Here is a 112,192-nt window from a genome sequence, read left to right as displayed (position 1 = left end):
GGCCAGGTGGAGGTGGAGGAGATTGTCTCGCAGCTTGCGGTCTCGCCGGCCACGGCGCGGCGGGACCTGGACAGTCTGGCCAAGCGGCGGCTGCTGACCCGGACCCGGGGCGGGGCCACCACCGGCGCCCTGGCCTACGACCTCCCCGGGCGGTACAACCGCGACGACCACGCCGAAGCCAAGGAACAGATCGCTCAGGCCGCCTCGGCGCTGATTTCACCCGGCGCGGTGATCGGTCTCTGCGGCGGCACCACCAGCACGGCCTTGGCGCAGATTCTGGCCACGCGCGAGGACCTCAACGCTCCCGCCAACCAGTCCACACTGACGGTGGTCACCAACGCCATCAACATCGCTGCACAGTTGGCTGTCCGCCCCAACATCAAAGTTATGGTGACCGGCGGCATCCTGAACCCCCGCTCGTACGAACTGGTGGGCCCATACACCGACATCATCATGCAGAAGGTGGTCATGGACATCGCCTTCATCGGCGTGAACGGCATCGACCCCGAGGTAGGTCCCACCAACACGGGGGAGGGCGAAGCGTCAGTGAATGCCCTGCTGGCCAGCCGGGCCCGGATCTCCTATGTGCTGGCCGATTCCTCCAAGGTCGGCGTCAGAGCCTTCGCCACCATGGACGGCTACGCATTCAACCGCCTGATCACCGACTCCGGTATCTCCGCCGAGGACAAGGCAGCGTTCGAAGCCAATGGCACCGAAGTGATCGTGGCCCCGCACTAAGCGACCAGCAACAACCCCTAAAAGATCACCGGCGGCGCGTCCAGGACGGTCTCGTCCACGCGGCGGTCCACCCATTGGCTGAACGGAACATCGAGTTCGTACTTGCCCAGGTCGGTGCGCAGAAGGGTCCGCACGGCGGCATTGTCCGGGTTGTTGAGGGATTCGAAATACTCCACCGACCAGTGGAACCAGCGCATGCAGAACAGACGCATGGTCAGCCCGTGCGTTACCAGCAAGGTGTTGGGGGCGTAGCCAGGTTTCGACCAGTGGCGGTACAGCGTCTCCATAAAGGATGAGATCCGGTCGTAGACGTCGGAGCCGGATTCGCCCTCCCGGAACCGGTAGAAGAAATGGCCGTAGGCGTTACGGAGTTCCTTCTGGTCCTCGATGTCGCCGGTGATCTGAAAATTGGCCCAGTCCTGCTCGCGGAGGCGTGGCTCTTCGATCACCCGTTCCGTGAGATTGCCAAGGTTGAGCGCCTCCAGCGTCTGGTGCGCCCGAAGGTACGGCGATACATAAACGCAGACTTGGCGACCGTCCAACTCGCGGCGGATCCGTTCCCCGGCCGCCGTGGCCTGCGCCAGGCCCTGGGGAGTCAGTGGAATCCGGTAGTCCGGGACCCTGTTGTAGATGGACGTATCGACATTGGCCGCGGATTGGCCGTGCCGGATCATGAAGATTTTCCCTGGCGCGCTCATAAGCCCCAAGCATAGGTGCCGCCGCCGGCACAGGGCCCCTCAAAGTGCCGGGCCGTCAGGAATCAGCGAAGAACCAGAAACTACAGGCAAGATGGAACCATGTTGGTTCCCTCCCGCCGTCGGCTGCGGATTGAAGTCTGGATTGTGCTGGGTCTTTCCCTGGGGCAGTCCGCCGTCTACTCGGTGGTGCAGCTGCTGGAGAAGATGACCCGGGCCCCGCTGGCCGAAGGCACATCCACGCTGAACCGGTCGCAGAGCCCGCGCGAATACTTCGACCTCACCTATCAGCTGCTGGACATCATTTTCGCCCTGGTGCCAGTGCTGCTGGTCATCTACTTCCTCACTGACCAGCGGCAATCCGGTGCCGGCGTGAGCGCCCACGGCGGGTCCGCCTTCCGGAAGCTGGGGTTCAACTTCGCAAGGCCGGGCCGCGACCTGCTGCAGGGACTCGGCCTCGCGGCGTTGATCGGGGTCCCTTCGTTGGGCCTTTACGCCGCGGGACGTGCCCTGGGGATCACCACCGCCATCATCCCCAGTGCACTCGATTCCTACTGGTGGACCGTTCCGGTCCTGATCCTGTCCGCGCTGCGGCACGCCGTGGTGGAGGAGGTCATCGTGGTGGGCTATCTCCTGGACCGCTTCGGCAAGTTCGGCTGGAGCATGCCCCTGGCCATCTTCACCAGCTCGATGCTCCGCGGCAGCTACCACCTGTACCAGGGGTTCGGGCCGTTCATCGGCAACGCAGTGATGGGTGTGGTGTTCGCCTGGCTCTACACGAAGACCAAGCGGGTTATGCCGCTGGTCATCGCGCATGCGCTGCTGGACATCGTCGCCTTCGTCGGCTTCAGCCTCTTCGGCCGGGCTGTGGGCCTGGGGTAGGACAGTCGTGGTTCCCGTGCGGCACAGGTGTACTTACTCAGGTCCGGTTAAAAGGATTCGGCCGCCATCGGTGGGTGGCATCATTGGCACCCGCTGATGGCGGCCGAAGCTATTGAACGTGCAATCAGATGGTGACTGCTCCGGTAGCGGTTTCGAAGGTCACGGACAGGATGCCCGGGGTTCCATGCGGAGCCACCCAGTCAACGGCCACATCCTCCAGGGGCTTCTCGACGGGTTCGCCCAGCCATTCCGTCACGCGTTCGGCGGAACCGGCTATGGTCAGGCAGCTCATCTTGACGTTGCTCTCATAGGCGTTGGACGGGTGCAGGGCGGGGTCGCCCTCCCACTTGAGCATGTACGGGACCTGCGGGTCCGCGATCAGGCCCAGGATGCCGATCTGCTTCCAGACCAGCTCGCGGCCATCCGGGAACTTGCGGTTGCCGTTGACGGCAGCACGGCCCAGGCGGTCTTCAAACGGAGCGAGGTCGTCCACTTCGACGCACCAGCCCATCCAGCCGCCGCCGGCTTCGGACCGCGCCCGGACAGCCTGCCCGAAGGGAGCCTTGTCCGAGGCTGGGTGGTTCAGGACCTCCACGACTTCCAGGTATTTGTGGCCGGCGAGGGGAATGATCATGTTCCGGGTTCCAAACCGGGGGTGCACTCCACCCTTCACGGCTTCAACGCCGAGGGCGGACGAAATACGTTCGGTGGTGGCAACGAGGCCATCTTGTTCACAGGCGTAAGAGACGTGATCCATGCGCATGCCATCATCTTGGCACTTTGTGATCCGGCTCTCAGCTAAGGGTAGCCTTACCGGATTCCTGTTGCGTCACGAGTGGACATTCCGCCGGGAACGGGACTCAAAGCGGCCGGCTGACCACGTTCGTCACAATTCTGTTCCCGTCAGGGAAGGCTTCTTACACTGAACGCAACCGAGCAGCGCCGCCAACCGGTTTGCCCTCGCGGAGCTCGCCCCGACCTACACCCGCATCGGCAACCCAACGCAGGATGCCGTGGAACAGAGGATTGCCAGTCTGGAGGGCGGACTCACGGCACTGCTGCCGAGCTCGGGACAGGCCGCTGAAATGTTTGCCATCCTGAACATTGCCGAGGCCGGTGACCACGTCGTGGCCAGCCCCAGCCTGTACGGCGGGACGTATAACCTCCTGGCGCACACCCTCAAGAAGTTCGGCATCTCCGTCACGTTTGTGGCAGACCCGGACAACCTGGACCATTGGCGCGATGCCGTCCAGCCCAATACCAAGCTCTTCTTCGCCGAAGTGGTCTCCAGCTCCCGCGAGGACGTGCTGGACATCGAGGGTGTGTCCCGAGGCACGTGGCCAACGCCGTCGACGTCGCAGAGTGGCTTGAGGCAAGGGACGACGTCGAATCCGTCGCCTACGCGGCCTCCAGCCCTTGGTACGAGCGCGGCCGCAAATACGGCCCCAAGGGCACGGGTGCGGCGGTCGGTTTCAACCTGGCCGGTGGCGCAGAGGCCGGGAAGCGCTTCGTGGATGCCCTGGAGCTGCACTCCCATGTGGCCAACATCGGGGACGTCCGTTCACTGGTGATCCACCCGGCATCAACTACGCACAGCCAGCTTTCGCCGGAGCAGCAGGCCATCACCGGGGTCCCGGGACTCGTCCGCCTGTCCGTGGGCATCGAACACATCGATGACATCCTCGCCGACCTTGAGGCCGGCTTCCGGGCGGCCAAGGGAGCGGCAGGCCAGCAGCAGTAGGGCTCCCGCAAAGTCACAACCAGTCACATGCTTAGTAATAGACCGGGGCTGTTCGTACACTCGAAGCAGGTCATGAGTGCCAGTGACAGCCCCGGCTTGCTGGCCGGCAACCCTCTTTCGCGGCGGGGTGCCCCGGGTGAGGACCTGGCCTGCCGGTCAATTGACGGTGGGCAAGCGCGTAGAAAAGGTCCTTCCATGACGATTACGATTTCCCGAACTGCGGCCCCCGGGAACGGTGTGGTCCGTTACGCCAGCATTGGTGGACTCCAGCTCGAAGCCGGCGGGTACCTCCCGGATATCACCCTCGGCTATGAAACGTGGGGAACCCTCAACGCGGACGGCTCCAACGCCGTCCTGATTGAGCACGCCCTGACCGGCAGCACGCACGTGACGCGGGGCGACAGTGACGAGCCCGGGTGGTGGGAACAACTGGCCGGACCCGGTGCGCCGGTGGACACTGACCGGTTCTTTGTGGTTTCCATCAACATTGTCGGCGGCTGCTATGGCTCCACCGGGCCGTCCTCGGTTGCCCCGGACGGCAAGCCATGGGGGTCACGTTTCCCTTTGGTAACGCTGCGGGACACAACGGCGGCCGAGGCCAGGCTGGCTGACCAGCTGGGTATCCCGAGCTGGTACGCCGTGTTGGGCGGCTCCATGGGCGGCGCGCGGGCCCTGGAGTGGGCGGTCACCTACCCGGAACGGGTCCAGCGGTGCGCCGTCATCTCGATCGGTGCCGCCAGCACGGCCGAACAGATTGCGTTCGCCCAGGCGCAGACGCTCGCCATCCGCCAGGACACCAATTTCAACGAAGGCGACTACTACGGCGGTCCGCTGCCGGAGGACGGCCTGGCCCTGGCACGGCGCATTGCGCACATCACCTACCGCTCCGCCGAGGAATTCGATGGGCGCTTCGGACGGTCGGCCCAGCACCCGGAATCGCCGTTTCAGGCGGCAGCGCTGGGGGAGCGGGGCCGCTACCAGGTGGAAAGCTACCTGGACCACCAGGGCAAAAAGCTGGTGCGGCGCTTTGATGCCAACAGCTACATCGCCATCACCGACGCCCTGATGAGCCACGACGTCTGCCGCGGTCGAGGTTCGCTGAACGAGGCCTTGGGCCGTGCCACTGCCAGGTTCTTCGTGGCCGCCGTGGACAGTGACCGGCTGTACTTCCCGTCGCAGTCCCGTGAGCTGGCTGACGCGCTCCCGGGTGACGTGGACGTGCACGTTATTGAGGCTCCGATCGGCCACGACGGCTTCCTGACCGAGATCGGCCAGCTCGGCGTCCAGCTTCGGAACACGTTCCTGGACTAGGCCCAATGCCCTTTACTTTGTGGTTTTGTGACTTTTCTTGAGTGGCCAGTTGGACATTTTGCGTTTGACGGCGCGGGGGACGGCGCGTTGTCGGCGTTGGGGCAGGAGCTCGTGCAGGAGCTCGTGGAGGATTTCCTGGCAGAAAATGGTGAAGGCTTCAGCCAGTTTGTGAGGGGGCAAAAGCCGGGCGCGCGGCGAGGGATCGCCGTGGTGCCCGGAGGGTCCGTGTGAAGGAGAAATGGAGGGGGTCTTCGTCGAATTCTGCGGGATCTGGCCGCAGCGACGGGGCTTTCGGTCGGCATGCTAAGCCAGATCGAACGCGGGAGTACGGATCCCAGCCTCGCCACCATCCGCAAGTTGGCTGCGGTCTTTGGAGCGGATCTGGCTACGCTTTTTGCCGAGTCGACGCCTCAGGCGGTTCATCACTCCAAGCCGGAAATGCGTCCTGGCCTGGCAGCCGTCGGCGGGTACATCGCCCTATGAGCCGCTGACACCCGGCCCGACCGACCTCGAGGTACTCAAGGGCAGCCTTCTCCCGGGCGAGTCTACGTCCGACGACGCCTGGTCCCACCCCTCGACCGAGTGCACAGTCGTCCTCGCAGGTTCAATCACCGCGGAAATCGGCGGAGCGATATACGTTCTGTTAACAGGGGAAAGCGTGACTTTTGATTCACGCAGGCCTCACCGCTACTTCAACCATGCCGACGTTGCGGCGGAATTTTTGGTGTCAGTTACGCCTCCAAACCCCTCGAGACTGCGTCACATCCTGGTGCCCTCGGTTGTATCGGAGACGCCGTCCTTGTCCAGGCTTGACGGGCAGAGATTCTCCAGCCATTTCACAACTGCAGGCCAATGCGCTGCAGTCGGATCGATGACGTCAAAGTGTCCCAGACCGGCCGGCGTGTCAAGGCTGATTTCATCCCCCACAGCCTGAGCCGCCGCTGTGAAGTCCTGAGAGTGGGCCAGGGGAACACGCTCGTCATCCTGCCCGTGCACAACCAGGACGGGGCACCCAGAGGGCAGAACGCTGATCGGAGATGCGCGTTGGTATTCTGTTGGGCAATCAGCCGCGGTCGCACCCATGAATTCAAGGGCGGCGTCTTCTCCCAGGCCTTCGCGTTCGATGCGTACCAGGTCTGTCACCGGCGCCAGGGCGACAACTGCATCGAGTTGGTCGACAGAGAGCAGGGCGAGGTGCCCGCCAGCGGAGTGCCCGATGGCGATGACCGGCCCGTCCCAGCCCTTTTCAGCCTTATCTGCCAACAGGCAACCCAGGGCGGCCCGTACATCGTTCAGGGTCGTCGGCCAGCCGCCGCCGTTGCCGACCCTGCGGTATTCCACATTCGCCACAGCCCATCCCCTCGCGACCAGGTCCACCGCCAGCGGCTGCATCGAAGACCGATCAAACTTGGAGCGCCAGTACCCGCCGTGAATCAGGACGATGAGGCCGCGCCGACGAAGGGAATGACTTGGCGAAATCAGCTCCACCATCTGGGGGTCTTCCGGTCCATACTTCAGGGCGAGTCGGGCAGGACGGGGCAGGGCTTGCGTCATATGTGCTCCTTGGTGTCTCGTGATGTGTCGGGGGCGTTGGGCGTTGGAGGGTGTTTGAGTCCGCCACCACCCAACTGCATGCGGGCTAGGCTCCCGGAACCGATCCCGGCGGCAGGAAGTCCACGGTCCGGGTCTTTCAGCGCTTCCGGTTCAACAGCTCGATCTGCTTGCTGGACCAGAAGCACTCCATCATCGCGCTATCGTAGCCGTAGCCGTAGCCGATCGTTCCGAACGAGGGCATTAGACCGGCCGAGCGGATCTTGTTGGTGAAGGCCCATGAGGTGAACTGGACGCCGTGGTCCGTCGTCAAATCGGGATTATGCGGCTGCCAAAGAATTTCACGGGCGATCTCGTTGAACACCGTGAGCAGTCGGTCGAGGTAGATGGGCGGAATGTTCAGTGTGGTGCGAGGACTCCTCGACGGTGGGCTGCCAGAACGGCTTGTGGGAGAACACGAGAGTGGGCGGCCGCTGATCTGCTCGGGGACTATGAGAGGTTTGGATGGCCCCGGTAGGGCGATGGGGTCACCCGACACTGCGGTTCTAGGGAGCCGCGTCGACTTTCGTGCGGGCGGAAACATCGGTGCGTGGGATGGCCAGTAGGGCTATCACGGCGAGAGCGCCGGCTGCTGCGAATACGTAGAACGCCCACGGGTGGGCGATACCGGCTACGACCAGCCCTCCTATCACGGCAGGTCCTACGATAGCGCCGATGCGGCCGACACCGGCAGCGAATCCGAGCGCTGTTGCGCGTAGGTGGACCGGGAAAAGCTGGGTCACCCAGGCGTAAATGAGTACTTGGGAACTAAAGACAAATACTCCGGTGACGAAGACAAGGCCGTTGAGCAGGACTGCGTTTTCAAACTTGATGCTTAAGACGCCGAGGCACACCGCCGCAATACCGAAACACGGCAACACGATGCGTCTGATTCCGTGCCTGTCTGCCAGGACGCCAGAGATCATGAGGCCGGCGACGGCGCCAAGATTCAAGACCAGGAGCAGGGTAATCCCTGTGGTGATCGGATAACCAGAGGAAGACATGAGCAGCGGAAGCCCGGTATTCAAGCCAAATACCAGCAGCAGCCCCATGAATGACGCGGCAGCGATCGCCATGGCGATCCGAGGGTAGGGCTTCTTCGCCAGATCCCGGAACCCGGTTCGCTCCTTTGCCCCGGCAGTGCGCACTGTCGGCAACATTTCCGGCAGTTTGAACCACAGGAACGGCACGAGGGCCAAGCCCGAAATGCCTCCCACCACGAACATGATGCGCCAATCGGGAACGACCATCAAAGCAAGGAAGGCGGTCGCCACCGCCCCGGTGTGGTACCCGGTCATCGTGCGGGTGGTTGACTTACCGGCAGACCCTGGAGGCGCATAGTCGTTCATGTAGGCAAGGGCCGATGGCAAGCACGCCCCGAGCCCGATCCCGCCTAGAAACCGCAATACACCGAACACTTCCACGTTCGGAGCCCACACGACCACGAGGGTGAAAATCGAGAACCAGAGCACACAGGCAACCAGCAGTTTTCGGCGCCCGAAGCGGTCCGATAGGGGCGAGATGAAGAGCGCTCCCACACCCACGCCCACGATGGTAATCGTGACGACGAGAGTAGCGCTTACCGCGTCAAAGCCGAGCTCGCCAGTCTTGATCAGAGTGGGGACGACGGTGCCAAGCACCACCAGGTCAAAGCCATCGAGCACCATGGCCAGCCAGCAAAGCCACACCGGCCATCGTGATGGCAGGGTCGAGGGAGAAGTTGTCATTGGAATCCTCATTGATTTTGGAAAAGAACATTGATTTTGGAAAAGAAAATAGAAACACAACGGAAGGGGAGCTCTACGGTATTTTTGCCGCTTTCTAAAACGCCCCCATCTTGCCGTGCGCCGGGGCGGTGGGCCGCTCAAAAGGTATTCGTTCGATAGACCGAACGGAGGTGGTTTCACCCCATTCGTTTCTCCCTAGCCGAGCCAACGGCGCCAGCCTCTCAATCAGTGGGTGTACTCGTTCGCCCTTGATTTCGAGCACATCTTCTCGGACCGAGATATGAAGCACATCGCCCATGACGACCCATGAGTCGCCGAGTTTCACAATCCGGTTCAATCGGCATTCGATCGCGCTTGGAGATTCGGCAACTCGCGGCACGCGGACCGTCTTGGATGCTTCGCGGCCTAAGCCGACTTCGTCGAACTCGCTCATGAACCGTGGATAGTCGGTGCCTGTCGAGTTGATCTTCTCAAACAGGCTTGCTGGCGACGAATTGATCACGAACTCGTTGGTGTCGACGATGTTCTTGATCGTGTCGTTATATCCGACGGACGTGAACTGAACGATCGGCGGGTTTCGGCATGCGACGGTGAAGAAGGAGTGCGGAGCCAAGTTGTCCACTCCTTGGGATGAAGTAGTGGATATCCAAGCTATCGGCCGAGGCACGACCAGGCTCGTCAGCATATGGTAGGTCGCAAGGTTCGATATCGCGTGTTCACCTTCGATCGGGAGCTCCCGTCGAGAGCCTTCAGCTGGTCGTTCGTTGTCTTCGTTCATGAAAAGACCTCTCCTAGATCGGCCAGCGATAGGCCCGCCGATAACGCGCACATGAGTTCTATGCGGGCATGTAGCGGGCGGCGGTCGCCTGCCCAGAGCACGCCAGCTTCCTGCAGATCGAGGTCACCACCAGCTCCCGCATAGCCCCCACCACCAGCTCCCGCATTGCCCAGACCGGTCGATCCGCTGCCGCATCGCGAAGCAATGAGTACCGGCTTTCCGCCCGCCACCATGTCACGGATCGCCGGCATCCACGCGGAAGGCACATGGCCCAGACCTGTGCCGGCGATCACGACGGCGTCAGAATCGACCGACACCTCGCGGATTGCGGAGTGGGGGGCCGCAACGTAGCTCCAGAGCAAGGGCACCGCCGGAGAGTTGGTCGAGGCGACACGGTAGTGGCGACCTTCCTTCGCCGACACAGGAATCGCGATGCGATCCTGGTCAACCCGTCCCAATACACGCCTGTTGGGCGATGTGAAAGCGTCCAGTGCTCGCGTGTGTGCTTTCGTCGCATCCGCGGCATCGAGAACAACCCCGTTGAGAGCGACACAGACGCCGATTCGGGTGTCACTGGTGGCCGCAAGCCTGACCGCGTTCCACAGATTGCTTGCCCCATCGAAACCGACTCGTGATTGATTCACCATGGATCCGGTGACGACGACCGGCTTGGGTGATTCGAGAGTCAGGGAGAGGAACTGCGCCACTTCTTCCAGAGCATCGGTCCCGTGCGTGATCACCACTCCCACAACATCGGTTCGAGCGAGATGTTGCTGAACGGACAGCGAGAGTTCACAGAGCAAGGACCAGTCGATGTCCCACCCCAGGGGGTAGCTCGTGCTGAAGTCGTGTGCCTCCACCGTCACGTCCGGCACGGTCGGGATCAGCGTGAGGAGGTGGGCAGCTCCGTGCTTCTTGACAACGACTCCTTCCGTTGGCTCCGCTGAAGCGATGGTTCCGCCGGTGCCGATCACGATGACAGTTGCCACGACTAGATATCGATCGTCTCGAGCTGGCTCAAGATTTCGGCGCGATTTCCCTCGAACTGGGGAGGAAGTTGGAATCGAGCGCCGAGCTCGTCAGGCAGCTCGTCGCACGCCCAGCCACCCTCCGGATGGGTCACTGCCAGCTCGAAGAGAGCGCCGCTTGGTGTGCGCACGTAGAAGGACTTGAAGTACTTCCGGTCCTTGAGCTCCGAGATATCTGTGTAACCGCGCGCCTCGATGTCGAACTTGACGTGTGCCTGGTTGACCAGGTCGCCCATGTTCCATGCGAAGTGGTGGATCGTCCCTGCCGCGTATGTCCAGGTGCCTTGATCCTCGGACCGGTTGCCAACGATTTCCACGTTGTTCCCGAAGGCATTCTCGTCCCCAACCTGGAATGCGCATCGGTCGCCGTCTTCCCGCAGGTTCGCTTGCATCAAGAACGAGTCGGTGGAGAACTCGACCATCGCCTCAGGTGAATAGGCGACGATTCCAACTCCGTGGATGCCGTGGATGGCGTACTCTGCCGACACGCCGCCGCCGGTATACCCGATCCGGGGGTCATTCGGTGACTCGAGCATGGCGTAGTCGATCCCGCTCGGATGCCGGAAGATCACTCGTCGCGCGCCGAAGATTTCGATGTTGGCGGACTCGATCTCATGCGCCCTCAGGCGCTTCTCCCAGTAGTCCAGCGACCCCACGGGAACCGAAAGCTGCACTTCCCTGGCCTGATTCGTGCCACGCCTGCCGGTCACTCCCGTCTGCGCGAACGGAAAAGTGGTCAGCACGGAACTGGGGTCACCGTTCGCATTGGAGTAGTAGAGATGGTAGACGGGGATGGCGCCGTCGAACAGAACCGTTCGTTTGATGAACCGCAGGCCCAGGACTCCGACGTGGAAGTCCACGTCCTCTTGCGCCCCGCCCACACACATAGTGATGTGATGGCCGCCGTGGATGAAATTGCTCATGGTGTTCCTTTGCTAACGAATTGAGATGAGTGGGGCACAGCGACAGGCTGAGCGCTGTTAGAGGGTTGGCTGGAGGCCTTGGGGCGTCACTAGGTCAGTCCCCAACTGTTCGGGGGTTGCCTCAGCGTCAGGGTCATAGCCGTAGATCCATTCCGAGCGCATCAACGCATCAACGCTTCCTAGTTCCGTGTCCCGAGTGCGCTGTTCGGGACCATCAGGTCGATGATTGACCTCCTTGCGGTCGTGGCTGACAACCTGCAGCTTGCGAGCACGCGGGATGCGGATCCGCTGGTACTTCTGCAGCGCATCCTCGAGATCGGCGTCTTCCGAAAGACAATTCGCGAGCACCGCGCCGTCCTCAATTGCTTGGGCGGCACCTTGACCGAAGAAGGGGAACATTGGGTGGGCGGCATCACCGAGCAGCGCGATCCGGCCGTCAGCCCATCTGTCGAGCGGTTGTCGATCGAGCAGCGCCCATCGACCAGGACGACTCGCAGCCGCTATCAGCTCCTGCAGACGGGGATCCCACCCAGCGAACTCCGCTTGCAGTTCCGAAAGCTCCGCAGTCGTTGACCACGACTCGAGGGTGAAGTCGCCGGCCGGGGCGAACGCGACCACGTTGATCCATCGACCGTTTGAGATCGGGTAGTGAACGAGGTGGCGATCTGGCCCAAGCCACAGAGTGTGCACTGGACGTCGGGTGAACTCGGGTGCCGCTTCAGCCGGGACGAGAGCGCGGAACGCACTTATTCCGGAGAAGTCGGCCGCGGATGGTTCGGTAACTGCGTTGCGCACCACCGAGTTAACTCCGTCGGCACCGATCACCAGGTCGGCACGGTGAATGTCCCCGTTCCCAAGGTGCAGGTATGCCCCGTCAGAGTCCTGTTCGGCGCGGACCACCACACTGCCCGTGCGAATCGACCCCTCCGGCACCGATGCCGCCACAGCCGCGAGGAGGTCCGCCCGGTGAAGTGTGTAGGTGTGCTCACCGTAGTGGTCCATGCAACGCGTGTCCATGTCCTCAACCGAGAGGACCGTGCCGTCCTGCCAACGTCGGAACTCCCAGCCGGCCTCCAATCGAACACCGCGCTCCTCGACGATCCGGGCTACGCCAAGGCGACGCAACAAGCGCATGGCGTTGGGGGCAACCACCAACCCCGCACCCACCTCACCGAGGGAAGAAGCCTGCTCGTAGACAGTGACTCGATGGCCTTTGCGAGCGAGGAACCCGGCCGCAGCCAGGCCGCCGATGCCGCCGCCGGCGATCGCGATGTCCAGTGACCGACTTGCCATGATCTGATTCCTTCCGCTTCCTGCGAGCACTCCAGCCGTCGGCTGAAACTCGCTAAGAAGTGACCTATATCTCGTTTGTGGATGATCTGCTCCTACGGTAGCTTTTCGATCCACGCCCGATGTAGTGTATGTTCACTGATCGAACATCGACGTGCGACTGGGGAGGGTTGTGATGCGTAAGGACACATCAGATGAACGTTCAGGTATCGCTCGGATAGCCGACGTGCTCGCCGCGTTTGATACCAAACATCCCGAATTGACGCTCGCCGAAATCACTCGACGCGCCCGATTGGCGCACGCCACCGCGCGTCGCACGGTCAAGGAGCTCTGCGCGGCCGCACTCCTGACGCAGACTTCGAACGAGACTTATGTAGTGGGCATCCGGCTGTGGGAGATCGGGTCGTTGGCTCCGTCATCCCTACCGCTGCGCCAGGTAGCTATGCCGTACATGCAGGTACTGCATGATTCCTTGGGGGAACACGTCCAACTCGTTGTCCGCGACGGCAAGGAGGGTTTGATTGTGGAACGTCTATCCGGGGTGCGAAGCCTCAAGCTGGTTTCACAACCTGGAGGCCGCCTTCCGCTTCACACCTCCGCAGCAGGAAAAGTACTGCTCGCACACGCTCCCACAGGGGTTATCGATGAGGTATTGAGTGAGCCGCTTTTGGGGCTCACGCCCAAGAGCATCACTGACCCGAAGGCGCTCATGGCCGAACTTGGCTCGGTGCGGTCCCACGGGTATGCCACCGTCCATGGTGAGATGCCACCTGCCGAGGCCAACTCGGTGGCTGCAGGGATCTTCGGCCGCGAAGGAGACCTGCTTGCAGCGATTTCCGTAGTCGTTTCCGCTTCACGCGGGTCTCTGCAGTCGTTAGTACCGCCCGTGATGTCGGCTGCGCGCGCGATCACCACGACTCTGCGCTCTGGCCCGTAATCGACCTTTCGCCGCAACACGATGCAGTTAGCTCCTCGTCCACGCGGAGACTGGCGGGTCTCATGGTGGACCCGAAGGCTACTGCAACTATCGCAGCCCTACCCACCCTGGACCGGGTCTAAGCGCCAGAGGGCACCTGAGGCCCTGTCCTTAAACGCGAGAGGACACTTGAGGCCCCTAAAATCGGGGCCACCAGTGTCCGTTCGCGCTGTTAGGCGATCAGCCGTTCATGATGTCGGAGCGGCGCTTCATGTAGTCCTCCATGGCCAGCTCACCGTTGCTGTACTGCTGGTCGAGTTCGGCCAGTTTCCGGGCACGGTATCCCTGGGGGCCCGACGGCGGCAGGGGAATGGCGGGGGCTGCAGGCTGCTGCGGTGCTTCCGCTCGCTGATCCGGCGCCGGCTGACCGTTGGGTTGCGGCTGACCGTACGGCGGAAACTGCTGATCTGCAGAAGGAATCGGCTGCATGGGCGGCAGCGGGTGGCTCGGCGGCAGGGGCCGCGGGCTCATGATCTGGCGGAAGCCGCCACTCATGTAATCCTGCTGCGTGTAGCCGTCACGGGGCTGTTTGTTCTGCGGTCCAGGATGCTGCCCGCCGCCTGGAAACTGCTCGGGGTAGCGTCCGGAAAAGCTCTGGTCCTGGTTCCGCTTGTTGACGGATTTCCGGTACATCCGCATCGCCATCGGTACCACGAACGACAGAATGATGATCCAGAAAAACAAGCTGTTCACGGTGTAGCGCCTCTCATATGTGTCCTTCCAGCTTAACCCCGGAGCGCACACGCGCGGCCGGGATCCCCAGGAAGACCCCATACCGGTCCACGGCGTCCTGCACGGCGTCGTCCGGAGCCGGGTCCGCGGCAGCGAACAAGCGGATATCCAGCTCACAGCGGCCGGCGAACATGGTGTGCCGCCAGGAGCCGGCCATCCTCCCGTCCAGCAGCACCACATGCATCGGATCCCTGGCAACCGGGAACGCCGGAGCGCTGCCACCCAGATAGTGCCGTGTTGCTGAATAGCCCATCACGTATTCGTCGTAGCACTGGATCAGGTCGATCCGCGGTCCGGCCGCCGACGGGGCATTGCTGCCGTCCGTGCCGGCGTCGAAATAGTGCACGACGCCGTCAATCACCGACGTTGCCAGCGTCTCGGGAGCAGCCGCCAGGGACTGTTGAAGGCCGAGCCGCACGTCGGCCATGGTGAGCCCGGACCAATCGGCACAGTCCTTGACCGTGGCCGGGCCGCGGCTCGTGAAGTAGCGCCGGACGAGTTCGCCGAGGGCTTCGGCCCGGGTCCGCGGCACGGCCGGGCCGGGAGGTACGCGCTCGTCAAACAGGGCGTAGGTCTGCTTCAGGGCGCCGCCCGGACTGCGCGCCGACGACCCGCTGGCCAGAATCCCGCTGATCTCGGCGTGCATGATCAGGTAGGCCAGCCGGAAGCCGGTGGCCGCGAACCCTTCGTCCTGAAGCCGCGCGGCCAGCTGTTCCCGGGTCAGATGCCGCCCGCCCCTCACGGCTTCGGCCAGGACCTGCCCGCTCCGGTCAGCGGCGGCGGCATCGATCCCGGTCCGCCGGTACATGCCCGCGTTGCCCTGGTGAAGCCGCGGCGCGGACAATGCCGTCAGCCAGCGAAGATCCTCCCGGTGCACAAAATGCCAGGTGGGCCGCAGGATATGGGTGCGCAGGATGACCCCATCTGACACCGCCTGCTCCACGCCCATGGCAGTGGACACCTGAGCAGCGGCAGGTACACGATGAGACAGGGCCTCGGAGGCAGCTCCAGGACCGCCGGTCCGTTGCGCCAGGCTCCAGCGGGCGTAGGGGAATTCCTGCGCCTGGACAGCCAACAGGTGCCGGACGGCATCCTCCGGCGAGCCCAGGCCGGGCCCGCGCAGCCGTTGGGCGTGAAGCCGCCGCCGCACCACCTCATCCGGATCCATGCCTGTCCGGGTCCGCTGTCCTTGGGTCACGCAGTGCCGCCGCTAGCGCCGGGCGTCGGTGGTCCCCAGCGGACCCTCGCCGGAACCCAACGGAACGCCCGGCCCGAACACAGGGCCCGGCGTCGGACGTTTTGCGGTGATTCCGTCGCCGGAAGAGCGGTGGCGCAGCCGCCGCACCACCCAGGGGACAAAGTACTCGCGCGCCCACACCAGGTCTTCGGAGCGGGCTGCCCGCCACGTGCGCGTCGGCAAGGGCTTGGGCCGGAGCGGCTCGAGCGTGTGGTTCACGTTAAGCGATTCCAGTACCATGGCGGCGATGGTGTGGTGTCCCAACGGCGAAAAATGCAGGCGGTCCTCGTCCCACATCTGCGGATCATTCAGCTGCTTGAGTGACCACATGTCGGCGATGATGGCATCATGGCGGGCGGCCACGGTGCGGAGGTTTTCGTTGTAGATCGCCACCTTGCTGCGGATCCGTCCCAGGACCGAGGAACCGGTATCCGGACCGTTGAACAGCACCACCGTGGCGCCGCCCATGGCCAGGATCTGGACCACCGAATCAAGTTTTTCGGCGAGGGCGTCGGGGTCGCCGCCGGGCCTGATGAGATCGTTGCCACCGGCGGAAAGGGTTATGAGGTCCGGCTTCAGCGCCAGGCACGGGGCGAGTTGCTGGTCCACGATCTGCTGCAGGAGCCGGCCGCGGACGGCCAGGTTGGCATAGGCGAAGTCCGCCTGGCCCCGACCCAGTTCCTCGGCCACACGGTCCGCCCAGCCGCGGAAGCCGCCGGGGCTTGTTGGTTCCGGGTCGCCGATGCCCTCGGTGAACGAATCTCCCATCGCTACATAGCGGCTCCAGGGGTGGGTTTGCGTGGCTGTGGGCGGGCTCTGCATGGCTCTTGCGTCATTCACGGTCCTATCCTGCCTCCTCCCTCACAAGCTACGCCACCGTAGGTAGTTACCGCCGGGTAACTGTAAGAATGGAAACCATGACTGACGCCCAAGTATTTCCCGCCCCTGTTGTTATGTGGTCCCGGCCGGAGGACCAGCGAACCGGGAAGCCGCTGCTGGTGCTGCTGCACGGCTACGGCGCCAACGAACAGGATCTCCTGAGCCTGGCGGATATGATTCCCGATGACTTTGTTGTTGCCTCACTCCGGGCGCCCCTGGCCACGGGCCCCGGGTTTATGTGGTTCCCCCTGACGGCCTCCATCGAATACACGCTCGACGCCGTCAAGGCTGCAGCCGGCTATGTGCAGGACTGGATCGACACCGTCAAAGCCGACCACCCGACGGTGACGCTGCTCGGCTTTTCCATGGGAATGGCCATGGCCACCACGCTGCTCCGGCAGCGCCCCGCGGACTTTGCCGCCGTCGTCGGGCTTTCCGGTTTTGTGGTCAACGCGGACGGGGACCCCACCTTCAAGGATGCCGAACTGGACGGCACAGTGCCGCTCTTCTGGGGCCGGGACCAGCAGGACCCCGTGATCACCCCCGACAAGATCGACTACACCATGGGCTGGGTGCGCGGGCACGTCAAGCTCACCAAGGTCCTCTACACGGGCATGTGGCACGGCATCAACCAGCAGGAAATCGGGCACGTCTCCGAGTTCCTGACGCACGAGGTGCTGAACAAATAAACGTACGACGGCGGCCGGCGGCACAGTGACCCCGCGTTGCCTTTAGGAGGGGGCCACGACCTTCACGGTCTGCCCGTTGACGGTGACGGTGTCGCCGTTGTGCAGCTGGCGTCCGCGGCGGTCGTCGATCGCCCCGTTGACCTTGACGAGTCCGTTCTTGATCAGCTCAGCGGCTTCCACGCCGTCCTCCACCAGGCTGGCGAGCTTCAGGAGCTGGCCAAGGCGGATCATGCTGTCGCGGATGGGGATCTCTTGAATGTCCTGGTTGCTCATACAAGTAATAATGCCTGACGTAAGGTGAATCCAATGACCCACACCCCACGGCTGCCGCGGTTCGCGGGGCTCCCGCTGGCCGTCGGCGCGGGACTGGCCATTCCCGTCCAGGGCCGGATCAACGGCGCCCTCGGCGTCCGGCTCAACGACGGCATCGCCGCGGCCGTGGTGGGTTTCAGCGCCGGTCTGGTGGTGATGATCCTGATCTCCCTGATCCTGCCCAGCGGCCGCGCCGGTCTCGCCAGGATCCTGCCTGCGGTCCGTACCCGGGCTTTTCCGCCCGCGTACGTGCTTGCCGGCGGAATCGGTGCCCTTTTTGTCTTCGCCCAGTCCTTCACCGTGGGGATCCTGGGCGTGGCACTGTTTACCGTCGCCGCCGTGACCGGGCAGACGCTGAGCGGCCTGCTCGTGGACCGGCTGGGCATCGGCCCTGCCGGCAAGAGGGCCGTGACTCCCATGAGGGTCATCGGGTGCGTGTTCACGGTCGCCGCTGTTGCGTGGGCGGTTTCGCCGCGGCTGGCCGGTTCGCCCGGCTCCCCGGGCTCCCCTGCGGACGGCGCCGGAGGCCTGGAGACCTTGGTCATCCCGTTGATCCTCCCCGTCCTGGCCGGGTTCCTGATGAGTTTCCAACAGGCCATGAACGGGACGGCAACGGTCCACTACCGTTCGCCGATCGCCGCCACGCTGGTGAACTTCGTTGCCGGCACGGTGTTCCTTTGGATTGCGTTGGCCATCAAGGTGGCTGTCTTTGGGCCGGGCAATCCGTTGCCGGCCGAGTGGTGGTACTACCTGGGCGGACCCATGGGCTGCGTCTTCATCGGCTTGGGTGCGCTGCTGGTCCGCAGCCTGGGAGTGCTGGTGACAGGGCTCGGCATGATCGCCGGGCAGCTCCTTGGCTCCCTTGGGCTGGACCTCCTGGTGCCGGCCCCGGGAAGTATCGTGGCGCCGGCCACCGTGCTGGGCACACTGCTCACCCTGGCTGCCATCATCCTGGCCACACTGCCGTGGCCGCGGGGCGCCTTCCGGAGGCAGGCAGCTTCCGGAGGCAGCGGCCGGTAGGCTAGGACACGCAGTTCTCTGCATCTCGTTCCTTCGCCCGCCCCGCCCGCACCCAGCGGTGATGCACCTACGTGCAGCGGGGCCAGATACCCGCGGACCGCACCCAGCGGCCCTGTAGAAATTGGAGTCCACCATGGCAGCAAAATCCGTACTCGACCAGGTCATTTCCCTTTCCAAGCGAAGGGGTTTTGTGTTCCAGGCCGGTGAAATCTACGGAGGCTCCCGCTCTGCCTGGGACTACGGACCCCTCGGCGCCGAGCTGAAGGAAAACATCAAGCGCCAGTGGTGGCAGTCCATGGTCCGCGGCCGCGAGGACGTGGTGGGCCTGGATTCCTCCGTCATCCTGCCCCGCCAGGTATGGGAAGCCTCCGGCCACGTTGACGTCTTCTCCGACCCGCTCGTTGAGTGCCTTTCCTGCCACAAGCGCTACCGTGCAGACCACCTCGAGGAAGAGTACGAGGAAAAGAAAGGCCGCCCCGCCGAGAACGGCCTGAAGGACATTGCCTGCGTCAACTGCGGCACCCGCGGCGAATGGACCGAACCCCAGGAATTCTCCGGCCTGCTCAAGACCTTCCTCGGCCCGGTGGCCAACGAGGAAGGCATGCACTACCTGCGCCCGGAAACGGCCCAAGGCATTTTTGTGAACTTCAGCAACGTGCTCACCACGTCCCGCAAGAAGCCGCCGTTCGGCATCGGCCAGATCGGCAAGTCCTTCCGGAACGAGATCACGCCCGGCAACTTCATCTTCCGCACCCGTGAGTTCGAGCAGATGGAAATGGAGTTCTTCGTCGAGCCCGGCACGGACGAAGTGTGGCACCAGTACTGGATGAAGGAGCGCATGTCCTGGTACACCAGCCTGGGCATCCGGGAGGAGAACCTGCGCTTCTTCGAGCACCCGCTGGAAAAGCTGAGCCACTACTCCAAGGGCACCACGGACATCGAATACCGCTTCGGCTTCCAGGGTTCGGAATGGGGCGAGCTCGAAGGCATCGCCAACCGCACCGACTTCGACCTCTCCACGCACTCCAAGGCTTCCGGCCAGGACCTGAGCTACTTCAACCAGGCCACCAACGAGCGCTACACCCCGTACGTGATCGAGCCGGCCGCGGGCCTGACCCGTTCCTTCATGGCGTTCCTTGTGGACGCGTACACCGAAGACGAGGCACCCAACGCCAAGGGCGGCGTCGACGTCCGCACCGTCCTGCGCCTTGACCCGCGCCTGGCTCCCGTCAAGGCTGCGGTGCTGCCGCTGAGCCGCAACGAAGACCTGTCACCCAAGGCCAAGGACCTGGGCGCGCAGCTGCGCAAGAACTGGAACATCGACTTCGACGACGCCGGCGCGATCGGCCGCCGCTACCGCCGCCAGGATGAGATCGGCACCCCGTTCTGCATCACCGTGGACTTCGATACCCTCGATGACCAGGCCGTGACCATCCGTGAACGCGACACCATGAGCCAGGAACGCGTCTCGCTGGACAAGGTGGAAGGCTACCTGGCCGCCCGCCTGATCGGCGCCTGAAAATGGGCATCGAATACCGCGAATGGCTTGAGGGCGATGACCTGACGCTGCTGGAAATCTGGGGCGGTCCGGAGACCGGGCAGGCCCGGCAGTTCCGGGGCGCCCTGGCGGTCTCTTCTGCCGGCACGGACAGTACTCCGTGGCGCCGCTGCATCGTGGCCGAGGACGTCATTGACGGAGTCGGCATTCCGGTGGCGGCGGGCGTGGTCTACGAAGCCTCGCTGCACCCCGAGCGGCTGTGGACCTACATCGAAGTGGCGCGCGATCACCGCCGCGCCGGCATTGGTGCCACGCTCCTGACCATGCTGCGCCGCGAAGCCGAGCAGGCGCCGTCGGGCGTTGCCAGGCTGCGCGCGAAGGTGCAGCCGGGCAGCACGGGCGCCGCGTTTGCCGAGGCGTTCGGGCTTTCGCCCATCCAGCGCTCCCGGCTGGTGGTGGTGGAGCCCGGCGCCCTGAAGCTGCCGGTGTTCCCCGCCAAGGACGACGGCGGCCGGCCGGCGAACGATGAAAACGCCGGTTCCGATGTGGTCATGGACCTCGCCACCGGCTCGGTTGAGCTGACCGACGTGGTGGGGCGGTACTACACGTCCATCCATGACTGGGATTCGCCTGGTGTGCTGTCGGCGGGGCAGGTGCAGAAGCTGTTCCTGGATGACCTCACCGGCGCTCACGGTGCGCTTGTGCTGCGTGCCGAGCCGGGATCAGCATTTGGCGCCGGGGTTTCCCCCAGCAAGAAGGGCCGGATCCGCGCCTTTGCGGTGAGCTATGCGGAGGCAGCCCAGGACCCGACCGCCGACGCGTCGGCCCAGGGCGGGAAGGCCACGGATGTGTTTGTGGGCCACGAACCAGCTCTGGAGACCGGCGACGCCGCTGCCGCAGTCCGTGACCTGCTCTCGCTCCTCGCGTACCAGCACCCGGTCATGCTCGAACTGGACGATTCGATGACTGCGCTGCGCGCCGCCGTCGAGCCTCTGCTGGAATCCGGCAAGGCACGCCAGGCCGGTGCCGACACGCTGATCGTCTCGGACTGACCCCCGTACCCCCAACTGGGTCACAGTCGTTTTGAGCGCTCATAACGACATCTACTGCGACCCAGTTGGGGGACGTCACCGGCGTTTGGGCGGCCACGGAATGAAGCCGCTGGTCGCCTCAACATATTCCCGGTAGCCGGGCCGCCCGGACATCGCCTTTTCCGTCAGGGGCTTCCCGGTTTTTCCGGCGAGCGTCCACACCATCAGTGCCGCTGACAGGATGGTCAGGATGCCGGGCCAGGAGTCTGCGGCAATGAGGAATAGCCCGGTCCAGATAGCCGCGTCGCCGAAATAGTTGGGATGCCGGGTGTACCGCCACAAACCGGTATCCAGCACCGTGCCGCGGCGGGACGGATCCTTCTTGAAGCGGGCCAGCTGCCAGTCGCCCACGGTCTCGAATGCAAACCCCGTCACCCACAGCAGGATCCCGAGCACGGCCACCCACCCCACAGCGCCGGTGGCGAACATCCCTACTTGCAGCGTCAGGGACACAAAGAACATGACCACGCCCTGCGGCAGGTAGACACGGCGGAGCGCATAGGCGTTCCTGGATCCGGGCGCAGGGTCCAGCAGGGCCTTGTAGCGTGGGTCTTCATGTCCGTCGCGCGCCCGCCAGCCAATATGGATTCCGAGCCGCAACCCCCAAACGGCCGTCAGGAGAAGCAACAGGACCCGGCGGGTGTCATCGCCCGATCCGGCTGACAGGAACCAGGACACCACGGCTACCGCGACGAAGCCGGGGCCCCACGCGACGTCCATCACCGAATGCCGGCCCTGCCGGACGGCCACACCCAACGTCAGCGCCAGGACCGCCAGCACTGCCAGTGCTGTCAAGGGCAGCGACGCGGCGAACTCCGGCCAGGGAAAAGGGCTCACAGGGCCACCTCAGCGGAGGACCCGGGCACCAGCTCAGCCAGCGTGCGCGCGGCCGGGTGCGTGACGCCGGTGCGCTCGGCGAAGGCCTTCATGACGAAACCGGTCGCCAACGCGTGCCACAGCCGGCCGCGGCGGAACATAAAATGCCCGGCGCCGCGCAGCGAAACATACTGCATGGACGCTGCTGCACCAGTGGCACGGCGCGCGAACGTCAAGGACTGGGACGGGCTGGTCATCCGGTCCACGGTGCCGTGGATAATCAGGACCTTGCGTCCGATGAGCGAGGTGGCGGGCGTTTCCGGGCTGAGCCATGGGGCGAGGGCCACGACGGCGTCCACCTGCGGATCGTCCGCGGCACTCACAGCGGTGAGGCCGCCCATGGAGTGCCCCACCAGATATACGGGAACTCCAGGGTGCTGCGCACTGATTTGCTGGAGGGCCCAGCGGGCATCCCGCAGCGCGGACCTGTCCGGCCCGTTCCAGCCTCGCACGCCGTTCCGCAGCGACCACACCGCCAGTCCGTGGTCCTTCCCGGCACGGTGCAGGTGGCGGGCGAACGTGACCATGCGCAGCGGGCTCAGATGGCGGGCCTCCACGGGCTCATAGCTGTGTGCCTTGCCCCCGTGCAGGACCAGTGCCACGCCTCGCGTTGTCCCGGAGGCAGCCAGCACAGTGAGCGCCGCCTGCCGCCTCGCTGCAGGTTCGTTGGTGTGGAATTCAGTCCTGCGGTCCGTCACGCGTGGTTCCTCCCTGTTCCTTCCATTTACCAACCCTAAGGCGCCGGACGTAGAGTTCAAGGTATGAGGTTCAACTGCTGATGGGCTCCGGTCACACCCACGTTTCAACAGATCATTCGGAGCCGACGGCCCAGGCGATTGCTTCCCGTCGGAAGGCAAACCGCATCCTGGCCGCCGTGCTGGTGCCGCTGACGCTTCTGACCCTCGCGGGCATGGCCATGCTGTGGCCGTCCGGGTCCCAGGACGGCATCTCCCTCGCCAGCCCCTATTCGGCGGCGCCCGGCGTCACGTTTGATACCGGCAAGATCCAGAGCGTCGTCGAAGAAAGCTGCACGCAGGGCTCCACGGCCGCAGGCCCGTTGTCAGGCGGCACCGGCCAACCCGCCCCCGCCGGCTCCGAGTGCATGTTCGCCTTCACGGAACCCGACCAGGGCGGCAGCCCCGTCAAAGTGGTGATAAATCCGGATGTGGCACAATCCCACGGCGTGAAGCCGGGTGACCAGATCAGGTACCTGAACCTTTCCAACGCCCAGGGCGCCGCGGCGTCGCAGGGGTCCCCAGGCTACATCTTCGTTGACTTCGTCCGGACCCTGCCCATCGTGATCCTGGCTCTCCTCTATGCTCTGGTGGTCATCGCTGTGGCGCGCTGGCGGGGACTCCGGGCACTGCTGGGGCTGGTGGGCGCGTACTTCGTCCTTGCCGGCTTTATGCTGCCCGGGCTGGTGGAGGGAAAACCTCCCCTGCTGCTGGCGCTGGTGGGATCAACGGTGATCATGATCGGGGTCCTGTATTTCGCCCACGGCTTCTCCGCGCGGACGTCCACGGCGCTGCTTGGCACCATGTTCGGGCTGGCCATCACGGCGCTGCTCGCTGCCTGGGCCACCGACGCCGCCAACCTGGCCGGAGTGGGCAGCCATGACGCCACCACCCTGATCAACACCTCGGCCAACATCTCCATTTCCGGGGTGATCCTGTGCGGCCTCATCATTTCCGGCCTGGGTGTCCTCAACGACGTCACCATCACGCAATCGTCCGCCGTTTGGGAACTCTACGAGCTGGCTCCCGGCACCAGCGCCCGCAAGCTCTTCACCTCCGCCATGCGGATCGGCCGGGACCACATCGCCTCCACGGTCTACACCATCGCGTTCGCCTACGCCGGCGCAGCCCTGCCCATCCTGATCATAGTGATGCTGTACAACCGGCCGCTGGGGGACACCCTGACCAGCGCCGAGCTTTCCGAAGAAGTCATCCGGACACTCGTCGGCTCCATTGGCCTGGTCCTTGCCATCCCGGTGACCACCCTGATCGCCGTGCTGGTGGTCAAGGCCACGGGCGTCCGGACGGCGGGTCAGCCCGCCATCGGCGTCCCGGACGAAAACCGCCGCCCCGACGGTACCTCGGGCGGCGCCGCCATCAACGCGGACGACGTCGGCGATACCGGTGCGCTCGCAGCGGCCGCCTTCGAGAGGCGGTCGCGGCAGTCCACGGAAGATTCCGCCGATCCCGCCACCACCCGGAGGGGGCGACGGGCAGAACTCGGCTGAACGGCAGCGGGCCGCCCGGCGCTTCCAAACAGTTCCAAAGGGCATTGGACCGCCGATTTGCCCGTCTTTGCGACAATGGACAAGTGACTGTTACCGCAACGCCTCCCGCCCCCAAGCTGGAACTCCCGCCCCTGAAGCTGGGCCCTATCACGGTGGACACCCCCGTGATCCTGGCTCCGATGGCAGGCATCACCAACTCCGCCTTTCGTCGTTTGTGCCGTGAATACGGCGGCGGCCTGTACGTGGCGGAGATGGTCACCTCGCGCGCCCTCGTTGAACGCACACCCGAATCGCTGCGCATCATCTCACACGACGACGACGAAAAAGTCCGCTCCGTCCAGCTGTACGGCGTTGACCCCGTTACGGTGGGCCAGGCAGTGCGCATGCTGGTCGAAGAGGACCGCGCGGACCACATCGACCTGAACTTCGGCTGCCCCGTTCCCAAGGTGACCCGGCGCGGCGGCGGCTCCGCCCTGCCCTGGAAGACAGACCTCTTCACTTCGATCGTCCGGACCGCCGTCAAGGAAGCATCCAAGGGCAATGTCCCGCTCACCATCAAGATGCGCAAGGGCATCGACGATGACCACCTGACGTACCTCGACGCCGGCCGGATCGCCCGCGATGCCGGGGTCGCCGCCGTCGCGCTTCACGGCCGCACCGCGGCGCAGTTCTACTCCGGCCAGGCCGACTGGACCGCGATCGCCCGCCTGCGCGAAACCCTGCCGGACATCCCCGTCCTGGGCAACGGCGATATCTGGTCCGCGGAGGACGCCGTCCGCATGGTCCGGGAAACCGGCGTGGACGGCGTGGTGGTGGGCCGCGGCTGCCAGGGACGCCCGTGGCTGTTCGGTGACCTCATGGCGGCCTTCGAAGGAAGCGACAAACGCTATACGCCGGACGTGCGCAAAGTGGCCGACAGCGTCTACCGGCACGCCGAACTGATGGTCGAGACCTTCGGCGATGAAGGCAAAGCGCTCCGCGAGATCCGCAAGCACATGGCGTGGTATTTCAAGGGCTACGTGGTCGGCAGTGAACTGCGGACCAAACTGGCCATGGTGACCAGCCTGGAGGTGCTGCGCGACACGCTGGACCAGCTGGACCTCGACTCGCCGTACCCCGGCGTTGACGCCGAGGGCCCGCGCGGCCGCGCAGGCTCGCCCAAGAAGCCGGCGCTGCCCAAGGACTGGCTGGAATCCCGCGCCCTGAACGCTGCACAGTCCCAGGACATCTCCGCCGCGGAACTGGATGTTTCCGGTGGCTGAGACGCGCACCACGGCACAGGCCCTGCCCGGCTACGAGGCCCACGATTCCGCCCGCTGGGTGGAGGAACCGCCAAAAAACAACTACCGCTCCGATTTTGAGCGGGACCGCGCCCGGGTGCTGCACTCCTCGGCCCTGCGCCGCCTCGGCGCGAAAACGCAGGTGGTGGCACCGGATACGGACGACTTCGTCCGCACCCGCCTGACCCACAGCCTCGAAGTTGCCCAGGTGGGCCGGGAATTGGGCCGCGCCCTGGGCTGTGACCCGGATGTGGTGGACACCGCCTGCCTGAGCCATGACCTGGGGCACCCGCCGTTCGGCCACAACGGCGAGTCCGCCCTGAACGAGGTGGCACATGCCATCGGCGGCTTCGAAGGCAACGCCCAGACCCTCCGGCTCCTCACCCGGCTGGAGCCCAAGGTCCTGGCCACGGACGGGCGCCCGGCCGGCCTGAACCTCACAAGGGCCAGCCTGGACGCGGCGGCGAAATACCCCTGGTCCGCGTTGAACGCGCCCGTGATCCACGGCCAGCGCACCAGCAAGTTCGGCGCCTACGAGGACGATCTGCCCATCTTCAACTGGATCAGGGAGGGTGCGCCGGAACACCGCTCGTGCCTGGAGGCACAGGTCATGGACCTGGCCGACGACATTTCGTATTCCGTGCACGATGTCGAGGACGCGATCGTGGCCGGGCACTTCCAGCTGCGCTGGATGGACAACCCGGACCACCGGGCCCGTGTGGTGGGCTACGCCAAGCAGTGGTACCTCCCGCACAACGACCCCGCCGCGATTGACGCTGCCCTGGCCCGGCTGGAAGCCACCGACGTCTGGGTCCGCGAGGCCGACGGCAGTCGAAAGTCCATGGCCGCCCTGAAGAACATGACCAGCCAGCTGATCGGCCGGTTCTGCCAGAGTGCCCTGGAGACCACCCGCGCCGTTTACGGCCCGGAAAACCTCACCCGGTACAGCGCCGAGCTGATGGTCCCGGACGAGACGGTTATGGAGATCGCGGTCATGAAGGGCCTGGCCACCACGTTCGTGATGACCACCGAACACCGCCAGCCCATATACGAGCGCCAGCGCGAGGTGCTGCACGCCCTGGTCACCGCCGTGAACGCCACGGGGGACCGCCACCTGGAGCCGATGTTCGCGGCCGACTGGCGGGACGCGCCCGACGACGGCGCACGGCTCAGGGTGGTCATCGACCAGGTGGCATCGCTGACAGACGGTTCGGCGCTGGCAATGTACGAGCGGCTCGTGGGGAGCCTGCCCTCGCTGTGGTGACAGACGCCAAAGGCCGGCTTTCACCGTCGTGCCTCAGGACTAGGATGGCACTGTGGCTGGGCTGATCAAACGTGAAGACATAGACGAAGTACGCCAGCGCACGGACATCAAGGAAGTGGTTGACGGCTACGTCACGCTCAAGGGCGCCGGGCTGGGAACCTACAAGGGCCTCTGCCCCTTCCACGACGAGCGGTCGCCGTCGTTCACCGTGCGCCCCCAGGTGGGCAGGTACCACTGCTTCGGGTGCGGCGAAGACGGGGACGTTATCGCCTTTGTGCAGAAACAGGACCACACCTCATTCCATGAGGCCGTGGAAAAGCTGGCTGCCCGCATCGGGTACGAACTGCGCTACGAAGACGGCGGCACCGGCCCCAACCGTGAGGAAGTGGGCAAGCGCCAGCGCCTCCTGGATGCCCACAAAATCGCCGATGAGTTCTTCCGCGCCCAGTTGCTGACCTCCGGGGCCGCCGAAGGCCGGAACTTCCTGTTCGGCCGTGGCTTTGACCGCGCCGCCTCGGAGCAGTTCGGCGTGGGCTACGCGCCGCAAGGCTGGGACGCGCTGCTGAAGCACCTGCGCGGCCGTGGCTTCACGGACCAGGAGCTTAAGCTGACGGGAATGTTTTCCGAAGGCAACCGGGGTATTTATGACCGGTTCCGCGGCAGGCTCATCTGGCCCATCCGCGACATCGCCGGCGACACCATCGGTTTCGGCGCCCGCAAGCTGTATGAGGACGACCAGGGTCCCAAGTACCTCAACACCCCCGAAACCACGCTCTACAAGAAGTCCCAGGTGCTCTACGGGATTGACCTCGCCAAGCGCAGTATCGCCAAAGACCGCCAGCTCGTGGTGGTGGAGGGATACACGGACGTGATGGCCTGCCACCTGGCAGGAATCCCGACGGCGGTGGCCACCTGCGGCACAGCGTTCGGCACCGAGCACATCAAGATCGCCCGCCGCTTGCTATCCGACGACGGCACCGGGGGAGAGGTCATCTTCACCTTTGACGGTGACGCCGCCGGGCAGAAGGCGGCGCTGCGTGCCTTCGAGGAAGACCAGCGCTTTACCGCCCAGACCTATGTAGCCGTGGAGCCCACCGGCGCCGACCCCTGCGACCTCCGCCAAAGCAGGGGCGACGCCGCCGTGCGGGATCTGATCGCCACGCGCCGGCCGCTGTTCGAGTTTGCCATCAAGGCCACGCTCAGGCGCCACAATCTGGACACCGTGGAGGGCAGGGTGGCCGCGCTGCGGGAATCGGCTCCGGTGGTGGCCCAGATCCGTGATGCAGGCATCAGGCCCGCCTACGCCCGGGAACTGGCCGGCTGGCTCGGCATGTCGGTTGAGGACGTCAGCCGGGCTGTTGGTGTCGCCATGAAGCGTGCCGCCGCGGGCGGGCCGGCTGCCCCGGGGACGCCCGCCGGTGCCCCGGGTCAGATGGCGTCCCCCCCGGCGGGGTCCGCCCAGGCGGGCGGACCCGGCGTGGCTGCCGGACCGACGTCGGGCGCTGTCCCTTCCTACCAGCGGCCCGACCCCAGGGACCCCGTGGCCTCCATGGAGCGGCAGGCGCTGGAGGTGGCGCTGCAGGAGTCCGCCCTCCTGGGCGGCGGCATCTGGGAGCGCTTCGCGGCCGCACGCTTCGTGACCCCGGCGTTCCAGGCCGTCCACGACGCCATGCGCGCCTCGGGTCCCGGACTGATCGGCGAGCCCCTGCGCTGGGTGGAGCAGGTGATGCACGAAGTCCCGGAACCCCTGCGACCACTGGTGTCCGAACTTGCTGTGGTGCCGCTGCCCGCGAGCACCGCTGAAGCCGTCCAGAAGTACTGCAAGGACATTCTGTCGAGGCTGTTCGAACTCCAGATCACGCGGGTGAAGGCGGACAAGATGGGCCAACTGCAGCGGCTGGATCCGGCAGCGAATCCGGAGGATTTCCAGCGGCTCAACAGGGAACTGATGATGCTCGAAATGGAGCGCCGGGCACTGCGCTCGGACGCCTGAAACGCGCCGATTTCACTCCCTGCGGGGACTTTGCTAGGCTGGTACCCGCTTCATTCCTCCTTAGCTCAATTGGCAGAGCATTCGACTGTTAATCGAAGGGTTGCTGGTTCAAGTCCAGCAGGAGGAGCGCACAATCCCCGTTCCGGGTCTCCGGAGCGGGGATTTTTTAATACCCGGGGAGGGTATTTGGGGCTGCGCCGCCGCCGATTTCCCATTCCCGGGAAACCTTTGCTAATGTCATACCTGCTTCATTCCTCCTTAGCTCAATTGGCAGAGCATTCGACTGTTAATCGAAGGGTTGCTGGTTCAAGTCCAGCAGGAGGAGCAAACAACAAAAGATCCCCGTCCTCTCTGTGAGGACGGGGATCTTTTGCATTCACACAAAGTCCATTTCCACCTGCAGGAAGCACTCAGCTTCGGCAATGGCCGCGCGGAAGGCGTCCTGCTCGGTGGGGTACTTGCGGGGCTCCCGCGGATGCCACTCATGGGGCGCTGAGTGCACCCGGACGAAGCCGGAGGCCGGCGGTGCGTAGAAGATGCCGAAGCGCTGCACGGGCCACTCAGGCGAGGTCTCCGGGGCCACCAGGAGGGCGGCGTTGAAGGCGGCGTTGAACCACTGCGCGATGGGCCGCCGCCTGTCGTCCGTGAAGAGTCCGGCAGCATAGAGGGCTGCGGACTGCTGGCCGGTTTGGGCGCACAGCCGGTCCCACCACATGGGCAAAATGCCTGAGTCGCAACGTTGCCATGTGGCCGGGGGCGGCGAGGAGAATTGCCAGCTGGGCACGGATCTATTTTATCGCGGGAAAGCTCCCTGGCGGCAGGGACGTGCCCTCTCCGCAGGTGGCCCGTAATTTTTCCGCTAGGGGCGGTTCCAGGGACCCGGGTTGACCCGGTACAGCAGGGCAGCGCCTGCCAGCGCGCCGAGGATGATGCCGACGGCACCACTGCCGAACACGCGCCCAAGGAAGTAACCGGCGACGGCGCCGAGCACCGCCCCGAGGAACAGTCCCCGGGGGTTGCGGTGCGGCTTGCGTTTCATGCGTTTTATCAATGGATCGACGGGGTTCAGTGGATCGACGGCACGGTGCGTGGCCTGACGACCAGCCAGAGGCCCGCTATCGCCAGCAGTATGCATGCGGCCTGCACGGCGCCCATGGGGGTGGAGCTGGTGATGCCCAACCAGCCCGCCACCGGCGAAACCAAGCCGGCCATCAGGAAGGTCGCGGCACCCAGGAGGGACGCTGCCGTCCCGGCCTGTGCGCCGTGGCTGCTCAAAGCCAGCACCTGCACGCAGGGGAATGTGAAGCCTGTGCCCATGATGTAGAACCAGAGCGGAACCATGACGCCCCAGAGCCCCAGGCCGGCCTGGTCAAAGACCACGATCAGCAGGGCCATGAGGAACATCCAGGCTGTGGAACAGGCAAGGATCCACTGCGGTGGGACAGTACGGATGAGCCTGGAGCTGATCTGGACGCCGGCTACAATGCCGAGGGAATTGATGCCGAACAGCAGGCCGTATTCCTGCGGCGAGAACCCGAAAATGTCCTGGAACAGGAACGGCGACGCGGACAGATACGTGAAGAGGCCGGCAAAGTTCATGCCGCCCACAATCAGCAGGCCCACGAAGATCCGGTCCGTGAAAAGAACCTTGTAGCGCTGGCCGGCAGTCATGCCGGTCAGGCCGCGCTTCTCCGGTGGCAATGTTTCGCGGACCAGGACGAGCGCGGCGATGATGACCAGCGTGCCGTAGCCGGCCAGGAACACGAAGATTCCCGGCCAGGGCATGACCAGGAGCAGCTGTGATCCGATGACCGGGGCCAGGATCGGCGCCAGTCCGTTCACCAGGGCCATGCGCGAGAACATCCGGACCATGGCATAGCCGGAGAACAGGTCCCGCACCATTGCCATGGCCACCACGCCGCCGCCGGCAGCACCCACGCCCATGAGGACGCGGAAGAGGCCCAGCGTGGAGATGTCGGTGGACAGGGCTGCTCCCACAGAGGAGGCGATGTGCAGGGCCGTTGCCAGGATCAGCGGGAGCCGCCGGCCGAACTTGTCGCTGAACGGGCCCACCACCAGCTGGCCGAGGGCAAAGCCCACGGTGGTGCCGGCCAGGGTCAGCTGGACCTGGGCCTCGGTGACCCCCAGGCTCGCTTCCAGTGCCGGGAACGCCGGCAGGTACAGGTCGATCGTGAAGGGGCCCAACGCGGTGAGGGCACCGAGGAGGAGGATGTACAACAGTTTCCGGCGGCGGGTCAGCGAATCGCCCGGATTCGAGTGAATGGTCACGGAGACCAATCCTAGGCCCGGACTTTCCAACTTTCCGGGGTTGCAGGCGCGCCGTACGGCCAACCCGGAAGTTTGCCCTGAACCTGAATGATAGTTTTGGGAGGGCGGGACCGTGCTGCCGCGGGCTCCCACAGCACACGGAAGCCGAATCGACCAGGCAGCAGACTATGCAACAAGTTAGGCGGGAACCGATGAGCGGACGTCACACCGGGCGCACCAGCCAGGGATTGCGGATCACCGCGCTGCCCAGGACGCTGAAGCTACTCTTTCGCCTGGCCCCCCGCCAGCTCAACGACGAAATCGCCTTCGCTAAGGTCGAGCTCAAGCGCAAGGGCATCCAGGTGGGCGTCGCCGCCGCCTTCTTCGCCGTCGCGCTTATCTTTGTGGCGTTCCTTGTGGTTGGCCTGATCGTGGCCGGCATCATGGGCCTGGCCACCATCATGCCGGCGTGGCTGGCCGCGCTGCTCGTCTGCGCGCTGTTCCTGATCATCGCCCTCATTGGTGCCCTGATCGGCCTCCGCAAATTCAAGCAGGCCATGCCCCTGGTCCCGGCCGAGACCATCCGCGGGATCAAACACGATCTTGGCATTGCCAAGGAAGGCTCGGGCTTCAACGCCGCGCTGCTAGATCCGGCGAGCCCGGAGGCCAAGGCCGCCAAGGCTGCCAAGGACGAAGCTGCCGCGAAGGCCAAGGCCGAGAAGGAAGCCAAGGCCGAGGCGCATAAACAGGAGTTCCCGCACGCGTCCGAGCCCGAGCTTCACCGCCGCCTGGAACAGCGCCGGCGGCACCTGGCCCAGGTCCGCGACGAACTGGATACCGAGCTCAACATCAAGCCGCAGGCCATGTTCCTGCTGGGCGCTGCCAAGGAAAAACTGTGGGAGGGCAAGGCCGCCGTTGAACACGGCGCGGCCGCGGCCAGCCAAAAGATCGCTGCCTTGTCGGGATCCCCGGACGGTGCCGGCCTCCGCTGGAAGCCGCTTGCCGCCCTTGCCGCCTCAGCAACGATCTTCGTGGTGCTCCTGCGCAGGCTGCTGCGGAACCCATAGCAACACAACACGTCACACTGGGCTCTAAGGAAGGGGGACGGATTGAGGTTCATCGGCGCTGGCGCGCGGCCCGGCCGCCCCCAGATTAACCACGACCGCGTCTTCACCATCCCCAACGCCCTGACGGTGCTGCGTTTTATGGGGGTGCCGCTTTTTGTCTGGCTGGTCCTGGCCCGGAAGGAGTACGGGATCGCCGTTGTGGTCCTGGTGGTCATGGCGGGAACCGACTGGATTGATGGCTACGTGGCCCGCCGCTTCGACCAGGCGTCCAAGCTGGGCCGGGTCATGGACCCGCTGGCTGACCGGCTTGCGCTGATCACGGTGGCGGTCACCCTGGTGATTGCCGGCGTCGTCCATTGGCTGTACCTGGCGGCACTCCTGGTGCCTGACGCCGTACTCCTGGTGCTGACCCTCTCCTACTTCGGGGGCCATCCTGACCTGCCGGTGAGCCGGGTAGGCAAAGTCCGCACCGGACTCCTGCTTCTGGGCACGCCCCTGCTGGTCCTGTCGCGATTGGACACCCCGTTTGCCGGGCCCCTGTACATTGCAGCCTGGATCGTGCTGGGACTTGGGCTCGCCGGTCATTGGATTGCCGCGTACAACTATTTCTGGGCCATTCTGCGGAAGGGCCGTCAGCAGTCCCATCACGACGGCGGCACCGCCTGATGGTGTGGGTGGCGGTTCTGCTGGCGGTGCTGGGGGCTTTCTGCCTCGCCTTTGGTGCGCAGAAGCAGGGGAGTGCCGTCAAAGCCGACACGGGCGGGCTGGCGCTGAGTTCAAACGGCTTCCTCCGCCTGCTCCGTAATCCGCGGTGGGTGCTGGGACTTCTCCTGCTGTGCGTCGGGATGGGAATGAACGCGGTGGCCCTGGTCTCCGCGCCGCTGACGGTGGTGCAGCCGATCGGCGCCATTGCGCTGGTCATTACCACCGTGGTGAACGCCCGCGACCAGGACATCACCATCAACCGGGCCACCATGGTGTCCATCGCAGCCTGCGTGACCGGCTCCGCACTCTTTGTCCTCCTCGCCGTCAACGTGACGCAGGAGAACCACCACGTGAGCCAGGAGGACGAACTCACCATTGTGCTGCTGCTGGCACTGGCCGTCGGCGTGTTCGGCACCCTGACGCTCTTGTTCCGGCACCGGATGAGCGCATTTGTCTACATCCTCGGCGCCGGCGTTCTGTTCGGCTTCGTCGCGGTACTGACACGCATCATCGGCAAACACCTGCTGGATCCGAACGGGCTGGCACTGCTCAATGTCCAGTGGTATTCGGTGGTGGCCATCGCGGCGGCCGGCGGCCTGGGGTCCTGGTTTGTGCAGAGCGCCTACTCGGGCGGCCCGCCGGACCTGGTCATCGCCGGGCTGACGGTCATCGACCCGATCGTGGGCATCGGCATCGGCATAGTGATCCTGGGCGAGCTGCGCCCGGACGTCCACGCCGTGATGGCGATTGCCATGGCCGCGGCTGCTTCGCTTGCTATCGTGGGGGTGATCGCCCTTTCCAGGCACCATCCCGAGGTCACCAAGCGCAGGAAAGATGCGCGGAAGGCGGCGGGCAGGGCGTCCCACTAGCTTGTTTACCCAACTAGCGCACTTTTAGTACCAGCCGATTCTAAGAGGCCCCGCGCTACCGTGCCGGCGGCCAACCGGCGCGGCCAGCGACAGCTGCCCGCGCCGTGACCTTCAGGAGCTCTCCACGTGACAACGCCCCCCGACCAGCCTCCCCTGACCATCCTGGTTGCCGCGGATACGTATCCGCCCCACATCAACGGGGCCGCCCAGTTCAGCTACCGTCTAGCCAAGGGTATGACCGGACGCGGCCACAACGTGCATGTGCTGGCCTGCCGTGCGGACAACGGCGCGAGCTTCACGGAGTTCCGCTCCGAGGCCACCGTGCACCGGCTCCGATCCCACGGGGTCTTCACCCACGAATACTTCCGCATCTGCTTCCCCTGGGAAATCAAGAAGGAGATCAGCCTCCTTTTCGATCGGGTCAAGCCCGATGTGGTGCACATCCAGAGCCACTACATGATCGGCGAGCACGTGCTCTACGAAGCGGCAAAGCGGGGCATCAGGATCGTGGCCACGAACCACTTCATGCCCGAGAACCTGAACCCGTTCCTGCCGTTCCCGCAGTGGTTCAAGGACATCATCGGCAAGATCTCCTGGAAGGACATGGGCAAGGTTATGGGCCAGGCGGACGTCGTCACCACGCCCACACCCCTGGCTGCGAAGGCCATGCACCAGCACGCTTTCCTGCACAAGGTACTGCCACTCTCCAACGGCATTGACTCCGCGGCCTATGAGCTGCAGCCAGGCGAAGTGATCGAACGGCACGCCCATCCAACAGTAGTCTTTGTGGGGCGCCTGGCCGAGGAAAAGCACGTGGATGTGCTGATCAATGCTGTGTCCAAGACGCCCGCGGAGCTCAACGTCCACCTGGAGATTGTGGGCGGCGGCGAAGTCCACTCGGCTCTTGAAGCGCAGGCGGAACGGCTCGGACTGGGGGAGCGGGTGAAATTCCTGGGACTGGCCAGCGATGAAGACCTCCGGGAGGCCTACATCAAGGCGGATCTGTTCTGCATGCCGGGGACCGCCGAGCTTCAGTCCCTGGTGACCCTTGAGGCCATGTCTGCCTCCACGCCCGTCCTGTTGGCGGATGCCATGGCCCTGCCGCACCTGGTGCGCGACGGCGAGAACGGCTATCTGTTCACTCCTAACGACAGCGACGACCTCGCAGCCAAGATCACCCGGATCCTGCAGCTGCCGGCCGACGAACGGGCTGCAATGGGCCAGGCCAGTCGACGGATGGTGGAGCCGCATAGCATCGAGGGCACGTTGCAGACCTTCGAGGACCTCTACAAGGGGGCAAGCTACGACGACAAAGCGGTCTGACAGCCGCCCGCTCCAGCCTGGCCGGGCGCGGCGTTTTGACTGCGTGGTCATGATGCCCGCCACTGTTTGCTAGAGTGTTTTTGCCCTGCTGAAGCCGAAGTCCTCCGCGGACCACGCCAGCAGGGGCAGGGGGCTATAGCTCAGCTGGTTAGAGCGCGGGACTCATAATCCTAAGGTCCTCGGTTCAAGTCCGAGTAGCCCTACCCAAGCACCAGACCACCGTGGAACCGCGGCTGACGAAAGATCGTCGGCCGCGGTTTCTTTCGTTTTCCCGCAATTTACGGTAAGTTACTGACCAGTAACTTACCGCTGCCGCTGAGTCCCGGCCTGTCCTGCCACGGCTGGCCCGTCCGCGCTGCTGATCTTTGCGAGGGAACCAATGTCCAAAGCCTCTGTTGACATCAACAACCTTCCGTACGCCGACGGCGACTTCTTCGCCTTCGAGCAGCTTCTCACTGGCAAGGAGCAGGACCGGCTGGCCGAGATCCGGGGTTTCCTTGCCCGCGAAGTCCGGCCGATTGCCGTGGACTGCTGGAACCGCGGCGAGTTCCCTATGGAGCTCATTCCCAAGCTGGCCGAAATCGACCTGGTGAGCCCCGTGCGGCGCCAGGGCTACTCGAACCTCTTTGCCGGCCTGGTCCATGCCGAGGCCACACGCGCCGATACCTCCATCGCCACCTTCCTGGGGGTCCACGACGGACTGTTTACCGGTTCCATCGAAGCCCTCGCCTCCCAGGAACAGCAGGAGGCGTGGCTCCCGGATATCTATTCGCTGAAGAAGATTGGTGCTTTCGGGCTTACCGAACCCCTGGGCGGTTCCGACGTAGCCGGCGGCACGCGCACCACGGCACAGCGCGACGGTGACACCTGGATCCTCAACGGAGCCAAGCGCTGGATCGGCAACGCTACGTTCTCCGACTGGGTGGTCATTTACGCCAGGGACCTCGCCGACAACCAGGTCAAGGGTTTCCTTGTGGATACAGCACTGCCCGGCTTCAGCGCCACCAAGATTGAAAACAAGATCTCTCTCCGGACCGTCCAGAACGCAGACATCGTCCTGGAGAACGTGGTGGTTCCGGACTTCTTCAAGCTGGCAGGCGCCAACAGTTTCCGCGACACCAACAAGGTGCTGAAAGTCACGCGGCTGTCCGTCGGCTGGCAGGCAGTCGGCCAGCAGTTGGCAGCCTTTGACGTGGCCCGCCGCTATGCCGTAGAACGCCACCAGTTCGGCCGTCCGCTGGCGTCGTTCCAGCTGGTCCAAAGCCAGCTGGTGCAGATCCTGGGGAATGCCGTCAGCTCGATGGGCATGATGGTCCGGCTTTCCCAGCTCGAGGACGCGGGCCAGGCCAAGGACGAACAGTCCGCCCTGGCCAAGGCATTCACCACCGCCCGGATGCGCGAGAGCGTGGCGATCGGCCGCAGCCTCCTGGGCGGCAACGGCATCGTGACGGACTTCGAGATGGCCAAGATCTTTGCAGATGCTGAAGCAATCTACTCGTATGAGGGAACCCACGAGATCAACACCCTCGTGACCGGCCGCGCCATCACCGGGATCTCTGCCATCGTCTAGTGGCGTCGGCCTTAGGCGTCACGCGTCAGCCGTCAGCCAGTGTCCAGCCTCAGGGGCAGGAGGATGGATGGGCGGAGGTCAGTGACGAATTCCAGCGGATTGACGTAGGCGTCCCCCCGCCTGACGCCCCAATGGACGCAGGCAACAGCGTCGCAGTGTCCGGGTTGCAGCGTTCCTAAGGTTTCGCCCTTTGCCACCACGGTTCCGGCTGTGAGTGTGCTTTCGACTGGCTCAAAGCTGCTGCGGAGACCGCCCCCGTGATCGATGGTGATCACAGGGCGGTCCACCACTACTCCCACAAAACTGACGGTGCCGGACTCCGGCGAGGTGACCGGGACGCCGTCGTGCGTTGCCTCAAGGTCCACGCCCCGGTGCCCGCTCATCCACGGCTTGTCCGGTGGGTCGAAGGCGCGCAGCACCGTTGGCCTGGGGGAGAGTGGCCACTCCCAGGAGGCGCGCGGCGCTGTGTCCGCTGGAGCCGCCGCGGCCGGGAGCAGAAGTACAGCGGCGAGGACAAGTATTGCTTTCATGAACCCAGTTTTCCGTGCCGGATCACTCAGGGGGAGTGTCCACTTTGGCCATGTGGAAAACGCCCGCCAAAGGCCTTGGGGTTGTCCTGCGGATATTGGCTCCTGTTGTACACTTGATGGAGCAGTTTGCTGTGCCCTCAACGCTTGCGTCAGCACGCCTCATTCAGGAATGCGGGGGAGCAGCAGCTGACTACGCGTATCCAGCCCTCCAAATCTGAAGCCCCGGCTTTGTAAGAAGAGGATTGTGTCTCTTGCGGTCAGGGCCTCGCGGTCCTGATGAGAGTCGCAATGGATGCCAGGAGCGCGGCCCGCCTTGGGCCACGCTAAATAACCGTCAACTATTGGCAGGGTAAGAGAGCCTGAAAGGCTCTCTCATGAATGACCTGCCGGAAGGAGCGCCGGCATGCCCGTCGTAACTATGCGCCAGCTGCTTGACAGCGGCGTCCACTTTGGACACCAGACCCGCCGTTGGAACCCGAAGATGAAGCGATTCATCTTCACGGAGCGCAACGGCATCTACATCATTGACCTTCAGCAGTCGCTGTCCTACATCGACCGCGCCTACGAGTTCGTAAAGGCCACCGTTGCACACGGCGGCACCGTACTCTTCGTCGGCACCAAGAAGCAGGCCCAGGAATCCATTGCTGAGCAGGCTACCCGCGTTGGACAGCCTTACGTGAACCAGCGCTGGCTCGGCGGTATGCTGACCAACTTCCAGACCGTTTCCAAGCGCATCCAGCGCATGAAGGAACTGGAAGAGATCGACTTCGACGACGTCGCCGGTTCCGCGTACACCAAGAAGGAACTGCTGCTCCTTCGCCGTGAACTCACCAAGCTGGAAACCAACCTCGGCGGTATCCGCAACCTGACCAAGGCACCGTCCGTGCTCTGGATCGTGGACACCAAGAAGGAACACCTGGCCGTTGACGAAGCCAAGAAGCTGAACATCCCGGTTGTGGCCATCCTGGACACCAACTGCGATCCTGACGAAGTCGACTTCCCGATCCCGGGCAACGACGACGCCATCCGCTCCGTAAACCTGCTGACCCGCGTTGTCGCCGACGCCGTTGCTGAGGGCCTCATCGCCCGCCACAACCGCGCCACGGGCACCACGGAAGCTCCGGAAGAGCCGCTGGCTGAGTGGGAGCGCGAACTCCTCGAAGGCAGCAAGACTGAAGAAGCTCCCGCCGCTGAGGCTGCTCCGGCTGCTGAAGAAGCTGCCGCTCCCGCAGCCGAAGAAGCAGCCCCGGTTGCCGAGGAAGCTCCGGCAGCCGCCGAGGCTCCCGCCGCCGACGCTGACAAGTAAATCCGGATTCTCCGGCGCTGCCCGCAGCGCCGGAGCACCTGACAGGATGGCGGCTCACCCGGTGAGCCGCTGTCCTGTCGGTCCGTACACCACATACATTTTCTAGACAGAGGGGTTCCCATGGCGAACTACACTGCCGCCGATATCAAGGCTCTGCGCGAGCGCACCGGCGCCGGCATGATGGATGTCAAGAAGGCTCTTGACGAAGCCAACGGTGACGCCGAAAAGGCCATCGAGATCATCCGCATCAAGGGGCTCAAGGGCGCTACCAAGCGCGAAGGCCGCTCCACCGCTGAAGGCCTGGTGGCCGCCAAGGTCAGCAACGGCGTCGGCGTCATGATCGAGGTCAACTGCGAGACCGACTTCGTCGCCAAGGCTGACAAGTTCATCCAGCTGGCTGACAAGGTCCTGGCCGTGGCTGTGGAGTCCGGCGCTGCCGATCTCGACACCCTCCTGGCCATCGAGGTTGACGGCAAGCCGCTGTCCGAGATTGTCGTCGAAGAAGGCGCAATCCTCGGCGAAAAGGTTGTTGTCCGCAAGCTGTCCCGCATTGAGGGCGGCACTGTTGACGCGTACCTGCACAAGACGTCCAAGGACCTCCCGGCCCAGGTCGGCGTCCTGTTTGCTGTTGACGGTGAAGGCGAAGCCGCTGCCACCGCTGCACACGACATTGCAGTGCACATCGCAGCGATGTCCCCGAACTACCTGACCCGCGAAGACGTTCCGTCCGACCTGGTCGAGTCCGAGCGTCGCATCGCTGGAGAGACCGCCAAGGCTGAAGGCAAGCCCGAGGCTGCAATGACCAAGATTGTGGAAGGCCGCGTAACGGGCTTCTACAAGGGTGAGGTCCTGGTTGACCAGGCTTTCGCCAAGGACGCCAAGAAGTCTGTGGCGCAGGTCCTCGAAGAGGCCGGCGTCAAGGGCACGTCCTTCGCTCGTTTCCGCGTCGGCTCCTAGTCGAATCCGCAAAGGGGTGGCCACTTCGGTGGCCGCCCCTTTTGCATGCACGGGCTAAATGTCCGATGAGACCTTTGGCCACCCGGCACGATAACCTTTTTCAGAGTTCACCAACGGGAAGGCACCCATGGAAGCCGTCAATTCTTCAAGCCAGCCAGAGAAAAGCAGGCGCCGCGTCCTCCTGAAGTTGTCCGGCGAGGTCTTCGGCGGCGGCAAGCTGGGCGTTGATCCCGACACCGTCCGCGACGTCGCCAAGCAGATCGCCGCGGCGGTCACCGAAGTGGAAGTTGCCATCGTCGTCGGCGGCGGTAACTTCTTCCGCGGCGCGGAACTGTCCCAGAGCGGCATGGACCGCTCGCGCGCCGACTACATGGGCATGCTCGGCACCGTCATGAACTGCCTGGCGCTGCAGGACTTCCTGGAGCAGGCCGGCGTTGAGACCCGCGTCCAGAGCGCCATCACCATGGGACAGGTCGCCGAGGCTTACATTCCCCGGCGGGCCATCCGCCACATGGAAAAGGGCCGCGTGGTCATCTTCGGCGCCGGTGCCGGCCTGCCGTACTTCTCCACGGACACAGTGGCCGCCCAGCGCGCCCTTGAGGTCCACGCGGACGTCGTCCTGATGGCCAAGAGCGGCGTGGACGCCGTCTACACCGCAGATCCGAAGAAGGACCCCACTGCCGAGAAGCTAGACACCCTGAGCTACGACGACGCCCTGCGCCGCGACATCAGGGTCATGGACCAGACCGCAATGACCATGTGCAAGGACAACAACCTGTCCATGGTGGTTTTCGGGATGGAAGGCGAAGGGAACGTCACCCGCGCCATCCTGGGCGAAAAGCTCGGTACCCTGGTGACCCCGTAGCTCCAGCTAGGATGATCTGAGCACGGTTCCATGCCCGCGGCCGGGCAACAATGGAACCAGGAACACTGAACCAAGATTGTGCAGGGAACCGGTATCCGGACTGCACTGATTTCTGAGGAGAGACCGTGATCGAAGAAACCTTGCTCGAAGCCGAAGAGAAGATGGACAAGGCAGTAGAGGTAGCCAAGGAAGACTTCGCCTCGATCCGCACCGGACGGGCAAACCCGGGCCTTTACAACAAGGTCCTGGTGGACTATTACGGTTCGCCCACGCCGCTGCAGCAGCTCGCTTCCTTCGCCATTCCGGACGCGCGTACCATCCTCATCACGCCGTTCGACAAAACCGCACTGCGGGACATCGAGCGGGCCCTGAGCGACTCCGAGGTGGGCGCCAACCCCTCCAATGACGGCAACGTCATCAGGATCACCATCCCGGACCTGACCCAGGAGCGCCGCAAGGAATACGTCAAGATCGTCAAGACCAAGGGCGAGGACGCGAAGATCTCCATCCGCAACATCCGGCGGAAGGCCAAGGAAACGCTGGACAAGCTCGTCAAGGACGGCGAAGCCGGCGAGGACGAAGGCAGCCGCGCCGAAAAGGAACTGGATGCCCTGACCAAATCGCATGTTGACGGCATCGACGAGCTGCTCAAGCGCAAGGAAGCAGAGCTGCTCGAAGTCTGATGAGCCAGGCAGAGCAGGCCCCGGCACAAAGGGCGCGCACTAAGGGGAAACAGGCGCGGAGCAATCCGACGCCCAAGGCTGGCCGGAATCTTCCGGCAGCCATTGTGGTGGGCCTCGCCATGCTGATCGGCGTCCTTGGCGGGCTGGTCTTCCTCCCGCTCGGATTCGTCGCCGTCACCACCGGGTTCGCGGTCTTCGGGGTCTGGGAAATCTTCCGCGCCCTGGAGGCGAACGGGACCAGGATGCCTATTGTCCCGGTCATGGTGGGCACGGTTGCCATGCCGTTCGCCGCCTATTTCGGCGGTCCGGAGAGCCTGCTTTTCGCCATGCTCCTGAGCTGCGTTGCAGTTCTCCTCTGGCGTTCAGTGGAGAGCCCTGCCGGATCAGCGAACAGCATCTTTGCCGGCGTGTTCACCCTGGGTTGGGTGCCGTTCTTCATTAGTTTCGCAGCCTTGCCGCTGCACGCCGTCGGAGTGGCCACCCCGGTGGGTCTCTGGCCTGGCGGGACCGTGCCGCCCGGGGCCTGGCAGGTGGCCGTAATGCTCCTGCTGGTGGTATCAAACGACACGTTCGGCTATCTCGTCGGCGCGTCCCTGGGCAAACATCCCATGGCCCCGAAGATCAGCCCCAAGAAATCATGGGAAGGCTTCGCCGGCTCCATTGCAGGGGCCATGCTGATCGGAATCCTTGCCAGTATTTTCCTGCTGGACAAACCCTGGTGGGTGGGTGTGATCCTCGCCGTGGGCGTCGTCGCAGCGTCCACCGCAGGAGACCTGGCCGAGTCGATGGTCAAACGTGAACTCGGGATCAAGGACATGAGCAGCATCCTGCCCGGACATGGGGGCGTCATGGACCGGCTGGACTCCATTGTTTTCGCCTGTCCCGTGGCATTTGTGCTGTTCGCACTGGTTGCGGTCGTCTGACACGACCTTACGGCCCACCTCCGCCGGAGCACCGGCAGCGCCAATAGACTGGTGCGTAACCTGACCCAGCTGAAGAGCAACAAAGGAACAACAGTGGCATTGGACTTTCAACGGAAAATTCCCGCGTCGTTTGAACGCGTGCGGGGCAACGAATTCGGGTACAACGCCAAACAGGTGGACCAGTTCCTCCAGCGGGCCAGGGTGGCGCTCGAGACGCCGAAGGCCGCCATCCGTGCCGTCACCAGCGCCGATGTCCGGGGCGTCTCCTTTGACCCGGTCAAGGGCGGCTACGCTGCCGCCGTCGTCGACGCAGCGCTGGACCGGCTCGAAGACGCCTTCGCCCGCCGCGAACGGGACGAACTGATTGCCGCCAAGGGCGAGGATGCCTGGCTGCGGGAGATCGGCAGCCTCTCCGGTATCCTCAGGGGCCGCCTGCACCGGCCTGACGGTGAGCGCTTCCGCCGCCCGTCAAAAAAGAAGGCCCGCAGTTACAACATCCTGGACGTGGACAATCTTTGCTACGACCTGATCGGCTACCTCGAAGAGGACAAGCCGCTCAGCGTGGACAACGTCCGCCGCGTGGTCTTCCGTCCCGCCGTGGGGAAGGACGGCTACGAGGAGACCCAGGTTGATGCCTTCCTGGACCGCGTGGTTGAACTCATGGCGGCCATCGACTGACGCCATTGACTGACTGAATTAGTCCCCGCCCGGTGGTGTGGGGGAGAGCGGATCGAAGCGCTGCCACACGTCGCGGTACTGCCGGTAGCCGTGGAACGATGAGGCAGCTCCCTTCGGCGGCCCCGCGCGAGAGCCCCGACCGCTGGTGCGGCATGGAACTCAGCGTTCGGTCACCAATGGCCGTTCGGGAGTGTGCAGCCGGGTCATGACCCGTGCCATCGTCCGCGGAATCCGATTTTTTGTCCCCCATGAGACAAGCACTGTCACGGCGAAGGCGGCTGGAACCGTCCACGCCGCCGGCTGGGCCAGCCAGAACGGCGTGCCGGCTGCGCCCAGGACGGTTCCCCACACCATGGCGCCACCGCAGAGGACAGCGCCGGTCACCATTCCGGCGATGGCGCCGGCGTCGGTGAGCCCGCGCCACCAGATGCCCAGCAGGAGCACCGGGCACACGGTGGAGGCGGTAAACGCGAACACCAGGCCCACACTGCCGGCCAGCGCCATCGAATCAGTCATCACGGCAAATCCCAGCGGGACCAGAGCGGAGACGACGGCGGCGAGCCGGAATCCCCGCACACCGCCGCCCAGCACGTCCTGGCTGATCACGCCCGCCAGGGAGACCACCAGGCCGGAGGTGGTGGACAGGAACGCGGCAAACGCTCCGGCCACCACCAACGCTGAGAGTAGGTCGCCGGCAGTTCCACCGATCAGCTGCCCCGGCAGCAGGAGAACCACCGCGTCCGCCTGCCCTGACCGGGCGAGTTCGGGCGCGAACATCCGCCCCACCAGCCCGTAGGCGGTGGGAAACAGGTAAAACACCGAGAGCAACCCGAGCACGATCAGGGTGGTCCGCCGTGCCGAATGTCCGTCCGGATTCGTGTAGAACCGGACCAGGACGTGGGGGAGTCCCAGCGTGCCGAACAGCAGCGCCACGAGCAGCGAGATGTTCTGATACGGCCCCGCCGGGGCCAGTCCAGTGGGATTCACGACGGCGGGGGCTACGGCGGGACTCCCATCACCGGCGAGCGTGAACACGATGAACAGGACGGGCACGGCAATGGCGGTGAGCTTCAGCCAGAACTGGAAGGCCTGCACAAAGGTAATGGAGCGCATGCCACCGGCCACAACGGTCAGGCACACCACAACAACCACGGCCGCGGAGCCCACCCAGGACGGCAGCCCGGTGGTGATCCGGATGGTCAGGGCCGCACCGTGGAGTTGCGGCACAATGTACAGCCAGCCCAACACAACCACCATCACGCTGGTCACACGGCGGACTGCCCGCGAATCCAGCCGGGCCTCGGTAAAGTCCGGGATCGTGTAGGCACCGGACCGGCGCAGCGGTGCGGCCACAAACAGCAGCAGCATCAGGTGGCCGGCGGTGTAGCCCACGGGAAACCACAGCGCGTCGGTACCGGACAGCAGGATCAGCCCGGCTACGCCCAGGAAACTCGCCGCCGAGAGGTACTCCCCGCCGATGGCCGAGGCGTTCCACCACGGCCTGACGGTCCGGGAAGCCACATAGAAATCGCCGGTGGTCCGGGAAATCCGCAGGCCGTAGAAACCGATGCCGGCTGTTGCCAGCGAAACAACTACCAGAGCCATCACACCAACGGCGGGATTCAAAAGGTCATCACTTGTCCCCGGCCAGGTCGCGGTAGCGGGCCTCATTCCGCGCGGCGGTCCGGTAAAAAAGCCAGGCACTGAGGCCGATGACGGGATAGATGCCGGCACCGAGCAGGATCCAGTCAAAGGGGATACCCGCGATCCGGGTCTCGGCAAGGCCCGGTATGGCTGCCAGCAGCAACGGGAATGCAGACAGGATCATCATGAAGCCGATGGCCACCACCAGAGCCAGCCGCAGCTGGGAACGGATCAGAGAGCGGACGAAGACCTGCCCCACTTCTGATTCCTCCGCCGCCTCGCGCGACTCGCCGGCGGGCCGGGGTGCCGAGCGCGGAGCGGTGACGCGGACCCGGGTCATGCCTGCGGCCGGATGCGGGTGGCTTCCAGCTTTTCCCTGACCATGGGAAGGTGGCGGCGGCTGATGGGAAGGCCGGCGCCGGCCACCGAAACGCTGGGCTTGTCCGCCGCCAGCTTCATGGACTGCACATGCTTCAGCGCCACCAGGTAGGACCGGTGCGTCCGGATGAACCCGGCCTCCGCCCACTGTTGCTCAAGGTCTGCCAGCGGAACCCGGATGAGGTAGCTGGCATCGGCGGTGTGCAGCCGGGCGTAGTCGCCCTGCGCCTGGACATACGTGACGTCGTCGCGCCTGATCATCCTGGTGGTGCCGCCCTGGTCAACGGTGATCATCTCAGGCGCGGCCCCGCCGCCGTCATGAAGCAGCTCGCTGATCCGGCCCACCGACTTGGCCAGCCGGTCGGCCCGGACAGGTTTGAGCAGGTAGTCCACGGCGGCAAGCTCGAACGCTTCCAGCGCGCAGTCCTCGTCCGCGGTGACAAACACCACCGCCGGAGGTTTGCTGCTGCGCGTGATAGCGCGTGCAACATCAAGGCCGGACACGGCGGGCATGTGTATATCCAGGAAGACGGCGTCAATCGTTTCGGTGTTCAGAGCCCGCAATGCCTCGGCACCGGAACTCGCCCGGTGGATGACCCCGATCCGGTCATCCTTGCCCAGCAGATAGGCCAGTTCCTCCACGGCGGGTAGCTCGTCGTCGGCGACGAGGACATTAATCATGGTCCTACATTAGCCCGCCGGGGACGGCCGGGTTCAGGCGTCGTGGCCGGGCTGGGACTTGGGCACGCGCATGGTGATCAGCGTTCCTTCGCCCGGGGCCGTCTCGATCACCAGGCCGTGCTGGTCCCCGTAGACCTGCCGGAGCCGGGCGTCCACGTTGCGCAGCCCCACGTGGTCGCCGTCGTGGTGCCCGGCCAGCATCGACTGAAGCTCGGCAGGGTCCATCCCCACGCCGTCGTCCTCTATGGTCACTTCCGCATAGGCACCCGAATCATTGGCCGTAATGGTGATGTGGCCCGCGCCTTCCTTGGCCTCCAGGCCGTGCCTGACGGCGTTCTCCACCAGCGGCTGGAGGCTCAGGAACGGGATGACGGTGCTCAGGACCTCCGGCGCGATCCGCAGGCTGACCTGGACGCGCTCACCGAAACGGGCACGCTCCAGCAGCAGGTACCGGTCAATGCAGCGCAACTCCTCGGCCAGCGTGGTGAAGTCACCGTGGCGCCGGAAGGAGTACCTCGTGAAATCGGCGAACTCCACCACGAGTTCGCGCGCCCGCTCCGGATCGGTGTTGATGAACGACGCGATGGCGTTCAGCGAGTTGTAGATGAAATGCGGGCTGATCTGGGCACGCAACGCCCGCACTTCAGCTTCCATCAGCAGGGTCCGGGATGCGTCCAGCTCGGCCAGTTCCACCTGGACGGCCACCCAGTCAGCCACTTCGCTGGTGGCCCGGATCAGGCCGGCGCCTGCAGAAGGGGCAAACGCCGCCACCACGCCCACGACGCTGGACCCGGCACGGACCGGTGCGATGACGGCCGCGAGGCTGCCGGAGACAAGGCCCGCACCCAGGTCCCGCGCCTGTAATACCGCCGTCCGGCCACCGGTCAGGACGTCGGCAGCCAGGTCCATCAGCAGGGGTTTCAGTTCCTCGGCGGCACCATCCCAGGCGAGCACTCCCGCCGTGTCGGTAATCGCCAGCGCATCACAGCCCAGCAAGGTCCTCAGCTGCCGGCTCGCTTTCGCGGCGCCCACCGGATTGAGCCCGGTGCGAAGGTGCTGGCCGGCGCGGGAGGCCGCGTGGAGAGTGTTGTAGGTTGCGCGCTCGGCGTCAGTGCCCAGCTCACGGAAGGACCTGAGCAGCTTGATGCCAACGCCGACGACGACGGCGATCGCCAGCACAATCACCGCAACGGCGGCGGCACTCAGGAGAGGGGAGTCCAGCATGGTGCCCAGCGTAGCGGCGGGCGCCGTTAGGCGCAGCATCGTGACCGTTGAGCGACCGTTCGGGCCGGTACTCTGCAATGGAGGCCTGCCGCACCGCAGAGTGATTGTAGTCACATTGATCGCATCCTGCACGCAGGCCGGGCCGGTGTGAACCAGGCAAGTCTCAATGAGGAGGAACGATGGGTAACGATGCCCACACTCCGGACGCAGCGGCGTCCGTGGACTTTGAACAGGTCCAGTCGACCGAGCGGTTCCAGGAACTGCGCAAACGTCACCGCAGCTTTGTGTTCCCCATGGCAGTCGCTTTCCTGCTGTGGTACTTCGCGTACGTCCTGCTGGCTGACTACGCCGTAGGGTTTATGTCCACCAAAGTGTGGGGCAACATCAACGTCGGCCTGATCCTGGGCCTGTTGCAGTTCGTTTCCACGTTCGCCATCACCGGCTGGTACGTCAGCTACTCCAACCGGAAGCTGGACCCCATCGCTGCGGAGATCCGCAACGAAATCGAAGGCCATGAGTTCGACAAAGACGGCAACCGAGTGAGTGGAGCTAACTAATGATCGGAATTGCCACCGCGGTGGATGTGGCCGCGCTCAAGGACACTACCTTGCTGAACATGGGCATCTTCGGACTTTTCGTTGCCGTGACCATGGTGATCGTGCTGCGGGCCAGCCGGAACAACAAAACCGCTGCGGACTACTACGCTGCCGGCCGCTCCTTCACCGGCCCGCAGAACGGCACCGCGATCGCCGGAGACTACCTCTCCGCAGCTTCCTTCCTGGGGATCACCGGAGCCATTGCCGTCAACGGCTACGACGGATTTATGTACTCCATCGGCTTCCTGGTTGCCTGGCTCGTGGCCCTCCTGCTCGTCGCTGAGCTGCTCCGCAACACCGGCAAGTTCACCATGGCCGATGTGCTCTCCTTCCGGCTCAAGCAGCGCCCGGTCCGGATCGCTGCAGCCATTTCCACCCTGGCCGTCTGTTTCTTCTATTTGCTGGCGCAGATGGCTGGCGCCGGCAGCCTCATTTCGCTGCTGCTGGGCATCAGTGACTGGGGTGGACAAGCGCTGGTGATCATCGTCGTCGGCGCCCTGATGATCATGTACGTACTGATCGGCGGCATGAAGGGCACCACCTGGGTCCAGATCATCAAGGCCATGCTGCTGATTGCCGGTGCTGCGGTGATGACCTTCTGGGTCCTTGCCATCTACGGCTTCAACCTCTCCGACCTGCTGGGCGGCGCCGTGGAAACCTCGGGCAACCCGAACATGCTCAACCCCGGCCTGCAGTACGGCAAAACCGAAACGTCCAAGCTCGACTTCATGTCCCTGGGCCTCGCCCTGGTCCTGGGTACTGCCGCGCTGCCCCACGTGCTGATGCGCTTCTACACGGTTCCGACCGCCAAGGAAGCCCGCAAATCCGTGGTCTGGTCCATCGGCCTGATCGGACTTTTCTACCTGTTCACCCTGGTCCTGGGTTACGGCGCTGCAGCACTGGTGGGCGCCGAAACGATCAAGGCTGCCCCGGGCGGCGTCAATTCGGCGGCCCCGTTGCTGGCCTTCTATCTCGGCGGACCTCTGCTCCTGGGCTTTATTTCCGCGGTCGCCTTCGCCACCATCCTCGCGGTGGTTGCCGGGCTGACCATTACGGCCGCTGCCTCCTTTGCCCACGATATCTATGCCAGCGTCATCTCCAAGGGCAAGGCCGACGCCGAAACTGAGGTGAAGGTGGCGCGGCGCACCGTGGTGGTCATCGGTGTGATGGCCATTCTGGGCGGCATCTTCGCCAACGGCCAGAACGTTGCCTTCCTGGTGGCGCTCGCCTTCGCCGTCGCTGCATCGGCCAACCTCCCGACCATCGTCTACTCGCTGTTCTGGCGCCGGTTCACCACCCAGGGCGCCGTCTGGAGCATGTACGGTGGACTGGGCTCGGCCATCATCCTGATCATCTTCTCGCCGGTGGTTTCCGGCCTGAAGACCTCCATGATCCCGGGCGCCAACTTCGCCATCTTCCCCTTGAGTAACCCTGGCATTGTGTCCATCCCGCTGGCATTCCTGCTCGGCTGGCTGGGCACGGTGCTGGACAAGAAGCGCGAGGACACCGCTAAACAGGCCGAAATGGAAGTACGCTCCCTGACCGGTGTGGGCGCGGAGAAAGCCGTGGACCACTGACACGCTGAAAGCCGATCCTGCTGCTGATCGACGCAGCTGATCGTGATGCAAGAGAAGAGTCCCCGTGCCGTACGGCACTGGGACTCTTCTGGTCTGGTTGCCCGGTGCTACGCCTGGGGCTTGAGCTTGATGTTGATCATTTTCAGCTCGTCGGTTCCTTCGAAGCGGTAGACGAGATCGATCTTCTTGTCGCCGTCGCAGGTGATGAGGCCGGCCACGTCGGCCGACTTGGTGCCGTTCTCCGTGCTGGCCTTCACCTCGTTGTAGGCAGTCTTGCAGGTGCTATCCATCTCCAGCGTCTTGATGCCGGCGATGAAGTCCTCCTTGGTCAGCTGTTCATGGAGGGCGGGGTCAAGATAGTCGTCGTAGGCTTTGGAACTGTCGCCGGCAATCACCAGCTTCGTGAAGCCGTCGGCCAGGCCCCGGGCATGGTTGGTGGCTCCGTTGACAATATTGACCAGGATGAGGACGCCGACGACCGCCAGCAGCAGGACACCGCCCACAACGCCGAGGATGGTCCACAGCTTCCGGCGGTTTCGCGCCGGGGGTTCTTGTCCGGGCAGCCCGAACGGCCCGTCTGACGAGTATTGACCGGGTGCACCGTACTGTGCGGGTGGGCCGAACTGAGACGGCGCACCGTACTGCGGCGGGTTGCCGGGCAGTGGTGGCGCGGCATGCTCCCCGGGGTTGCCGGGCTGCCCCGTTGGTTGCGCGGGCCAGGCCGCCGGCTGGACCGGCTGGTACGGTCCCTGAGGATTGCTCACGATGGAGCCTTTCCGGCAACGCACTGGCACTGCCTTATTGTTGGGAACCGCTGAACGGCACCCATGGATTCACCTTGGAACAGCCTATAACCCAGCCCGCCGGGGCTGGGTATCGGGGCGGTAATAAGGGCTGCTGGCCCTAAGCGTCTCCGGATCCCCGCTCGAGCAGCGGCTGGATGCGGAACGGGATGAGTTCGCCCATGGCCAGTGCGGTGTCCGTCCTGTCCACTCCATCGCACGCCAGGATTTTCCCGTTGATCCGAAACAGGTCCTCGGCGTCCAGGGCCACTACCCGAAGCAGGAGGTCAGCAGAGCCGGTGAGGCCGTAGCCTTCCAGGATTTCCGGAATGCCGGCGAGGTCATGGGCCAGCTGTCCCAGTTTCTGCTGCTGGACATGGACGGAAATGAACGCCATGAGCGGATAGCCCAGGGACGCCGGGTTGATCCGCCGTTCAAAGGACAGGAAGACGTGCTTCTTCTCCAGCTGAGCCATGCGCGCCTGCACGGTGTTCCGGGACAGCCCCAGCTTCTGGGCCAACGCCACCACCGTCCGCCGGGGGTCGCGGGCCAGGGCCGAGAGCAGCCGCGTGTCTGTGCCATCCAAAGCTTGCATAATGCGCAACGTTAGCACGGCGAGGGCGGTGTAAACAGGGCATTATGCGCAGTATTCGCCGCGGTGGTTGTACCCATTGAGCATTGTGAGTAGGGTCACAAATATCCGGAGCAACGGCGCCCGGACGGCCGGCAGCGGGAGGGACCACAAGTCCCCAGGCTCCGGTCAAACGACGTGAGAAGGTTGCGTGCCATCGTGTCTACAGACAGGAACCTGATCCAGCTGATTACCCCGGCAGGGGAGCGGATCAGCCACCCGGAGTTCGATCCCTGGGTGAAGGACATCGGGGATGAGCAGTTGTGTTCCCTCTACGAGGACCTGACGGTCATCCGGCGGATCGATGTCGAGGCCACCGCCCTCCAGCGTCAGGGCGAGCTCGGCCTCTGGCCCCCGTTGCTGGGGCAGGAGGCAGCGCAAGTCGGTTCCGGCAGGGCCCTGCGCGAGGACGACTTCGTCTTCGCCAGCTACCGGGAAAACGGTGTGGCGTACTGCCGCGGCGTGGACCTGACGGACATCACTCGGGTGTGGCGTGGCACTGCCTCCTCCGGATGGGATCCGTACACCGTGAACATGGCCACCCCCCAGATCATCATCGGCGCGCAGACGCTGCATGCCACCGGTTACGCCATGGGCATCCAGAACGACGGCGCGGACTCAGTGGCGGTGACGTACTTCGGCGACGGCGCCACCAGCGAAGGCGACGTCAACGAGGCCATGGTCTTTGCCGCCAGCTTCCAGGCGCCCGTGGTCTTCTTCTGCTCGAACAACCACTGGGCAATTTCGGAGCCCGTGCGGTTGCAGTCCCACATCCAGATCGCAGACCGGGCCACTGGATTCGGTATTCCGAGCCTCAGGGTGGACGGCAATGATGTGCTGGCCGTTATGGCAGCGACGCGCGTGGCATTGGACCGTGCCCGGCATGGCGGTGGACCCACGTTCATCGAAGCCGTCACGTACCGCATGGGACCGCACACCACCGCTGACGATCCCACCCGCTACCGTGACGCCAACGAACTGGAGGACTGGGCTGCGAAGGACCCCATCCAGCGGGTCAAGGCCCTGCTGGAACGCAAAGGCCTCCTCACGGGTCAGGTCCAGCAGCACGTTCACGACAAGGCAGAGGCTGTCGCCCGAGAAATCCGTTCGGGCTGCATCGGCATGCCGGATCCGGAGCCGATGGACATCTTCAAGCATGTGTACAGCGCGCCCAACTCGTGGCTGGACCGGCAGCAGGACCACTACGCCCGTTACCTGGCTTCCTTCGGCGATCCCGCGGGAGCCACCTCAGAAGAAGGTGCACGCTGATGACCCAGTTGACCTTTGCCCGCGCCATCAATTCCGGCCTGCGCAAATCCCTCGAAAACGATCCAAAAGTCATCCTCATGGGCGAGGATATCGGCGCCCTCGGGGGTGTTTTCCGGGTGACCGACGGCCTCCAGAAAGATTTCGGCACCCACCGTGTGGTGGACACCCCGCTGGCCGAGTCGGCCATCATGGGCACCGCCGTCGGCCTCGCGTACCGCGGTTACCGCCCGGTGGTGGAGATCCAATTCGACGGCTTCATCTATCCTGCTTTCGACCAGATCGTGAGCCAGGTGGCGAAGCTGCATTACCGCACGCAGGGGGCCGTGAAGATGCCCATCACCATCCGCGTCCCGTTCGGGGGCGGCATCGGCTCGCCCGAGCACCACTCCGAGTCGCCCGAGGCGTACTTCACGCATACCTCGGGTCTTCGCGTGGTCAGCGTCTCCAACCCGCAGGACGCCCACACCGTGATCCAGCAGGCCATCCTGTCTGATGACCCGGTACTGTACTTCGAACCCAAGCGCCGCTACCACGACAAGGGTGAAGTGGATGAGGGCATCGATCCGCGCACCGCGCTGCCGATGGACACCGCCCGCGTTGTCGCTGAGGGCACTGACGTGACGCTGGTGGCCTACGGGCCGTTGGTGAAGACGGCCAGGGACGCAGCAACCGCCGCCGCCGACGAAGGCATCTCCATCGAGGTCATCGACCTGCGCTCGCTGGCACCCGTGGACTACGCCACTGTGGAAGCCTCCGTCCGGAAAACGGGCAGGCTCGTGGTTACCCATGAAGCCGGCCAGTCCGGTGGCCTGGGCGCCGAAGTTGCAGCCAGCATCACGGAGCGGTGCTTCTACCACCTCGAAGCCGCCCCCGTCCGTATCACCGGGTTCGATATTCCCTACCCGTACTCCAAGCTCGAAATGCACCATCTGCCCGGCCTGGACCGGATCCTCGACGGCGTGGACCGCGCCCTCGGACGCCCGAACTCCCTCAGCGGGCTGGAAGGATGAGCGCCACCATGATCAAGGAATTCAGGCTCCCGGACCTCGGCGAAGGCCTCACGGAATCCGAAATCCTCAGCTGGAAGGTGGCAGTGGGGGACACCGTGACGCTGAACCAGGTCATCGCCGAAGTGGAAACCGCAAAGGCCGTAGTTGAGCTGCCGTCACCTTTCGCGGGCGTGATCACTGCCCTCCATGAAGAGCCGGGATCCATCGTGGAGGTCGGCAAGCCCATCGTCTCCTTCGAAGTAGCGGACGACGGCGGGGCCTCACCTTCAGGGGCTGCGCCCGCCGGGGCGGCCACTGCTGCGGCGGGGACCGCTAAACGCGAGCCGAACCTGGTTGGGTACGGCGCCGTCGTCGAAAGTTCGGGGCGCCCTGCCCGCCGGGCCCGCAACTTCATAACCCCGGTGGTTGAGCCTGTTCGTGGCTCGGTGGTCGAGCCGGTCAAGACAGAAACCGCGGTGGTCGAGCCGGTCGAAACCCTGCCAGTCGGAACCGGGCCCGCCGACACCGTGGAGCGTCCACGCTCCACACCGCCGGTCCGGAAACTGGCCAAAGACCTCGGCGTCGAGCTGGCCGCGGTCGCGGGCACCGGAGCCGGCGGACTGATCACGCGGGAAGATGTCCAGAATTTTGTTGGCGGCGGGGAATTGTCGGCGCCGGTGCGCCACCTTTCCGCCGTATCGGATTCGGTTTCCGCCGCGGGGCTGGGAGCACAGGGCGGTCGGGAAGTCCGCACTCCGATCAAGGGCGTCCGCAAGTTCACGGCGGCCGCGATGGTGGCTAGTGCGTTCACGGCACCCCATGCCACGGAATTCCTCACTGTGGATGTCACGCCCACCATGGACCTGCTTGCCAGGCTGAAGGCGAGCCGCGCCTTTTCCGGCTACAAGCTCACGCCGCTGACGCTGGTGGCCAAGGCTGTGCTGATCGCGCTGCGGCGGAACCCGTCGCTGAACTCGCGGTGGGAGGAGCCAAGCCAGGAGATCGTGCAGTTCAACTACGTGAACCTGGGCATCGCCGCCGCGACTCCCCGCGGGCTCACCGTACCGAACATCAAGGACGCGGACACCCTGTCACTGCTGGAACTCTCCGAAGCCCTGACCGGGCTGACCGAGACGGCACGGGCCGGAAAAACCGCCCCGGCAGACCTGTCCGGTGGCACCATCTCCATCACGAACATCGGGGTCTTCGGCATCGACGCGGGTACGCCCATCTTGAACCCCGGCGAGGCAGGCATCCTGGCCATGGGGGCTGTGCGTAAGATGCCCTGGGAATTCCAGGATGAGGTGGCCCTGCGACAGGTCATGACGCTGAGCCTGTCCTTTGATCATCGACTCGTGGACGGGGAGCAGGGCTCGCGGTTCCTTGCCGATGTTGGCGCCATCTTGGCTGAACCCGGCATGGTGCTCACGATGGTCTAGGCCGGGCGGCAACGGCCCCGGCCTAATCCAGGAGAGCGGGCCGTTCTTGTGGCCAGGAACACGGGAGGGCCCGCTCTTGTGGTCATGAGGCCTGGGGCACGTCCACCGTGAGTGCCGCCAGCGCCATGCTCTCGAGAAGTGGCCGGGCCGTTTTGGGCGCGATCTTGCGTCTGTGGTTTCGCACCGAGTGCGGCGTGGAGTTGATCAGGCCGAACGTAGCGTGGGCCCGCATCCGCAGTTCGACGGCGTCGGTGGCCGGATGCAGCAGCGCCAGGACCTCCACCCAAATCTCCACGTAGTTCCGCTGCAGCGCTCGTACCTCGGACTGGTCCTTCTGGCTGAGGTTGCTGAAATCCCGGTCCTGCACCCGGATCACGTCGGGCTTGCCCAGCGCGAACTCCACCTGGAACCCCACCAGCCTGCGAAGCGCTGCGAGGGGGTCGGTGGTCTCGGCGATGACGCGGCGGCCGCCGTCGAGCAGCTCCCGGCTGACGGTGAGCAGCAGATCTCCCAACACCGCCTGCTTGCCCTGGAAGTGGCGATAGACGGCCGGGCCGCTGACCCCGGCTGCGGCGCCCAGGTCTTCCAGCGACACCCGGTTGAACCCGTGCAGGGCGAAGAGTGCCGCGGCGGCGGCAAGCAGCGCCTGGCGGCGGTTCTCCTTCGCCTGGCTTCGGGGCGTTCCGGGAGCTGTTTGCGCTGCCGGGGCCGCGGGTGTTCCGGGAACGGACTGCGTTGCCGAAGCAGCCCGCGTTGCTGAACCGGGCTGTGTTGCTGAACCAGGTTGGGCTGGCGGGGCCGGTGTGGACGGCTTGACAGGTCGGGTGGTGGGCACGCTTTTCCTCCTTGGACCAGCAAATTCTAGCAACGCCTCGTTATGTTGGACATCACAGTTAATAGAGACTAACCTGAATTCCAGTTATAAAGCATTAACCGAGCTGGCCTTTGTGGCTCTCGCCGGAGCCTTGGTGGCTTTCAAAAGATGAGGAACGGACGCAGTCGATGGAGACCCTCGCCAGCCGGCTTGATGCCGCAAGTGAAGTGTTTGCTGCAAACAACGCTGCGCAGCTCGCGCTAGCCGCCGAGCTCCGGACCAGGCTGGCTGACGCCGCGTTGGGCGGGCCGGAGAAGTCGCGGGAGCGCCATGTGGGCCGCGGGAAGCTGCTGCCCCGCGAACGCATTGACCGGCTGCTGGATGATGGCAGCCCGTTCCTGGAAATCGCGCCGCTGGCAGCCAATGGCATGTACAACAACGAGTCACCCGGCGCGGGGGTCATTGCCGGCATTGGCCTGGTCCACGGCCGCCAGGTGCTGGTGATTTCCAACGATGCCACCGTCAAGGGCGGTACGTATTATCCGTTGACTGTGAAGAAGCACCTCCGTGCCCAGGAGATCGCGCTGGAGAACCGGCTGCCGTGCATCTACCTGGTGGACTCCGGGGGAGCGTTCCTTCCGAAGCAGGACGAGGTGTTCCCGGACAAGGAACACTTCGGCCGGATCTTCTTCAACCAGGCGAAAATGTCCGCTGCCAAGATCCCGCAGATCGCTTCCGTGATGGGTTCCTGTACGGCCGGCGGCGCCTACGTTCCGGCGATGAGCGATGAGACGGTGATCGTCCGGAACCAGGGCACCATCTTCCTGGGCGGTCCGCCGCTGGTGAAAGCAGCCATCGGCGAAATCGTGACCGCGGAGGAACTGGGCGGCGGTGACGTGCACTCGAGGATTTCCGGGGTCACGGACCATCTCGCCGAGAACGACGAACACGCCCTGCAGATCATCCGCGACATCGTGGCCACCCTGCCGAAGCCGGCCGCCCCCGCGTGGGATGTGGACACCGCCGTCGAACCTCTTGCGGACCCCGCCGAGCTCTATGGGGCCGTGCCTACGGACGTCAATGCGCAGTACGACGTGCACGAGGTCATAGCCCGGTTAGTGGACGGCAGCAAGTTCCACGAGTTCAAGAAGGAGTACGGCACCACCCTGGTAACGGGCTTCGCCAAGCTTCACGGCCACCCGGTGGGCATCGTGGCCAACAACGGCGTGCTCTTCAGCGAGTCCTCACTCAAAGGCGCGCACTTCATCGAACTGTGCGACCAGCGGGGAATTCCCTTGATCTTCCTGCAGAACATTTCCGGGTTCATGGTGGGCAGGGATTCCGAGCAGGGCGGCATTGCCAAGAACGGCGCCAAGATGGTCACCGCCGTCGCCACGGCCCGTGTTCCCAAGCTGACCGTCGTCATCGGCGGATCCTTCGGTGCGGGCAACTACTCCATGTGCGGCCGGGCGTACTCACCGCGCTTCCTCTGGATGTGGCCGGCCAGCCGCATCTCCGTCATGGGCGGCAACCAGGCCTCCAGCGTCCTCGCCACGGTCAAGCGTGACCAGTACGAGGCCCGTGGCGAGGAATGGTCCGCCGAAGGCGAGGAAGCCTTCAAGGCCCCGATCAAACAGCAATACGAGGATCAGGGCAGCCCGTACTACTCCACCGCCCGGCTCTGGGACGACGGCATCATCGACCCCGCGGATACCCGCACCGTCCTGGGACTGGCGCTCGACGTCGTCTCCCGCACCCCGCTGCCGGAGACCTCCTTCGGCCTTTTCCGGATGTGAGCCAGCCATGACCGTTTCCTTGCCCGCCGTTCCTTCCGCAACCCGGCAGCAGCCCCTGTTCAACACCGTGCTGGTCGCCAACCGGGGGGAGATCGCCTGCCGCGTCATCCGCACCCTGCGTGCCTTGGGCATCCGTTCCGTAGCCGTCTACAGCGACGCCGACGCCGGGGCCCGGCACGTGCGCGAGGCTGACACTGCCGTGCGGATCGGCCCTGCCGCTGCTGCAGAGAGCTACCTGAAGGTCGAGGCCATCATCCAGGCGTGCCGCGACACCGGCGCCGAGGCCGTGCACCCCGGCTACGGCTTCCTCAGCGAGAACGTCGATTTTGCCCGGGCCCTCGAAGCTGCCGGCATCACCTTCATCGGCCCCGGAGTTGAGTCCCTGAACGTCATGGGAGACAAGATCCGCTCCAAGAACCACGTGGCCGGCTACGGAGTCCCGGTGGTGCCGGGCATTGCTGAGCCGGGCCTGACGGACACGCAGCTGATCGGGGCCGCGCCCGCCGTCGGATTCCCACTGCTCATCAAACCGTCAGCGGGCGGCGGCGGCAAGGGTATGCACATCGTGGAACGGGCCGCGGACCTGCCCGCCACCTTGGAAACCGCCCGCCGCGTTGCCGCCAGTGCATTCGGCGACGACACGCTGTTCCTCGAGCGGCTGGTCCGCATGCCCCGACACATCGAAGTCCAGATCCTGGCCGACAACCACGGCAACGTCATCCATCTGGGGGAGCGGGAGTGCTCGCTGCAGCGCCGCCACCAGAAAGTCATTGAGGAAGCGCCGTCGCCGCTGCTTGAGTCATTGCACGACGGCGGCGCCACCCGGGCGCGGATCGGCGAGGCCGCCTGCCAGGCGGCCCGGAGCGTCCACTACAGCGGCGCCGGAACTGTGGAGTTCCTGGTCTCGGACGAGGCCCCGGACGAGTTCTTCTTTATGGAGATGAACACGCGCCTCCAGGTGGAGCACCCGGTCACCGAAATGGTCACCGGCGTCGACCTGGTCGAATGGCAGGTCCGCATCGCCGCCGGTGAGGAACTGACCGTCCGCCAGGCCGACGTCGAACTTAGCGGGCACGCCGTCGAAGCCCGCGTCTACGCGGAAATCCCGGAGCGGAATTTCATGCCGTCCACCGGGACCGTGCTCCTGCTGGACGAAATGCCCGATCAGGCAGCCGGCACGATCCGTGTGGACTCGGCACTGCTGGAGGGCCTGGAGATCTCGTCCAGCTACGATCCCATGATTTCCAAGGTCATCGCGTGGGGCCCGGACCGCACCGTTGCCCTGGACACCCTGGACGCTGCCCTCGCCGGATATACCGCGCTTGGCATTGACACGAATGTTGAGTACCTGCGGCTGCTGATCAACGACGACGACGTCCGCGCAGGGCATCTCGACACCGGCCTGATCGAGCGCAAGATGCCGGACTTCGCGTTCCGGCGGATCGACGACGCCGAACTGGTCGCCGCCGCCCTGTGCGCCGTCGTGAGCGGGGAACAGGACAGCACGGTGACGCCCTCCGGTCCGTGGCAGGCCAGCAACGGCTGGCGGATCGGAGAGCCGGCGCCCCGGCGGATCAGCCTGGGAACGCCCGACGGCGGCATCGCAACAGTGAGCGTCACGGGCCAAGTGGCCGCCGGCCCGGTCCAAGTCCGCGTCGGCGAGGGGCCGTGGCGTAGGGCCTCCCTGCGCTTTTTCCGGCGCGACCGTGCTGAGGTGACCCTCGACGGCGAAGCCACGGAGTATTCGCTGGCCCCGGTGTCGGGGGGTCCCGGCGGCCCGGGCCCGGGCAACCCGGCCTCCGGCGGTCCCGCGGAACTGTTCCTCGGCAACGGCGGCTGGTCCTGCCGGCTGGAGGTGCTGACACGGGAGTCACGGCTCGTCCGGGTGCTCGCCTCGATCCATCTTGAGGAAGGCACAGCGGACCCCGAGGTCCGATCGCCCATGCCCGGCACGGTAGTGTCCGTGGCCGTCAGCAACGGCGACACCGTGGAAGCGGGCCAGGTCCTGCTCTCCGTGGAAGCCATGAAGATGGAACACCAGCTCGTGGCAGAGGTCGCCGGCACGGTCCACATCAGCGTCAGGGCGGGCCAGCCGGTCAAAGCGGCCCAGGTGCTGGCCACCATCCACCCTTCACTCACGGATTCAGACGCGGATTCACTGCAGGATTCCAACAACACAGGCAAGGGAGCCTAGCCATGACAGATTTTGAACTCAGCGAGGAATACCAGGACCTCAGCGACACCGTCCGGGATTTCGCGGACAACGTGGTGGCGCCGGTCTCTGCGAAGCACGACGAGGAGCACAGCTTCCCGTACGAAGTTGTGTCCCAGATGGCCGACATGGGCCTGTTCGGACTGCCCTTCCCGGAGGAGCACGGCGGGATGGGCGGGGACTACTTCGCCCTGGCACTCGCCCTCGAGCAGCTTGGCCGGGTGGACCAGTCCGTGGCCATCACGCTGGAGGCAGGGGTTTCCCTCGGCGCGATGCCGGTGTACCGTTTCGGCACCGAGGCCCAGAAGGAGGAGTGGCTCCCGCTGCTGGCCTCGGGCAAGGCGCTCGCCGGCTTTGGACTGACGGAGCCGGAAGCCGGCTCGGACGCCGGCGGCACCAAGACCCACGCCCACCGCGAGAATGGCGACTGGGTGATTAACGGCAACAAGGAATTCATCACGAACTCCGGCACCGACATCACGCGTCTGGTCACGGTCACCGCGGTGACGGGCCAGAAGGAACGCAAGGACGGCAGCCTGAAGAAAGAGATTTCCACCATCCTGGTGCCCACCGGCACGCCAGGATTCAAGGCGGAGAAGGCCTACAACAAGGTGGGCTGGAACGCCTCGGACACGCATCCGCTGACCCTGAAGGACGTCCGGGTCCCGGAGGCGAACCTGCTCGGTGCGGAGGGCCGCGGCTACGCGAATTTCCTCTCCATCCTGGACGAGGGCCGGATCGCCATCGCCGCACTGGCCACGGGGGCGGCGCAGGGCTGTGTTGACCTGTCGGTGAAATATGCCAAGGAACGTAGCGCGTTCGGCCACCACATCGGCAAGTACCAGGCCATCTCGTTCAAGATCGCACGCATGCAGGCCCGGGCGCACACGGCCCGCCTGGCCTACTACGACGCCGCATCCAGGATGCTGGCCGGGAAGCCGTTCAAGACGCAGGCCGCCATCGCTAAGATGGTCGCAGGCGAGGCGGCCATGGACAACGCGCGGGATGCCACCCAGGTATTCGGCGGCTATGGCTTCATCAACGAATTCACCGTGGCACGCCACTACCGCGACTCCAAGATCCTTGAAGTCGGAGAAGGCACCACGGAAGTCCAGCTGATGCTGATCGCCCGCGAACTCGGACTGTAACAAGCCCGCTGGTCGGGATTGCCACCCGGTGCTCGAGCCTGCTACCCGGTGGTCGAGCCTGTCGAGACCCTTGAAAGGACCAACGATGATCAACAAGGTTGTTGCCAGCGCGGAGGAAGCCATCGCGGACATTCCCGACGGCGCGTCCCTCGCGGTGGGAGGGTTCGGCCTCTGTGGAATCCCCGTTGCCCTGATCGATGCCCTGCACCGGCACGGCACCAAGGACCTCGAAACGGTAAGCAACAACTGCGGTGTGGACGACTGGGGGCTGGGCGTCCTGCTCCGTGACGGCAGGATCCGGCGGACCGTTAGCTCCTACGTCGGTGAGAACAAGGAGTTCGCGCGCCAGTACCTCTCCGGTGAACTTGAGGTGGTGCTGACCCCGCAGGGAACGCTTGCGGAGAAGCTCCGTGCCGGCGGCGCCGGGATCCCCGCGTTCTACACCAAGGCGGGAGTCGGCACGCAGGTGTCCGACGGCGGCCTGCCGCAAAAGTACGACGCCGACGGCGGCATCGCCATCGCCTCTTCCCCCAAGGAAGTGCGGACTTTCAATGACGTGGATTATGTCCTGGAGGAATCTCTGACACCCGATTTCGGACTGGTCCACGCCTGGAAAGGCGACCGTCACGGCAACCTGGTCTTCCATGCCACGGCCATGAACTTCAACCCGCTCTGCGCCATGGCGGGAAAAATCACCATCGCCGAAGTGGAGGAGCTGGTGGAACCGGGGGAACTCGACCCGGAACACGTCCACACGCCCGGCATTTTCGTCCAGCGGGTGGTGGTTGTACCGGCCGGTGAGAAACGGATCGAAAAGCGGACCGTCGCCCTCGCCCAGGCTGCCGGAACCGAGAGCGCAACCGAACAGGCAGGAGCCTAGTCATGGAGTCCAACAGCACACAGGGCGCGCCTCCCCGCCCCGAAGCCGTCCGGCCGGAATACCGTCGCGCCGCCGTCGGCCATCCGGAAGGCACCAATCCGGAGGCCAAGGGGTGGACCCGCAACGAACTGGCCGCCCGGGTGGCCCAGGAGCTCAGCAACGGGCAGTACGTCAACCTGGGCATCGGCATGCCCACGCTCATTCCCAACTACATCCCGGCAGGCGTCGAGGTGGTGCTCCACTCGGAGAACGGGATCCTGGGCGTGGGACCGTACCCCGCGGAGGACGCAGTCGATCCTGACCTCATCAACGCCGGCAAGGAAACCGTCACGGTCAACAAGGGTGCCGCGTTCTTTGACTCCGCCTCATCGTTCGGCATGATCCGCGGCGGGCATGTGGATGTGGCCGTGCTCGGCGCCATGGAAGTGGCGCAGAACGGGGACCTGGCCAACTGGATGATCCCGGGCAAGATGGTCAAAGGCATGGGCGGGGCCATGGACCTGGTCTTCGGCGCCAAGAAGGTGATCGTGATGATGGACCACGTAGACCGCAACGGCAACCCCAAAATCGTGGAGAACTGCTCGCTGCCACTGACCGGCATGGCCTGCGTGGACAGGATCATCACCGACCTCGCCGTGATCGACGTCGTCACCGAAGGCGGGCGGTCCCGGCTGGTGCTCCGCGAACTGGCCCCCAACGTGTCCGTGGAGGACGTGGCGGCGGCCACCGGCGCCGAACTGTTCGAAGAGGACCAGGAGCTCACTGTATGAGCGGGGTTTCGGCGGGCTCAACCGCCAACGGCCCACGGGTCATCGAACAGCGCGGCCTGTACTTTGACGAGCTCGAACAAGGCGTTGTCTACGCGCACCGGCCCGGCCGCACCGTGACCGAGGCGGACAACGTCCTGTTCACCACGCTCACCATGAACACCCAGGCCCTGCACCTGGACGCCGCCTGGAGCGCCGGGCAGCCGTTCGGCCAGCGGCTGGTCAACTCCATGTTCACGCTGTCCACCCTGGTGGGACAGTCCGTATCGCAGCTCACCCAGGGCACCATCATCGCCCAGCTGGGCCTGACGGACGTCTCCTTCCCGCACCCGCTGTATCACGGCGACACGCTCTACACCGAGACGGTGATCACCGGGAAACGGCTCTCGGGATCGCGTCCCGGCCAGGGGATCGTGACCATGCAACACACGGGCAGGAACCAGGACGGCACCGTGGTGGCGCTGGCCACGCGGAGCTGCCTTATGTGGACCCGGCACGCCCACCTGGGGCAGTCCTCCGGACAACAGGTGCAGCCTGCAGGAGCTGAAAAGGGGAGCGTGCAGGGCCCCGAAAAGGGGACAATGTCCGTATGACATTTGTGATGGGTCCTGCCCTGCTCTTCTGCCCTGCCGACCGTCCCGAGCGTTTCCCCAAGGCTGCCCAACGCGCGGATGCTGTCATCGTGGACCTCGAGGACGCCGTGGCACCTGCGGACAAGCAGCGGGCGCGCGGCGCGATCCTGGCCCAGTTGGGCGCTGGCGGGGAGGGGCCTGAGCTCGATCCCAGCCGCACCATCGTCAGGATCAACCCGGCCGGCACCGAAGAGTTCGAGAAGGACCTGCACTGCCTGGCCCACACGCCGTACCGGACGGTGATGCTGGCCAAGGCAGAGAGCGCGGCACAGCTCGAAGCCCTGGCGGACTACCACGTCATCGCCCTGTGCGAAACCGCCGCCGGGATACTCAACGCACCCGCCATCGCGGCAGCCCCCAACGTGGTGGCACTGATGTGGGGCGCCGAGGACCTCCTGGTATCCCTCAGCGGCACGTCCAGCAGAACGGACGACGGCGGCTACCGTGCCGTGGCGCTGCACGCCCGGTCCTCGGTGCTGCTCGCCGCACGGGCTTTTGGAAAAGAAGCCGTGGACGCCGTGTACGTCAACATCCCGGACCTTGAAGGGCTGGCGCTGGAGGCTGCCGATGCCGCAGCGTCAGGATTCGGCTCCAAAGCCTGTATCCACCCCACGCAGGCGGCCGTTGTCAGGGGCGCCTACGCCCCTTCCGAGGCCGACGTCGCCGCCGCCACGGAACTGCTGCGAGCCGCCGCTGCCGCTGGATCCGGTGTGTTCCAGCACGGGGGCAAAATGATCGACGGCCCCATCCTCAAGCACGCGGAATCCACCATCCGCCGGGCCGGCATCCGCTCCTAGGGCCACCGGGCCCTGAATCACCAGGGCCGGACTCACCGCCGCCGCCCGCCGGAACCGCGGAGGGACAGCGGCGGGATGGCCTCGTAGAGCGGCGTCCGGACCCAGCGCTCGCCCGTCTCCCGGAACTCGGCCCTGGTGGCGAAACGGTAGAGGTAGCTGTTGACGCGCACCCAACGCGGCGGATCGCCGTCGAACGGGTCCGCACGGAGAAGGCGCAGCGTCTGCTGGTCCGCCTCCAGCAGCTTCGTGAGGAACGCGTAAAACCACTCCTCGTGGACCGTGCGCAACGGCAGGAACCACATCAGCCAGTCCAGCCGCAGGTGGTACGGCGCCCACTGGCGTGGCAGCCGGCGCACGTCTCCGGGTTTGCCCTTAAACGCATATTCGCGCCACTCGGTCGAGTCCTCAGGTTCCTCGTCCAGGGTGCCCTCCACCACGATCTCGACGCGGTGCTTGGTCACGGTGCCAAACGCGCCGTACGTGTTGACCAGCTGCCAGCGGTTGAAGCTGGCATTCATCAGCTGCCCTTTGGAGAGTAGGTTGCGTAGCGGCCAGTAGCTGAGCGCCACCAGCAGGAAGGTGGCCACCACGGTGATGGCAAGCCAGTACTGGGGATTGCCGCGGCTGTCTTCCGGGGAATTCCAATCCAGCGGCAGGAATGGCAATACGGCGTTGGCCACGGGGTCGCTGACCGCGGCGAAGGCCAGCACAATGGCCATCCAGTTAAGCCACGCAAAATTGCCGCTGGCCACCAGCCACAGCTGGGTGAAGATGATGATGCCGGCGGCGGCGCTTGCCAGGGGCTGGGGTGCGAAGAGGAAGAGCGGCACCACCAGCTGGGCGAAATGGTTCCCCAGGACCTCCAGCCGGTGGAATGGTTTGGGCAGGAGATGCGCCTGGCGGCTCAAAGGCCCCGGCATGGGCTGGGTTTCGTGGTGGTAATAGAGGGCCGTCAGGTCACGCCACTCCGGGCCGCCGCGGATCTTGATCATCCCGGCGCCGAACTCCAGCCGGAACACGAGCCAGGCCAGCAGGATCAGGATGGTGCGCGGCGGCTCCGTTTGGTCCGAGCCAAGGAACGCCACCGTGAACCCGGCCTCCAGCAGCAGCATCTCCCAGCCGAAGCCATAAAACGTCTGCCCCACGTTGACGATCGACATGTAAAGCAGCCACAGGCCCAGAAACGCGATCAGCGGAACCCACGGCGGCCCGAGCTGGGGGATGCCGGCCACCAGGAGGGCGGAAATCGCCAGTCCGGTGGCGCAGACACCACGCAGCAGCCGGTCCGAATAGCGCCAACGGAACAGCGTGGGCCGCCGGCGCGCGCTGAACCCTTCCAGATACTCCGGAACCGGTAACAGGCCGCGTTCGCCCAGCAGCGCAGGGAACTGGTTCAGGGAGGACAGGAACGCAACAAAGAACAGTGCCGCCACACCTCGCTGCAGCACCTGCCGGGCGAACCCGTACTCCGGAGCATCGAACCAGGAAACCCAGTCCACGCAATCCACGTTACGCCCGGCGCCGCAGTCCGCCCACTAGGATCGGATGGTGTTTGCATTGGTGCTCATTGCCGTAGTTGCAGGGGCACTGGCCCAGCGGCTGGCCGGCCTCGGATTCGGCCTCCTCGTCTCTCCTGTCCTGGTGGTGCTGCTCGGTCCCTTCGACGGCGTGATGATCATCAACCTGTGCGGCGCAGCCTCATCCCTCCTGATCCTTTCCAGGGTCTGGCGGCATGTGGAGTGGAAGCGCTACTTCGGACTGGCGCTCGCCGCCCTGGCGGGGGTTTTGCCGGGCGCCTGGCTGGCCAGCAACGTGCCCGAAGCGACGCTGGAGATCTGCATCGGAGTTCTCCTCATCATTGCCCTGCTGGCTTCGCAGCGGCTGACCCGCAGCTCATGGCGCGCCAGCGGTCCTTTCCCCATGGTGTCCCTCGGCTTCACGAGCGGACTGATGAACGCGGCAGCCGGGGTCGGTGGACCGGCCATCACCGCCTACGCCATTGCCACCCGCTGGGAGCAGAAAAGTTTCAGCGCCACCCTCCAGCCCTATTTTGTGACCACCGGACTGTCGTCGCTGGTGAGCAAGTACGTATTATCCGGAGGACATGTTCCCGGCCTGGATGGCTGGCAATGGCTCAGCATCCTGGCCGCCATGGTGGCGGGAATCATCGCGGGCGATCTGCTGTCCAGCAAGGTCAAACCGGCCTCTGTCCGCCGGATCGTTGTGGCCATCGCCTACATTGGCGCCGTGTCCACGCTGGCCAAGGGTTTCATCGAGCTGGCGGGGGGCTGACCCGACCGCGGGCCGGGTGCGGGATACTTAACCAATGCAGCCTCGCAGAATCGTCCTCCTCGGATCCACCGGTTCCATCGGCACCCAGGCGATTGACGTCGTCGACGGCGCACCCCACCTTTTTGAGGTGGTGGCGCTCAGCGCCGGCGGAGGAAACCTGGAGCTCCTGGCCCGCCAGGCCGTCCACGCCGGTGCCGCCGCTGTGGGCATCGCCGCGGGGGATCCGCGGCAGCTGCGGGACCTGATCTCCGAGGCCGCCCGCCTCTCCGGACGGCAGGACTATCGCCCCGAAATCATCGCTGGCCCGGACGCCTCTGCCCGTATTGCCGCAGTAGAAGCGGACGTGGTACTCAACGGCATTACCGGGTCCATCGGGCTCGCCCCAACCCTCGCCGCCCTGAAGTCAGGTGCAACGCTGGCGCTGGCCAACAAGGAATCGCTGATCGTGGGCGGAGCGCTCGTCAAGGCTGCCGCCCGTGAGGGGCAGATCGTACCGGTGGACTCCGAGCACTCAGCCATAGCGCAGTGCCTGCGCTCCGGCGCCGCGGCCGAAGTTGAGAAGCTCATCCTGACGGCGTCCGGAGGACCGTTCCGCGGCCGGACGCGGGAGCAGCTCCACGACGTAACACCGAAAGAGGCCCTGGACCACCCCACCTGGGACATGGGTCTGATGGTCACCACCAACTCGGCCACGCTGGTCAACAAGGGCCTGGAGCTCATCGAAGCCCATTTGCTTTTCGACGTGCCGCTGGACCGGATCGACGTGGTGGTCCACCCGCAGTCTGTGGTCCATTCCATGGTCCAGTTCATTGACGGCTCCGTCATCGCCCAGGCCTCCCCGCCGGACATGCGCCTGCCTATTGCCTTGGGGCTGGGCTGGCCTGACAGAGTCCCCAAAGCGGCCTCCCCGTGCGACTGGACCAAGGCCACCAGCTGGACGTTCGAACCGCTGGACACGGCCGCCTTCCCGGCCGTGGACCTGGCTAAGGACGCCGCCAAGCAGGGGAGCACGTTTCCCGCCGTCTTTAATGCGGCGAACGAGGAAGCGGTCATGGCGTTCCACGCGGGGCGCATCCGCTTCACCGAAATCGTGGACACCATTGATGCTGTCCTCAGCGAACATTCAGGATCCTCCGGGCTGACGCTGGAGTCGGTACTGGATGCTGAAAACTGGGCACGTACGCGCGCCCACGAACGTTTAGCAGTCAGCAGTCTCTAGGAAGCAGCAGATCCACGTATGAGCCCCGTCCTCCTTTTTATCCTCGGCGTCGTCTTTGTGGCGATCGGCATTGCCGTGTCCATTGCGCTGCACGAAGTGGGTCACCTGGTGCCCGCCAAGCTGTTCAAGGTCCGCGTCACCAAGTACATGATCGGATTCGGCCCCACCCTGTGGTCCAAGCGGAAGGGCGAAACTGAATACGGAGTGAAGGCCATTCCGCTGGGTGGCTACGTGTCCATGATCGGCATGTATCCACCCAACAAGGACGACGGAACCGTCCGCCCTTCCAGCACCGGCATGTTCCAGACCTTGGCCACGGAAGCCCGGTCCATGGCACACGAGGACGTGGGCCCGGAGGACGCAAACCGCGTTTTCTACCGGCTGCCGGTGTGGAAGAAAATCATCGTGATGCTGGGCGGTCCGGCCATGAACCTGCTGATCGGCGTGGTCCTGACCGCCGTCCTGCTGATGGGCTTCGGCATGGCCACGGCCACCACCACCATCGCCGACGTCTCCAAATGCCAGGTGGCTGCCGGCCAAACGGTTGATCCCGATTCACCGGACTGCCAGCTGACCCCCGCGGCCGCTGCCGGTCTCCTGCCCAACGACGTGGTCACCTCCTTTGACGGGAAAGCTGTCACTGGCTGGGACCAGATGACCGAATGGATCCGTGCCTCCGCCGGCCGGGAAGTCAGCATTACCGTGGAGCGCGACGGCGCGCCCGTCACCACCACGGTGGCACCGGTGCTCTCTGCCCGCCCCGTCGTCGGCGTGGACGGACGCCAAGCCAAGGACGACGCCGGCAATCTCCTCTACCAGGACGTCGGCTTCCTGGGCATCGGCGCGCAGACCGAACTGGTTCCCCAGCCGGCGTCGTCCGTCCTGCCCATGGCGGGAGAAAACATCAAACAAGTGGCCGGCGTCGTCTTCAACCTGCCCGCGAGGGTGGTGGGCGTGGCCAAGGCGGCCTTCAGCGAGGAAGAGCGCGACCCCAACGGCCCCATCAGCGTGGTGGGCGTCGGGCGCGTGGCCGGTGAAGTGGCGGCCATGGAGGAAGTGCCGCTCCAGTCCAGGATTGGCGCCTTGGTAGGGCTTCTCGCCGGCCTGAACTTTGCGCTCGCGGTCTTCAACCTGATCCCACTGCTTCCGCTCGACGGCGGCCATGTGGCCGGAGCGCTGTATGAGGGGGCGCGGCGACGGGTGGCCAAGCTGTTCGGCAAGCCGGATCCCGGCGCTTTCGACATCGCCAAACTGCTCCCCGTGACCTACGTGGTGGCCGCGTTGCTGATGGGTATGAGCGCGCTGCTGATCTACGCCGACATCGTGAAACCGGTGAACCTGTTCGGCTGACCCGCACGAGGAGTCAGCCGTGCCAGGTTAGTGCGCCGAGTCTCGAGTTTTTGTCCAGATAATGGGCGGAAATGCCGCCCGACATGGGTTTATCTGGACAAAAACTCAGGCAGGAAGCGTGCCGGATTTACCATGAAGCATGGGCACGTTCGCCGTCCAATCGGAGAGCTTCAGCCGCTGGATCCGGGCAGGGTTGTGGCCGCTGCCTGTCTCGTGGCTCGTCACCGCCTGGTCCACGCTCGAGCCGCAGCTCCGACTCGTACCAGTTCGGCCATGTTTTCGGCAGCACCGCGGGCACCATCCTGGCCCTGTTTGGTCTCTTCGCCCGGGGCCGTTCCATGGCCTGCAGCCGGACGGGACGCCTGGCACTCTGGGGATCGTGGTAGGGCGTTCCACCTGCTGCCGCGCTGGGCCGGTCCACTCTGGGCGGCCGGCGCCGTCAGCACCTGACCGGACCGGGTGATTCTCACCAATCAGCCCTCATCGGCTGATATGTAATAATCAGCTATTTTTGATTGATTATGCGTGATCATCTGTGTACGGTTAAGGCATGTACGTACTGACCATCGACCAGCGCGGCAGCACTGCCGACGTCGACCGCGTTCCTGATCTGATCGCCGCGCTGCGCAGTCTCACGCCAGCGCCCTTTGAGCGCTCGGTGGGTGATGAACTCCAGGGCGTCGTGGAACAAGCCGAAGACGTGGTGGAGATCGCCTTGTACGCACTCCGGAGCGGGCGCTGGTACGTCGGGATCGGGATCGGTGCCGTGCAGCTCACCCCGGGCGGAAGCCCTCGGGAAGGTTCCGGGAGCGGCTTTGTGGCAGCGCGAAAGGCCGTGGAACTCGCCAAGGGCTCGGCTGGTCAGGTGCCATTGTCGGTGGTGTCCGGCAGTATTGGCCGTGGACGGGAGATGCCTCCCCACGCCAAGGAGGGAGCCATGACCAGTGCAAATGCCCAGGCGGTGCTTCGCCTGATCGGACGGGTGGTGCAGCAACGCACACCAGCCCAGTGGCGGGTGGTGGACCGGTTGCGCGTGCTCCAGGGCGGCGATGGAAAGCACGGCAGCCAGAAACACGTGGCCCAGGAATTGGGAATCACTGAGCAGTCGGTGAGCCGTGCTGTGCTCAGGTCCGGCTGGCAGGAGGAATGGGCCGCCAGACCTGCCGCGGCCATGCTCCTCGACTACGCCCATTCCCAGATTGAAGGAGGCCGGTGAACGCACTCTGGATCACAGTTGCCCTGCTCGTGGCCGGATTCGCAGGGTGGCCTGTGACCGCACTGGTGTTCCGGCTCGCCAGGACCATAGACGACAAAGCGGACGCGGCCAGGAGGTCGGGCCAGGACGCATCAGCCCAGGACCCTTCAGCCGATGTCATTGTAGACACCGTTTCGGAAGCCCCGCGGGCCGGTACGGGGCAAACCGTCGACGGCGAGCTGACGGCGGGTGGCGGCCAGCCGCCGTCGGACTTTCCCCAAGCTGCGCCCACGCTGCCGGCCCAGCGGATCCTGCGCGGCGGGGCAATCATCGGAGTCCTGGAACGCCTGGGCGTCTGCGGGGCCATCCTGACCGGACAGCCGGTGGCTATTGCCTACATTGTGGCCATCAAAGGCCTGGGCAGGTTCGCCGAATTGAAGGAGACCCCCGTGGCTGCGGAGCGGTTCATCATCGGAACGCTCACGTCCATGCTGTGGGCCGCGGGAACGGCGGCAATGATCAAGGTGGTGTTCCTGAAGTGAGTGTTGCTGACTGCCCGGATCGGCGCCAGCCCACCCCTGGGGATAGGGTGTCCTTATGACTGTTTTTGCCGTTGAGTATGTGTACTCCGCCGATTCCGCCGCCGTCCGTGATGATCACCGCCCCGCGCACCGCGCCTGGCTGGCGGGTCGGGCGGACGAGGGACAACTGCTGACCAGCGGACCCTACGGTGACGGGGCAGGCGCCCTGCTGATCTTCAAGGTCCAGGACGAAACCCAGCTGAACGAACTCCTCAAGCAGGACCCGTTCGCCGTCGCTGGCACCATTGCCGGGATCCGGACTACCGAGTGGACTCCCGTAATCGGCCTCCTGGCCGCGCACGCATCCTGATTCCCGGACCTTTTTTCACCACCGAAACACCTACCCAAGGAGTCCACGTGACCTCGGTCAGCCTGGGAATGCCGTCAGCACCGCCGCCCGTCCTCGCCCCCCGCCGCAAGACGCGGCAGATCAAAGTGGGTTCCGTCGGGGTCGGCTCGGACTCGCCCATCAGCGTGCAGTCCATGACCACCACGCCCACCACGGACATCAACGCCACCCTGCAGCAGATCGCGGAACTCACCGCCTCCGGTTGCGACATCGTGCGCGTCGCCTGCCCGTCGGCGGATGATGCAGAGGCCCTGCCCATCATCGCGCGCAAGTCCCAGATCCCCGTCATTGCGGACATCCACTTCCAGCCGAAGTACGTCTTCGCGGCGATTGAGGCCGGCTGCGCGGCAGTGCGCGTGAACCCGGGAAATATCCGCAAGTTCGATGACCAGGTCAAGGAAATCGCCCGCGCGGCAAAGGATCACGGGACCTCCATCCGGATCGGCATCAACGCCGGATCGCTGGAGCCCGGAATCCTGAAGAAGTATGGCAAAGCCACCCCCGAGGCCCTCGTGGAATCCGCCGTCTGGGAAGCCTCGCTGTTCGAAGAGCACGGTTTCAACGACTTCAAGATCTCGGTCAAGCACAACGACCCCGTCATCATGGTTGCTGCCTACGAGATGCTGGCCGAGCAGGGCGACTGGCCCCTGCACTTGGGCGTGACCGAAGCCGGGCCGGCCTTCCAGGGAACCATCAAGTCCGCCACGGCCTTCGGGGCGCTCCTGGCCAAGGGCATCGGCGACACCATCCGGGTTTCCCTCTCGGCGCCTCCCGTCGAGGAAATCAAGGTGGGCAACCAGATCCTCCAGTCCCTGAACCTGCGCCCGCGCAAACTGGAGATCGTCTCCTGCCCGTCATGCGGCCGCGCCCAGGTGGACGTGTACACCCTTGCCGAGCAGGTCACCGCAGGGCTGGAAGGCATGGAAATTCCGCTCCGCGTGGCAGTGATGGGCTGTGTTGTCAACGGACCCGGCGAAGCCCGCGAAGCCGATCTTGGTGTGGCGTCCGGCAATGGCAAGGGCCAGATCTTTGTGAAGGGCCAAGTCATTAAGACTGTGCCTGAGAGTGAGATTGTTGAGACACTGATCGAAGAGGCCATGCGCATAGCTGAAGAGATGGGGGAGGCCGATGGCGAAGATGCTGTCAAGGGTAGCCCCGTGGTTAGCGTCTCATAAAGAGGACGCTGCGCCGGCGGGAATATCCGTCCGGACCCTCGCCCGCGCGGACACCGCTGCCCTGCGGCGCCTTGCGTCGCAGGACCCGGTGGCCAATGTCTTTATCCTGGCGCACCTCCGGGCGGCGGGCTCTGCCGCGCCAACCGCTGGTGGCGCCAGCATCTTGGGAGTTTTCGACGACGGCATCCTGGCGGGCGCGTGCTGGGCAGGGGCCAACCTGGTCCCGGTCCAGCTTGACCCCGAATTTGCCGGGCTTGTCGCTGCCGAAGCAAGCACCTCCGGCCGCCGCTTCGCCTCCGCGTTTGGCCCCGCAGATGCCGTCCTTGCCCTCCATGCTGAGCTTGCCGAACTGGGGCATGCGGCCCACGAGGTGCGGGATGAACAGCCACTGATGACAGTCTGCGGGCCGCCGTCGGTGGAGCCGAACGCGGATCTGGGTCTTGGCCGGCTGGCCGATTTTGACCGGATCCTTCCCGCCTGCGCCGCCATGTTCGAAGAGGAAGTGGGCTACTCGCCGTTCCTCGGGGGCAAGGAGTTCTACAGCCGCCGAGTGGAAGGCCTCATCCGGCAAGGACATTCCTTGGCGCACGTCAACGAATCCGGCGACGTTGTGTTCAAGGCCGAGCTGGGAGCTGTGACAGCCGACGTCACGCAGATCCAGGGCGTATGGATGAACCCCGGTTACCGCGGGCAGGGTCTGAGCGCCGGCTACATGGCTGCCGTAGTGGAGAAGGCGCGCACGCTTGCCCCCGTCACCAGCCTCTACGTCAACGGCTTCAACCTGCGGGCACGGTCCACGTACGAGCGCGTGGGCTTCCGTCAGGTGGGCACCTTCGCCACGGTTCTGTTCTAGCCTCCAGGACATCGCCACTCTTCAGATCACCCACCGGCTCGCACATCACCGGTCAGATTTCAGGTCACCCGTCAGGTAGTGCTGGACGTTCGGCGCCACGAGCCGGACAACGTCGTCGGGGGAGGCAGACGCGAGCGGTTCCAGCCGCACCACATACCGGACCAGCATCACGCCCACCATCTGCGTGGCCACGAGATTTCCGCGCATGGCCACTTCTGCGGGCGGTCCGGGGACTCCTGCCATGATCCGGCTGAGGATGGTGCGCTGTACCAGTTCCCGCAGCAGCATCGTCTTGGCCCTGGAGCCGATGGTTCCCCTGAGGAAGGCCACCAGACTGTGCTGGGCCGGGCTCTCCCACAAGCGCAGCACGGCCCGCACGATCGCCTCGGCCCGTTCCTCCGGCGAGTAGCCGTCGACGCCCGCCAGGACCTTCTCCGGGTCGGCCGGCAGACCCACGCTCAGCGCAAAAAGCTCGTCCTTGCCCTTGAAGAAGTGGTGAACCATGGCCGGGTCCACTCCGGTTTCCCGCGCGATCTGACGCAGGCTGGTTCCGTCGAAACCGTGTTCGGAGAAAAGCCTCCGGGCTGTGTCCAGGATCTGGTCCCTCGACTCGGTTGCCCCGCCCCGCCGACCCCGCCGGCCCGGACCAGCCGCGCTGCCTCCGGGGCCCGAGAGGCCCGTGGGATCATGCTGTCCGTTCACGCGGTCCGCCGCCGCAGGGTCAACGATGCGAGCACCAGGACGGCCACGACAATGGCCACGATGACTCCGGCGTCCATCCACAGCTGGTCTGTGGGCTCGGTGTTGGTGGCGATCTCCTGCAGCGCATCCACCGAAAAAGTCAAGGGAAGAATATTCGACACAGCCTCCAGGGCCTCGTTCATCCTGTCGCGGGCCACAAAGAGGCCACAGAGCAGGATCTGCGGGACCACCACCACCGGCATGAACTGCACGGCCTGGAATTCCGTCCGGGCGAAGGCCGAACAGAGCAGCCCCAGCGCGACGCCAAGAACCGCATTGATCACGGCAATCATGACCACCAGTCCCGGGCTGCCTTGGATGTCGAGCCCGAAAATCCAATAGGCAACCGCGGTAGCCACCAGCGACTGCAGGGCGGCCATGATGGAAAATGCCAGTCCGTAGCCGAACAGCAGGTCCGCCTTGTGGATGGGAGTGGTCAGCAGCCGTTCCAGGGTCCCCGAGGTGCGTTCGCGCAGCATCGTGATGGACGTAACCAGGAACATAACCACAAACGGGAAGATCGCCAGCATCATCAGGCCAACGCGGTCAAAAGTCCTGGGCACGCCTGGCGGCAGCGTTTCATTCTCATAAAGAAAGTACACGGCGGTGAGCAGCAGAGCAGGGACCACCAGGATCAGCGCGATGCTTCGGTGGTCGTGCCGGAGCTGGTCCAGGACGCGCCGGGTGGTGGCCAGCATCATCATCGGGTTCATGACCGTACCGTCTTTTCACTGGACTGCGTTTCGGCGGTGTCCTGGATGATGTGGAGGAAGGCCTTCTCCAGATCGGCACTGTGCCCGCGTTGGCTCAGTTCCGCCGGTGTCAGCTGCGCCAGGAGCGTCCCTTCCCGCAGCAGCAGGAGCGATGCGCAATGGCTGGCCTCCTCCATTACATGGCTGGAAACCAGCAGGGTTGTCCCGGATTCGGCCATGGACCGGAACCGGTCCCACAGGTCAGCCCGGAGCACCGGATCAAGGCCCACGGTCGGCTCATCCAGGACCAGCAGACTGGGACGCGCCACCAGGGCACAGGCCAACGACACCCGGCTCAGCTGTCCGCCGGAGAGGTCGCCGGTTTTCTGCCTGGCCTGCGGATCAAGCCCGACGGCGGCGATCGCCTCTGCAGCTTCGGCGCGGCCCTTGCGGTGCATGGCGCCGAAGTAGCGGACGTTGGCTTCGACGGTGAGGTCCGGATACACGCTGGGGGACTGCGTCACGTAGCCCACTCGGCGCCGCAGGTCAGGGTGCCCGGCGGGTTGGCCCAGCACTTGAATGGAGCCGGACGTGAGCACCTGAACGCCCATGATGGCCCGCATCAGGGTGGTCTTGCCGCTGCCGGATGGACCCAGCAGCCCGGTGATCTGGCCCGCGTGGATGGAAAAGTCCAGGCCGCGCAGGACGGGGACCTTTCCCCTGGTGACGTGCAGGGAGCTGGCGGCGACTGCCACCTCAGCGCCGGGGCTGGCCGGGGCCGGTGCTGCTGAATGGGACATGAATGCCCTCCGAATGCCGGGAGTCCTCGCTGAATTCACCAGATGATGAATTAAAGCTAGACCTGTCAGGTGGGGCCGTCAACAACTTCGAATGGAAAAAACCCTTGTCAACGTGTCGGCTATCACATAGGTTCGATCTAGCTGCGCTGGAGTGGGTGGGCGGTCTCACCAGTCCTCACCAGTACCTAGGCGTCAACGGCCATGGAGCCACGTCCGCATGTAATGACCAACCGTTTACGGCCAGGGGCTTTGCACTGACGGGCGTGGCTCTGTTGCGTCCGGCCCAGCTTGCGGCCCTGCATCCGGCTCGGCGTCTGTGGCTGGCCCGGCTGCGGCTCCGCCGCCGGGCGGGGCGTGGATTGCCGGTAGATTAGTACCCAGAAGAATTGCCCGGCCCTGCTTTTCCAGCAGCTATTCCCCAGAAACGGATACCCACCCGTGGTCACAAGAATGTCCCAGCTTTTCCTGCGCACCTTGCGTGAAGATCCCGCCGATGCCGAGGTGGCCAGCCACCGGCTCCTGATCCGGGCGGGCTACATCCGCCGGGCCGCGCCGGGTATCTACACCTGGCTGCCACTGGGGCTCAGTGTGCTGCGCAAAGTGGAGCAGGTCATCCGCGAGGAAATGGCAGCCATCGGCGCCCAGGAAGTCCACTTCCCGGCGCTGCTGCCCAAGGAACCCTACGAGGCCACCAACCGCTGGACGGAATACGGCGAGGGCATCTTCAGACTCAAGGACCGTAAGGGCAACGACTACCTGCTGGCACCTACGCATGAGGAAATGTTCGCCCTGTTGGTCAAGGACCTGTACTCGTCCTACAAGGACCTGCCGCTGAGCATTTACCAGATCCAGAACAAATACCGCGACGAAGCACGCCCCCGGGCAGGCTTGATCCGCGGCCGCGAATTCATCATGAAGGACTCCTACTCCTTCGACGTGGACGACGCCGGCCTGGACGCCAGTTACGCTGCCCACCGGGGCGCCTACCTCAAGATTTTCGAGCGCCTGGGCCTGGAAGTTGTTCCCGTTGCGGCCACCGCCGGTGCGATGGGCGGGTCCAAGAGCGAGGAATTCCTGCACCCCACCGAGATCGGTGAGGACACGTTTGTGCGCTCCGCCGGAGGCTACGCGGCCAACGTTGAAGCCGTCACCACGGTGGTTCCCGCGGACATCGACTTCACCGGCGCCCCCGCCGCGGAGGTCCGCGACACCCCGGACACCCCCACCATCGATACGCTCGTGGAGGCTGCCAACCAGCTCGCTCCGCGGACAGAGGCCGACGGCGGCGTCTGGACTGCGGCCGACACCCTCAAGAATGTAGTACTCGCCGTGACCCTGCCCACCGGGGAGCGCCAGATCGTGGTCGTCGGTGTGCCCGGAGACCGCGGCGTGGACCTCAAGCGCGTCGAAGCCAACATCGGATCGTTCCTGCCGATCGGCGGCGAGATCACGCTCGAGGCAGCCAACGACGACGACCTCAAGAAGCAGCCCCTCATCGTCAAGGGCTACCTGGGCCCTGGCCTGACCGTGGACGCGCCGCTGCTGGGCACCGAGGGCTCGTCCAAGCTCCTCTACCTGGTGGATCCCCGCGTTGTCAGCGGCTCGGCCTGGGTTACCGGCGCCAACGAAGCCGGCAAGCATGTCTTTGGCCTGGTCGCCGGCCGCGACTTCGGCTGGGACGGCGTCATCGAGGCCACCGAAGTGCGCGCAGGCGACGAGGCCCCGGACGGCTCCGGCCCGCTGGAGACCGCCCGCGGCATCGAAATGGGCCACATCTTCCAGCTGGGCCGCAAGTACGCCGAGGCCCTCGAGCTGAAGGTCCTGGACCAGAACGGCAAGCAGGTGGTGGTCACCATGGGTTCCTACGGTGTCGGTGTCACGCGCGCTGTCGCAGCGTTGGCCGAATCCAACCACGATGACAAAGGCCTGATCTGGCCCCGCGCCGTCGCCCCGGCAGATGTCCACGTGGTGGCTGTCGGCCGCGGCGAGGAAATCTTTGCCGCCGCCGAGCAGCTGGCCCTGGAACTCGAGGCCGCCGGCCTCGATGTCATCTACGACGACCGGCCCAAGGTCTCCCCGGGCGTAAAGTTCGGCGACGCGGAGCTCGTCGGCGTCCCCACCATCCTGGCCGTCGGCCGCGGCCTGGTTGACGGCGTTGTGGAAATCAAGGACCGCCGCAGCGGCGAAGCGGAGAACGTGGCCGTGGACAAGGCCGTTCACTATGTGGTCACCGCCGTCCGCAGCTGACCTGCGACGGTGATTTCCGGGTTCGAGTCGATCCAGCTCACCACAATCCTCCTGATTGTGGTGGCTGGATTTGCTGCCGGCTGGGTGGACGCCGTGGTGGGCGGCGGAGGTCTGCTCCAGCTGCCGGCCATGCTGCTGGTACCCGGGATCACGCCGGTCCAGGCCTTGGCCACCAACAAGATGGGGTCTATTTTCGGCACCACCACGAGTGCGGTGACGTACTACGGGCGGGTGAAACCGGACCTTCGGACAGCCGTGCCCATGGCCGTGATCGCCCTTGCCGGCAGCTTCGCCGGGGCGGTGCTGGCCGCCACCCTGCCGGCGAGTGTCTTTAAGCCGATCATCGTCGTGGCACTGGTCGTCGTCGCGCTTTTTACGGCATTGAAGCCCAACGTCGGTGACATCACCGTGCTGCGGCACGACGGACGCACGCACTACGTGGTGGCGTGCCTGATCGGGGCCGTGATCGGCTTCTATGACGGCCTGATCGGTCCGGGCACCGGTTCCTTCCTCATCATCGCGCTCGTTTCGGCGATGGGCTATGCTTTCCTGGAGGCAAGCGCCAAAGCCAAGATCGTGAACATGGCCACCAACGCAGGCGCCCTGCTGTTCTTCCTGCCCCATGGGTCAATCCTGTGGGGTGTTGGCCTGCTGCTGGGCCTGGCCAACATGGCCGGCGGCTACCTGGGCGCGCGGACCGCGGTGAAGCAGGGCAGCCGCTTCATCCGTGTTGTTTTCCTGCTGGTGGTGGGCGCCCTGATCATCAAACTCGGCGTCGACGTCTGGCAGGAAAACTTCGCCTGATAGGGTATCGGAATCCCTCGCAGCTCCTGGCCGGCCGGGCGTACCATGCAGGTATGTCCGCAGGCGGGGAACCCTATTCGGAAGCATTGTCAGCCGCGGCCCGTCGTGCCGCCCAATGGCTGGCGAGCTTGCCGGACAGGCACGTCGGGCCCGCCCAAAGCGCCCACGATCTCGCGGCTGACTTCGCTGGACCATTTCCCTCGCAGGGCATGTCCGCGGCAGCTGTGGTTGAGTACCTGGCGGACAAGGCCGAACCGGGGCTGATGGCGATGCCGTCCGGGCGCTTTTTTGGCTGGGTGATCGGCGGGACGTTGCCTGCCGCCCTGGCCGCAGACTGGCTGGTCAGCGCGTGGGACCAGAACTCCGGCCTGCGCTATGCCACCCCCGCCATAGCCGCGATCGAAGAGGGGGCCGGCCACTGGCTGCTGGACCTTCTCGGCCTTCCGGCGGAATCGGACGTCGGCTTCACCACGGGTGCCACCATGGCCAACTTCACCGGGCTGGCTGCTGCCCGGTGGCGGTTGCTGGCAGATGCCGGCTGGGACCTTGACGGCGATGGCCTGGCGGGCGCCCCGCGGATCAGGTGCTTTGTGGGCCAGGAGCGCCACGAGACCATTGACCTGGGCCTGCGGTACCTCGGTCTCGGCCGGCCCACCGCGGTCCCAGCAGACGCTCAAGGCAGGCTGGTCGCCGCAGAGCTGGACCGGCTGCTGTCGGAAGGGTCCGGGCCCGCGCTGGTTTGCCTCCAGGCCGGCAACCTCCACTCCGGAGCCTTCGACCCCTTCGACGCCGCAATCGAGGTTGCCCGGCGGCATGGTGCCTGGGTCCACGTGGACGGCGCGTTCGGGCTGTGGGCTGCGGCAGTGCCCGAGTTCGCGGACCTCACCCGCGGCATGGCCCTGGCCGATTCGTGGGGGACCGACGCCCACAAGACCCTCAACGTCCCTTACGACTGCGGTATCGCAGTGGTCAAGGAAAGCACCGCGCTGCGCAACGCCATGGGCCTGCACACCAGCTACCTGGTCCACGATGCCGAAGGTCCAGGCGACCCCTTCCAGAAGGTGCCGGAGCTGTCCCGGCGCGGCCGCGGCGTTCCGGTGTGGGCCGCCCTCCGTTCCCTGGGCAGGGACGGCGTGGCAGCCCAGGTCCGCGGGCTCGCCGACGCCGCTTCGAAGATCGGCAGCCGCCTGGCTGAGGTGGACGGCGTCGAGGTGCTTAACGCGGTGGACTACACGCAGGTTTCGCTCGCCTTCAGGGACGACGCCACCACACGCGCCGTGACAGCCAGGGTGATCGAGGACGGCAAGGTCTGGATGTCCGGTTCACACTGGCAGGGCAGGGATGTCCTGCGCGTCTCGGTCAGCAACTGGAGCACTGACGCGGACGACGTCGGCACTGCCGTCGAGGCCGTCAGCTCCGCCTTGGCAGCGGTGCTGGCTGCGGACTGACCGCCTGGGAGGCAGCCGTCCCGCCCGGGAGGCACCCGTCGCTCAGCCGTCGCCCTGGCCCGGCTCAGGCAGGGCATGCGCCGAGGGGAGACCGTCAAGGGTCCGTCCGGCAAGTGTGCTTGCGACCCAGAGGGACCGGGCCAGATCGCCTTGGTGGCGTGGCATGGACGCGTAGCAGAGGGCGTTCTCCACTTCGCGTGCCACGGCCCACTGGCGCGCAGCTTCGGCATCGAGGCCGGCCGCGGCGCTGAAGTCCTGGCAGCGCCGCCTCAACCCTCCGGCCGGATCGCTCCGGGGCAGGTCGCCGAGACGGTTCCACAGCAGCGGTGCCACCGCGAATTCCGGTTCGCCGATCATGGGCTGCGGGTCGATGGCGACGAAGCCCTGCCCGGTCTGCGCTCCGCTGTTGGTCTGCGGCCGGGCCAGGATGTTCAGGAAATGCAGGTCCGTGTGGACCAGGACATCGCGGCCCGAACGGCGGCCAACGGCGCCGCGGGTCTGGCAGACTTCCAGGGCCGCCTCCAGGAGCCAGCGCGGGAACGGGCGGCCCTGCTGTTCCCAGTCGGCGGGCAGGTCATCGCTCCATTGTTCGGCCCGCCCGGCGATGTGGTCGAATTCCTGCCACTGCGGCCGTCCGTCCGGGGCCAGGCCCAACTGCCGCATGGTGCTGCCCCAGGCGACCGCCGCGTCATCCAGCGGAAGGGTCTGGAGCGAGCAGCCCGCATTCAGCCGCTCAAGCAGCATGGCGCACGTTCCGGCGTCGGATTCCAACAACCGAACGGCGCCGGATCCGGCCCACAGTGCCAGCGCATGGCGTTCCATCCGCGCCTCATCGTGGGGAAATGCGATCTTGAGCGCCGCCGGAGTCCCGTCCGTCCGGCGGACAGGGACCACTACGCCGCCGTGGCCATGCCACGGGAGGGCGCCGGCTGACAGGTCAACAGCCAGTTCCCAATGTTCCAGCCGCCCCTGGACCAGCCCCGGGAGTGAAGCGAGCCAGGCCCGTCCTGCGCTGCTGTGGCTGTAGCGCAGGCTGAGGGCGGGAGGGATCGGCACGCCAATCTGGACGTTCACAGGACGCCGCTTGCGCCGAGCAGGTTGCCGATGGAGTACGTGGCAGCCAAGGCGAAAGCGCCGCCCACCACCACCCTGACGGCGGCCCGCACCTTCGAACCCCCGCCGATCCAGGCGCCCAAGGCCCCAGTGGCAGCCAGGGCCACCAGCACGGCAGCGAACGTCAAGGGGACACGGATGTCCTCCGGTGGCAGCAGGATGGCGGCCATCGGCAGGATGGCGCCGGCGACGAACGCAACAGCGGAAGCCAAGGCTGCATTCCAGGGGCTCACGATGTCTGTTTCATCGATGTTCAGTTCGGCGGAGAGGTGTGCGCCCAGGGCGTCGTGGGCTGTCAGCTCCCTGGCTACTTTCCTTGCTGTGTCCGGGCTCAGGCCCTTGCCCTGGTAGATGGCCGCGAGTTCCTCCAGCTCTTCCTCCGGTTCTTCCTGCAGTTCCAGGCGTTCCTTTTCGATCAAGGCCTCCTGGCTGTCCTTCTGGCTGCTGACGGAGACATATTCGCCCAAGGCCATGGAGACTGCTCCGCCCACCAAGCCTGCCGTGCCGGCGACGAGGATCGGGCCGGATTGTGTGGTGACACCGGCGACGCCCACCACGATTGCGGCGACCGAGACGATGCCGTCATTTGCGCCCAGCACACCGGCGCGCAGCCAGTTCAGGCGCTGCGCGCTGTCGTTTTGGTGTGGCTCATTCTCATGAAGGGCGGGGGCGCCGGCACTGTCCATGCCTCCAGCAAAGCATTAGTGCCCGCGGCTGGCCAGTGTGCCGGGCCTTGGCTACGAATTGCCGGGAGGACTGGCACTGGTTGTGGAAGGTCCCGGGGTTGATACAGGCTCCGGCAGTGGCGGCAGGAGTGCCTCGTCCAGGACCATGCCGGGAACCGGGCCCGGCGAGGCACCCCAATAGACGCTCCGCCGGGCCGCCGACTGAAGTGCCACGAGTGCCCATTCGCGTTCGCGTCCCTCGCTGAGGGCCACCACATCGCCGAGCACCGGAAGTGTCCCTGCCTCCAGTGTTCCCAGCCCCGCTGCAGGGTTTGCCAGGAACGCCTGGCTCAGGGCATAGCCGGGTTGCCTCAGGGGTACCGCGGCGCAGAGGGACCTGCCCATGGCCTCCGCCTCGCCCCGGAGGACGCGGTGCCGGGCCAGGAAATCCGACGCCGGGGCAGCGGACCCGGAGTCAATCCTGGTCAGTGCGGCCTGGTACGCGTAGACCAGTTCCAGCTCGCCCGCCACGGCTGAGGCAAAGGCTGAGCCGAGGTCCGCGCCAGTGCTGGCGTCGGCGACGGCCGCTTCGCTTGCACAACTGGTGGCAGCCGAAGCCGTAAAAGGCGTGGTGGGCCCCGGCGATGCGGGGGAGGAGGAGCCAGCGCCTCGAAGCGGTGCCAACGCCAGCCCGGTCGCCGAGGCCAGGTCCTCTGCAGCCAGAAGCTGGGCAGTACCTGCGCCGGCGAGAAGGCGGGCCATGCCGCCGTCGGCCGTTACAGCGTCCTGGAGCCGCTGTGCCCCGCTTGCCTGGAGGGCAGCGGCGAAGTCCGCGGTGGTCGACGGCGACGGGACGGTGGCCAGTGCGGTGGCCGCGTCAGTAGCCGCGCCGTCCAGTGCAGGATCGCCGGCCGCATCAGCCGGCAGCATCAGCGCCTGGGCCTGGACAGTCAGCAAAGTCACAACCCGGGCCAGGGCTGCGGCTTGTGGGGCCGGCGCAGTGGCGCGGGCAGCGCCTTCCAAGTCCAGGCCCGCGGCCCTAAGGGTCAGGGAATCCGCGAACGCGGATGCCCTTGCCTGCTCGGAAAACGGCGGCACCGCAGGCGGGGACGGTTCGCGGGGGATCAGCACCAATCCCAGGCTCAACACCAAAAGGGCGGCCAGCGCAAAAACGGCGTACTGGAAATAGGGCCTACGGCGGCCGGTCTCCTGCGTGTCGTCTTTCACAACAGACCATGTTGTCACGCCTGATGCGAATCTTCGTGCACCACTGCGGCCGGAAAATCGTTACGCTAGTAGTCACAACATCATCTATTGGAAGGCGGCCGGCATCGTGAGTAATGCAGAAGCCACGACTTCATCAGACGCTACCGGAACGGGTACCGCTGTTGCTGCGCCCGCCAACAATCCAGAAGCCGTCAGGCTCCGGGCGCTGCTGGAACCGGCGGTGCAGGCCAACCGCCTGTACCTCGAGGACGTATCCATCATGGCCGGTTCACACCGCGTGGTCCACGTGGTTGTTGACCTGCCGCAGGAGGAAACCGGCGGCGTAAACCTTGATGTCATTGCAGACATCTCCAGGGTCCTCTCCGACGTCCTGGACAATGATCCAGCGGACGACGGGCGCCCCTACGACCTCGAGGTTTCCTCCCCGGGTGTCGCGCGTCCCCTCACCGAAGTCCGGCACTGGCACCGTGCCCGGGGCCGTATGGTCAAGGTCAACGTCATCCAGGGCGAAAATGTCACCGGCAGGGTCCAGTCCGTGGATGATTCCGGCGTCACCATCATCCCGGAGATCGCCGTCAAGAAGGGCATGAAGCCCAAGCAGGGCGAGCCCCAGATTCTTCCTTTCGACAGGATCCGCAACGGAAAAGTCGAGATCGAATTCAGCCACCTCGAAGAAGCTGGTCTGGAACCTGAGCACAATGGACCTTCTGAGGAGGCCTGATGGATATTGACATGAGCGCGCTAAGACTTCTGGAGCGTGAGCGCGAAATCCCGCTGGACCTCCTGATCCCCACCATCGAGCAGGCGCTCCTGGTGGCGTACCACAAATCGCCCGGCGCCTTCGAGAAGGCCCGGGCCGAGCTGGACCGCAAGAGCGGCCACGTGACCATCTGGGCCGTGGAGATCGACGACGACGGCGCCCCCATCGGCGAGTTTGAGGACACCCCCGCCGGCTTCGGCCGCATTGCGGCGAGCACCGCACGCCAGATCATCCTGCAGCGCCTGCGCGACGTCGAGGACGACAACATCCTGGGTGAGTTCAAGGGCCGCGAGGGCGAACTTGTGGCCGGCCTGATCCAACAGGGCAACAACCCGCACATGATCCAGGTCAACCTGGGTTCCGTGGAGGCGCTGCTGCCGCCGCCCGAACAGGTGCCGGGGGAGAAGTACATCCACGGCAACCGGCTCCGCGCCATAGTTATTGATGTCCACCGCGGCACTAAGGGCCCGTCCGTAACCCTGTCCCGCTCACACCCGGGCCTCGTCCGGAAGCTCTTCGAACTGGAGGTCCCGGAGATCGCGGACCGCTCAGTGGAGATCGTGGCACTGGCCCGCGAGGCCGGTCACCGTACCAAGATTGCGGTCAAGGCCAACACCCAGGGCATCAACGCCAAGGGTGCCTGCATCGGCGAAATGGGTTCCCGCGTCCGCGCCGTCATGACGGAACTGAACGACGAAAAAATCGACATCGTCGACTTCAGCGAGAATCCGGCAACGTTTATTGCCAGCGCACTTTCCCCCTCGCGTGTGAATTCCGTCACCATCGTGGATGAGGCCACCCGCTCCGCACGTGTTGTGGTTCCGGACTACCAGCTCTCGCTGGCCATCGGCAAGGAGGGCCAGAACGCCCGGCTGGCGGCCAAGCTCACAGGTTGGCGGATCGATATCGTCTCTGACGCTGCCCCGCCGCGCGAAAGCTAAACCGGTTCCGGGGCGGCGGCCGACTATGGATACCTTCGGTCGAAGCCCCGGTTTCGGGCAGAACTGCCCCGAGGGGCTAGAATAGACATGACCGCGCCTAACGGCCGGTATTCGTGTGCCCTGAGTGTTCCCGTGCCGCCGATGTGCGGTTGGGGCCTTAGGGCCGGCAGTTATGAACGTCAGGAAGATACTCACCGTGGCAGAAGTGCTTCACACCGAGGATCAACCGCAGCGTACCTGCATCGGATGCCGGAAGAAGGCTCTGCGGTCTGAGTTACTCCGGCTCGTCGCCGAAGGCAGCGGTTCCACCGCAGTGCTGGTAGACGAACGACGCCGGATGGCTGGCAGGGGTGCATGGCTGCACCCCAGCGAAGCGTGCCTGGCCCTGGCGGTCAAGCGGCGAGCATTCGGAAGGGCCCTCAACGGCGCAACCGGGTCCACCGCCGTCGAACGCCGGATCATGGCAGGCAAGCAGGACGCCGGCCCGTTGCAGATACCCCTGGTAGCTGCAGCAAAAACCGTCCAACCTGAAAGCGGGTCAGAAAACTGATGGAAACCCGATGAGTTCCCAGCGATGAGTGCGCAACGATGACAACTTTGTTGCGCTCTGCAATGGGCCCTGTAGTTGCAACCGCGGCTGGGGCCCGCAGTATGAAGTAGACGGTTCGTGCCTGGCTCGGTGCGGACCGAGACAGGAGAAATGTGGCCAAGGTCCGCGTACATGAGCTTGCTAAAGAGCTCGGTATTACTTCCAAAGATGCAGTAACCAAACTGCAGGAACTGGGCGAATTCGTTCGCTCCGCCTCTTCAACCATTGAGGCCCCGGTGGTGCGGAAACTCCGCAACGCCTACCCCGACGCAGCTGCTAAGACCGCAGCTTCGGCAGCCGCGCCCAAGGCGCCTGCCCCGTCGGCCGAAACACGACCCGCAGCACCTGCTCCGGGCCCCGCAGCTCCCTCAGCCCCGGCAGTACCAGCACCAGCTGCTGCGGCTCCGGCTGCACCCGCTGCCGTTTCCGCAGCTCCGGCTGCACCTGCCGCGGCACCCGTTGCGCCAGCCCCGGCCGCAACTGCACCGTCCACCGGCGCCAAGCCCGGTGCCCGTCCGGCACCGAAGGCTGAAGCCCCGGCCGCACCGACCCGCTCTGGCGGATCAACACAGGGTGGTTCGCAGGGCGGCTCCGCACCGCGTCCCGGCGGTCCCCGTCCGGGCAATAACCCGTTCGCCACCTCGCAGGGCATGCCCCGCGGCCGCGGTGGCGACGGAGAACGTGCTCCCCGTCCGGGTAACAACCCGTTCGCTCCCTCACAGGGCATGCCCCGCGCGGGTGGAAGCCGTCCCGACGGCGACCGTCCCGGTGGTCCGCGTCCCGCGTCCGGTGCCGGTGGCCCCCGTCCGGGTGGTCCGCGTCCCGCGGCAGGCGCTGGCGGTCCCCGTCCGGGTGGTCCGCGTCCCGCGGCAGGCGCTGGCGGCGCTGGTGGTCCGCGTGCCGCGGGAGGTGCCGGTGGAAACCGACCTACTCCGGGCATGATGCCCAACCGCACTGAGCGTCCCGCACCCGCTGGTGCAGGACGTCCCGGTGGCGGCGCACGTGGTCCCGGACGTCCGGGCGGCGCTCCAGGTACCGGTGCTCCCGGTGCCGGTGGCGGTGCTCCGGCCGGCGGCGGCTTCGGCAAGGGTGGCCGCGGTCGCGGTGGCACCCAGGGTGCCTTCGGTAAGGGCGGCGCAGGCCGTGGCAAGCAGCGCAAGTCGAAGCGTGCCAAGCGCCAGGAACTCGAGCAGATGAGTGCTCCGTCACTGGGTGGCGTGAGCGTACCCCGCGGCGACGGCAACACCGTAATCCGGCTTCGCCGTGGCTCGTCCATTACGGACTTCGCCGACAAGATCGAGGCAAACCCCGCCGCACTGGTGACGGTCCTCTTCCACCTCGGCGAAATGGCCACGGCCACGCAGTCGCTGGATGAAGAGACCTTCGCACTGCTCGGTGAGGAGCTTGGCTACAAGCTCCAGGTTGTGTCGCCGGAGGACGAGGAGCGCGAGCTGCTCTCCGCCTTCGACATCGACTTCGAAGCCGAGCTGGAAGCCGAAGGCGACGAAGACCTCGAGGCACGTCCTCCGGTTGTCACCGTCATGGGCCACGTGGACCACGGTAAGACCCGCCTGCTTGATGCCATCCGCAAGTCTGACGTTATGGCGGGCGAACACGGCGGCATCACGCAGCACATCGGTGCTTACCAGGTCACGCACACCCACGAAGGCGAAGACCGCAGAATCACCTTCATCGATACTCCGGGCCACGAGGCGTTCACCGCCATGCGTGCCCGTGGTGCGAAGGTCACCGACATCGCCATCCTGGTGGTCGCAGCGGACGACGGCGTTATGCCGCAGACCGTTGAGGCGCTCAACCACGCACAGGCGGCCAACGTGCCGATCGTCGTGGCCGTGAACAAGATCGACAAGGAAGGCGCCAACCCGGAGAAGGTCCGCGGCCAGCTGACCGAGTACGGACTGGTTCCCGAAGAATACGGTGGCGACACCATGTTCGTGGAGGTCTCTGCCCGCCAGAACCTCAACATCGACGAGCTGCTCGAGGCTGTCCTGCTCACCGCAGACGCTGCCCTCGACATGCGCGCCAACCCGAACAAGGACGCCCGCGGTATCGCGATCGAAGCCAACCTGGACAAGGGCCGCGGTTCCGTGGCCACCGTCCTGGTGCAGTCCGGTTCACTGCGTGTCGGTGACACGATCGTGGCCGGTACGGCCCACGGCCGCGTCCGCGCAATGTTCGACGACGACGGCAGCGCACTGACCGAGGCCGGCCCGTCCCGCCCCGTGCAGGTTCTGGGTCTGTCCAACGTGCCGCGCGCCGGCGACACCTTCTTTGTGACCGCTGACGAGCGCACCGCCCGCCAGATCGCCGAGAAGCGTGAAGCAGCCGACCGCAACGCCGCCCTCGCCAAGCGCCGCAAGCGCATCAGCCTGGAAGACTTCGACCAGGCCGTCGCCGACGGCAAGGTTGACACCCTCAACCTCATCCTCAAGGGTGACGTGTCCGGTGCTGTCGAGGCCCTGGAAGATTCGTTGCTCAAGATCGATGTTGGCGAAGGCGTGCAGCTGCGCGTCATCCACCGCGGCGTTGGTGCCATCACGCAGAACGACGTCAACCTGGCAACGGTCGACAGCGCCGTTATCATCGGCTTCAACGTCAAGCCTGCCGAGCGTGTTGCCGAACTGGCAGACCGCGAAGGCGTGGACATGCGCTTCTACTCCGTCATCTACGCAGCAATCGATGACATCGAGATGGCCCTCAAGGGCATGCTCAAGCCGGAGTACGAAGAGGTCCAGCTGGGCACCGCCGAGGTCCGCGAAGTCTTCCGCTCTTCCAAGTTCGGAAACATCGCCGGTTCCATCGTTCGCTCGGGCATCATCCGACGCAACACGAAGGCCCGCGTCAGCCGCGACGGCAAGACCATCGGTGACAACCTCACCGTTGAGACGCTCAAGCGCTTCAAGGACGACGCCACTGAGGTCCGCACGGACTTCGAGTGTGGTATCGGTCTTGGTTCGTTCAACGACATCACCGAGGGCGACATCATCGAGACCTTCGAGATGCGCGAAAAGCCGCGCGTCTAAGGTTCGTTGTTTGACGGGTCGGGGGCGTCGGATTTTTTCCGGCGGCCCCGCCCCTACGCTGGGCGGCATGGGATCTGCGATCCCTTGCCGCCCAGCTTCGGCAGGCCCGATGCCACTCCCAGGCCGCCGGAAAAAATCCAACGCGGGTCCGTCGTAGACTCGCCTTAGGTGCGTGGCATCAAAACCCAACAGTTGTGCGGGCACCGTTCCGGCGCCGTCGTACATCCAAAATTTTTAGGAGTGGAAATGGCTGATCCCGCACGGGCTGCCAAGTTGGCGCAGCGGATTAAGGTTGTTGTTGCGGAGGCTTTGGGTCGGAAGGTTAAGGATCCTCGGCTGGAGGGCATTACTGTTACCGATGCCCGGGTGACCAATGATCTGCAGCATGCCACTATCTACTACACCGTTTTTGGCGACCAGGCTGTGCAGGCGGATGCTGCCAAGGGCCTGGAGAAGGCAAAGGGTGTGCTCCGCCAGGAGGTGGGGCGCAACGTTACTGTTCGCCTGACGCCGACGCTGGAATTTGTGGCGGACCAGATCCCCGTCGTTGCCTCGAACCTGGAGGAACTGCTCCGGGCCGCCAAGAAGCGCGACGCCGAGGTGGCTGCCCTGGCCGAAAACGCCAAGCACGCCGGCGACGCCGATCCGTACAAGAGCGACATTCCCGCCGATGTGGAGATCGATGAGGATGACTTCGACGAAGAGGATATTGACCTCACCGACGACGAAGACCTCGACGAAGACACCAACAAATAGGACAAACGCCCTCCCGGCCGACCCAACTGCGTGACTTATGGGCCGGCTCGGCAGTCATAGGCCCCGGAAACCCAAGGAAGTCCTCGGGTCCGGGGCCTATCACTTTCGCATTTCCGCGGCGTCTTAAGTTTCCACCGGATCCTGGCCTTCAGGACGGTTCCCGCGGTGAGGTCAGCGAAGCTGAAACCGGCTGTGGCGGAGGGTTTTCCCGCTCAGCTCCACCGCGGCCGGACCATCGACGGCCAGGAACTGTGACTGTTCACGGGTGCGGGCGTCGATCCTGACGATCTCATTGCCGAACATCGAAGCGGCGTAGACGTCCCCGGTGCCCGATACGGCGATGCCGGTGGGGCCCAGGATGTCATCGGCCCACAGGTGCGTAGCGCCGGTCCATGGGTTGACGCGGAAGATGGCACCGCGGGAGCCCAACGACGGATCCTCCGGACCGCCCGGCAACGATGAGACGTACAACCAGCCGTCGGGGCCGATCTCCACATCGGTGGGCACCGGTTCGAACGCATACTCGTGTCCGGCAACGCAGGACGGGAAGCCAACACCCGCGGCAGCTTCTGCCGTCACTTCAGCCGGACGCGGGGGCAGGACAGCGAGGGTCGAGGTTTCCCCGGTAGCGGAGTTGACCTTGAGGATGGCATTCATCCCGGCGTCGGCCACGAAGACGGTATTGCCCTGAACCGCTGTGGCATAGGGGTGTGAGTCGACCGCCCCGGATTATTGTGCCGGCGGGAACGGCGCCGTAATTTGGGCCAGGCACTCGTCGGTCACGTCGGATCCGAAGCCGTAGTCCTGGAATCCATCCGGGTTGTTCTGACGTTCATAGGTCGCGAGGTCCACAATCGTTCTGACCTCCCCGCGCTTGTTGATCGACTTCAAATAGCCGGCCAACTCGTCAGGCATCCCTTGGCCTGCCCCGACGCTTTCGACGAAAAACGTGGTGGTGCCGCGCGTCTCTACGCCGCTGACGTCCCACTTGTCCCTTGTGTAAATGTTGCTGATGTGTCCGTCATCGTCGACGCGGTCCAGCGTGCCCGCAAAGTTCTGCGTGACGAACACGCTCTTACCGGGGCCCAAGGCCAGGCTCAACGGCGTCATCAGGTGCTCCGCCAGGGTTTCGGGACCGGACGGTTTCTGAGTTGCCGTGGCGGGCGCGACAAGGATGATCAGCGCCGCTGCTGCCAGGCACGCGACGATCGGAAACTTCTTGTTCATTGGATCCTCCGGAGTTGACGTGCACCCCGTCGCCGGGGCCTGGCTTGAGACCAAAGTCAATGCGTTCCGAACTACCCCCGGCGCTTGGTTAGTCCCGCGAAAGGGACGACGTCGACGGCATTTCCCCCTAATGTGCCCCCTATCTGAGCCCGATTCCCGCGCGCCATGGCTAGGATCGAGCTATGACCCACGCGAGCGACTCACTGGATGCCACACCCTTCCTGGAACAGGCCATTATGCTGGCTGTCCGGAACGTCGCCGACGGCGGCGGCCCGTTTGGTGCGCTGGTGGTGACCCCGGACGGCCGGGTCCACGAAGGTGTCAACCGGGTCACGCGCGACAACGACCCCACGGCACATGCCGAAGTGGTGGCAATCCGCGCGGCGGCAGCCGCAAGCGCAACGTTCGACTTGAGCGGGGCCGTGCTCTACGCGAGCTGCGAGCCGTGCCCGCTCTGCCTGTCAGCCGCGCTGTGGGCGCGGATTGACCGTGTCTATTTCGCGGCCGACCGCCATGGTGCAGCCGCGGCCGGCTTTGACGACGCCGTTTTCTATGACTTCTTCAACGGCACCCGTCCGGAACTGCTGCCGGTCGCCCAAGCAGCCATTCCGACGTCGGACGCTCCGTTTGACGCGTGGCGCCGCAACGCGCAACGCACGGATTACTGACCACGTGCCTGGTCAGTAATCCTTAAGTTCCGGCAGCCTGCCGACGCCCTCCACCAAATCCTCGCGGGTACCGCACAGCGCGATCCGCACCCAGCCCTCGCCAATCGAGCCAAAAGCGGTCCCCGGCGCGAGCGCGACGCCGGAATCGGCAAGGAACCGCCGCGTCCAGCTGCGGACGTCCCCGTCGCTGACATGGGAGACGTCGGCCCACAGGTAGAAGGCTCCCTGCGCACTCAAATAGGGGATGCCCTTGGCTTCGAGCACGGCCGAGGCGGCGTCGCGGTTCGCCCGGTAATGGGCATGGGCGTCCCGGACGTAGTCCTGCGGCCCGGTCAGAGCCGCGAGCGCAGCGTACTGCGACGGGGAGGCAACACAGGAGACAATCGCTTCCATCACGTTGTTCATCTTCTGCTCCAGCCCCGGCGGACAGACCAGGGCTCCGATCCTCAGGCCGGTCAGGCCGTACGTCTTGGAGAGCGTCAGTGACGTGAACACCCGCGCTTCGCCGGGGACATCGCTGTCGAACCGTGCCGGGCTGACGTGCGGGACGTCGTAGGTGAAGGCCTCATAGCATTCGTCGGAAATGATCCACAGATCGTGCTTACGGGCAAGGTCCACGAGTTGCCGGGTCAGGTCCTCGCCGAGGACGGCGCCCAGCGGGTTGGACGGGGAGTTCAGGATGAGCACCCGGGTCCGGTCCGTGATGAGAACCTCGATGTCCTGGATCCGGGGCTGGAAGTCCTGCCCGGGATACAGCGGGTAGCCCACCGGCACGGCATTCAGGAGCCGGCTGGTCATGGCGAACGTGGGGTAGCCGGGGTTGGGGATCAGGACCTCGTCACCGGGGGAGAGCAGGAGGCTCATGGCGAAGTGCAGGCCCTGCTGCGCGCCGTCCACCACGTAGACCCGCTCGGCGCCGAAGCTGCTGCTGTTGCTGTTGCTGCTGCTGTTGCTGTTGCTGTTGCTGCTGCTGTTGCTGTTGCTGTTGCTGTTGCTGTTGCTGTTGCTGTTGCTGTTGCTGTTGCTGTTGCTGTTGCTGTTGCTTATGCCGGCGCGTTCACGGAACCTGGCGGCGAACGCCTCGCGGAGTGCCGGGATACCGGCGTTGGGCGTGTAGTTGGTCTCGTCCCGGTCAAGGCACGCCATGCCGGCTTCCAGGATATGCCGGGGAAGCGCGAAGCCCGGTTCACCGATACTCAGGACGATGGCCCCGGGGGTACGCCAGGCAGCCTCGGTAATTTCGCGGATCTGGTTGACGGGGACGTCGCGCGCGTGCGCCGCAAGCTCAGGCATGGATGCCATCCTAGCCGCCACGGAATACAGGCCCGGCGTGGGCGCCAAGAGGAGGGCGCCCACGGGCGGGCGCAGGCTGCGGGCGGCTTGTGGATAGGGCGCGTGGGCCAGGGCTGCTGCCAACGCCGATATACTGGGAAGCGTGCTTTCTGGACTGGTGATAGTGGACAAACCGCAGGGATGGACCAGCCATGATGTGGTTGGTCGGATGCGGCGTCTCGCCGGGACCCGGAAAGTGGGGCACGCCGGCACCCTCGATCCCATGGCTACCGGCGTCCTGGTGGTGGGCATCAACAAGGCCACCAGGCTCCTGACCTACATCGTCGGCACGTCCAAGACGTATACGGCAACCATCCGGCTGGGCCAGTCCACCATCACCGATGACGCCGAAGGTGATGTGATTGCCGCCGTCAGCGCTGCTGCCGTCGCCGACGAAGCAATTCACGACGGCGTCGCCGCACTCACGGGTGAAATCCAGCAGGTGCCCAGCAGCGTCAGCGCCATTAAGGTCAACGGTGAACGTGCCTACGCCCGGGTCCGCTCCGGCAAAGAGGTAAAGCTCGCGGCGCGCCCGGTCACCATTCACCGTTTCGAAGTTCACGGCATCAACCGGGAAGCCGGCGGCGACGTCGTGGACGTTGATGTCACGGTGGAGTGCTCATCCGGTACATACATCCGGGCCCTCGCCCGCGACCTCGGCGACGGGTTGGGAGTGGGCGGCCACCTGACCGCACTCCGCCGGACCCACGTGGGCCCGTACTCACTGGATCAGGCCCGGACGCTGGAACAGCTGGCCGAGGAGCTCAATGTGCTGGAAATGTCCCAGGCTGCCCGGGCACTGATGCCCAACCGCGAACTCACGGCGGAGGAGACCACCGAGATTTCCTTCGGACGCCGGATCGCAGCGGGAGCGGAAGCAGGCGATCCCGCGGCTGCCACCACTGAGCACCCTACGGCCGCGTTCGCGCCCAACGGCAGCCTAGTGGCGCTCCTGGCGGATTCCGGCAGCTTTGCCAAGCCCGTTCTGGTGTTCGCGCCGGGCAACGGTGCGCCCGGAACTGCTGCGCCCGGAACTGCTGCGGGCGGGGACGCCTAGGCATGGACGCCTATTTCTACATCATCCTGGTGGTGGGTCTGCTCTCCAGCGGAATCTGCCTCGGTGCCGGCATCCTCAAAAAAGCCCCCAACGATCTGACCATCCTGTCCGTTGCCGCCGTCGAGCTGGCACTGCTGGTCTACCTGGTGGGTTCGATCGTGAGGGTAATCGCGGGCGAACCGATTGCCGGGGAAGCCTGGGAATTCTGGGGATACCTGGCCACTGCAATGCTCCTGCCGCCGGCAGCCGTGTACTGGTCCATCCTGGAACGGACCCGCTGGAGCAACATTGTCCTCGCCGCCGTCGGTGTTACGGCCTTGGTGATGGCCGCCCGCATGAACCAGATCTGGTACTGACATGGAAGAAGAAGGCAACGTGAAAGCACCGCGCTCCGGAGCGACCCCCGCCAAGGCAGAAGGCAAGGCCGGCGTCAAGGACACCCGCAACACCGGCCCCGGGCGTCTCCTCATCGCCGTTTACGCGGTGTTTGCCATCTCGGCCACCGCACGCGCCGGCTACCAGATCCTGACCAAGTTCTCCGAGGCCCCGCTCGCCTACCTGCTTTCCGCGTTCGCGGCGCTCGTATACGTGGTGGCAACGGTGTCCCTGGCCAAGCCCGGCCGCACCTGGTTCAGGATCTCGCTGGCCGCCGTCCTGGTGGAACTGGTGGGTGTGCTGGTGGTGGGGGCATTGAGTGTGTTCGATCCGGTGGCGTTCCCGCATGAGACCGTCTGGTCCCTTTTTGGCCGGGGGTACGCGTTCATTCCACTGCTGCTGCCGGTGCTGGGGCTGGTGTGGCTGTACCGGCGCCGGCCGCACCTGAAGTAAGCCTCATCGGCGACCGGCCGGGGCCGAGGCTTAGCCTTACTTCTCCCGCGGACCGGCGAGTACCAGGAAGACCGCCGGGCAGGTCCGCGCGTGCCATCCAGTTGGCCCGGCGCCGTCCGGAAGCCATGCTGAATGCGGGTAATCTTAGAGAGTTCCGGCGCCGGTGCGTTCGGAGAGATGTCAGTTGAAGGCAGTAAAAGGCGAGGTTGATGGTCTACATCTGGAACGATCCGTCCGAGGTCCCGGCGGACTTTGGTCCCTCCGTTGTCACTTTTGGCAACTTCGACGGCGTCCATCGCGGCCACCAGCAAGTGCTGTCTGAGCTCATCCGCTCGGCCCGCCTCAACGGGACCAAGTCTGTTGCCGTCACGTTTGACCCGCACCCGGCCCTGATCCACCGCCCGGAGTCCGCGCCCGAAATGATCATGGGCCTGCAGGACAAATTGGTGGCGCTGGGGGAGCTCGGCCTGGATGCCATCCTGGTTATGAAGTACTCCCTGAACCTGGCCAGCCTCACGCCTGAGGAATTCGTGAGCCAGGTCCTCGTGGACAGCCTGCATGCCAGCCACGTGGTGATCGGCCACGATGCCCGGTTCGGCCGCGGCAACTCCGGTGACCTTGACACCATGAAGCAGCTGGGCGAAAAGTTCGACTTTGACGTCCAGGTCATCAGCGAGTTCGGCTCGGAAGGCTACCCGCTCCATAACGACGCCGGCACGGACCGCCGCTGTTCCTCCACCTGGGTGCGTGAAGCACTGCAGGAGGGCGACGTCGCCACCGCCGCCGCGGTGCTGGGGCGCCCGCACCGTATGCGCGGCGAGGTTGTACACGGTGCTGCCCGCGGACGCGCGCTCGGTTTCCCCACCGCCAACCTTGCCCACGAGGCCAGCGGATTCATCCCCGCGGACGGAATCTACGCCGGCTGGCTGGTGGACCAGGCCGGCACGCGCTGGCCGGCGGCCATCTCGGTGGGGTCCAATCCCACGTTCGACGGCGTCAGCCGCCACGTCGAAGCCCATGTGATCGACCGTCCCCACGAGGCCATTGAGGACTTCGATCTGTATGGCCAGACAGTAGTCGTCGAATTTGCGGCACGGCTCCGCGGCATGGTGGCATACCGTGGGCCGGAGGCGCTGGTTGACCAGATGCGCCTGGACGTGGTCCAGGCCCACGATCTCCTGGTGCGGCGCTGACCGGGTCCCACCCGCAACCAACAGCGAGAGAGGCAGCACAGTGGCCGTCGAGAAGAACACCCGCAAGCTGGACAAAGGCATAGTCCGCGATTTCAGTTCCCGGATGAGTTATGCGTCCTACCTCCAACTGCCCACCCTGCTCAGCGCACAGCAGCCTGTCAGCAAGCCCGAACACCACGACGAGCTGCTGTTCATCATCCAGCACCAGACCACGGAGCTGTGGCTGAAACTCGTGCTGCACGAGCTCCGTAGCGCCGCAGCCTGGCTGCGCGCAGACGATCTCGGCTCCGCCCTCAAGGGCATCGCGCGGGTCAAGCACATCCAGAAAACCCTGACGGAGCAGTGGTCAGTCCTGGCCACGCTGACGCCCACAGAGTACTCCCAGTTCCGCGGGTTCCTGGGCAACTCCTCAGGCTTCCAGTCAAGTCAATACCGGGCCGTGGAGTTTGTCCTCGGCAACAAGAACCGCAAAATGCTGCCGGTGTTCGAATCGGACCCTGAAGCGCACGCCATGCTGGAGGACCTGCTCAATTCGCCCAGCATCTATGACGAGTTCCTGGCCTACCTCGCCCGGCAGGGCTTCGACGTGCCTCAGTCTGTGCTGGAGCGGGACGTTACCCGCGCCCACGAGTTCTGCCCTGAGCTGGTGCCGCTGTTCAAGCACATCTACGAAAGCGCCGCCGATAACTGGGGCGCCTACGAGGCCTGCGAGGAACTGGTGGACCTTGAAGACAACTTCCAGCTGTGGCGGTTCCGGCACCTGCGCACCGTCCAGCGCACCATCGGGATGAAAACGGGAACCGGGGGATCCAGCGGCGCTGCCTTCCTGCAGAAAGCCCTGGAGCTCACCTTCTTCCCGGAACTGTTCGCGGTACGGACGGAGATCGGCCAGTGAGCAGCGCGATGGATGCGAATATGGAAAATCACGACGGCGCCGCCCTCCTTGATCGGGCAGCGCAACTGGATACGGGCGACCCGCTGGCACGCTACCGCGACCTCTTCATCGGGACGGATACGGACCTGTCCTACCTCGACGGCAATTCCCTGGGCCGCCCGCTGAAGCGGACGCAACGGGACATCAGCACCTTCATCGAGGATGGCTGGGGCGGCCGGCTCATCCGTGGCTGGGACGAGGAATGGCTGGACCTGCCACAGACCATTGGCGATCAACTCGGCCGTGCTGTCCTTGGCGCCGCCCCGGGCCAGAGCATCATCGCTGACTCCACCACGGTGGTGCTCTACAAACTGATCCGTGCTGCGCTGGCCACCGTCACTGACCCCGCCCGCATAGAGATCGTCCTGGACACGGATAATTTCCCCACCGACCGCTACCTGGTGGAGGGGATCGCCCGCGAGGAAGGCCTGACCCTGCGGTGGATCGAAACCGATCCAGCGTCCGGCGTCACCGTCGAACAGGTGCGGGACGCCACCGGCCCGGCGACCGCCGTCGTACTTGTGAGCCACGTGGCGTACCGTTCCGGCTTCCTGGCCGATCTTCCGGCCATCACAGAGGTTGCGCACAGCGCGGGGGCGCTGGTGGTCTGGGATCTGTGCCATTCCGCCGGCTCAGTGGAGCTGGACCTTGACGGCGCAGACGTGGATTTTGCCGCGGGCTGCACCTATAAGTACCTCAACGGGGGACCGGGCTCGCCGGCCTTCGCCTACGTCAACCGCCGGCACTTGCCCGGACTGAAGCAGCCGATTTGGGGCTGGATGGGACGCAAGGACGCTTTCGAGATGGCCGCAGGCTACGAACCGGCGCCGGGCATCCGGAGTTTCCTCAGCGGCACTCCGGCCATCTTCGGGATGCTGGCCATGCGCGGGACCCTTGACCTCATCGAAGAGGCCGGCATGGTTGCCATCAGGGAGAAGTCCCTGCAACTCACTGCCTACGCCGTGCAGCTGTATGAGGCGTGGCTGGAACCGGTGGGCGTGGAGCTGGCATCGCCGCGTGATCCGGAGCTTCGCGGAAGCCACATCACCCTGGATCATCCGGCGTTCCGGAACGTGACGGCGGCGCTGTGGGAACAGGACGTCATCCCTGATTTCCGTGCACCACACGGGATCCGCGTCGGGTTGTCGCCCCTGAGCACCAGCTTCGCGGAGCTTTTCCGGGGGATGGCCGCCATCCGGGCTCAGCTGCGTCGCTGAGCCGCTGCCTTTCGGCGACGGCGGCTGGGGGACTGCGGCGGCTGTTTCGACAAGATTGCGGCGGGGCCGGTAAACTAAAAGTTGGATCCGGCTGCAGTCCGTGGCGGCTGGTTCCTGCCATGTGTGGAAAGTCCCTGGTTTCCGGGGGATTCCCGCGCGGGCAGACCCGGCAGTGAGTTACTGATTCGGGCCTCACGGCACATCTCTAGGAGTTATTGTGGCACTTGACGCCGCTGTAAAGCAGTCCATCATCCAGGATTTCGCAACGTCCGAGGGCGACACCGGTTCGCCGGAGGTCCAGGTTGCAGTCCTGACTCAGCGGATCAAGGATCTGACTGAGCACATGAAGGTGCACAAGCACGATTACCACACCCAGCGCGGTCTGCTGGCCATGGTTGGTCGTCGCAAGCGTATGCTCACCTACCTCAAGAACACTGACATCGCCCGCTACCGTGCGCTCATCGAGCGTCTCGGCCTGCGCCGCTAGTCAGGCTTAAGGGGCGGCCCTTTCCTTTGTGGAACGGGCCGCCTTCTTCAGAAGAAAACTAAACAGGAGGATCAACCGCATCACGCATTCGCGGTCCTCGGTAGTGATCCCCGGGAACGGCTTCGAAGACTGAAGCCCCGGCCCGTGGGTCTCGATCGATGACCGGGTGCAGTGCAGGCCAGTAGACAGATGCTGGACTGGGTTGATGCGGCTGGGCTCCGTGAAACAAGAAACGGAGGTGACTCTCTTGGAGGGTCCCGAAATCCAGTTCTCAGAAGCAGTCATTGACAATGGCCGCTTTGGCAAGCGTGTAATCCGCTTTGAAACCGGCCGTCTCGCCAAGCAGGCAGCCGGCGCAGCCATGGTGTACATCGACGAAGACACCGCGCTGCTGTCCGCCACCACCGCAGGCAAGCACCCGCGCGAAGGCTTTGACTTCTTCCCGCTGACGGTTGACGTTGAAGAGCGCATGTACGCCGCCGGCCGTATCCCGGGCTCGTTCTTCCGCCGCGAAGGCCGCCCGTCCACCGAGGCCATCCTGGCCTGCCGCCTCATGGACCGCCCGCTGCGTCCGGCCTTCGTCAAGGGCCTGCGCAACGAGGTCCAGATCGTGGTGACCGTTCTGGCCATCAACCCTGACGAGCTCTACGACGTTGTTGCCATCAACGCTTCCTCGATGTCCACCCAGCTTTCCGGCCTTCCGTTCTCCGGCCCGATCGGCGGCGTCCGCGTTGCCCTCATCGCCGACGAGCACGGCTCCCAGTGGGTGGCCTTCCCCAAGCACTCGCAGCTGGAGAATGCCGTGTTCAACATGGTGGTTGCGGGCCGTGTTGCCGGCGACGACGTCGCCATCATGATGGTTGAAGCCGAAGCCACCGACAACTCCTGGAACCTCATCAAGGAACAGGGCGCCACCGCCCCCACCGAAGAGGTTGTGTCCGAGGGCCTTGAGGCTGCCAAGCCGTTCATCAAGGCGCTGTGCGAAGCACAGGCTGACCTGGCGGCACGCGCCGCCAAGCCCACCGTTGAATTCCCGGTCTTCCTCGACTACCAGGACGACGTCTTCGCAGCTGTTGAGGCCGCCGCCGCTGACAAGCTGGCTGCTGTCTTCCAGATCGCTGACAAGCAGGAACGCGACATCGCGTCCGACGAACTCAAGGACGAAGTCACCTCTTCGCTGGCCGGCCAGTTCGAAGGCCGCGAGAAGGAGCTGTCCGCAGCATTCCGCTCGGTCACCAAGCAGGTTGTGCGCCAGCGCATCCTGAAGGACCAGATCCGCATCGACGGCCGCGGCCTGACGGACATCCGCCAGCTCACCGCCGAGGTTGAGGTTCTGCCCCGCGTTCACGGTTCGGCCATCTTCGAGCGCGGCGAAACCCAGATCATGGGGGTCACTACGCTGAACATGCTCAAGATGGAACAGCAGATCGACTCGCTTTCTCCGGTCACGCGCAAGCGCTACATGCACAACTACAACTTCCCGCCGTACTCCACCGGCGAGACCGGACGCGTCGGTTCCCCGAAGCGCCGCGAAATCGGTCATGGTGCCCTCGCAGAGCGCGCCATCATGCCCGTGCTGCCTTCCCGCGAGGAATTCCCCTACGCCATCCGCCAGGTGTCTGAGGCTCTCAGCTCCAACGGTTCGACGTCGATGGGTTCCGTCTGCGCCTCCACGCTGTCCCTGCTCAATGCAGGTGTGCCGCTGAAGGCCGCGGTTGCCGGTATCGCCATGGGCCTGGTTTCCGACCAGGTCGACGGCCAGACCCGCTACGCAGCGCTCACGGACATCCTTGGCGCCGAAGATGCCTTCGGCGACATGGACTTCAAGGTTGCCGGTACCTCCGAGTTCGTCACGGCCATCCAGCTGGACACCAAGCTCGACGGCATCCCGGCCTCCGTTCTGGCAGCAGCGCTGAAGCAGGCCCGCGAAGCCCGTCTTCACATCCTGGACGTCCTGAACTCCGCGATCGACACCCCGGACGAGCTCTCTGAGTTCGCGCCGCGCGTCATCGCGGTCAAGATTCCGGTTGACAAGATCGGTGAGGTCATTGGGCCCAAGGGCAAAATGATCAACCAGATCCAGGAAGACACCGGCGCGGACATCTCCATTGAAGATGACGGCACTGTCTACATCGGCGCCACCAACGGACCGTCTGCAGACGCAGCACGCTCCGCGATCAACGCCATCGCCAACCCGCAGATTCCGGAGATCGGCGAGCGCTACCTGGGCACGGTTGTCAAGACCACCACCTTCGGTGCGTTTATCTCCCTGACCCCGGGCAAGGACGGCCTGCTGCACATCTCCGAGCTGCGCAAGCTAGCCCAGGGCAAGCGCGTGGACAACGTTGATGACGTGGTCTCCGTGGGCCAGAAGATCCAGGTTGAGATCACCAAGATCGATGACCGCGGAAAGCTGTCCCTGTCACCCGTCGTTGCTGAAGAGGAAGGCGCCGGCGAAGCCGAGCGCGTTCACGCTTCCGCCGCGGCGGAGGGCGCTGCTGACTCCGAGTAGTCTCAGCTTCCTGCACAGAGCATGAATCGGCGGGACCGGTGGATGATCCACCGGTCCCGCCGCTGTTACGATGGCAGCCAGATCCGGCTGCCGCTCCTGAAAGGCTTCAATGACTGTTGTACCCCTGCCGCTTGAGCAGAACCAGCCCGGCGACACCCTGGTCCACGGATCCGACGGCGGCTCCGTCGTCCGGCGTTCAGTGCTGCCCGGCGGCGTGCGGGTACTGACCGAGGCGATGCCGGGCCAGCGCTCGGCAACTATCGGTTTCTGGGTGGGGGTGGGCTCTCGCGATGAAGCCCCGGGACAGCACGGCTCCACGCACTTCCTCGAGCATCTCCTGTTCAAGGGCACCAGGCGCCGTACTGCCCTGGAAATCGCCTCGGCGTTCGATGAGGTAGGCGGGGAATCCAACGCCGCCACGGCCAAGGAGAGCACCTGCTACTTCGCGCGGGTGCTGGATACGGACCTGCCCATGGCCATCGACGTCATCGCCGACATGATCACCGGTGCTGTCCTGGATCCGGCCGAGATGGAGCAGGAGCGCGACGTCATCCTGGAGGAAATCGCCATGGACAGCGATGACCCCACTGACGTGGCGCATGAAAACTTTGTGGCTGCCGTGCTGGGCACCCACCCGCTGGGCCGCCCCATCGGCGGCACTCCCGCTGCGATCCGCGCCGTTGCCCGCAACTCCGTGTGGGAGCACTACCGCCGTTACTACCGCCCGGATGAGCTGGTCATCACCGCCGCCGGGGGCTTGGAGCACGACGTCGTCTGCCGCCTTGTGGTGGACGCCCTCCACACTGCCGGGTGGTCACTTGAGCCGGACGCCGCCCCGGTAGATCGCCGCTCCACCGCGAGGGCCGACATTACCGGCACCGCCGGGCTGCATGTGGTCAAGCGTGCGGTAGAGCAGGCGAACATCATTATGGGCTGTCCCACGATTGTGGCCACCGATGACCGTCGCTACGTCATGAGCGTCCTCAACGCCGTCCTGGGCGGCGGGATGTCTTCGCGGCTGTTCCAGGAGATCCGCGAAAAGCGTGGCCTGGTGTACTCCACTTACTCCTTTGCCTCCTCTTACGCGGACGCCGGCTACTTCGGGATGTACGCAGGGTGCACCCCGTCCAAGGTCCGCCAGGTGCTGGACCTGCTGGGGCTCGAACTGGACAAGCTTGCCGAAGGCGGGATCTCCGACGACGAACTGCGTAAGGCCGTGGGCCAGCTGTGCGGCGGAATTGTCCTGGCACTGGAGGACACCGGTTCCCGTATGTCCCGCCTGGGCCGCGCTGAACTGGTGTCCGGTGAATACCAGGACATCGACGAGACTCTGCGGCAGATCAAGGCTGTCACCGCGCAGGAGGTCCAGGACCTTGCCAAGGAGTTGGCAGCCGCGCCACGGACCGTCACCGTGGTGGGCCCGTTCGAGGAGACCGAAACCTTCGGTCTCTGACCGGCAGGCTTGAGCCCGCCATAATAAACCTATGAACCTTCCGCAGCCGGGCACGGTGCACGCCGTGCTGGAGAACTTCCTGGGGCATTGGCGCGGCACCACCCGGCTGGACGCGTCGGCCTGGGGGCCCAAGCGCACGGCCTCGGCGGAAGTCAGTTACACCAGGGCCGCCGGGGGCTACGCCGTCGTACAAAGTTACAGACACACTGAAGCCGATGGCACGCACTTTGAGGGACACGGCGTCTTTACTGTCGACCGTGACCACGACGACATCCTCTGGTACCACGTGGACAGCATGGGCCTGCCGCCGGGAGCCCCGGCCCGGTGCACGTGGGTGGGCGGTGTGCTGCGCGTCGAGCGCCACAGTGACCGGGGGACCGCCCGCCATACTTTCCGTGTGGACAACGACGTGCTGATCCACACCGCCGAGTTGCGCCTCGGCGACGGCCAGGACTTTGTCCCGTTCATGAACTCCGAGTGCCGCCGCGTCTGACCCCATCCCGACCCGTGCGCGAACGGACACTTGAGCCCCTGCTGGTTGGCAGGCCGGCAGGTTGGCGCGAGAGGCCAGTCAAGACCCCTGCCTCTGCGCGAACGGACACTTGAGACCCCCGCCCAGATCCGACCGTCAGCCGGCTGATTCCAGAATCCTTGTCCGCGGAGCGCCGTTCAAGGCTGGCGCTGCGGAAGACGAATTCCACACCCTACTTTTCAGGTTCGCCAGCAATTGCTCAGCCTGGCCGCGTTCGTTGAAATCGAGTTCCACCACCACGTAGTGGGAATCATCCACAGGCTGGGAAATCCGGTGGCCGACGACTCCGGAGGCCGCGCGGTCCACCGGATCCCGGTCGAAGGCTTCTTTCCACATGCCAAAGTCCTTAATGCCATGTTCGATTTGCAGTGTGTACATTGCTGCTTCTCCTTAGCCCATCGTGTTAGTTGATCGCACTTATTTGCCTCCGTGCTGTCCAACCCATGGCTCCTGTCCTGGGACAGCCGCACGGTTCCGCTGCGTGGCGTACTGTCACGTTAACTGCCGGCCGATGTGGCCGGTATCCCAGAAATCTGGGGTCTTGGTAGAAAACCCCGGCGCTGCCCACAGAGTGCATACTGGGGGAATGACCCCCGGCAGGCCCTGGAACAGGAGCTTTGAACGGATCCGGCTCATCGGCGCCTCCGCCCCGGATCACCACTCGTTACGCACTGCCGTGCTCGCTGAGTTGGGCCGGGTGCTTCCGTTCAGTGCTTTCGTGTGGCCGCTCTCAGATCCGCTGACGGCGACGGGCATGTCGCCCATTGCCAGAATTCCGTGCCCGGACGAACTGCCGTTGCTGATCAGGCTCAAGTATCTGACGCTGGCAGGTCGGTGGACGCAGTTGGCGATCAGCCCGTCGCCAGTGACGACGCTGCTGCGCGAAACTGCCGGCAATCCATCACGGAGCCTGGTGTGGGAGGGACTTATGAAGCGCTACGGAGTGACCGATGTCCTGTTCGCAGTGCTGGCGGACAAGCACGGCTGCTGGGGTTGGATTGACCTCTGGCGAACGGCGCAGGACGATCCCTTTACTGCCGACGAAGTGGGATACATCGCTGCCGTGACGCGTGAGGTCATGCCCGCCCTTCGTCGTTCGATAGCCCGGCAATTTCTCCTGGAGGTGCCTGACGGACGCGACCCCGTAGGACACGAGGCGGTCTGTGCGGGGGCGTCAGCCATCGGCGAACGTCCTGGGCCGGACTTGCCTCAGCAGGCAGTGATGACTCTGGATGCGGATATGGCGGTGGTGGGTGGAACGGCTTCGGTGGAGGAGTGGCTTGGACTGCTCCAGGCTGGCCCGCGTCCCTTTCAACGCGTACCGGCCGAGGTCCTCAACGTCGCTGCCCAGTTGCTGGCGCGTGAGGCGGGCGTGGATCGTCATCCTGCGTCCGCCCGTGTGCACATAGGGTCAGGCCAGTGGGCCCTACTCCAGGCCAGCCGGATGGACTCCACCGGGGCAGCGGCCATTCCGCCATTGGCCGTCACCATCCAGGCCTGCCCTCCGGCGGCGAGGCTTGATATGTTCGCCCGGAGCTTCGGGCTGACAACGCGGCAGCGGGAATTGTTTGAGCTTGCCGCCAGCGGCGCCGACACCAACGCCATGGCTGAAGCCTTGGGGATCGGGGCCTACACCGTCCAGGATCAGTTCAAGCAGATTTTCGAGACGTGCGGCGTCCATAGCCGCCCGACGTTGTTGGCCCTGGCGATGGGAACGGCCCAGTAACCGAACCGGCCTTCACCTCTGCGCCGGTGGCAGGCTTGTGTCCAGGTCCAGGTCCAGGTCCAGGTCCAGGTCGAGTTCCAGGTCCACGCCCAAGACCAAACCGGTGCTGGTGCCGGCGCCGGGCATGGGGATGTTTGCTGGCCAGTGGGGTGGTTCCCAGTCGGGGTGTTCGCTGGGGTAGTGGCGTCCTGTGGGTGATATCCAGCCGGGTGGTTCGTTCTTTGTGGCGGTGGTGGGTTTCCAGGCTGTGGTGTGTCTGAGTCTGTGATGTTTGGGGCATGGCTGACCGAGATTTGATAGCCCGGTGGCGCCGCCGTGGGCCCAGGCCAGCAGGTGGTCGGCCTCGTTGTCGAGGGAGTGGTTGCTGCAGCCCGGGAACGGGCACTTTCCGTCGCGCAACCGTAGCCATTGTCGTTGGGCTTTCGTGAGCCGGTAGCTGGTCCGCCCAATCTCCAACGGTGCGCCGTCGCGCGGGTCTACAAGCACACGGTGGAAGGAGTCGGCGCCGTCGGCGATGAGCTGCCGGGCCATGGACGGTGGGATCGGGCCGTATCCGTCGAGCATGGCGGGCTCCTCAGTGAGGCCCAGCAGCGACATGACCGGGACCGTGACCAGCACCTGCGCCCTCGGCGATGGAACACCGTCGCCCACTGCCATGCCCGTGTCGCCGATGCCGCCGATGCCGCCGGTCACGTCCGTCATAACACCGGTTCCGCCGCCGGCGATGTTGTTGCCCAGGAGCCAGGTGGCGGTGATGTCGGCGCGGATCTGGCTGAGGGTCCGGTCCTCATGAGGTCCCTGCAACGCCCTGGCCGCGGTGGTGGTGCGGTCCCAGATCCCCGCGGCCTGATCGGCCGGCAGGTAGGCGGAGAGCCAGGCCATACCGTCGCGGTCCGGTGCATACTCCAAGCGCCGATCTGCGGCGCTCGTGATGTGGCGCTTTTCGATGCTGACCGGGTGATGCCGTTCCCGCCACGTCCGGGCCTTGTGCCGGAAACGCCCAGGCACGAGGTCACCGGCGGGGCAACCCCGGGCAGGGTTTGGCGCGTCGGGGTCCAGGAAGTGCGCCTCGAGGGCTTGGGTGCCGGCAGGGTCCAGGTTCACGGTTTCGTCGACCATGATCCGGGCGTGCTGCCATGAGATCGTCCCGGCCTGCAACGCGGCGAACGTCAGCGGCAGGGCGGTGGTCAGTGCGTGCGCTTCGGCGAGCAGAGCACCCGCGGCGCGTTCGCTGACCGTCAGGACGCAGGCGACTTCAGCGATCACGGCCATCTCCTGCCCTGTATGGTCTTGCGGCGACTCGGCCGGGCCTGCCAGTGTCTCGGCAGAAGCGGCGTACACGGCGGCAGCGTGAACCTTCAGGGCCGCGATCTTCGCTTCCCCGCGGGCGACTCCAGCCAGCGTCTTCAGAGCGATCTCGGCCCTCCGATGCAACGGATCAGCACCACTGGATCCCGAGGACTCGGGCCCGCCACAGAGCACCGCAGCAAGCTCAGCGAAGGACGCCGCAAGTGCCTCCGCCGTCGCCACAGCTGCTCTGCTATCCATACTCAAAGCATCCCAGCAGGGTGTGACAATCACCGCGTGGAGGATGCCTATGTGCATAACTCAGCGGCCACGCCGGCCGTCATGGCAGCGGTCACGAATAAGAGCCCGGCCGTTTCGGCGCGAGGAGCCAATTGGTCCCCTTAGATGCCGGGGCCTCAACTGCCTGTTCGCACGGTCTGAAGGGTGCCCTACCCGCCGGCGAATGGCGGCAGCACGTCAACCACGTCGCCCGGTTTTAACACAGTCGTGCGGTCCCGTACAGCGACCTCGTTGAGCAGGAAACTGCTCCGGGACAGGATTCGATGCAGGGGAGGAGCGCCGGCAGGGGGCTCGGCGCGGTCCACAGCCAGGACTGCCTGCAGCAAGCCGGCCACTGTGGTCCCGGACGCGAGATCAAAGAACTCGTCTTCGACCCCCGCGGCGGCGCGTGCTGCAGCGAAGTAACGTACGTTCAAGAATTCAGCCTCCGATGGCGCTCATGCTGCGGTCCGGCTGGACAAAGTCCGGCGCGCCGAGACCTGTGTGGTCCATTCCGTGCGCCTTTGGCTTGACCCACATGGCATCCTGCCAGCGTTCGGCCAAAGCTTGATCATTGGCGCCCTCCCGCAGCAGACCGAGCAGATCAAACTCCTCACGGGAGAAGAGGCAGCTCATGATCTTGCCCTCAGCGGTGATCCGTGTGCGACGGCAGTCGGAGCAGAACGGCTCCGTGACGGACGCGATGATCCCCACAGTGCCCAACACCGGCCCTACGGCGTCCAGCACCTCAGTACCCAGGACCTGCCTATCCGGCCCCGCGGACCCGGCCACCCGGCGTCGTACTTCAAAGCGTTCTGCGGGGGCTCCATCGCGGGCGCGGGGATCGGGACTCAGCACAAAGTCGTGCGAGAGCAGGGCTCGGATCTCGGCCGCCGTGATCATGTTCCGCCGGGTCCAGCCGTGGTCCGCGTCAAGGGGCATCTGCTCGATGAAGCGGAGTTCGTAGCCGCGGTCCAGCGCCCAGGCGAGCAGGGACGGCGACTCGGTGTCGTTGATGCCCCGCATCAGGACGGCGTTGAGTTTGACGGGTCCCAGCCCGGCGGCCCAGGCGGCATCGACGCCGGCCACGACGCGGTCCAGGAAGGGGCGGCGGGTCAGCTTGGTGAAGGTTTCTTCGTGCAGCGAATCCAGTGAGACATTGATGCGGGTCAGGCCCGCGGCCTTGAGCGCGGCCGCCTTTTTGTCCAGGCCCACGCCGTTGGTGGTCATGGAGATCGGCAGCTCCGGATGATTGCTTCGCAGGGCCGCAATGATGTCAATCAGGTCTGCCCTGACCAGTGGCTCCCCGCCCGTCAGGCGCAGTTCGCGGACACCGAGCAGGTCCACGCCAATCCGGACAATCCGCACGATCTCCTCGGCGGACATCACAGCCTGCTTGGCCAGCCATTCAAGTCCCTCGGCAGGCATGCAGTACGTGCAGCGCAGGTTGCATTTATCCGTCAGCGACAGCCGCATGTCGGTGGCCCGGCGGCCGTACTGGTCCAGCAGGCCCGGCGGCGTTCCGGCCGGCCGCGCAGGCGGCAGGCCCGGCCCTGCACCTTCCCGGGGTAGCGGCATGCCTAGCTGAACACTCATAACTTCAGGCTACGCCACGTTTGGCCGCGGCATGGCGCCGATGCCGCGGGATGGTCTTACGGAAGTCGTACAGTTCTCCAGGGGACGGCCAAGCCCGGTGCCGCCGGGCCCCGGCGAACCTATGCTGGAAATATGAAGACCCCCAAGGCTCAGCAGGAAGCAGCCGACGACGGCGCGAGCTCCCCACGGCGCTCGGTAGCCGCCGGTGCCGCTCAAGGCGGCCGCCGCTGGGCCGCCGCGTCGGGTGCAGTGGCCGCCGGCGCCGCCCTCGTCGTGGGTGAGTTGCTGGCAGGACTGCTCAGTCCGTCCCTCTCGCCCCTGACGGCAGTGGGCGGAGCTGTGATCGATGCTGTTCCGCCAGGTGTGAAGGACTCGGCCATCTCACTGTTCGGCACCGCCGACAAGGCAGTGTTCGTGGCCGGGATGCTGGTGATCATCGTAGCCGTCGGGGCGTTGGCCGGAATTCTGGAGCAGCGCAGGCGGTTTGCCGGTGCAGCGGTGATTGCTGTTTTTGGGCTCGTCGGGCTTACCGCGGTGCTTACCCGCGCGCAGATGACCCCGGCCGCGGCCGTGGTGCCCCTGCTCGCAGCCCTGGCCGGCGCGCTTCTGCTGGGATGGCTGATCCGCCGGCTCCACGAAGGACTGGTCGGTGCCGCGGGGGCAGGTGCCGCGAACGTGCAAGATCCCGCGAGGACAGCAACAACTGCCGGACGGCGCACGTTCCTGCAGGTGCTGGCTACCGGTGCCGGGGCCACCGCCGTTGGCGGGGTTGTTGCCGCGGTCTGGCGAGGTGCGGCCGCAGGAATCAGCACCGCCCGCGAAAAACTGCAACTGCCTGCCGCAATATCGGAAGCGCCCGCCATCCCTGCCGGCGCCGAGGTAGGCCTGGACGGTATGCAGCCGCTGGTCACACCGAACCGCGACTTCTATCGGATCGACACCGCCCTGATCGTCCCGTCCCTCGACCCCGAATCCTGGGTACTCCGCGTCACGGGGATGGTGGAACAGGAGGTTGAGCTGAACCTGACCGAACTGCTGGCCAAGCCGCTGATCGAACGGCATGTGACCATCGCCTGCGTCTCCAACGAAGTGGGCGGGGACCTGATCGGCAACGCCCGCTGGCTCGGCTGGCCGGTGCGGGAACTGCTGGCCCTTGCCCGCCCGAAGGCCGGTGCCGACATGGTGTTGTCCCGAAGCTCCGACGGCTGGAGGGCGGGCACCCCGCTGGAGGTCCTCACTGACGAGCGGGACGCCCTGCTCGCGGTGGGGATGAACGGCGAACCGTTGCCGCTGGAGCATGGCTTCCCGGTACGGATGATCGTGCCCGGCCTGTACGGCTACGTTTCCGCCACCAAATGGCTCACCGAACTCCGCGTCACCAGGTTCACGGACGACGTTGGCTATTGGACGCCGCGCGGCTGGTCCGACCGCGGCCCCATCAAAACGTCCTCGCGGATCGACGTGCCCCGCACCGGCCGGCGGGTGAGCGCCGGAAGGGTCATGTTCGGCGGCGTGGCCTGGGCCCAGCATACCGGGATCGGCAAGGTGGAACTCCGCGTCAACCGCGGGCCGTGGCAGGAGGCCCGTGTCGCACCCGGGATTTCGCTGGACACCTGGTACCAGTGGCAGCTGGGCATCGAACTGACGCCGGGCCAGTACGAGGTCCAGGTTTGCGCCACGGACCTCAACGGCGAGCCGCAGGTGGAGGAACGCCGGCCGGTTGCGCCGGACGGGGCCACCGGCTTCCACACGATTAGAGTTGACGTGAATCCATGACGGCCCGTACCGAAGGCAGGACCATGCACAGCCCTCCCCACCAGCACGGCGATGCTTCACACCACGTCCACGGCGTCCATAGCCAAACGCCCCACCAGGCACGGTCCGTGGCACTGCACCGAACCGCCGTAGCCGAACTGCTGGCGCCCCTACTCGCCCAGGGGCGAACGGAAACGCTGGTCCTTCGCGACGCGCTGGGCAAGGGACTGGCCCATGACGTTCCGGCCCCCCTGAGCCTCCCGCCGTTCGCCAACTCCCAAATGGACGGCTTTGCCGTCAACAGCTTGGACGTGCCCGACGGCGGCGCGGAGCTGCGTGTGGTTGTCCCCGTCCCGGCAGGTGCCGTGCCGGCGGCCCTGGACCGTGGCACTGCGGCCCCCATCATGACGGGAGCCATGATTCCCGCCGGCGCTGACGCCGTCGTGCCCGTGGAGCGTGCCGTTCCGGACCGGTTCCCCGCCCCCGGGGAAACAACCACTGTGTGGTTGGCGGCGACCGCGGCTGGCACCTTCGTGCGGTCGGCCGGCAGTGATATTGAGGCGGGGGAGCGGGCGCTGGCCGCGGGAACCTTCCTCGGCCCGGCGCAGCTGGGGCTGCTGGCGGCCCTGGGGATCGCCGAAGTCACTGTTCGCAGGCCGGTGACCGTCCTTCTGGCCACAACGGGCGACGAAGTGGTGGAACCCGGCCAACCCCTGCCGGCCGGCAAGATCTACGATTCCAACGGAACCCTCCTCGAAAGTGCCATGCGGCAAGCGGGCCTGGCCGTGGTGCGCACGGCCATCGCGTCGGACCATCCTGACGAATTCCGTACACTGCTGCGCGGCCATGCCGGTGCGGTGGACCTGATCGTCACCACGGGCGGCGTCAGCAAGGGAGCCTACGAAGTTGTCCGCCAAGCCATGGAGGGCCAGGCCACTGAGTTCCTGCATGTCGCCATGCAGCCCGGCGGACCGCAGGGCATCGGGACATTCGACGGCGTGCCCTTCCTGGGATTCCCGGGAAACCCCGTCAGCTGCCTGGTTTCCTTCGAAATGTTCCTGCGGCCGGTGCTGGCCGAACTGTTTGGCTCACCTGCCCCGCGGATCCCGGCCCGCGCACGGCTGGGCCAAAGCCTGTCGTCGCCTGAACACAAGCATCAGGTCCGGCGCGGAACCCTCCAGGGGGACGGAACCGTCCGCCTTGAAGGGGGCGAAAGCTCCCACCTGATGCATGCCCTCGCCGGCTCCAACGCGCTGGTGCACATTCCCGTTGGGGTCTCGGCGCTCGCCGAGGGTGACGAGGTGGAAGTATGGATGCTGTGAATCCAGAACATAGCCCGTCCGCGCTGACCCATCTGCGCCAGGACGGAAGCGCCCAGATGGTGGACGTGTCAGCGAAAGCCGAAACCACCAGGGAAGCCACCGCCACTGCCACAGTCCGCACCACAGACGAAGTGCTGAGCCTGCTCGGATCCGGCGGCCTGCCCAAGGGCGATGCCCTGGCCGTGGCGCGCGTTGCCGGCATTATGGCCGCAAAAAAGACCCCCGACCTCATCCCGCTCTGCCATCCTTTGCCGCTCTCGAAGGTCACCGTGGACTTCGAGCTCGGAACCGACTCCGTGGCCATCCTGGCCACGGTCAAAACCCGAGGGGTCACCGGGGTTGAGATGGAAGCACTGACGGCGGTCTCCGTGGCTGCCCTCAGCGTGTACGACATGATCAAGGCGGTCGACAAGCACGCCGTGCTGACTGACATCAAAGTGCTGGCGAAAAGCGGCGGCAAGAGCGGGGACTGGACACTATGAGCACCGAGAGCACCATCCTGCCGGAGGCCAACACGGAGCCGCATGCGCCGGAGCCACACACCCACGGCGAGGTGCAGGGCCGGAAGGCCGGGGTTGTCATTGCCTCCACCCGTGCCGCCGCAGGCATCTATGAGGATGAAACCGGGCCCGTCATTATTGACTGGCTTACCGAGCACGGCTTCGAGGTGTACCCCGCCATGGTGGTGCCGGACGGCGCGCCCGTCGGTGCGGCGATCCGCGCCCTCCTGACCCAGCATCCCGCTGTCGTGATCACCAGCGGCGGTACCGGGCTCAGCCCGGACGACCGCACCCCCGACGTCACCCTGCCCCTCCTGGACCGGGAGATCCCGGGCATCATGGAGGCCATCCGGCGCGAAGGCGCTGCCAAAACGCCGCTTGCGGCGCTCAGCCGCGGGCACGCCGGAGCTGCCGGGCAGACGTTTATTATCAACCTGCCTGGCTCACCCAAGGGAGTTATGGATGGCCTGTCGGTGCTTGACCCGTTGATCGGGCACCTGTGCGACCAGTTGGAGGGCGGCCATGGGCACTGAATCGGTTTTCGAAGTGGTCCACGCGGTGCTGAGTGCAGAACCGATCTCCGTGGACCAGGCCATCGCCGCGGTGGATTCTGACACGGCAGGGGCGGTGGTCAGCTTTAGCGGAGTGGTGCGGAATCACGACGGCGGCAAGGCGGTGGAGCGGCTCAGTTACAGCGCGCATCCCACGGCTCACCAGGTAATGGCCGACGTCGTCGCCCGCCTGGCCGCCGAGCATGTCGGGGACGGATCCGGCACGCAGCCCGTGCGGATCTGGGCCGCCCACCGAATCGGCATGCTGGAAATCGGCGATCCGGCGCTGGTCTGCGCGGTCTCAGCGGCGCACCGCGGACAGGCCTTTACCGTGTGTTCCGAACTGGTGGACCGCATCAAGGAGCAGGTTCCCATCTGGAAGGAACAGTTCTTCGTGGACGGCACGGTGGAGTGGGTCGGCGCAGGCAGCTGAGCAGTGCCGGATTCCCGACGCCTTCCGGCGGTTGCGAGGTAACGCACAGTCTTCGGTTCAATCCCGCACCCGGCCCGACGGTAGGGTTAACTGCATGATCGAACAACTCTCCGTGCCCACCCGCGTGGCTGTCCTGGGCGCCAACGGGCGCATGGGCGCCGAAGCCGTTAAGGCCGTTGAAGCTGCCTCCGACCTGCTGCTCGTAGCCGCCTTGGGACGCGGCGACTCGCTGGACCAGCTGGCCGCGTCGGGTGCCCACATCGTGGTGGACCTCACCGTCCCCGAAAGCACCGAAGCGAACGTGCGCTACGCCGTCGAGCATGGCATGCACGCCGTTGTGGGGACCACCGGTTGGGATGCCACCCGGCTCGCCGCCCTGGAGGAACTGCTCGCGGAAAACCCGGAAACCGGGGTGCTGATCGCCCCCAATTTTGCCCTCGGCTCCGTGCTGGCCTCGGCCTTTGCCGCCAAGGCCGCCAAGTATTTCGAGTCTGTGGAAATCATCGAACTGCACCACCCGGAAAAGGTTGATGCACCGTCCGGGACCGCTGTCCGGACGGCCCAGCTCATTGCCGCCGAGCGCAAGGCTGCGGACGTCCCCCCCAGTCCTGATGCGACCACCAGTGAACTCGCCGGCGCGCGGGGTTGCGACGTTGAGGGAGTCCGCGTTCACAGCGTCCGGCTGCGCGGGCTGGTGGCCCACCAGGAGGTGCTGCTCGGCGGTCCGGGGGAGCAGCTGACCTTCCGGCACGATTCCTTTGACCGTGCCTCCTTTATGCCCGGTGTGTTGCTTGGCGTGCGCAATGTTGCAGCGCATCCGGGACTGACGGTGGGCCTGGACGGCTACCTGGACCTGGGACTCTAGGCCGTGGGCGGGTTTTTTGCCGCGTTCCGGAAGAACCGCACCAAGATCTGGGTGGGTGCAGTAACGCTCCTGCTGGTCTTCTACCTGGTGGTGTCCTTCCAGCGCTCCGTGCTCCTGCTGCTGGACAGCAATCCCGCCGCCAAGGCCATCGGAGCTGCCTACCTGGTCCTCCCGGCCATCGGCGCCTGGGCCATGATCCGTGAACTGCTGTTCGGCGCACGCACGGAACAGATGGCCAAGGTCCTGGAGGCCGAAGGCGGGCTCCCGGTCGACGAGCTGCCGCGCACACCCGCCGGCCGGATCGTCCGCTCAGCGGCGGATCTGGAATTCGAAAAGTACAAGGCCGAAGCGGAAGCGGCGCCCGGTGACTGGCGTTCCTGGTTCCGGCTCAGCTGCGCCTATGACGCTGCCGGTGACCGGAAGCGTGCCCGCGCGTCCATGCGCGACGCCGTGAAACTGTTCCGCGGCAAGGTTCCTGCCTAGCGCAGGCTGGCCCGGTCAGCGCAGGCTGGGCCGCTCGCCGCGCCCCAGGTGGTTGGCCGCATGGCCCACCAGCTCCAACGGGCCCCGCCATTTCAGGAGCACAAACACCATTCCCACGGTGATGGCCGTGGCGGCATGCGCCCAGTACATCCCGTCCTCGGTCCAGCCCGCGGGCAGCGGCTTCAGGTAGAACGCCGAAACCACCCAGACATGCGCTGAGTAGAGCGTGAGCGTCATGGCACCCGCGCCGCGCAGCGGCAGCAACAGGTCCAGGTCCAGCCAGTCAGCCAGCCTGCCGAGCAGGAGGAACACGCCCACCACG

Annotated in this window: 111 protein-coding genes, 3 tRNA genes, 4 pseudogenes and 1 riboswitch (2 of these 119 only partly in view); of the genes and pseudogenes, 77 read left to right on the top strand and 41 right to left on the bottom strand. The window is 65.3% G+C overall.

Annotated elements, in window-relative coordinates; translation table 11 throughout:
* Positions 1–738, top strand: partial view of a DeoR/GlpR family DNA-binding transcription regulator gene (locus ACQCSW_RS14760; RefSeq protein ID WP_111906378.1) — the 3' portion only. Its footprint begins 51 nt before the window's first position; the window shows 738 of its 789 coding nt (coding positions 52–789); its start codon lies off the left edge, out of view; it ends in the stop codon at positions 736–738.
* A 17-nt stretch (positions 739–755) separates the two neighbouring features.
* Here ACQCSW_RS14760 and ACQCSW_RS14755 read toward each other — a convergent pair whose 3' ends face one another.
* Entirely contained in the window at positions 756–1,412 is a 657-nt protein-coding gene (locus tag ACQCSW_RS14755) for a histidine phosphatase family protein (RefSeq protein WP_426987023.1), read from the bottom strand.
* A 123-nt stretch (positions 1,413–1,535) separates the two neighbouring features.
* Between ACQCSW_RS14755 and ACQCSW_RS14750 the strand changes: the two genes are divergently transcribed.
* Positions 1,536–2,315 carry a CPBP family intramembrane glutamic endopeptidase gene (locus ACQCSW_RS14750; RefSeq protein WP_426987021.1) on the top strand — a complete coding sequence of 260 codons (780 nt, stop codon included), beginning with the start codon at positions 1,536–1,538 and terminating at the stop codon, positions 2,313–2,315.
* A gap of 124 nt (positions 2,316–2,439) precedes the next feature.
* Here ACQCSW_RS14750 and ACQCSW_RS14745 read toward each other — a convergent pair whose 3' ends face one another.
* Complete coding sequence (locus tag ACQCSW_RS14745) at positions 2,440–3,078, bottom strand: VOC family protein (RefSeq protein WP_056348211.1); 639 nt, start codon at positions 3,076–3,078, stop codon at positions 2,440–2,442.
* 175 nt (positions 3,079–3,253) lie between these two features.
* Here ACQCSW_RS14745 and ACQCSW_RS14740 point away from each other — a divergent pair.
* The 5 genes and pseudogenes from ACQCSW_RS14740 to ACQCSW_RS14720 form a co-directional block, all read left to right on the top strand.
* A pseudogene (locus tag ACQCSW_RS14740) lies at positions 3,254–4,056 on the top strand (PLP-dependent transferase); the annotation flags it as partial.
* Between the two features lie 68 nt (positions 4,057–4,124).
* Positions 4,125–4,239: riboswitch (SAM riboswitch) on the top strand.
* A 12-nt stretch (positions 4,240–4,251) separates the two neighbouring features.
* The gene (metX, locus tag ACQCSW_RS14735) at positions 4,252–5,367 is read left to right on the top strand and encodes a homoserine O-acetyltransferase MetX (RefSeq protein ID WP_426987019.1); all 1,116 of its coding nucleotides are present in this window, start codon (positions 4,252–4,254) and stop codon (positions 5,365–5,367) included.
* A 27-nt stretch (positions 5,368–5,394) separates the two neighbouring features.
* The gene (locus tag ACQCSW_RS14730) at positions 5,395–5,598 is read left to right on the top strand and encodes a hypothetical protein (RefSeq protein WP_426987017.1); all 204 of its coding nucleotides are present in this window, start codon (positions 5,395–5,397) and stop codon (positions 5,596–5,598) included.
* A 69-nt stretch (positions 5,599–5,667) separates the two neighbouring features.
* Positions 5,668–5,850 (top strand): helix-turn-helix domain-containing protein, encoded by a 183-nt coding sequence (locus tag ACQCSW_RS14725; RefSeq protein ID WP_426987015.1) that lies wholly within the window; start codon positions 5,668–5,670, stop codon positions 5,848–5,850.
* Positions 5,762–6,082: pseudogene (locus ACQCSW_RS14720) on the top strand (cupin domain-containing protein); the annotation flags it as partial. The gene ACQCSW_RS14725 and the pseudogene ACQCSW_RS14720, both read left to right, overlap by 89 nt.
* 44 nt (positions 6,083–6,126) lie before the next feature.
* Here ACQCSW_RS14720 and ACQCSW_RS14715 read toward each other — a convergent pair.
* The 7 genes and pseudogenes from ACQCSW_RS14715 to ACQCSW_RS14685 form a co-directional block, all read right to left on the bottom strand.
* Entirely contained in the window at positions 6,127–6,921 is a 795-nt protein-coding gene (locus ACQCSW_RS14715; protein ID WP_426987013.1) for an alpha/beta fold hydrolase, read from the bottom strand.
* A gap of 139 nt (positions 6,922–7,060) precedes the next feature.
* A pseudogene (locus tag ACQCSW_RS14710) lies at positions 7,061–7,222 on the bottom strand (IS3-like element ISAar24 family transposase); the annotation flags it as partial.
* Between the two features lie 241 nt (positions 7,223–7,463).
* Positions 7,464–8,684, bottom strand: a complete 1,221-nt coding sequence (locus ACQCSW_RS14705) for an MFS transporter (protein ID WP_426987011.1) — start codon at positions 8,682–8,684, stop codon at positions 7,464–7,466.
* A gap of 94 nt (positions 8,685–8,778) precedes the next feature.
* On the bottom strand, positions 8,779–9,462 hold the full coding sequence (locus tag ACQCSW_RS14700) for a flavin reductase family protein (RefSeq protein ID WP_426987009.1): 684 nt from the start codon (positions 9,460–9,462) through the stop codon (positions 8,779–8,781).
* The gene (locus tag ACQCSW_RS14695) at positions 9,459–10,451 is read right to left on the bottom strand and encodes an asparaginase (RefSeq protein ID WP_426987007.1); all 993 of its coding nucleotides are present in this window, start codon (positions 10,449–10,451) and stop codon (positions 9,459–9,461) included. Before ACQCSW_RS14695 ends, ACQCSW_RS14700 begins: the two co-directional genes overlap by 4 nt.
* 2 nt (positions 10,452–10,453) lie before the next feature.
* Entirely contained in the window at positions 10,454–11,413 is a 960-nt protein-coding gene (locus ACQCSW_RS14690) for a VOC family protein (RefSeq protein WP_426987005.1), read from the bottom strand.
* Between the two features lie 57 nt (positions 11,414–11,470).
* A complete protein-coding gene (locus ACQCSW_RS14685; RefSeq protein ID WP_426987003.1) occupies positions 11,471–12,706 on the bottom strand; it encodes an FAD-dependent monooxygenase in 1,236 nt (411 codons plus the stop codon).
* A gap of 172 nt (positions 12,707–12,878) precedes the next feature.
* Between ACQCSW_RS14685 and ACQCSW_RS14680 the strand changes: the two genes are divergently transcribed.
* Positions 12,879–13,640, top strand: a complete 762-nt coding sequence (locus ACQCSW_RS14680) for an IclR family transcriptional regulator (protein ID WP_426987001.1) — start codon at positions 12,879–12,881, stop codon at positions 13,638–13,640.
* A gap of 219 nt (positions 13,641–13,859) precedes the next feature.
* Here ACQCSW_RS14680 and ACQCSW_RS14675 read toward each other — a convergent pair whose 3' ends face one another.
* Genes ACQCSW_RS14675 through ACQCSW_RS14665 form a run of 3 tightly spaced genes read right to left on the bottom strand, consistent with a single transcriptional unit; the run spans position 13,860 to position 16,470 of the window.
* Entirely contained in the window at positions 13,860–14,372 is a 513-nt protein-coding gene (locus ACQCSW_RS14675; RefSeq protein ID WP_426986999.1) for a hypothetical protein, read from the bottom strand.
* A gap of 13 nt (positions 14,373–14,385) precedes the next feature.
* Positions 14,386–15,609: a winged helix DNA-binding domain-containing protein gene (locus ACQCSW_RS14670; protein ID WP_426986997.1), complete on the bottom strand. Its 1,224-nt coding sequence runs from the start codon at positions 15,607–15,609 to the stop codon at positions 14,386–14,388.
* A gap of 12 nt (positions 15,610–15,621) precedes the next feature.
* On the bottom strand, positions 15,622–16,470 hold the full coding sequence (locus ACQCSW_RS14665) for an SGNH/GDSL hydrolase family protein (RefSeq protein WP_426990709.1): 849 nt from the start codon (positions 16,468–16,470) through the stop codon (positions 15,622–15,624).
* A gap of 95 nt (positions 16,471–16,565) precedes the next feature.
* Here ACQCSW_RS14665 and ACQCSW_RS14660 point away from each other — a divergent pair, with 95 nt between their 5' ends.
* Positions 16,566–17,216 (top strand): alpha/beta hydrolase, encoded by a 651-nt coding sequence (locus ACQCSW_RS14660; RefSeq protein ID WP_426986995.1) that lies wholly within the window; start codon positions 16,566–16,568, stop codon positions 17,214–17,216.
* Between the two features lie 42 nt (positions 17,217–17,258).
* Here the strand turns inward: ACQCSW_RS14660 and ACQCSW_RS14655 are convergent, their stop codons facing one another.
* Positions 17,259–17,489 carry an RNA-binding S4 domain-containing protein gene (locus tag ACQCSW_RS14655; protein WP_426986993.1) on the bottom strand — a complete coding sequence of 77 codons (231 nt, stop codon included), beginning with the start codon at positions 17,487–17,489 and terminating at the stop codon, positions 17,259–17,261.
* Positions 17,490–17,522: 33 nt separating this feature from the next.
* On the opposite strand from ACQCSW_RS14655, the gene ACQCSW_RS14650 reads away from it, so the two are divergent.
* The 3 genes from ACQCSW_RS14650 (at position 17,523) to ACQCSW_RS14640 (ending at position 21,098) form a co-directional block, all read left to right on the top strand.
* Positions 17,523–18,548 (top strand): DMT family transporter, encoded by a 1,026-nt coding sequence (locus ACQCSW_RS14650; protein WP_426986991.1) that lies wholly within the window; start codon positions 17,523–17,525, stop codon positions 18,546–18,548.
* 133 nt (positions 18,549–18,681) lie between these two features.
* Positions 18,682–20,067 (top strand): glycine--tRNA ligase, encoded by a 1,386-nt coding sequence (locus ACQCSW_RS14645; protein ID WP_426986989.1) that lies wholly within the window; start codon positions 18,682–18,684, stop codon positions 20,065–20,067.
* A gap of 2 nt (positions 20,068–20,069) precedes the next feature.
* Complete coding sequence (locus ACQCSW_RS14640; protein WP_426986987.1) at positions 20,070–21,098, top strand: GNAT family N-acetyltransferase; 1,029 nt, start codon at positions 20,070–20,072, stop codon at positions 21,096–21,098.
* Between the two features lie 75 nt (positions 21,099–21,173).
* Here ACQCSW_RS14640 and ACQCSW_RS14635 read toward each other — a convergent pair whose 3' ends face one another.
* A complete protein-coding gene (locus tag ACQCSW_RS14635; protein WP_426986985.1) occupies positions 21,174–21,974 on the bottom strand; it encodes a DUF1295 domain-containing protein in 801 nt (266 codons plus the stop codon).
* The gene (locus ACQCSW_RS14630; protein WP_426986983.1) at positions 21,971–22,711 is read right to left on the bottom strand and encodes an alpha/beta hydrolase; all 741 of its coding nucleotides are present in this window, start codon (positions 22,709–22,711) and stop codon (positions 21,971–21,973) included. Before ACQCSW_RS14630 ends, ACQCSW_RS14635 begins: the two co-directional genes overlap by 4 nt.
* 80 nt (positions 22,712–22,791) lie before the next feature.
* Between ACQCSW_RS14630 and ACQCSW_RS14625 the strand changes: the two genes are divergently transcribed.
* From ACQCSW_RS14625 to ACQCSW_RS14600, 6 genes are all read left to right on the top strand, one after another.
* On the top strand, positions 22,792–24,255 hold the full coding sequence (locus ACQCSW_RS14625; protein WP_426986981.1) for a YibE/F family protein: 1,464 nt from the start codon (positions 22,792–22,794) through the stop codon (positions 24,253–24,255).
* An 83-nt stretch (positions 24,256–24,338) separates the two neighbouring features.
* Positions 24,339–25,517 (top strand): tRNA dihydrouridine synthase DusB, encoded by a 1,179-nt coding sequence (gene dusB / locus ACQCSW_RS14620; RefSeq protein WP_426986979.1) that lies wholly within the window; start codon positions 24,339–24,341, stop codon positions 25,515–25,517.
* Complete coding sequence (locus ACQCSW_RS14615; protein ID WP_426986977.1) at positions 25,501–26,799, top strand: deoxyguanosinetriphosphate triphosphohydrolase; 1,299 nt, start codon at positions 25,501–25,503, stop codon at positions 26,797–26,799. Before dusB ends, ACQCSW_RS14615 begins: the two co-directional genes overlap by 17 nt.
* 52 nt (positions 26,800–26,851) lie before the next feature.
* A complete protein-coding gene (gene dnaG, locus ACQCSW_RS14610; RefSeq protein WP_426986975.1) occupies positions 26,852–28,792 on the top strand; it encodes a DNA primase in 1,941 nt (646 codons plus the stop codon).
* Between the two features lie 54 nt (positions 28,793–28,846).
* Positions 28,847–28,919, top strand: a tRNA-Asn gene (locus ACQCSW_RS14605).
* Between the two features lie 125 nt (positions 28,920–29,044).
* Positions 29,045–29,117, top strand: a tRNA-Asn gene (locus ACQCSW_RS14600).
* Positions 29,118–29,168: 51 nt separating this feature from the next.
* On the opposite strand, the gene ACQCSW_RS14595 is transcribed toward ACQCSW_RS14600, so the two are convergent.
* From ACQCSW_RS14595 to ACQCSW_RS14585, 3 genes are all read right to left on the bottom strand, one after another.
* A complete protein-coding gene (locus ACQCSW_RS14595; RefSeq protein ID WP_426986973.1) occupies positions 29,169–29,576 on the bottom strand; it encodes a hypothetical protein in 408 nt (135 codons plus the stop codon).
* Between the two features lie 75 nt (positions 29,577–29,651).
* Positions 29,652–29,831, bottom strand: a complete 180-nt coding sequence (locus ACQCSW_RS14590; RefSeq protein ID WP_426986971.1) for a hypothetical protein — start codon at positions 29,829–29,831, stop codon at positions 29,652–29,654.
* Positions 29,832–29,857: 26 nt separating this feature from the next.
* Complete coding sequence (locus tag ACQCSW_RS14585; protein WP_426986969.1) at positions 29,858–31,081, bottom strand: multidrug effflux MFS transporter; 1,224 nt, start codon at positions 31,079–31,081, stop codon at positions 29,858–29,860.
* A 191-nt stretch (positions 31,082–31,272) separates the two neighbouring features.
* On the opposite strand from ACQCSW_RS14585, the gene ACQCSW_RS14580 reads away from it, so the two are divergent.
* The 6 genes from ACQCSW_RS14580 (at position 31,273) to ACQCSW_RS14555 (ending at position 36,594) form a co-directional block, all read left to right on the top strand.
* Positions 31,273–32,127 carry a phage holin family protein gene (locus ACQCSW_RS14580; protein ID WP_426986967.1) on the top strand — a complete coding sequence of 285 codons (855 nt, stop codon included), beginning with the start codon at positions 31,273–31,275 and terminating at the stop codon, positions 32,125–32,127.
* Between the two features lie 42 nt (positions 32,128–32,169).
* A complete protein-coding gene (locus ACQCSW_RS14575; protein ID WP_426986965.1) occupies positions 32,170–32,793 on the top strand; it encodes a CDP-alcohol phosphatidyltransferase family protein in 624 nt (207 codons plus the stop codon).
* The gene (locus tag ACQCSW_RS14570) at positions 32,793–33,701 is read left to right on the top strand and encodes a DMT family transporter (protein WP_426986963.1); all 909 of its coding nucleotides are present in this window, start codon (positions 32,793–32,795) and stop codon (positions 33,699–33,701) included. Before ACQCSW_RS14575 ends, ACQCSW_RS14570 begins: the two co-directional genes overlap by 1 nt.
* A 126-nt stretch (positions 33,702–33,827) precedes the next feature.
* Positions 33,828–35,024: a glycosyltransferase gene (locus ACQCSW_RS14565; protein WP_426986961.1), complete on the top strand. Its 1,197-nt coding sequence runs from the start codon at positions 33,828–33,830 to the stop codon at positions 35,022–35,024.
* Between the two features lie 129 nt (positions 35,025–35,153).
* Positions 35,154–35,227 (top strand) — tRNA-Ile (locus ACQCSW_RS14560).
* A gap of 176 nt (positions 35,228–35,403) precedes the next feature.
* Positions 35,404–36,594 carry an acyl-CoA dehydrogenase family protein gene (locus tag ACQCSW_RS14555; RefSeq protein ID WP_426986959.1) on the top strand — a complete coding sequence of 397 codons (1,191 nt, stop codon included), beginning with the start codon at positions 35,404–35,406 and terminating at the stop codon, positions 36,592–36,594.
* A gap of 32 nt (positions 36,595–36,626) precedes the next feature.
* Here the strand turns inward: ACQCSW_RS14555 and ACQCSW_RS14550 are convergent, their stop codons facing one another.
* Positions 36,627–37,124, bottom strand: coding sequence for a murein hydrolase activator EnvC family protein (locus tag ACQCSW_RS14550; RefSeq protein ID WP_426986957.1), 498 nt, complete (start codon positions 37,122–37,124; stop codon positions 36,627–36,629).
* 403 nt (positions 37,125–37,527) lie between these two features.
* On the opposite strand from ACQCSW_RS14550, the gene rpsB reads away from it, so the two are divergent.
* From rpsB to ACQCSW_RS14520, 6 genes are all read left to right on the top strand, one after another.
* A complete protein-coding gene (gene rpsB, locus ACQCSW_RS14545; RefSeq protein WP_056348267.1) occupies positions 37,528–38,430 on the top strand; it encodes a 30S ribosomal protein S2 in 903 nt (300 codons plus the stop codon).
* A 120-nt stretch (positions 38,431–38,550) separates the two neighbouring features.
* Positions 38,551–39,387: a translation elongation factor Ts gene (tsf, locus tag ACQCSW_RS14540; protein WP_354250430.1), complete on the top strand. Its 837-nt coding sequence runs from the start codon at positions 38,551–38,553 to the stop codon at positions 39,385–39,387.
* Between the two features lie 127 nt (positions 39,388–39,514).
* Entirely contained in the window at positions 39,515–40,252 is a 738-nt protein-coding gene (gene pyrH, locus ACQCSW_RS14535) for a UMP kinase (RefSeq protein WP_111906407.1), read from the top strand.
* 125 nt (positions 40,253–40,377) lie between these two features.
* Positions 40,378–40,935, top strand: a complete 558-nt coding sequence (gene frr, locus ACQCSW_RS14530; protein ID WP_190988619.1) for a ribosome recycling factor — start codon at positions 40,378–40,380, stop codon at positions 40,933–40,935.
* A complete protein-coding gene (locus tag ACQCSW_RS14525; protein ID WP_426986954.1) occupies positions 40,935–41,858 on the top strand; it encodes a phosphatidate cytidylyltransferase in 924 nt (307 codons plus the stop codon). The genes frr and ACQCSW_RS14525 overlap by 1 nt, the downstream gene beginning before the upstream one ends.
* Before the next feature lie 93 nt (positions 41,859–41,951).
* Positions 41,952–42,536, top strand: coding sequence for a DivIVA domain-containing protein (locus ACQCSW_RS14520; RefSeq protein ID WP_426986952.1), 585 nt, complete (start codon positions 41,952–41,954; stop codon positions 42,534–42,536).
* Positions 42,537–42,695: 159 nt separating this feature from the next.
* Here ACQCSW_RS14520 and ACQCSW_RS14515 read toward each other — a convergent pair whose 3' ends face one another.
* Genes ACQCSW_RS14515 through ACQCSW_RS14500 form a run of 4 tightly spaced genes read right to left on the bottom strand, consistent with a single transcriptional unit; the run spans position 42,696 to position 46,463 of the window.
* Positions 42,696–44,162, bottom strand: a complete 1,467-nt coding sequence (locus tag ACQCSW_RS14515) for a cation acetate symporter (protein WP_426986950.1) — start codon at positions 44,160–44,162, stop codon at positions 42,696–42,698.
* 7 nt (positions 44,163–44,169) lie between these two features.
* Positions 44,170–44,520: a hypothetical protein gene (locus ACQCSW_RS14510; protein WP_426986948.1), complete on the bottom strand. Its 351-nt coding sequence runs from the start codon at positions 44,518–44,520 to the stop codon at positions 44,170–44,172.
* Entirely contained in the window at positions 44,517–45,239 is a 723-nt protein-coding gene (locus tag ACQCSW_RS14505) for a LytR/AlgR family response regulator transcription factor (RefSeq protein ID WP_426986946.1), read from the bottom strand. Before ACQCSW_RS14505 ends, ACQCSW_RS14510 begins: the two co-directional genes overlap by 4 nt.
* A gap of 33 nt (positions 45,240–45,272) precedes the next feature.
* Positions 45,273–46,463 (bottom strand): sensor histidine kinase, encoded by a 1,191-nt coding sequence (locus tag ACQCSW_RS14500; protein ID WP_426990708.1) that lies wholly within the window; start codon positions 46,461–46,463, stop codon positions 45,273–45,275.
* Positions 46,464–46,642: 179 nt separating this feature from the next.
* Here ACQCSW_RS14500 and ACQCSW_RS14495 point away from each other — a divergent pair, with 179 nt between their 5' ends.
* Both ACQCSW_RS14495 and ACQCSW_RS14490 read left to right on the top strand, forming a co-directional pair.
* Positions 46,643–47,020: a DUF485 domain-containing protein gene (locus ACQCSW_RS14495; RefSeq protein ID WP_426986944.1), complete on the top strand. Its 378-nt coding sequence runs from the start codon at positions 46,643–46,645 to the stop codon at positions 47,018–47,020.
* A complete protein-coding gene (locus ACQCSW_RS14490) occupies positions 47,020–48,636 on the top strand; it encodes a solute symporter family protein (RefSeq protein ID WP_426986942.1) in 1,617 nt (538 codons plus the stop codon). Before ACQCSW_RS14495 ends, ACQCSW_RS14490 begins: the two co-directional genes overlap by 1 nt.
* Positions 48,637–48,743: 107 nt before the next feature.
* Here the strand turns inward: ACQCSW_RS14490 and ACQCSW_RS14485 are convergent, their stop codons facing one another.
* Both ACQCSW_RS14485 and ACQCSW_RS14480 read right to left on the bottom strand, forming a co-directional pair.
* Positions 48,744–49,400 (bottom strand): hypothetical protein, encoded by a 657-nt coding sequence (locus tag ACQCSW_RS14485; RefSeq protein ID WP_426986940.1) that lies wholly within the window; start codon positions 49,398–49,400, stop codon positions 48,744–48,746.
* Positions 49,401–49,539: 139 nt separating this feature from the next.
* A complete protein-coding gene (locus ACQCSW_RS14480) occupies positions 49,540–50,013 on the bottom strand; it encodes an Lrp/AsnC family transcriptional regulator (protein WP_111906416.1) in 474 nt (157 codons plus the stop codon).
* A 195-nt stretch (positions 50,014–50,208) separates the two neighbouring features.
* Here ACQCSW_RS14480 and pdhA point away from each other — a divergent pair, with 195 nt between their 5' ends.
* From pdhA to ACQCSW_RS14465, 3 genes are read left to right on the top strand one after another with little or no spacing between them, the layout of a single operon-like run.
* Entirely contained in the window at positions 50,209–51,318 is a 1,110-nt protein-coding gene (gene pdhA / locus ACQCSW_RS14475) for a pyruvate dehydrogenase (acetyl-transferring) E1 component subunit alpha (RefSeq protein ID WP_181577248.1), read from the top strand.
* Positions 51,318–52,328, top strand: coding sequence for an alpha-ketoacid dehydrogenase subunit beta (locus ACQCSW_RS14470; RefSeq protein ID WP_426986937.1), 1,011 nt, complete (start codon positions 51,318–51,320; stop codon positions 52,326–52,328). The genes pdhA and ACQCSW_RS14470 overlap by 1 nt, the downstream gene beginning before the upstream one ends.
* Complete coding sequence (locus ACQCSW_RS14465; RefSeq protein ID WP_426986935.1) at positions 52,325–53,746, top strand: dihydrolipoamide acetyltransferase family protein; 1,422 nt, start codon at positions 52,325–52,327, stop codon at positions 53,744–53,746. Before ACQCSW_RS14470 ends, ACQCSW_RS14465 begins: the two co-directional genes overlap by 4 nt.
* A gap of 82 nt (positions 53,747–53,828) precedes the next feature.
* Here the strand turns inward: ACQCSW_RS14465 and ACQCSW_RS14460 are convergent, their stop codons facing one another.
* Complete coding sequence (locus tag ACQCSW_RS14460) at positions 53,829–54,581, bottom strand: TetR/AcrR family transcriptional regulator (protein ID WP_426986933.1); 753 nt, start codon at positions 54,579–54,581, stop codon at positions 53,829–53,831.
* A 167-nt stretch (positions 54,582–54,748) separates the two neighbouring features.
* On the opposite strand from ACQCSW_RS14460, the gene ACQCSW_RS14455 reads away from it, so the two are divergent.
* From ACQCSW_RS14455 to ACQCSW_RS14425, 7 genes are all read left to right on the top strand, one after another.
* Positions 54,749–56,356, top strand: a complete 1,608-nt coding sequence (locus ACQCSW_RS14455) for a carboxyl transferase domain-containing protein (RefSeq protein ID WP_426986931.1) — start codon at positions 54,749–54,751, stop codon at positions 56,354–56,356.
* Positions 56,357–56,363: 7 nt separating this feature from the next.
* Complete coding sequence (locus tag ACQCSW_RS14450; protein WP_426986929.1) at positions 56,364–58,550, top strand: acetyl/propionyl/methylcrotonyl-CoA carboxylase subunit alpha; 2,187 nt, start codon at positions 56,364–56,366, stop codon at positions 58,548–58,550.
* A 2-nt stretch (positions 58,551–58,552) separates the two neighbouring features.
* On the top strand, positions 58,553–59,716 hold the full coding sequence (locus tag ACQCSW_RS14445) for an acyl-CoA dehydrogenase family protein (protein ID WP_426986927.1): 1,164 nt from the start codon (positions 58,553–58,555) through the stop codon (positions 59,714–59,716).
* An 85-nt stretch (positions 59,717–59,801) separates the two neighbouring features.
* Positions 59,802–60,596 carry a CoA transferase subunit A gene (locus ACQCSW_RS14440; RefSeq protein WP_426986925.1) on the top strand — a complete coding sequence of 265 codons (795 nt, stop codon included), beginning with the start codon at positions 59,802–59,804 and terminating at the stop codon, positions 60,594–60,596.
* A gap of 2 nt (positions 60,597–60,598) precedes the next feature.
* Positions 60,599–61,366, top strand: a complete 768-nt coding sequence (locus ACQCSW_RS14435) for a CoA transferase subunit B (RefSeq protein WP_426986923.1) — start codon at positions 60,599–60,601, stop codon at positions 61,364–61,366.
* A complete protein-coding gene (locus tag ACQCSW_RS14430; protein WP_426986921.1) occupies positions 61,363–61,956 on the top strand; it encodes a MaoC family dehydratase in 594 nt (197 codons plus the stop codon). Before ACQCSW_RS14435 ends, ACQCSW_RS14430 begins: the two co-directional genes overlap by 4 nt.
* Positions 61,953–62,792, top strand: coding sequence for an HpcH/HpaI aldolase/citrate lyase family protein (locus ACQCSW_RS14425; RefSeq protein ID WP_426986919.1), 840 nt, complete (start codon positions 61,953–61,955; stop codon positions 62,790–62,792). The genes ACQCSW_RS14430 and ACQCSW_RS14425 overlap by 4 nt, the downstream gene beginning before the upstream one ends.
* Positions 62,793–62,824: 32 nt before the next feature.
* Here ACQCSW_RS14425 and ACQCSW_RS14420 read toward each other — a convergent pair whose 3' ends face one another.
* Positions 62,825–64,291, bottom strand: coding sequence for a lipase maturation factor family protein (locus ACQCSW_RS14420; RefSeq protein WP_426986917.1), 1,467 nt, complete (start codon positions 64,289–64,291; stop codon positions 62,825–62,827).
* A gap of 46 nt (positions 64,292–64,337) precedes the next feature.
* Here ACQCSW_RS14420 and ACQCSW_RS14415 point away from each other — a divergent pair, with 46 nt between their 5' ends.
* From ACQCSW_RS14415 to ACQCSW_RS14380, 8 genes are all read left to right on the top strand, one after another.
* Complete coding sequence (locus tag ACQCSW_RS14415; protein WP_426986915.1) at positions 64,338–65,084, top strand: TSUP family transporter; 747 nt, start codon at positions 64,338–64,340, stop codon at positions 65,082–65,084.
* A gap of 34 nt (positions 65,085–65,118) precedes the next feature.
* Positions 65,119–66,303: a 1-deoxy-D-xylulose-5-phosphate reductoisomerase gene (gene dxr, locus ACQCSW_RS14410; protein WP_426986913.1), complete on the top strand. Its 1,185-nt coding sequence runs from the start codon at positions 65,119–65,121 to the stop codon at positions 66,301–66,303.
* Positions 66,304–66,321: 18 nt separating this feature from the next.
* The gene (locus ACQCSW_RS14405; protein ID WP_426986911.1) at positions 66,322–67,653 is read left to right on the top strand and encodes a M50 family metallopeptidase; all 1,332 of its coding nucleotides are present in this window, start codon (positions 66,322–66,324) and stop codon (positions 67,651–67,653) included.
* Between the two features lie 550 nt (positions 67,654–68,203).
* Positions 68,204–68,869: a MarR family transcriptional regulator gene (locus ACQCSW_RS14400; RefSeq protein ID WP_426986909.1), complete on the top strand. Its 666-nt coding sequence runs from the start codon at positions 68,204–68,206 to the stop codon at positions 68,867–68,869.
* Positions 68,866–69,390, top strand: a complete 525-nt coding sequence (locus ACQCSW_RS14395) for a hypothetical protein (RefSeq protein ID WP_426986907.1) — start codon at positions 68,866–68,868, stop codon at positions 69,388–69,390. The genes ACQCSW_RS14400 and ACQCSW_RS14395 overlap by 4 nt, the downstream gene beginning before the upstream one ends.
* Positions 69,391–69,445: 55 nt before the next feature.
* Positions 69,446–69,739, top strand: coding sequence for a YciI family protein (locus tag ACQCSW_RS14390; RefSeq protein ID WP_426986905.1), 294 nt, complete (start codon positions 69,446–69,448; stop codon positions 69,737–69,739).
* A 47-nt stretch (positions 69,740–69,786) separates the two neighbouring features.
* Positions 69,787–70,953 (top strand): flavodoxin-dependent (E)-4-hydroxy-3-methylbut-2-enyl-diphosphate synthase, encoded by a 1,167-nt coding sequence (gene ispG, locus ACQCSW_RS14385; protein WP_104063099.1) that lies wholly within the window; start codon positions 69,787–69,789, stop codon positions 70,951–70,953.
* Positions 70,916–71,806: a GNAT family N-acetyltransferase gene (locus ACQCSW_RS14380; RefSeq protein WP_426990706.1), complete on the top strand. Its 891-nt coding sequence runs from the start codon at positions 70,916–70,918 to the stop codon at positions 71,804–71,806. The genes ispG and ACQCSW_RS14380 overlap by 38 nt, the downstream gene beginning before the upstream one ends.
* Positions 71,807–71,851: 45 nt before the next feature.
* Here ACQCSW_RS14380 and ACQCSW_RS14375 read toward each other — a convergent pair whose 3' ends face one another.
* From ACQCSW_RS14375 to ACQCSW_RS14365, 3 genes are read right to left on the bottom strand one after another with little or no spacing between them, the layout of a single operon-like run.
* Complete coding sequence (locus tag ACQCSW_RS14375; protein ID WP_426986903.1) at positions 71,852–72,508, bottom strand: TetR family transcriptional regulator; 657 nt, start codon at positions 72,506–72,508, stop codon at positions 71,852–71,854.
* Complete coding sequence (locus tag ACQCSW_RS14370; protein ID WP_111906547.1) at positions 72,505–73,248, bottom strand: ABC transporter permease; 744 nt, start codon at positions 73,246–73,248, stop codon at positions 72,505–72,507. Before ACQCSW_RS14370 ends, ACQCSW_RS14375 begins: the two co-directional genes overlap by 4 nt.
* Before the next feature lie 8 nt (positions 73,249–73,256).
* Positions 73,257–74,039, bottom strand: coding sequence for an ABC transporter ATP-binding protein (locus ACQCSW_RS14365; protein WP_426986901.1), 783 nt, complete (start codon positions 74,037–74,039; stop codon positions 73,257–73,259).
* Positions 74,040–74,477: 438 nt separating this feature from the next.
* Here ACQCSW_RS14365 and ACQCSW_RS14360 point away from each other — a divergent pair, with 438 nt between their 5' ends.
* Genes ACQCSW_RS14360 through ACQCSW_RS14350 form a run of 3 tightly spaced genes read left to right on the top strand, consistent with a single transcriptional unit; the run spans position 74,478 to position 78,538 of the window.
* Positions 74,478–76,286 carry a proline--tRNA ligase gene (locus tag ACQCSW_RS14360; RefSeq protein ID WP_426986899.1) on the top strand — a complete coding sequence of 603 codons (1,809 nt, stop codon included), beginning with the start codon at positions 74,478–74,480 and terminating at the stop codon, positions 76,284–76,286.
* 9 nt (positions 76,287–76,295) lie between these two features.
* On the top strand, positions 76,296–77,090 hold the full coding sequence (locus ACQCSW_RS14355) for a TSUP family transporter (RefSeq protein WP_354250397.1): 795 nt from the start codon (positions 76,296–76,298) through the stop codon (positions 77,088–77,090).
* Positions 77,091–77,143: 53 nt separating this feature from the next.
* On the top strand, positions 77,144–78,538 hold the full coding sequence (locus ACQCSW_RS14350) for a pyridoxal phosphate-dependent decarboxylase family protein (protein ID WP_426986897.1): 1,395 nt from the start codon (positions 77,144–77,146) through the stop codon (positions 78,536–78,538).
* Positions 78,539–78,580: 42 nt separating this feature from the next.
* Here the strand turns inward: ACQCSW_RS14350 and ACQCSW_RS14345 are convergent, their stop codons facing one another.
* Genes ACQCSW_RS14345 through ACQCSW_RS14335 form a run of 3 tightly spaced genes read right to left on the bottom strand, consistent with a single transcriptional unit; the run spans position 78,581 to position 81,543 of the window.
* On the bottom strand, positions 78,581–79,612 hold the full coding sequence (locus ACQCSW_RS14345; protein ID WP_426986895.1) for an aminoglycoside phosphotransferase family protein: 1,032 nt from the start codon (positions 79,610–79,612) through the stop codon (positions 78,581–78,583).
* Complete coding sequence (locus tag ACQCSW_RS14340; protein ID WP_426986893.1) at positions 79,609–80,337, bottom strand: VIT1/CCC1 transporter family protein; 729 nt, start codon at positions 80,335–80,337, stop codon at positions 79,609–79,611. Before ACQCSW_RS14340 ends, ACQCSW_RS14345 begins: the two co-directional genes overlap by 4 nt.
* Before the next feature lie 51 nt (positions 80,338–80,388).
* Complete coding sequence (locus ACQCSW_RS14335) at positions 80,389–81,543, bottom strand: DUF4439 domain-containing protein (RefSeq protein WP_426986891.1); 1,155 nt, start codon at positions 81,541–81,543, stop codon at positions 80,389–80,391.
* 106 nt (positions 81,544–81,649) lie between these two features.
* Between ACQCSW_RS14335 and rimP the strand changes: the two genes are divergently transcribed.
* The 5 genes from rimP to rbfA all read left to right on the top strand — a co-directional run bounded on the left by rimP (position 81,650) and on the right by rbfA (position 87,633).
* Positions 81,650–82,264 carry a ribosome maturation factor RimP gene (rimP, locus tag ACQCSW_RS14330; protein WP_354250392.1) on the top strand — a complete coding sequence of 205 codons (615 nt, stop codon included), beginning with the start codon at positions 81,650–81,652 and terminating at the stop codon, positions 82,262–82,264.
* Entirely contained in the window at positions 82,264–83,244 is a 981-nt protein-coding gene (nusA, locus tag ACQCSW_RS14325) for a transcription termination factor NusA (RefSeq protein WP_111906441.1), read from the top strand. Before rimP ends, nusA begins: the two co-directional genes overlap by 1 nt.
* Positions 83,245–83,416: 172 nt before the next feature.
* Entirely contained in the window at positions 83,417–83,794 is a 378-nt protein-coding gene (locus ACQCSW_RS14320) for a YlxR family protein (RefSeq protein WP_111906442.1), read from the top strand.
* A gap of 152 nt (positions 83,795–83,946) precedes the next feature.
* Complete coding sequence (gene infB, locus ACQCSW_RS14315) at positions 83,947–86,877, top strand: translation initiation factor IF-2 (protein WP_426986888.1); 2,931 nt, start codon at positions 83,947–83,949, stop codon at positions 86,875–86,877.
* Between the two features lie 246 nt (positions 86,878–87,123).
* Positions 87,124–87,633: a 30S ribosome-binding factor RbfA gene (gene rbfA / locus ACQCSW_RS14310; protein ID WP_111906444.1), complete on the top strand. Its 510-nt coding sequence runs from the start codon at positions 87,124–87,126 to the stop codon at positions 87,631–87,633.
* Between the two features lie 171 nt (positions 87,634–87,804).
* Here the strand turns inward: rbfA and ACQCSW_RS14305 are convergent.
* Together ACQCSW_RS14305 and ACQCSW_RS14300 are read right to left on the bottom strand one after the other, a co-directional pair.
* Positions 87,805–88,344 (bottom strand): annotated as a pseudogene (locus tag ACQCSW_RS14305) (ScyD/ScyE family protein); the annotation flags it as partial.
* 18 nt (positions 88,345–88,362) lie between these two features.
* Positions 88,363–88,860, bottom strand: coding sequence for a hypothetical protein (locus tag ACQCSW_RS14300; protein ID WP_426986886.1), 498 nt, complete (start codon positions 88,858–88,860; stop codon positions 88,363–88,365).
* Between the two features lie 182 nt (positions 88,861–89,042).
* On the opposite strand from ACQCSW_RS14300, the gene ACQCSW_RS14295 reads away from it, so the two are divergent.
* A complete protein-coding gene (locus ACQCSW_RS14295; RefSeq protein WP_426986884.1) occupies positions 89,043–89,528 on the top strand; it encodes a nucleoside deaminase in 486 nt (161 codons plus the stop codon).
* A gap of 12 nt (positions 89,529–89,540) precedes the next feature.
* Here ACQCSW_RS14295 and ACQCSW_RS14290 read toward each other — a convergent pair whose 3' ends face one another.
* Entirely contained in the window at positions 89,541–90,821 is a 1,281-nt protein-coding gene (locus ACQCSW_RS14290; RefSeq protein WP_426986882.1) for a pyridoxal phosphate-dependent aminotransferase, read from the bottom strand.
* Positions 90,822–90,963: 142 nt separating this feature from the next.
* On the opposite strand from ACQCSW_RS14290, the gene truB reads away from it, so the two are divergent.
* The 10 genes from truB (at position 90,964) to ACQCSW_RS14240 (ending at position 101,034) form a co-directional block, all read left to right on the top strand.
* Entirely contained in the window at positions 90,964–91,917 is a 954-nt protein-coding gene (truB, locus tag ACQCSW_RS14285) for a tRNA pseudouridine(55) synthase TruB (protein WP_426986880.1), read from the top strand.
* 2 nt (positions 91,918–91,919) lie between these two features.
* Positions 91,920–92,273 (top strand): hypothetical protein, encoded by a 354-nt coding sequence (locus ACQCSW_RS14280; protein WP_426986878.1) that lies wholly within the window; start codon positions 91,920–91,922, stop codon positions 92,271–92,273.
* Between the two features lies 1 nt (position 92,274).
* Positions 92,275–92,745 carry a hypothetical protein gene (locus ACQCSW_RS14275; RefSeq protein ID WP_426986876.1) on the top strand — a complete coding sequence of 157 codons (471 nt, stop codon included), beginning with the start codon at positions 92,275–92,277 and terminating at the stop codon, positions 92,743–92,745.
* A 209-nt stretch (positions 92,746–92,954) separates the two neighbouring features.
* A complete protein-coding gene (locus tag ACQCSW_RS14270; protein WP_354250383.1) occupies positions 92,955–93,938 on the top strand; it encodes a bifunctional riboflavin kinase/FAD synthetase in 984 nt (327 codons plus the stop codon).
* 40 nt (positions 93,939–93,978) lie between these two features.
* The gene (gene kynA / locus ACQCSW_RS14265; RefSeq protein WP_426986874.1) at positions 93,979–94,833 is read left to right on the top strand and encodes a tryptophan 2,3-dioxygenase; all 855 of its coding nucleotides are present in this window, start codon (positions 93,979–93,981) and stop codon (positions 94,831–94,833) included.
* Between the two features lie 8 nt (positions 94,834–94,841).
* Complete coding sequence (gene kynU / locus ACQCSW_RS14260) at positions 94,842–96,089, top strand: kynureninase (RefSeq protein WP_426990705.1); 1,248 nt, start codon at positions 94,842–94,844, stop codon at positions 96,087–96,089.
* Positions 96,090–96,306: 217 nt separating this feature from the next.
* Positions 96,307–96,576, top strand: a complete 270-nt coding sequence (gene rpsO, locus ACQCSW_RS14255) for a 30S ribosomal protein S15 (protein WP_111906453.1) — start codon at positions 96,307–96,309, stop codon at positions 96,574–96,576.
* Positions 96,577–96,823: 247 nt separating this feature from the next.
* Positions 96,824–99,088 carry a polyribonucleotide nucleotidyltransferase gene (locus tag ACQCSW_RS14250; RefSeq protein ID WP_426990704.1) on the top strand — a complete coding sequence of 755 codons (2,265 nt, stop codon included), beginning with the start codon at positions 96,824–96,826 and terminating at the stop codon, positions 99,086–99,088.
* A gap of 109 nt (positions 99,089–99,197) precedes the next feature.
* Positions 99,198–100,541, top strand: coding sequence for a M16 family metallopeptidase (locus ACQCSW_RS14245; RefSeq protein ID WP_426986871.1), 1,344 nt, complete (start codon positions 99,198–99,200; stop codon positions 100,539–100,541).
* 31 nt (positions 100,542–100,572) lie between these two features.
* On the top strand, positions 100,573–101,034 hold the full coding sequence (locus ACQCSW_RS14240) for a DUF1579 family protein (RefSeq protein WP_111906455.1): 462 nt from the start codon (positions 100,573–100,575) through the stop codon (positions 101,032–101,034).
* A gap of 135 nt (positions 101,035–101,169) precedes the next feature.
* Here ACQCSW_RS14240 and ACQCSW_RS14235 read toward each other — a convergent pair whose 3' ends face one another.
* Complete coding sequence (locus tag ACQCSW_RS14235) at positions 101,170–101,451, bottom strand: hypothetical protein (RefSeq protein WP_058929487.1); 282 nt, start codon at positions 101,449–101,451, stop codon at positions 101,170–101,172.
* Positions 101,452–101,659: 208 nt separating this feature from the next.
* Here ACQCSW_RS14235 and ACQCSW_RS14230 point away from each other — a divergent pair, with 208 nt between their 5' ends.
* Entirely contained in the window at positions 101,660–102,799 is a 1,140-nt protein-coding gene (locus tag ACQCSW_RS14230) for a helix-turn-helix transcriptional regulator (RefSeq protein ID WP_426986869.1), read from the top strand.
* Between the two features lie 12 nt (positions 102,800–102,811).
* Here the strand turns inward: ACQCSW_RS14230 and ACQCSW_RS14225 are convergent, their stop codons facing one another.
* The 3 genes from ACQCSW_RS14225 to moaA all read right to left on the bottom strand — a co-directional run bounded on the left by ACQCSW_RS14225 (position 102,812) and on the right by moaA (position 105,961).
* The gene (locus ACQCSW_RS14225) at positions 102,812–104,347 is read right to left on the bottom strand and encodes a DUF222 domain-containing protein (protein ID WP_426986867.1); all 1,536 of its coding nucleotides are present in this window, start codon (positions 104,345–104,347) and stop codon (positions 102,812–102,814) included.
* Between the two features lie 188 nt (positions 104,348–104,535).
* Positions 104,536–104,802 carry a MoaD/ThiS family protein gene (locus ACQCSW_RS14220; protein ID WP_426986865.1) on the bottom strand — a complete coding sequence of 89 codons (267 nt, stop codon included), beginning with the start codon at positions 104,800–104,802 and terminating at the stop codon, positions 104,536–104,538.
* A gap of 4 nt (positions 104,803–104,806) precedes the next feature.
* Entirely contained in the window at positions 104,807–105,961 is a 1,155-nt protein-coding gene (gene moaA / locus ACQCSW_RS14215; RefSeq protein WP_426986863.1) for a GTP 3',8-cyclase MoaA, read from the bottom strand.
* 132 nt (positions 105,962–106,093) lie between these two features.
* Between moaA and ACQCSW_RS14210 the strand changes: the two genes are divergently transcribed.
* From ACQCSW_RS14210 to ACQCSW_RS14180, 7 genes are all read left to right on the top strand, one after another.
* On the top strand, positions 106,094–107,737 hold the full coding sequence (locus ACQCSW_RS14210; RefSeq protein ID WP_426986861.1) for a molybdopterin-dependent oxidoreductase: 1,644 nt from the start codon (positions 106,094–106,096) through the stop codon (positions 107,735–107,737).
* The gene (locus ACQCSW_RS14205) at positions 107,734–109,038 is read left to right on the top strand and encodes a molybdopterin molybdotransferase MoeA (RefSeq protein WP_426986859.1); all 1,305 of its coding nucleotides are present in this window, start codon (positions 107,734–107,736) and stop codon (positions 109,036–109,038) included. The genes ACQCSW_RS14210 and ACQCSW_RS14205 overlap by 4 nt, the downstream gene beginning before the upstream one ends.
* Positions 109,026–109,520, top strand: a complete 495-nt coding sequence (moaC, locus tag ACQCSW_RS14200; protein WP_426986857.1) for a cyclic pyranopterin monophosphate synthase MoaC — start codon at positions 109,026–109,028, stop codon at positions 109,518–109,520. Before ACQCSW_RS14205 ends, moaC begins: the two co-directional genes overlap by 13 nt.
* Complete coding sequence (locus ACQCSW_RS14195; RefSeq protein WP_426986855.1) at positions 109,517–110,071, top strand: MogA/MoaB family molybdenum cofactor biosynthesis protein; 555 nt, start codon at positions 109,517–109,519, stop codon at positions 110,069–110,071. Before moaC ends, ACQCSW_RS14195 begins: the two co-directional genes overlap by 4 nt.
* Entirely contained in the window at positions 110,061–110,522 is a 462-nt protein-coding gene (locus ACQCSW_RS14190; protein WP_426986853.1) for a molybdenum cofactor biosynthesis protein MoaE, read from the top strand. The genes ACQCSW_RS14195 and ACQCSW_RS14190 overlap by 11 nt, the downstream gene beginning before the upstream one ends.
* A gap of 94 nt (positions 110,523–110,616) precedes the next feature.
* Entirely contained in the window at positions 110,617–111,387 is a 771-nt protein-coding gene (dapB, locus tag ACQCSW_RS14185; RefSeq protein ID WP_426986851.1) for a 4-hydroxy-tetrahydrodipicolinate reductase, read from the top strand.
* A 3-nt stretch (positions 111,388–111,390) separates the two neighbouring features.
* Positions 111,391–111,870: a hypothetical protein gene (locus ACQCSW_RS14180; RefSeq protein ID WP_354159156.1), complete on the top strand. Its 480-nt coding sequence runs from the start codon at positions 111,391–111,393 to the stop codon at positions 111,868–111,870.
* Between the two features lie 15 nt (positions 111,871–111,885).
* Here the strand turns inward: ACQCSW_RS14180 and ACQCSW_RS14175 are convergent, their stop codons facing one another.
* Positions 111,886–112,192 carry the 3' portion of a heparan-alpha-glucosaminide N-acetyltransferase domain-containing protein gene (locus tag ACQCSW_RS14175; protein WP_426986849.1) on the bottom strand. 929 nt of this gene lie beyond the right edge of the window, so the window shows 307 of its 1,236 coding nt (coding positions 930–1,236); the start codon falls outside the window, past its right edge; the stop codon is at positions 111,886–111,888.

This window comes from Pseudarthrobacter sp. Y6 (assembly GCF_050156205.1).
GTDB lineage: Bacteria > Actinomycetota > Actinomycetes > Actinomycetales > Micrococcaceae > Arthrobacter.
This window is presented reverse-complemented; position numbering and strand designations above follow the sequence as displayed.

Coding starts and splice junctions, on each gene's coding strand:
- ACQCSW_RS14755 (WP_426987023.1), bottom strand. CDS start 1,412: ATGATCCGGCACGGCCAATCCGCGGCCAATGTCGATACGTCCATCTAC.
- ACQCSW_RS14750 (WP_426987021.1), top strand. CDS start 1,536: ATGTTGGTTCCCTCCCGCCGTCGGCTGCGGATTGAAGTCTGGATTGTG.
- ACQCSW_RS14745 (WP_056348211.1), bottom strand. CDS start 3,078: ATGCGCATGGATCACGTCTCTTACGCCTGTGAACAAGATGGCCTCGTT.
- metX (WP_426987019.1), top strand. CDS start 4,252: ATGACGATTACGATTTCCCGAACTGCGGCCCCCGGGAACGGTGTGGTC.
- ACQCSW_RS14725 (WP_426987015.1), top strand. CDS start 5,668: ATGCTAAGCCAGATCGAACGCGGGAGTACGGATCCCAGCCTCGCCACC.
- ACQCSW_RS14715 (WP_426987013.1), bottom strand. CDS start 6,921: ATGACGCAAGCCCTGCCCCGTCCTGCCCGACTCGCCCTGAAGTATGGA.
- ACQCSW_RS14705 (WP_426987011.1), bottom strand. CDS start 8,684: ATGACAACTTCTCCCTCGACCCTGCCATCACGATGGCCGGTGTGGCTT.
- ACQCSW_RS14700 (WP_426987009.1), bottom strand. CDS start 9,462: ATGAACGAAGACAACGAACGACCAGCTGAAGGCTCTCGACGGGAGCTC.
- ACQCSW_RS14690 (WP_426987005.1), bottom strand. CDS start 11,413: ATGAGCAATTTCATCCACGGCGGCCATCACATCACTATGTGTGTGGGC.
- ACQCSW_RS14685 (WP_426987003.1), bottom strand. CDS start 12,706: ATGGCAAGTCGGTCACTGGACATCGCGATCGCCGGCGGCGGCATCGGC.
- ACQCSW_RS14680 (WP_426987001.1), top strand. CDS start 12,879: ATGCGTAAGGACACATCAGATGAACGTTCAGGTATCGCTCGGATAGCC.
- ACQCSW_RS14665 (WP_426990709.1), bottom strand. CDS start 16,470: ATGCAGAGCCCGCCCACAGCCACGCAAACCCACCCCTGGAGCCGCTAT.
- ACQCSW_RS14660 (WP_426986995.1), top strand. CDS start 16,566: ATGACTGACGCCCAAGTATTTCCCGCCCCTGTTGTTATGTGGTCCCGG.
- ACQCSW_RS14655 (WP_426986993.1), bottom strand. CDS start 17,489: ATGAGCAACCAGGACATTCAAGAGATCCCCATCCGCGACAGCATGATC.
- ACQCSW_RS14650 (WP_426986991.1), top strand. CDS start 17,523: ATGACCCACACCCCACGGCTGCCGCGGTTCGCGGGGCTCCCGCTGGCC.
- ACQCSW_RS14645 (WP_426986989.1), top strand. CDS start 18,682: ATGGCAGCAAAATCCGTACTCGACCAGGTCATTTCCCTTTCCAAGCGA.
- ACQCSW_RS14640 (WP_426986987.1), top strand. CDS start 20,070: ATGGGCATCGAATACCGCGAATGGCTTGAGGGCGATGACCTGACGCTG.
- ACQCSW_RS14625 (WP_426986981.1), top strand. CDS start 22,792: ATGGGCTCCGGTCACACCCACGTTTCAACAGATCATTCGGAGCCGACG.
- ACQCSW_RS14615 (WP_426986977.1), top strand. CDS start 25,501: ATGTTTCCGGTGGCTGAGACGCGCACCACGGCACAGGCCCTGCCCGGC.
- ACQCSW_RS14590 (WP_426986971.1), bottom strand. CDS start 29,831: ATGAAACGCAAGCCGCACCGCAACCCCCGGGGACTGTTCCTCGGGGCG.
- ACQCSW_RS14580 (WP_426986967.1), top strand. CDS start 31,273: ATGAGCGGACGTCACACCGGGCGCACCAGCCAGGGATTGCGGATCACC.
- ACQCSW_RS14570 (WP_426986963.1), top strand. CDS start 32,793: ATGGTGTGGGTGGCGGTTCTGCTGGCGGTGCTGGGGGCTTTCTGCCTC.
- ACQCSW_RS14555 (WP_426986959.1), top strand. CDS start 35,404: ATGTCCAAAGCCTCTGTTGACATCAACAACCTTCCGTACGCCGACGGC.
- ACQCSW_RS14550 (WP_426986957.1), bottom strand. CDS start 37,124: ATGAAAGCAATACTTGTCCTCGCCGCTGTACTTCTGCTCCCGGCCGCG.
- rpsB (WP_056348267.1), top strand. CDS start 37,528: ATGCCCGTCGTAACTATGCGCCAGCTGCTTGACAGCGGCGTCCACTTT.
- tsf (WP_354250430.1), top strand. CDS start 38,551: ATGGCGAACTACACTGCCGCCGATATCAAGGCTCTGCGCGAGCGCACC.
- pyrH (WP_111906407.1), top strand. CDS start 39,515: ATGGAAGCCGTCAATTCTTCAAGCCAGCCAGAGAAAAGCAGGCGCCGC.
- ACQCSW_RS14525 (WP_426986954.1), top strand. CDS start 40,935: ATGAGCCAGGCAGAGCAGGCCCCGGCACAAAGGGCGCGCACTAAGGGG.
- ACQCSW_RS14510 (WP_426986948.1), bottom strand. CDS start 44,520: ATGACCCGGGTCCGCGTCACCGCTCCGCGCTCGGCACCCCGGCCCGCC.
- ACQCSW_RS14505 (WP_426986946.1), bottom strand. CDS start 45,239: ATGATTAATGTCCTCGTCGCCGACGACGAGCTACCCGCCGTGGAGGAA.
- ACQCSW_RS14500 (WP_426990708.1), bottom strand. CDS start 46,463: ATGCTGGACTCCCCTCTCCTGAGTGCCGCCGCCGTTGCGGTGATTGTG.
- ACQCSW_RS14495 (WP_426986944.1), top strand. CDS start 46,643: ATGGGTAACGATGCCCACACTCCGGACGCAGCGGCGTCCGTGGACTTT.
- ACQCSW_RS14490 (WP_426986942.1), top strand. CDS start 47,020: ATGATCGGAATTGCCACCGCGGTGGATGTGGCCGCGCTCAAGGACACT.
- ACQCSW_RS14480 (WP_111906416.1), bottom strand. CDS start 50,013: ATGCAAGCTTTGGATGGCACAGACACGCGGCTGCTCTCGGCCCTGGCC.
- ACQCSW_RS14470 (WP_426986937.1), top strand. CDS start 51,318: ATGACCCAGTTGACCTTTGCCCGCGCCATCAATTCCGGCCTGCGCAAA.
- ACQCSW_RS14465 (WP_426986935.1), top strand. CDS start 52,325: ATGAGCGCCACCATGATCAAGGAATTCAGGCTCCCGGACCTCGGCGAA.
- ACQCSW_RS14455 (WP_426986931.1), top strand. CDS start 54,749: ATGGAGACCCTCGCCAGCCGGCTTGATGCCGCAAGTGAAGTGTTTGCT.
- ACQCSW_RS14450 (WP_426986929.1), top strand. CDS start 56,364: ATGACCGTTTCCTTGCCCGCCGTTCCTTCCGCAACCCGGCAGCAGCCC.
- ACQCSW_RS14445 (WP_426986927.1), top strand. CDS start 58,553: ATGACAGATTTTGAACTCAGCGAGGAATACCAGGACCTCAGCGACACC.
- ACQCSW_RS14440 (WP_426986925.1), top strand. CDS start 59,802: ATGATCAACAAGGTTGTTGCCAGCGCGGAGGAAGCCATCGCGGACATT.
- ACQCSW_RS14435 (WP_426986923.1), top strand. CDS start 60,599: ATGGAGTCCAACAGCACACAGGGCGCGCCTCCCCGCCCCGAAGCCGTC.
- ACQCSW_RS14430 (WP_426986921.1), top strand. CDS start 61,363: ATGAGCGGGGTTTCGGCGGGCTCAACCGCCAACGGCCCACGGGTCATC.
- ACQCSW_RS14425 (WP_426986919.1), top strand. CDS start 61,953: ATGACATTTGTGATGGGTCCTGCCCTGCTCTTCTGCCCTGCCGACCGT.
- ACQCSW_RS14415 (WP_426986915.1), top strand. CDS start 64,338: ATGGTGTTTGCATTGGTGCTCATTGCCGTAGTTGCAGGGGCACTGGCC.
- dxr (WP_426986913.1), top strand. CDS start 65,119: ATGCAGCCTCGCAGAATCGTCCTCCTCGGATCCACCGGTTCCATCGGC.
- ACQCSW_RS14405 (WP_426986911.1), top strand. CDS start 66,322: ATGAGCCCCGTCCTCCTTTTTATCCTCGGCGTCGTCTTTGTGGCGATC.
- ACQCSW_RS14400 (WP_426986909.1), top strand. CDS start 68,204: ATGTACGTACTGACCATCGACCAGCGCGGCAGCACTGCCGACGTCGAC.
- ACQCSW_RS14390 (WP_426986905.1), top strand. CDS start 69,446: ATGACTGTTTTTGCCGTTGAGTATGTGTACTCCGCCGATTCCGCCGCC.
- ACQCSW_RS14380 (WP_426990706.1), top strand. CDS start 70,916: ATGCTGTCAAGGGTAGCCCCGTGGTTAGCGTCTCATAAAGAGGACGCT.
- ACQCSW_RS14370 (WP_111906547.1), bottom strand. CDS start 73,248: ATGATGCTGGCCACCACCCGGCGCGTCCTGGACCAGCTCCGGCACGAC.
- ACQCSW_RS14365 (WP_426986901.1), bottom strand. CDS start 74,039: ATGTCCCATTCAGCAGCACCGGCCCCGGCCAGCCCCGGCGCTGAGGTG.
- ACQCSW_RS14350 (WP_426986897.1), top strand. CDS start 77,144: ATGTCCGCAGGCGGGGAACCCTATTCGGAAGCATTGTCAGCCGCGGCC.
- ACQCSW_RS14340 (WP_426986893.1), bottom strand. CDS start 80,337: ATGGACAGTGCCGGCGCCCCCGCCCTTCATGAGAATGAGCCACACCAA.
- nusA (WP_111906441.1), top strand. CDS start 82,264: ATGGATATTGACATGAGCGCGCTAAGACTTCTGGAGCGTGAGCGCGAA.
- ACQCSW_RS14320 (WP_111906442.1), top strand. CDS start 83,417: ATGAACGTCAGGAAGATACTCACCGTGGCAGAAGTGCTTCACACCGAG.
- rbfA (WP_111906444.1), top strand. CDS start 87,124: ATGGCTGATCCCGCACGGGCTGCCAAGTTGGCGCAGCGGATTAAGGTT.
- ACQCSW_RS14300 (WP_426986886.1), bottom strand. CDS start 88,860: ATGAACAAGAAGTTTCCGATCGTCGCGTGCCTGGCAGCAGCGGCGCTG.
- ACQCSW_RS14295 (WP_426986884.1), top strand. CDS start 89,043: ATGACCCACGCGAGCGACTCACTGGATGCCACACCCTTCCTGGAACAG.
- ACQCSW_RS14290 (WP_426986882.1), bottom strand. CDS start 90,821: ATGCCTGAGCTTGCGGCGCACGCGCGCGACGTCCCCGTCAACCAGATC.
- ACQCSW_RS14280 (WP_426986878.1), top strand. CDS start 91,920: ATGGACGCCTATTTCTACATCATCCTGGTGGTGGGTCTGCTCTCCAGC.
- ACQCSW_RS14275 (WP_426986876.1), top strand. CDS start 92,275: ATGGAAGAAGAAGGCAACGTGAAAGCACCGCGCTCCGGAGCGACCCCC.
- ACQCSW_RS14270 (WP_354250383.1), top strand. CDS start 92,955: ATGGTCTACATCTGGAACGATCCGTCCGAGGTCCCGGCGGACTTTGGT.
- kynU (WP_426990705.1), top strand. CDS start 94,842: ATGGATGCGAATATGGAAAATCACGACGGCGCCGCCCTCCTTGATCGG.
- ACQCSW_RS14245 (WP_426986871.1), top strand. CDS start 99,198: ATGACTGTTGTACCCCTGCCGCTTGAGCAGAACCAGCCCGGCGACACC.
- ACQCSW_RS14240 (WP_111906455.1), top strand. CDS start 100,573: ATGAACCTTCCGCAGCCGGGCACGGTGCACGCCGTGCTGGAGAACTTC.
- ACQCSW_RS14235 (WP_058929487.1), bottom strand. CDS start 101,451: ATGTACACACTGCAAATCGAACATGGCATTAAGGACTTTGGCATGTGG.
- ACQCSW_RS14230 (WP_426986869.1), top strand. CDS start 101,660: ATGACCCCCGGCAGGCCCTGGAACAGGAGCTTTGAACGGATCCGGCTC.
- ACQCSW_RS14225 (WP_426986867.1), bottom strand. CDS start 104,347: ATGGATAGCAGAGCAGCTGTGGCGACGGCGGAGGCACTTGCGGCGTCC.
- moaA (WP_426986863.1), bottom strand. CDS start 105,961: ATGAGTGTTCAGCTAGGCATGCCGCTACCCCGGGAAGGTGCAGGGCCG.
- ACQCSW_RS14210 (WP_426986861.1), top strand. CDS start 106,094: ATGAAGACCCCCAAGGCTCAGCAGGAAGCAGCCGACGACGGCGCGAGC.
- ACQCSW_RS14205 (WP_426986859.1), top strand. CDS start 107,734: ATGACGGCCCGTACCGAAGGCAGGACCATGCACAGCCCTCCCCACCAG.
- moaC (WP_426986857.1), top strand. CDS start 109,026: ATGGATGCTGTGAATCCAGAACATAGCCCGTCCGCGCTGACCCATCTG.
- ACQCSW_RS14195 (WP_426986855.1), top strand. CDS start 109,517: ATGAGCACCGAGAGCACCATCCTGCCGGAGGCCAACACGGAGCCGCAT.
- ACQCSW_RS14190 (WP_426986853.1), top strand. CDS start 110,061: ATGGGCACTGAATCGGTTTTCGAAGTGGTCCACGCGGTGCTGAGTGCA.
- dapB (WP_426986851.1), top strand. CDS start 110,617: ATGATCGAACAACTCTCCGTGCCCACCCGCGTGGCTGTCCTGGGCGCC.